Annotated in this window: 93 protein-coding genes and 6 pseudogenes (1 of these 99 cut by a window edge); 44 read left to right on the plus strand and 55 right to left on the minus strand. The window is 72.4% G+C overall.

Annotation, left to right across the window (positions count from 1 at the left end; translation table 11 throughout):
* Positions 1–153: 153 nt before the first annotated feature.
* Positions 154–951: a VOC family protein gene (locus tag ACFYR0_RS24480; protein WP_389332246.1), complete on the minus strand. Its 798-nt coding sequence runs from the start codon at positions 949–951 to the stop codon at positions 154–156.
* A 249-nt stretch (positions 952–1200) separates the two neighbouring features.
* Between ACFYR0_RS24480 and ACFYR0_RS24485 the strand changes: the two genes are divergently transcribed.
* Together ACFYR0_RS24485 and ACFYR0_RS24490 are read left to right on the plus strand one after the other, a co-directional pair.
* Positions 1201–1377, plus strand: coding sequence for a hypothetical protein (locus ACFYR0_RS24485; protein WP_389331862.1), 177 nt, complete (start codon positions 1201–1203; stop codon positions 1375–1377).
* Positions 1378–1480: 103 nt separating this feature from the next.
* Complete coding sequence (locus ACFYR0_RS24490; RefSeq protein ID WP_389331865.1) at positions 1481–1639, plus strand: DUF6126 family protein; 159 nt, start codon at positions 1481–1483, stop codon at positions 1637–1639.
* Positions 1640–1675: 36 nt separating this feature from the next.
* Here ACFYR0_RS24490 and ACFYR0_RS24495 read toward each other — a convergent pair whose 3' ends face one another.
* From ACFYR0_RS24495 to ACFYR0_RS24510, 4 genes and pseudogenes are all read right to left on the minus strand, one after another.
* Entirely contained in the window at positions 1676–2011 is a 336-nt protein-coding gene (locus ACFYR0_RS24495; RefSeq protein ID WP_386382661.1) for an ArsR/SmtB family transcription factor, read from the minus strand.
* 172 nt (positions 2012–2183) lie between these two features.
* Positions 2184–2867 (minus strand): annotated as a pseudogene (locus ACFYR0_RS24500) (SulP family inorganic anion transporter); the annotation flags it as partial.
* Positions 2868–2989: 122 nt separating this feature from the next.
* Positions 2990–6220, minus strand: a complete 3231-nt coding sequence (icmF, locus tag ACFYR0_RS24505; RefSeq protein WP_389331868.1) for a fused isobutyryl-CoA mutase/GTPase IcmF — start codon at positions 6218–6220, stop codon at positions 2990–2992.
* Between the two features lie 136 nt (positions 6221–6356).
* On the minus strand, positions 6357–8039 hold the full coding sequence (locus tag ACFYR0_RS24510; RefSeq protein ID WP_389331871.1) for a PucR family transcriptional regulator: 1683 nt from the start codon (positions 8037–8039) through the stop codon (positions 6357–6359).
* A 540-nt stretch (positions 8040–8579) separates the two neighbouring features.
* On the opposite strand from ACFYR0_RS24510, the gene ACFYR0_RS24515 reads away from it, so the two are divergent.
* The 3 genes from ACFYR0_RS24515 to menC are packed head-to-tail and all read left to right on the plus strand — an operon-like array spanning position 8580 to position 11586.
* The gene (locus ACFYR0_RS24515; RefSeq protein ID WP_389332249.1) at positions 8580–9665 is read left to right on the plus strand and encodes a M20 family metallopeptidase; all 1086 of its coding nucleotides are present in this window, start codon (positions 8580–8582) and stop codon (positions 9663–9665) included.
* Positions 9662–10480, plus strand: coding sequence for a GNAT family N-acetyltransferase (locus tag ACFYR0_RS24520; RefSeq protein WP_389331874.1), 819 nt, complete (start codon positions 9662–9664; stop codon positions 10478–10480). The genes ACFYR0_RS24515 and ACFYR0_RS24520 overlap by 4 nt, the downstream gene beginning before the upstream one ends.
* Positions 10477–11586, plus strand: coding sequence for an o-succinylbenzoate synthase (gene menC, locus ACFYR0_RS24525; protein WP_389331877.1), 1110 nt, complete (start codon positions 10477–10479; stop codon positions 11584–11586). Before ACFYR0_RS24520 ends, menC begins: the two co-directional genes overlap by 4 nt.
* A gap of 50 nt (positions 11587–11636) precedes the next feature.
* Here the strand turns inward: menC and ACFYR0_RS24530 are convergent, their stop codons facing one another.
* The gene (locus ACFYR0_RS24530) at positions 11637–12077 is read right to left on the minus strand and encodes a hypothetical protein (protein WP_389331880.1); all 441 of its coding nucleotides are present in this window, start codon (positions 12075–12077) and stop codon (positions 11637–11639) included.
* Between the two features lie 208 nt (positions 12078–12285).
* Positions 12286–12777: pseudogene (locus tag ACFYR0_RS24535) on the minus strand (PucR family transcriptional regulator); the annotation flags it as partial.
* A 154-nt stretch (positions 12778–12931) separates the two neighbouring features.
* On the opposite strand from ACFYR0_RS24535, the gene ACFYR0_RS24540 reads away from it, so the two are divergent.
* Positions 12932–13384 carry a GNAT family N-acetyltransferase gene (locus ACFYR0_RS24540; RefSeq protein WP_389331883.1) on the plus strand — a complete coding sequence of 151 codons (453 nt, stop codon included), beginning with the start codon at positions 12932–12934 and terminating at the stop codon, positions 13382–13384.
* A gap of 66 nt (positions 13385–13450) precedes the next feature.
* On the opposite strand, the gene ACFYR0_RS24545 is transcribed toward ACFYR0_RS24540, so the two are convergent.
* From ACFYR0_RS24545 to ACFYR0_RS24560, 4 genes are all read right to left on the minus strand, one after another.
* Complete coding sequence (locus tag ACFYR0_RS24545; RefSeq protein ID WP_190192812.1) at positions 13451–13654, minus strand: cold-shock protein; 204 nt, start codon at positions 13652–13654, stop codon at positions 13451–13453.
* A gap of 225 nt (positions 13655–13879) precedes the next feature.
* Positions 13880–14218: a hypothetical protein gene (locus ACFYR0_RS24550; protein ID WP_389331886.1), complete on the minus strand. Its 339-nt coding sequence runs from the start codon at positions 14216–14218 to the stop codon at positions 13880–13882.
* Positions 14215–14586, minus strand: a complete 372-nt coding sequence (locus ACFYR0_RS24555; RefSeq protein WP_389331889.1) for a TraR/DksA family transcriptional regulator — start codon at positions 14584–14586, stop codon at positions 14215–14217. The genes ACFYR0_RS24550 and ACFYR0_RS24555 overlap by 4 nt, the downstream gene beginning before the upstream one ends.
* A 48-nt stretch (positions 14587–14634) precedes the next feature.
* Positions 14635–14946 (minus strand): TraR/DksA C4-type zinc finger protein, encoded by a 312-nt coding sequence (locus ACFYR0_RS24560; protein WP_389331891.1) that lies wholly within the window; start codon positions 14944–14946, stop codon positions 14635–14637.
* A gap of 416 nt (positions 14947–15362) precedes the next feature.
* On the opposite strand from ACFYR0_RS24560, the gene ACFYR0_RS24565 reads away from it, so the two are divergent.
* From ACFYR0_RS24565 to secD, 4 genes are all read left to right on the plus strand, one after another.
* The gene (locus tag ACFYR0_RS24565) at positions 15363–16349 is read left to right on the plus strand and encodes a HAMP domain-containing sensor histidine kinase (protein WP_389331894.1); all 987 of its coding nucleotides are present in this window, start codon (positions 15363–15365) and stop codon (positions 16347–16349) included.
* Between the two features lie 4 nt (positions 16350–16353).
* On the plus strand, positions 16354–17037 hold the full coding sequence (locus ACFYR0_RS24570; protein WP_389331897.1) for a response regulator: 684 nt from the start codon (positions 16354–16356) through the stop codon (positions 17035–17037).
* A gap of 80 nt (positions 17038–17117) precedes the next feature.
* Positions 17118–17606 carry a hypothetical protein gene (locus tag ACFYR0_RS24575; RefSeq protein ID WP_389331899.1) on the plus strand — a complete coding sequence of 163 codons (489 nt, stop codon included), beginning with the start codon at positions 17118–17120 and terminating at the stop codon, positions 17604–17606.
* Positions 17607–17680: 74 nt separating this feature from the next.
* Entirely contained in the window at positions 17681–19978 is a 2298-nt protein-coding gene (gene secD / locus ACFYR0_RS24580) for a protein translocase subunit SecD (RefSeq protein ID WP_389331902.1), read from the plus strand.
* Positions 19979–20095: 117 nt separating this feature from the next.
* Here the strand turns inward: secD and ACFYR0_RS24585 are convergent, their stop codons facing one another.
* Positions 20096–20704, minus strand: coding sequence for a hypothetical protein (locus ACFYR0_RS24585; RefSeq protein ID WP_389331905.1), 609 nt, complete (start codon positions 20702–20704; stop codon positions 20096–20098).
* Positions 20705–20862: 158 nt separating this feature from the next.
* Between ACFYR0_RS24585 and ACFYR0_RS24590 the strand changes: the two genes are divergently transcribed.
* The 3 genes from ACFYR0_RS24590 (at position 20863) to ACFYR0_RS24600 (ending at position 23403) form a co-directional block, all read left to right on the plus strand.
* The gene (locus tag ACFYR0_RS24590; RefSeq protein WP_389331908.1) at positions 20863–21348 is read left to right on the plus strand and encodes a DUF427 domain-containing protein; all 486 of its coding nucleotides are present in this window, start codon (positions 20863–20865) and stop codon (positions 21346–21348) included.
* Between the two features lie 136 nt (positions 21349–21484).
* Positions 21485–22990 (plus strand): cryptochrome/photolyase family protein, encoded by a 1506-nt coding sequence (locus ACFYR0_RS24595; protein ID WP_389331911.1) that lies wholly within the window; start codon positions 21485–21487, stop codon positions 22988–22990.
* A gap of 233 nt (positions 22991–23223) precedes the next feature.
* Positions 23224–23403 carry a DUF6480 family protein gene (locus tag ACFYR0_RS24600; RefSeq protein WP_386382673.1) on the plus strand — a complete coding sequence of 60 codons (180 nt, stop codon included), beginning with the start codon at positions 23224–23226 and terminating at the stop codon, positions 23401–23403.
* On the opposite strand, the gene ACFYR0_RS24605 is transcribed toward ACFYR0_RS24600, so the two are convergent.
* The gene (locus tag ACFYR0_RS24605; protein ID WP_389331914.1) at positions 23404–25824 is read right to left on the minus strand and encodes a bifunctional serine/threonine-protein kinase/ABC transporter substrate-binding protein; all 2421 of its coding nucleotides are present in this window, start codon (positions 25822–25824) and stop codon (positions 23404–23406) included.
* Positions 25825–26155: 331 nt separating this feature from the next.
* Entirely contained in the window at positions 26156–26899 is a 744-nt protein-coding gene (locus ACFYR0_RS24610) for a DUF1775 domain-containing protein (protein ID WP_389331917.1), read from the minus strand.
* A gap of 1345 nt (positions 26900–28244) precedes the next feature.
* Here ACFYR0_RS24610 and ACFYR0_RS24615 point away from each other — a divergent pair.
* Positions 28245–29411 carry a peptidoglycan recognition protein gene (locus tag ACFYR0_RS24615; RefSeq protein WP_389331920.1) on the plus strand — a complete coding sequence of 389 codons (1167 nt, stop codon included), beginning with the start codon at positions 28245–28247 and terminating at the stop codon, positions 29409–29411.
* 59 nt (positions 29412–29470) lie between these two features.
* Here ACFYR0_RS24615 and ACFYR0_RS24620 read toward each other — a convergent pair whose 3' ends face one another.
* A complete protein-coding gene (locus tag ACFYR0_RS24620) occupies positions 29471–30991 on the minus strand; it encodes a catalase (protein WP_389331923.1) in 1521 nt (506 codons plus the stop codon).
* Positions 30992–31145: 154 nt separating this feature from the next.
* Positions 31146–32189 (minus strand): GlxA family transcriptional regulator, encoded by a 1044-nt coding sequence (locus ACFYR0_RS24625; protein ID WP_389331926.1) that lies wholly within the window; start codon positions 32187–32189, stop codon positions 31146–31148.
* A 162-nt stretch (positions 32190–32351) separates the two neighbouring features.
* Here ACFYR0_RS24625 and ACFYR0_RS24630 point away from each other — a divergent pair, with 162 nt between their 5' ends.
* The 3 genes from ACFYR0_RS24630 to ACFYR0_RS24640 all read left to right on the plus strand — a co-directional run bounded on the left by ACFYR0_RS24630 (position 32352) and on the right by ACFYR0_RS24640 (position 34965).
* A complete protein-coding gene (locus tag ACFYR0_RS24630; RefSeq protein ID WP_389331928.1) occupies positions 32352–33275 on the plus strand; it encodes an NADP-dependent oxidoreductase in 924 nt (307 codons plus the stop codon).
* 217 nt (positions 33276–33492) lie between these two features.
* On the plus strand, positions 33493–34494 hold the full coding sequence (locus ACFYR0_RS24635; protein WP_389331931.1) for a mechanosensitive ion channel family protein: 1002 nt from the start codon (positions 33493–33495) through the stop codon (positions 34492–34494).
* A gap of 90 nt (positions 34495–34584) precedes the next feature.
* Complete coding sequence (locus ACFYR0_RS24640) at positions 34585–34965, plus strand: hypothetical protein (RefSeq protein WP_389331934.1); 381 nt, start codon at positions 34585–34587, stop codon at positions 34963–34965.
* Positions 34966–35079: 114 nt separating this feature from the next.
* On the opposite strand, the gene ACFYR0_RS24645 is transcribed toward ACFYR0_RS24640, so the two are convergent.
* Entirely contained in the window at positions 35080–41811 is a 6732-nt protein-coding gene (locus ACFYR0_RS24645; RefSeq protein WP_389331937.1) for a polymorphic toxin-type HINT domain-containing protein, read from the minus strand.
* 636 nt (positions 41812–42447) lie between these two features.
* Between ACFYR0_RS24645 and ACFYR0_RS24650 the strand changes: the two genes are divergently transcribed.
* Positions 42448–44139, plus strand: a complete 1692-nt coding sequence (locus tag ACFYR0_RS24650; RefSeq protein ID WP_389331940.1) for a hypothetical protein — start codon at positions 42448–42450, stop codon at positions 44137–44139.
* Between the two features lie 127 nt (positions 44140–44266).
* Here the strand turns inward: ACFYR0_RS24650 and ACFYR0_RS24655 are convergent, their stop codons facing one another.
* The gene (locus ACFYR0_RS24655) at positions 44267–46459 is read right to left on the minus strand and encodes a M4 family metallopeptidase (protein ID WP_389331943.1); all 2193 of its coding nucleotides are present in this window, start codon (positions 46457–46459) and stop codon (positions 44267–44269) included.
* A gap of 134 nt (positions 46460–46593) precedes the next feature.
* On the opposite strand from ACFYR0_RS24655, the gene ACFYR0_RS24660 reads away from it, so the two are divergent.
* Positions 46594–47562 (plus strand): LysR family transcriptional regulator, encoded by a 969-nt coding sequence (locus ACFYR0_RS24660; RefSeq protein WP_389331945.1) that lies wholly within the window; start codon positions 46594–46596, stop codon positions 47560–47562.
* A gap of 36 nt (positions 47563–47598) precedes the next feature.
* The gene (locus ACFYR0_RS24665; RefSeq protein ID WP_389331948.1) at positions 47599–47733 is read left to right on the plus strand and encodes a hypothetical protein; all 135 of its coding nucleotides are present in this window, start codon (positions 47599–47601) and stop codon (positions 47731–47733) included.
* Positions 47734–47754: 21 nt separating this feature from the next.
* On the opposite strand, the pseudogene ACFYR0_RS24670 reads toward ACFYR0_RS24665, so the two are convergent.
* A pseudogene (locus ACFYR0_RS24670) lies at positions 47755–48246 on the minus strand (substrate-binding domain-containing protein); the annotation flags it as partial.
* 310 nt (positions 48247–48556) lie between these two features.
* Between ACFYR0_RS24670 and ACFYR0_RS24675 the strand changes: the two are divergent.
* Complete coding sequence (locus ACFYR0_RS24675) at positions 48557–50977, plus strand: endonuclease/exonuclease/phosphatase family protein (protein WP_389331951.1); 2421 nt, start codon at positions 48557–48559, stop codon at positions 50975–50977.
* Positions 50978–51050: 73 nt separating this feature from the next.
* On the opposite strand, the gene ACFYR0_RS24680 is transcribed toward ACFYR0_RS24675, so the two are convergent.
* The 11 genes and pseudogenes from ACFYR0_RS24680 to ACFYR0_RS24730 all read right to left on the minus strand — a co-directional run bounded on the left by ACFYR0_RS24680 (position 51051) and on the right by ACFYR0_RS24730 (position 63328).
* Positions 51051–51647 (minus strand): HD domain-containing protein, encoded by a 597-nt coding sequence (locus ACFYR0_RS24680; RefSeq protein ID WP_389331954.1) that lies wholly within the window; start codon positions 51645–51647, stop codon positions 51051–51053.
* Positions 51648–51716: 69 nt separating this feature from the next.
* Positions 51717–53126, minus strand: coding sequence for an ABC transporter ATP-binding protein (locus ACFYR0_RS24685; RefSeq protein WP_389331957.1), 1410 nt, complete (start codon positions 53124–53126; stop codon positions 51717–51719).
* A complete protein-coding gene (locus tag ACFYR0_RS24690; RefSeq protein ID WP_389331960.1) occupies positions 53123–53938 on the minus strand; it encodes an ABC transporter permease in 816 nt (271 codons plus the stop codon). The genes ACFYR0_RS24685 and ACFYR0_RS24690 overlap by 4 nt, the downstream gene beginning before the upstream one ends.
* Positions 53935–54906, minus strand: coding sequence for an ABC transporter permease (locus ACFYR0_RS24695; protein WP_389331963.1), 972 nt, complete (start codon positions 54904–54906; stop codon positions 53935–53937). Before ACFYR0_RS24695 ends, ACFYR0_RS24690 begins: the two co-directional genes overlap by 4 nt.
* Positions 54903–56468, minus strand: a complete 1566-nt coding sequence (locus ACFYR0_RS24700) for an ABC transporter substrate-binding protein (protein WP_389331966.1) — start codon at positions 56466–56468, stop codon at positions 54903–54905. Before ACFYR0_RS24700 ends, ACFYR0_RS24695 begins: the two co-directional genes overlap by 4 nt.
* A complete protein-coding gene (locus tag ACFYR0_RS24705; protein WP_389331969.1) occupies positions 56465–57301 on the minus strand; it encodes a class I SAM-dependent methyltransferase in 837 nt (278 codons plus the stop codon). Before ACFYR0_RS24705 ends, ACFYR0_RS24700 begins: the two co-directional genes overlap by 4 nt.
* Before the next feature lie 364 nt (positions 57302–57665).
* A pseudogene (locus ACFYR0_RS24710) lies at positions 57666–58889 on the minus strand (MFS transporter); the annotation flags it as partial.
* Complete coding sequence (locus ACFYR0_RS24715) at positions 58886–59950, minus strand: dipeptide epimerase (protein WP_389331972.1); 1065 nt, start codon at positions 59948–59950, stop codon at positions 58886–58888. The gene ACFYR0_RS24715 and the pseudogene ACFYR0_RS24710, both read right to left, overlap by 4 nt.
* Complete coding sequence (locus ACFYR0_RS24720; protein WP_389331975.1) at positions 59947–61062, minus strand: PLP-dependent cysteine synthase family protein; 1116 nt, start codon at positions 61060–61062, stop codon at positions 59947–59949. The genes ACFYR0_RS24715 and ACFYR0_RS24720 overlap by 4 nt, the downstream gene beginning before the upstream one ends.
* A complete protein-coding gene (locus ACFYR0_RS24725; RefSeq protein WP_389332252.1) occupies positions 61059–61913 on the minus strand; it encodes a Rossmann-like domain-containing protein in 855 nt (284 codons plus the stop codon). The genes ACFYR0_RS24720 and ACFYR0_RS24725 overlap by 4 nt, the downstream gene beginning before the upstream one ends.
* A 140-nt stretch (positions 61914–62053) precedes the next feature.
* Positions 62054–63328: an ATP-grasp domain-containing protein gene (locus tag ACFYR0_RS24730; RefSeq protein ID WP_389331978.1), complete on the minus strand. Its 1275-nt coding sequence runs from the start codon at positions 63326–63328 to the stop codon at positions 62054–62056.
* A gap of 212 nt (positions 63329–63540) precedes the next feature.
* Here ACFYR0_RS24730 and ACFYR0_RS24735 point away from each other — a divergent pair, with 212 nt between their 5' ends.
* Complete coding sequence (locus tag ACFYR0_RS24735) at positions 63541–64035, plus strand: GNAT family N-acetyltransferase (protein WP_389332255.1); 495 nt, start codon at positions 63541–63543, stop codon at positions 64033–64035.
* An 82-nt stretch (positions 64036–64117) separates the two neighbouring features.
* Here ACFYR0_RS24735 and ACFYR0_RS24740 read toward each other — a convergent pair whose 3' ends face one another.
* Positions 64118–64789, minus strand: a complete 672-nt coding sequence (locus ACFYR0_RS24740; RefSeq protein ID WP_389331981.1) for a hypothetical protein — start codon at positions 64787–64789, stop codon at positions 64118–64120.
* Between the two features lie 429 nt (positions 64790–65218).
* Positions 65219–65749, minus strand: a pseudogene (locus ACFYR0_RS24745) (TetR/AcrR family transcriptional regulator); the annotation flags it as partial.
* Here ACFYR0_RS24745 and ACFYR0_RS24750 point away from each other — a divergent pair.
* From ACFYR0_RS24750 to ACFYR0_RS24765, 4 genes are read left to right on the plus strand one after another with little or no spacing between them, the layout of a single operon-like run.
* On the plus strand, positions 65679–66164 hold the full coding sequence (locus ACFYR0_RS24750; RefSeq protein WP_389331984.1) for a gluconokinase: 486 nt from the start codon (positions 65679–65681) through the stop codon (positions 66162–66164). The pseudogene ACFYR0_RS24745 and the gene ACFYR0_RS24750 sit on opposite strands and share 71 nt — an antisense overlap.
* Positions 66165–66197: 33 nt before the next feature.
* Positions 66198–66767 carry a hypothetical protein gene (locus ACFYR0_RS24755; protein ID WP_389331987.1) on the plus strand — a complete coding sequence of 190 codons (570 nt, stop codon included), beginning with the start codon at positions 66198–66200 and terminating at the stop codon, positions 66765–66767.
* On the plus strand, positions 66752–67237 hold the full coding sequence (locus ACFYR0_RS24760; protein ID WP_389332258.1) for a DUF389 domain-containing protein: 486 nt from the start codon (positions 66752–66754) through the stop codon (positions 67235–67237). Before ACFYR0_RS24755 ends, ACFYR0_RS24760 begins: the two co-directional genes overlap by 16 nt.
* 24 nt (positions 67238–67261) lie before the next feature.
* A complete protein-coding gene (locus ACFYR0_RS24765; protein ID WP_389331990.1) occupies positions 67262–69100 on the plus strand; it encodes a glycoside hydrolase family 15 protein in 1839 nt (612 codons plus the stop codon).
* Positions 69101–69151: 51 nt separating this feature from the next.
* Here the strand turns inward: ACFYR0_RS24765 and ACFYR0_RS24770 are convergent, their stop codons facing one another.
* The 5 genes and pseudogenes from ACFYR0_RS24770 to ACFYR0_RS24790 all read right to left on the minus strand — a co-directional run.
* Positions 69152–70933 carry a cation:proton antiporter gene (locus tag ACFYR0_RS24770; RefSeq protein WP_389331993.1) on the minus strand — a complete coding sequence of 594 codons (1782 nt, stop codon included), beginning with the start codon at positions 70931–70933 and terminating at the stop codon, positions 69152–69154.
* A 51-nt stretch (positions 70934–70984) separates the two neighbouring features.
* The gene (locus ACFYR0_RS24775; protein WP_389331996.1) at positions 70985–72016 is read right to left on the minus strand and encodes a cytochrome d ubiquinol oxidase subunit II; all 1032 of its coding nucleotides are present in this window, start codon (positions 72014–72016) and stop codon (positions 70985–70987) included.
* The gene (locus ACFYR0_RS24780; protein ID WP_389331999.1) at positions 72013–73506 is read right to left on the minus strand and encodes a cytochrome ubiquinol oxidase subunit I; all 1494 of its coding nucleotides are present in this window, start codon (positions 73504–73506) and stop codon (positions 72013–72015) included. Before ACFYR0_RS24780 ends, ACFYR0_RS24775 begins: the two co-directional genes overlap by 4 nt.
* Before the next feature lie 33 nt (positions 73507–73539).
* Positions 73540–74379 (minus strand): SDR family oxidoreductase, encoded by an 840-nt coding sequence (locus ACFYR0_RS24785; RefSeq protein WP_389332002.1) that lies wholly within the window; start codon positions 74377–74379, stop codon positions 73540–73542.
* A gap of 158 nt (positions 74380–74537) precedes the next feature.
* Positions 74538–74822, minus strand: a pseudogene (locus tag ACFYR0_RS24790) (GMC family oxidoreductase); the annotation flags it as partial.
* 183 nt (positions 74823–75005) lie between these two features.
* On the opposite strand from ACFYR0_RS24790, the gene ACFYR0_RS24795 reads away from it, so the two are divergent.
* From ACFYR0_RS24795 to ACFYR0_RS24805, 3 genes are all read left to right on the plus strand, one after another.
* On the plus strand, positions 75006–75218 hold the full coding sequence (locus ACFYR0_RS24795; RefSeq protein WP_389332005.1) for a DUF4287 domain-containing protein: 213 nt from the start codon (positions 75006–75008) through the stop codon (positions 75216–75218).
* Positions 75219–75283: 65 nt separating this feature from the next.
* Entirely contained in the window at positions 75284–75865 is a 582-nt protein-coding gene (locus tag ACFYR0_RS24800; RefSeq protein WP_389332008.1) for a sugar O-acetyltransferase, read from the plus strand.
* Positions 75866–75875: 10 nt separating this feature from the next.
* A complete protein-coding gene (locus ACFYR0_RS24805; protein ID WP_389332011.1) occupies positions 75876–76433 on the plus strand; it encodes a TetR/AcrR family transcriptional regulator in 558 nt (185 codons plus the stop codon).
* 113 nt (positions 76434–76546) lie between these two features.
* Here the strand turns inward: ACFYR0_RS24805 and ACFYR0_RS24810 are convergent, their stop codons facing one another.
* From ACFYR0_RS24810 to ACFYR0_RS24825, 4 genes are all read right to left on the minus strand, one after another.
* Complete coding sequence (locus tag ACFYR0_RS24810; RefSeq protein WP_389332261.1) at positions 76547–76702, minus strand: DUF6131 family protein; 156 nt, start codon at positions 76700–76702, stop codon at positions 76547–76549.
* Positions 76703–76865: 163 nt separating this feature from the next.
* Positions 76866–77237, minus strand: a complete 372-nt coding sequence (locus ACFYR0_RS24815) for an amphi-Trp domain-containing protein (RefSeq protein ID WP_389332014.1) — start codon at positions 77235–77237, stop codon at positions 76866–76868.
* Between the two features lie 316 nt (positions 77238–77553).
* A complete protein-coding gene (locus ACFYR0_RS24820) occupies positions 77554–77868 on the minus strand; it encodes a hypothetical protein (RefSeq protein WP_389332017.1) in 315 nt (104 codons plus the stop codon).
* A gap of 145 nt (positions 77869–78013) precedes the next feature.
* Positions 78014–78859, minus strand: coding sequence for a GntR family transcriptional regulator (locus ACFYR0_RS24825; RefSeq protein WP_389332264.1), 846 nt, complete (start codon positions 78857–78859; stop codon positions 78014–78016).
* A gap of 269 nt (positions 78860–79128) precedes the next feature.
* Here ACFYR0_RS24825 and ACFYR0_RS24830 point away from each other — a divergent pair, with 269 nt between their 5' ends.
* The 5 genes from ACFYR0_RS24830 to ACFYR0_RS24850 all read left to right on the plus strand — a co-directional run bounded on the left by ACFYR0_RS24830 (position 79129) and on the right by ACFYR0_RS24850 (position 85456).
* Positions 79129–80403, plus strand: a complete 1275-nt coding sequence (locus ACFYR0_RS24830; protein ID WP_389332020.1) for an extracellular solute-binding protein — start codon at positions 79129–79131, stop codon at positions 80401–80403.
* Positions 80404–80411: 8 nt separating this feature from the next.
* Positions 80412–81383 carry a carbohydrate ABC transporter permease gene (locus ACFYR0_RS24835; RefSeq protein ID WP_389332023.1) on the plus strand — a complete coding sequence of 324 codons (972 nt, stop codon included), beginning with the start codon at positions 80412–80414 and terminating at the stop codon, positions 81381–81383.
* Between the two features lie 17 nt (positions 81384–81400).
* Entirely contained in the window at positions 81401–82285 is an 885-nt protein-coding gene (locus ACFYR0_RS24840) for a carbohydrate ABC transporter permease (protein ID WP_389332267.1), read from the plus strand.
* 109 nt (positions 82286–82394) lie between these two features.
* On the plus strand, positions 82395–83960 hold the full coding sequence (locus tag ACFYR0_RS24845; protein ID WP_389332026.1) for a beta-N-acetylhexosaminidase: 1566 nt from the start codon (positions 82395–82397) through the stop codon (positions 83958–83960).
* A 71-nt stretch (positions 83961–84031) separates the two neighbouring features.
* On the plus strand, positions 84032–85456 hold the full coding sequence (locus tag ACFYR0_RS24850; protein WP_389332029.1) for a cellulose binding domain-containing protein: 1425 nt from the start codon (positions 84032–84034) through the stop codon (positions 85454–85456).
* A 72-nt stretch (positions 85457–85528) separates the two neighbouring features.
* On the opposite strand, the gene ACFYR0_RS24855 is transcribed toward ACFYR0_RS24850, so the two are convergent.
* The 3 genes from ACFYR0_RS24855 to ACFYR0_RS24865 all read right to left on the minus strand — a co-directional run bounded on the left by ACFYR0_RS24855 (position 85529) and on the right by ACFYR0_RS24865 (position 87347).
* The gene (locus ACFYR0_RS24855; protein ID WP_389332032.1) at positions 85529–85711 is read right to left on the minus strand and encodes a hypothetical protein; all 183 of its coding nucleotides are present in this window, start codon (positions 85709–85711) and stop codon (positions 85529–85531) included.
* 272 nt (positions 85712–85983) lie between these two features.
* On the minus strand, positions 85984–86511 hold the full coding sequence (locus ACFYR0_RS24860) for a peptidylprolyl isomerase (protein ID WP_389332035.1): 528 nt from the start codon (positions 86509–86511) through the stop codon (positions 85984–85986).
* Between the two features lie 476 nt (positions 86512–86987).
* Complete coding sequence (locus ACFYR0_RS24865) at positions 86988–87347, minus strand: signal peptidase I (RefSeq protein ID WP_389332038.1); 360 nt, start codon at positions 87345–87347, stop codon at positions 86988–86990.
* Between the two features lie 452 nt (positions 87348–87799).
* On the opposite strand from ACFYR0_RS24865, the gene ACFYR0_RS24870 reads away from it, so the two are divergent.
* From ACFYR0_RS24870 to ACFYR0_RS24885, 4 genes are all read left to right on the plus strand, one after another.
* Positions 87800–88027 carry a hypothetical protein gene (locus ACFYR0_RS24870; RefSeq protein WP_389332041.1) on the plus strand — a complete coding sequence of 76 codons (228 nt, stop codon included), beginning with the start codon at positions 87800–87802 and terminating at the stop codon, positions 88025–88027.
* A gap of 128 nt (positions 88028–88155) precedes the next feature.
* Positions 88156–88359: a cold-shock protein gene (locus tag ACFYR0_RS24875; RefSeq protein ID WP_389332044.1), complete on the plus strand. Its 204-nt coding sequence runs from the start codon at positions 88156–88158 to the stop codon at positions 88357–88359.
* Positions 88360–88446: 87 nt separating this feature from the next.
* Positions 88447–90135, plus strand: a complete 1689-nt coding sequence (locus ACFYR0_RS24880) for a DEAD/DEAH box helicase (RefSeq protein WP_389332047.1) — start codon at positions 88447–88449, stop codon at positions 90133–90135.
* 243 nt (positions 90136–90378) lie between these two features.
* Positions 90379–91884 carry a VCBS repeat-containing protein gene (locus ACFYR0_RS24885; protein ID WP_389332050.1) on the plus strand — a complete coding sequence of 502 codons (1506 nt, stop codon included), beginning with the start codon at positions 90379–90381 and terminating at the stop codon, positions 91882–91884.
* 66 nt (positions 91885–91950) lie between these two features.
* Here the strand turns inward: ACFYR0_RS24885 and ACFYR0_RS24890 are convergent, their stop codons facing one another.
* Both ACFYR0_RS24890 and ACFYR0_RS24895 read right to left on the minus strand, forming a co-directional pair.
* The gene (locus ACFYR0_RS24890; protein ID WP_389332053.1) at positions 91951–93618 is read right to left on the minus strand and encodes an ABC-F family ATP-binding cassette domain-containing protein; all 1668 of its coding nucleotides are present in this window, start codon (positions 93616–93618) and stop codon (positions 91951–91953) included.
* 316 nt (positions 93619–93934) lie between these two features.
* Complete coding sequence (locus ACFYR0_RS24895; RefSeq protein ID WP_389332056.1) at positions 93935–94960, minus strand: LacI family DNA-binding transcriptional regulator; 1026 nt, start codon at positions 94958–94960, stop codon at positions 93935–93937.
* 284 nt (positions 94961–95244) lie between these two features.
* Between ACFYR0_RS24895 and ACFYR0_RS24900 the strand changes: the two genes are divergently transcribed.
* Positions 95245–98325 carry a glycosyl hydrolase gene (locus ACFYR0_RS24900; RefSeq protein WP_389332059.1) on the plus strand — a complete coding sequence of 1027 codons (3081 nt, stop codon included), beginning with the start codon at positions 95245–95247 and terminating at the stop codon, positions 98323–98325.
* 156 nt (positions 98326–98481) lie between these two features.
* Here ACFYR0_RS24900 and ACFYR0_RS24905 read toward each other — a convergent pair whose 3' ends face one another.
* Together ACFYR0_RS24905 and ACFYR0_RS24910 are read right to left on the minus strand one after the other, a co-directional pair.
* The gene (locus ACFYR0_RS24905) at positions 98482–99684 is read right to left on the minus strand and encodes a phosphatidylserine/phosphatidylglycerophosphate/cardiolipin synthase family protein (RefSeq protein ID WP_389332270.1); all 1203 of its coding nucleotides are present in this window, start codon (positions 99682–99684) and stop codon (positions 98482–98484) included.
* A 79-nt stretch (positions 99685–99763) separates the two neighbouring features.
* Complete coding sequence (locus ACFYR0_RS24910; RefSeq protein WP_389332062.1) at positions 99764–100246, minus strand: hypothetical protein; 483 nt, start codon at positions 100244–100246, stop codon at positions 99764–99766.
* 141 nt (positions 100247–100387) lie between these two features.
* Here ACFYR0_RS24910 and ACFYR0_RS24915 point away from each other — a divergent pair, with 141 nt between their 5' ends.
* From ACFYR0_RS24915 to ACFYR0_RS24930, 4 genes are all read left to right on the plus strand, one after another.
* A complete protein-coding gene (locus ACFYR0_RS24915; RefSeq protein ID WP_389332065.1) occupies positions 100388–101257 on the plus strand; it encodes a SigB/SigF/SigG family RNA polymerase sigma factor in 870 nt (289 codons plus the stop codon).
* Positions 101258–101304: 47 nt separating this feature from the next.
* Positions 101305–101793, plus strand: coding sequence for an ATP-binding protein (locus ACFYR0_RS24920; protein WP_389332068.1), 489 nt, complete (start codon positions 101305–101307; stop codon positions 101791–101793).
* Positions 101794–102055: 262 nt separating this feature from the next.
* Complete coding sequence (locus tag ACFYR0_RS24925) at positions 102056–106336, plus strand: HAMP domain-containing protein (RefSeq protein WP_389332070.1); 4281 nt, start codon at positions 102056–102058, stop codon at positions 106334–106336.
* A 103-nt stretch (positions 106337–106439) separates the two neighbouring features.
* Positions 106440–108968: a SpoIIE family protein phosphatase gene (locus ACFYR0_RS24930; protein ID WP_389332073.1), complete on the plus strand. Its 2529-nt coding sequence runs from the start codon at positions 106440–106442 to the stop codon at positions 108966–108968.
* Between the two features lie 347 nt (positions 108969–109315).
* Here the strand turns inward: ACFYR0_RS24930 and ACFYR0_RS24935 are convergent, their stop codons facing one another.
* From ACFYR0_RS24935 to ACFYR0_RS24965, 7 genes are all read right to left on the minus strand, one after another.
* On the minus strand, positions 109316–109675 hold the full coding sequence (locus ACFYR0_RS24935; protein ID WP_389332076.1) for a helix-turn-helix transcriptional regulator: 360 nt from the start codon (positions 109673–109675) through the stop codon (positions 109316–109318).
* Positions 109676–109804: 129 nt separating this feature from the next.
* Positions 109805–109981 (minus strand): hypothetical protein, encoded by a 177-nt coding sequence (locus ACFYR0_RS24940; protein ID WP_389332079.1) that lies wholly within the window; start codon positions 109979–109981, stop codon positions 109805–109807.
* A gap of 104 nt (positions 109982–110085) precedes the next feature.
* Complete coding sequence (locus ACFYR0_RS24945) at positions 110086–110331, minus strand: hypothetical protein (protein ID WP_389332082.1); 246 nt, start codon at positions 110329–110331, stop codon at positions 110086–110088.
* A 299-nt stretch (positions 110332–110630) separates the two neighbouring features.
* The gene (locus ACFYR0_RS24950) at positions 110631–111059 is read right to left on the minus strand and encodes an ANTAR domain-containing protein (RefSeq protein WP_389332085.1); all 429 of its coding nucleotides are present in this window, start codon (positions 111057–111059) and stop codon (positions 110631–110633) included.
* Between the two features lie 97 nt (positions 111060–111156).
* Positions 111157–111633 (minus strand): SRPBCC family protein, encoded by a 477-nt coding sequence (locus ACFYR0_RS24955; RefSeq protein WP_389332088.1) that lies wholly within the window; start codon positions 111631–111633, stop codon positions 111157–111159.
* Between the two features lie 190 nt (positions 111634–111823).
* Positions 111824–113197 (minus strand): LCP family protein, encoded by a 1374-nt coding sequence (locus tag ACFYR0_RS24960; protein ID WP_389332091.1) that lies wholly within the window; start codon positions 113195–113197, stop codon positions 111824–111826.
* A gap of 118 nt (positions 113198–113315) precedes the next feature.
* Positions 113316–114284, minus strand: coding sequence for an AraC family transcriptional regulator (locus ACFYR0_RS24965; RefSeq protein ID WP_389332094.1), 969 nt, complete (start codon positions 114282–114284; stop codon positions 113316–113318).
* 263 nt (positions 114285–114547) lie between these two features.
* Here ACFYR0_RS24965 and ACFYR0_RS24970 point away from each other — a divergent pair, with 263 nt between their 5' ends.
* Positions 114548–114691, plus strand: partial view of a hypothetical protein gene (locus ACFYR0_RS24970; RefSeq protein ID WP_389332097.1) — the 5' portion only. 15 nt of this gene lie beyond the right edge of the window; the window shows 144 of its 159 coding nt (coding positions 1–144); its start codon is at positions 114548–114550; the stop codon falls past the right edge of the window.

Genomic DNA, 114691 nt, shown 5'->3' on the forward strand with positions numbered 1-114691 from the left:
GAGTTACCTCGCCGGCCTCCACCTCCGCGCCTCGATGATCTGGATCAACGACCTGCTGAAGACGACTGGTTGATCACAACATCACACAGTCCCTAGGGCGCACGGGGGTGGCGGTCCGCGCGCCCGGCCGTGTCCGGCGGGCCGGCCGGTGTGTCAGGCGGGCTGGTCGGGTGAGGTGCCCGTGATCACCGAGAAGGCGCCGCCCTGCGGGTCGGCGAGCACGGCCATGCGGCCGGCGGCCATGTCGAAGGCCGGAGCCAGGACGGTGCCGCCGGCCCGCACCACGGCCGCCTGGATGTCGTCCACGCCGTCCACGTGGAAGTACGGCTGCCAGGACGGGGGTACGCCCGGCGGAAGCTTGCTCAGGTCCATCATCCCGCCCACGGCGCGCCCGCCCACCCGGAACTCGACGTAGTCCTCGGCGCCGGGAATCTGCGAGGGGGCCGTGGTGACGGGCAGGATCGCCGAGTAGAACGCGGACGCCGCCGGGAGGTCGGGGGTGGTCAACTCGTTCCAGATCAGCGCGCCGTGCTCGTTGACGATGGCCGCGCCGTCGAAGGTGCCGGGCTGCCACAGGCCTACGACCGCTCCGGCCGGGTCGGCGATCACGGCCATCCGGCCGAGGTCCATGACGTCCACCGGGCCGATCACGACCGTGCCGCCGACGTCGGTGACGGACTTGACGGCTGCGTCGAGGGAGTCCGTGGACAGGTACGTCGTCCAGGCGGTCGGCGGCAGCGGGTCGGGCACCGTGCCGTCCGGGTTCATCGCCTTCATGATCCCGGCGACGGGCCGGCCCTTGAGGGTGCAGACGGAGTAGCCGCCCTGCTCGGCGGGGCCGATCTCGCCCTGCCAGCCGAAGAGGTCGCAGTAGAAGTCGAGTGCGGCCTGCTGGTCGGGGGTCATCAGGTCGATCCAGCACGGGGTGCCGGGCTGGTAGGGGCCGTTCATGTCGGGCACGGATGCCTCCGGGATGCCGGTCGGGCGCTCGGGCACCCGGGGAAAGGACGGGTCGTCCCCTACCCGGGCCGGACGTACGGAATCGGGCCGTACGGGTGAATCCGTGCCGTCCCCGCACTCACGGGGCCACCCGTGACGACCACTCGCACGGCCGCTGGGCATGGGCGGACTACCCCTCACGCTAGACTTGCAGAGTTATGCAATTCACTAGTTCTATGATGCGTGGGCGGGGGTTGTGCTGTGGCCGGGTTCGAGCAGGCGGCGCTGGACCGGATCCGTGTGGCGAGGGACCGTCTGGCCGCCGCGCGGGAGAACGACGACGACTTCGAGGCGGCGCAGGCCGCCGACGAGCTGGAGGACGCGCTGCGTGTGGCGCGTGACCACGGCGTCCGCGTCGACGAGGCCCAGGGCCGGTGAAGGCTCCTCCGGCTCCGGCTCCGGCTCCGACCCCGGCCGGTAGCGGGACGTCGCCGACGGCGCGCAGCACAGACCGAGCACTTCCGAATGGAGGCAGGAACCCGTGACGGACGACCACCACGCACAGGCCGCCGCGCCGGACCGGGAGCGGTCGAAGGAGAACGGGGTCGCCCTGCGCGTCTTCCTCTACGTCTTCGGCACGCACCTGATCGCCGGTTTCGTGTACCTGCTCTTCTACCTGGGCCAACACGCCCAGAAGTGACCTGGGCGCCGCGGCTGCCCGGGCCCGGCGGCGCGGCTATTCGGGCCGGGCGGCGCGCAGGTCGGCCAGGAGTTCGGCCTGCCCTTCGAGGACGCCGGAGAGGATGTGCCGGGCGACGCGCAGGAGTTCGGCGACGTCGGGACTGGTGAGCCGGTAGTACACGTTGGAGCCCTCGCGGCGGGTGACGACGAGGTTGGCCTTGCGGAGCACGGCGAGCTGCTGGGACAGGGAGGCGGCCTCGATGCCGACCTCGGGCAGCATCTCCGCGACGGCGTGCTCGCGCTCGCTGAGGAGCTCCAGGACGCGGATCCGGGCGGGGTGGCCGAGGGTTTTGAAGAACTCGGCCTTGAGCTGGTAGAGCGGGGTGCTCACCTGCGTGTTCCCGCCGCCGTCCTCGGCCGTGTCCGTCATGCGTGTGCGCGGCACCTCGTCCACCCGAACTCCTCGTGGCGACCCCGGGAAGGGGGTCCCCGCCAACATGCTGTGACCTCTACAATTGCAGATTCCTGCAACTGATGGACACCCAGGGCACCGACCGGGCCGGCGGGCCGTCGATGCGGTACGCGACGATGTGCTCGGCCAGCAGGGCGTGCTCCTCGTCGCTGTGCTCGCCGGGCAGGTCGGGACGGAAGTCGACCTGGTCCATGCGGGCCTGGGCGGCGACCGCCCGCAGGGCCAGGGCTCCGGCGACGGCGAGGCCGATGATCACCGCGTAGACGAGGTCGAGCACGAGGGTCGCCGCCGCGGTCAGCACCAGGACCACCGCGTCCGGGCGGGTCGCCCTGGCCATGGCCCGCAGGGAGCCGACCTCGACCATCCGCACCGCGGTCGCGAGCAGCACCCCGGCCAGCGCGGCCAGCGGGATCCTCTCGACCAGCGGGGCGGCGGCGTACACGATCACCGTGAGCACGGCGGCGTGGGTCAGCGCGGCGAGCCGCGACGAGGCTCCGGAGCGGACGTTGACCGCCGTACGGGCGATCGCCGCGGTCGCCGGGACACCGCCGAACAGCGGGGCCGCCAGGTTGGCGACGCCCTGGCCGAACAGCTCCTTGTCGGGGTCGTGCCGCTGCCCGACCGTCATCCCGTCCGCGACCGCCGCCGAGAGCAGCGACTCCAGGGCCGCCAGCGCCGCGACCGCCACCGCCGGAGCCAGCAGCGACCCGGCCGCGGAGACGTCGAGGAACGACAGCGACGGCGCGGGCAGCCCGGACGGCAGCTCCCCGATCGGCACCCGACATCCGCGCCGGGGCGGTGAGGTCCCCACGGGACCCGTACGGGACGCCCCGGGGTGCGGTGCCGGCCGTGCGACCGGTCCTCGCCCCGGGGCGTCCCGTGCGGGTGCCCGCCGGATCAGACGTTGCGCCGGTACTGTCCGCCGACCTCGAAGAACGCGTCGGTCACCTGCTGCAGGGAGCAGACGCGGGCGGCGTCCATGAGGACCGCGAAGACGTTGCGGCCCTCCATGGCCGCGGTCCTCAGGGCCGCCAGGGCCTCGTGCGCGGGCTCCTGGTGGGCGGACTGGTAGCCGTGCACGCGGTCCAGCTGCGACTGCTTCTCCGCCTCGGTGGCGCGGGCCAGCTCGATGGCGCCCGGCTCGGCGGTGTCGGCGCTGGGGTTGCGGAAGGTGTTGACGCCGATGAGCGGCAGGGTGCCGTCGTGCTTGCGCTGCTCGTACAGCATCGACTCGTCCTGGATGCGGCCGCGCTGGTAGCCGGTCTCCATGGCGCCGAGGACGCCGCCGCGCTCGCTGATCCGCTCGAACTCGGTGAGCACGGCCTCCTCGACCAGGTCGGTGAGCTCGTCGATGACGAACGACCCCTGGAGGGGGTTCTCGTTCATCGCCAGGCCCCACTCCCGGTTGATGATCAGCTGGATGGCGAGGGCACGCCGGACGGACTCCTCCGTCGGGGTCGTGACCGCCTCGTCGTAGGCGTTGGTGTGCAGGCTGTTGCAGTTGTCGTAGATGGCGATGAGGGCCTGGAGCGTGGTGCGGATGTCGTTGAAGTCCATCTCCTGGGCGTGCAGGGAGCGGCCCGAGGTCTGGACGTGGTACTTGAGCTTCTGGGAGCGCTCGTTGGCGCCGTACTTCTCCTTCATGGCGACGGACCAGATGCGGCGGGCGACGCGGCCGAGGACGGAGTACTCGGGGTCCATGCCGTTGGAGAAGAAGAACGACAGGTTCGGCGCGAAGTCGTCGATGTCCATGCCGCGCGCCAGGTACGCCTCGACGTAGGTGAAGCCGTTGGCGAGGGTGAAGGCGAGCTGGCTGATGGGGTTCGCGCCGGCCTCGGCGATGTGGTAGCCGGAGATGGACACCGAGTAGAAGTTGCGGACCTGGTTCTGGATGAACCACTCCTGGACGTCGGCCATCATGCGCAGCGAGAACTCGGTGGAGAACAGGCAGGTGTTCTGGCCCTGGTCCTCCTTGAGGATGTCGGCCTGCACCGTGCCGCGCACGCTGGCGAGGGCCCTGGCGCGCAGTCCGGCCGCCTCCTCCTCGGTCGGCTCGCGGCCCTCGGCGGCGCGGAAGGCGTCGATCTGCTGGTCGATGGCGGTGTTGAGGAAGAACGCCAGGATGGTCGGGGCGGGCCCGTTGATGGTCATGGAGACCGAGGTGGTCGGCGCGACCAGGTCGAAGCCGTCGAAGAGGGCCTTCATGTCGTCGAGGGTGGCGACGGAGACGCCGGAGGTGCCGACCTTGCCGTAGATGTCGGGGCGCTCGTCGGGGTCGCGCCCGTAGAGGGTGACGGAGTCGAACGCGGTGGACAGGCGGGTCGCGGGCTGGCCCTCGGACAGCAGCCGGAAGCGGCGGTTGGTGCGGAACGGGTCGCCCTCTCCGGCGAACATGCGCGCCGGGTCCTCGCCGTCCCGCTTGAACGGGAACACGCCCGCGGTGAAGGGGAAGCGGCCGGGCAGGTTCTCGCCGCGCCAGAACCGCACGAGTTCGCCGTGGTCGGCGTAGCGGGGCAGGGCGACGCGGGGGATCTTGTTGCCGGAGAGGGACTCGCGTACCAGCTTGGTGCGGATCTCCTTGTCCCGGACCTTCACGACGAGTTCGTCCTGGGCGTACGCCTCGACGACGGCGGGCCAGCCCTCGATCTGCTCGGTGACCTCGGGCGGCAGGGCCCGGCGGGCGCCGTCGAGCAGGGACTGCACGCCACTGTCGTCGGAGCCGGCCTCGACGAGTTCGTCGCGGACGGCGGCGAGGCGCTGGACGCGGCGGGCGGCCTCGGCGAGCACGAGGGTCTCGGAGTGGTACCTGCGGACGGTCTCGGTGATCTCCGCGAGGTAGCGGACCCGGTCGGAGGGCACGACCTGGCGGATGCCGGAGGAGTGCCGGACGTCGACCGCGGGCAGGGTGCCCTCGGACAGCGGCAGGCCCTTCTCGCCGAGCAGGGACCTGAGGTGCTGGTAGAGCGCGGTGACGCCGTCGTCGTTGAAGGTGGCCGCCGAGGTGCCGTAGACCGGCATCTGCTCGGGGCGCATGCCGAACGCCTCGCGGTTGCGGATGAGCTGGCGGGCGACGTCGCGCATGGCGTCGAGGGCGCCGCGGCGCTCGAACTTGTTGATCGCCACCACGTCGGCGAAGTCGAGCATGTCGATCTTCTCGAGCTGGGAGGCGGCGCCGAACTCGGGCGTCATCACGTACAGGCTGGTGTCGACGAAGGGCACGATGGCCGCGTCGCCCTGGCCGATGCCGGGGGTCTCGACGACGACCAGGTCGAAGCCGGCGGCCTTCACGACGTCGATCACGTCGGTCAGGTGCTCGGGCACCTCGCGGCTGCCGCGGGTGGCGAGGCTGCGGAAGAACACCTGGCCGCCGTCGAGGGAGTTCATGCGGATGCGGTCGCCGAGCAGCGCGCCGCCGCCCCGGCGGCGGGTGGGGTCGACCGCGATCACGGCGACGCGCAGCTTGTCCTGCTGGTCGACGCGGAGCCGGCGGACGAGCTCGTCGGTGAGCGAGGACTTGCCGGAGCCGCCGGTGCCCGTGATGCCGAGGACGGGGACCTGCCGCGCGGCGGTGGCGGCGCGCAGCTCGTCGAGGAAGGAGGCGGGCAGCTTGCCCAGCTCGGCGCCGGTGACGGCGCGGGCGACGGCGAACCGGTCGCCGGCGAGTACGGCGGCCGCGTCGGCGGGCTTGGTGTCCCAGAGGTCGAAGTCGCAGTCGGCAACCACGGAGTTGACCATGCCGGCGAGGCCCATGCGCTGGCCGTCCTCGGGCGAGAAGATCGTCACTCCGCTCGCGCGCAGCCGGGAGATCTCCTCGGGCACGATGACGCCTCCGCCACCGCCCACGACCCGCACGTGGTCCGCGCCCTGGGCGCGCAGCGACTCCACCAGGTACTCGAAGTACTCCACGTGCCCGCCCTGGTAGGACGAGACCGCGACGCCGTGCGCGTCCTCCTCGAGCGCCGCGTCGACGACCTCCTTCACCGACCGGTTGTGTCCGAGGTGGATCACCTCGACGCCCTGGGACTGGAAGATCCGCCGCATGATGTTGATCGACGCGTCATGGCCGTCGAACAGGGCTGACGCGGTGACCAGGCGAACGGGATGCACGGGGCGGTGCAGATCACTCATGAGGCCCTCCGGACCGGACACGGGAACGTGACTCGCAGAGATACTAGGACGTCCTACTAAATCACAGGCAGGCCTGCCTGTGTGACCAGGCGCACAGCCACCGGCCCCCGAACCGCGGCCCGGGCCCGGCCGTCGGTCAGGGGGACCCGGCGGGTCCGGAGGGCCCGTCGTACGGGCCCGGACGGGCCGCGGGCGCGTCGTACGCGCCGATCAGGCGGAGCTGGAGCATCGCGGCGAACCGGGCGGACGGGTCCTGGAGGTCGATGCCGCCGACCTCCGTCACCCTGCGCAGGCGGTAACGGAAGGTGTTCGGGTGGACGAAGAGGCGGGACGACGCCGTCACCACGTCCCCGAAGGCGTCCAGCCAGGCCCGTAGCGTCTCGACGAGGTGCGCGTCGTGCCGGGCGTCGTACGCCGCGAGCCGCGCCAGCGGGCCGGAGGGCTCGTCGCGGCGGGCGGCGGCCAGGTCCCGCATCTCCAGCAGTACGGCGTCGGCGTACACGTCGGCGATGGCCGCGACCCGCCGGGACACGTGACCGCCGAGCAGCACGCGCAGCGCACGGTCGGCGTCCTCGCGCGAGCGGGCTAGGGCGGCCGGTTCGGCGGCGACCGAGCCGATGCCGACGACGGCGCCCGCGCGGTCGCCGGTGCGGTGCAGGAAGTCCGAGGCGACCTGGACGGCCCGCTCCCGGGCGTGGTCGGCGTCCGGGGCGGCGGGTGTCACGGCATACGCGACGTCGCCGAGCAGCGCCACGGCCGCGCGGGGCTGCACGGCGGACAGATGCACCGCGAGCGCGCCCGTCAGCCGCTGGCGTTCGACCGCGTTGCGGGCGTGGTCGCCGCCCTGGGCCGGTTCGACGCCCATCGCCATCACGAGCAGGGGCTCCCCGGCCAGCCCGAGCCGGCCGAGCGCGGCGACGGCGCCCGTGCCGCCCTCCAGGGCCGTCGCGACCAGGTCGGCGCGCAGCCGGTGCTCGGCGTCCGCGCCCGCCCGGAAGCGCAGCATGTGCAGGGCCGCCAGTTTGGCCACCTCGCGGAAGGCCCGCTCCCGTTCCGGGGTCAACGGGTCGCGCACCGCCGCCCACACCGACCCCAGCACCTCGTCCCCGGCCCGTACGCCGATCGCCACGCGCGGCAGCGTCACCTCGTCACCCAGGTCGGGCGCGGGGATGTGGACGACGCGGTCGCTGAAGTACAGCTCCCGGAAGACGCCGTGCTCCTCCTGGATGCGCAGATACCGCTCGGGCACCCGACGGGCGAGGATGCTCGCGACCCGCGCCGGGTCCGCCTCGTCCTGCCGCCCGGAGAACGCCAGGATGCGGCTGTCGCGGTCCTCGATGGTGACCGGCGCGTCGAGCAGCGTGGCGATGGCGTTGGCGAGGGCGAACAGGTCGCCGGACGGCAGTCCGCCGAGCGTCTGGCCGCCCGGCTCGCCGACGTCCCCCTCGGCCAGCAGCGTGCGGAGCATCGCCGCCAGCTGTGCCCAGGACGCTCCGGGCGTCAGCGCGAGCAGCGCCACGCCGGTCTCGGCCACCACCGCCTCCAGCGCGCCCAGGTCCTCGACTGGGCCGCGCACGACCAGCGCCGCGGCGCCCCGCAGGGCCGGAAGCCGCAGCAGGTCGGCGATCCGCCGCTCCCCCGTCACGCCCACGCCGAGCACGACGGCGTGCTCGGGGTACAGCTGCTCGTCGTACGGATCGTGGATGCCGACGCCGCCGATCGCGGTGGCCTCGCCGGGGTCGCCGTGGACCAGTTCCAGCAGGGTGGGGCCCAGATCCCCGAGCACACGGCTCAGGCTCCGGGCGGACGGCGTCGACATGGGCCCGATCATCTCCGCAGGCTAGGCGCCCTGTGCGAGGCATGCGTTCGTCGGTGGGTACGAGATTACGTCCCGCGGTTGGTCGTGGCGTACGAAGTCTCCGGGGGCGGGTTCCGGGGGCGTCCGTCGGCCGATACGCCCCCTCGACGGCGGGAGGGCGTGCTGACGGGCTCAGGGCGCATCCGTCGGCCGACGGCGAGAGGGCGCGGGCACGCGGGCGGCGGCCGTCGGCCGGTACGCACCCCCTCCACGGCGGGAGGGCGTGCCGACGGGCTCAGGGCGCATCCGTCGGCCGACGGCGAGAGGGCGCGGACACGCGGGCGGCGGCCGGTACGCACCCTTCGAACGGGAGGGCGGGGAGGGCGCGGGCAGGCGCGTTCGTCGCCGCCGACGAACCCGGCCGCGCGGCTTCGGCGCACGGCACCAACCCCTCGCCCTCCGGCCTTCCTAACGTGGCAGCCATCCCACCCAGGAGGACCACCCGTGCAACCACACGCACCCTCGCCCGTGCCCCGGGGCGACGGCCCGCGGCTCGACGCGATGCTCGCCGACCTCGAAGAACTGGTCACCTGCGAGTCCTACTCCGCCGACCACGCGGCCCTGGCCCGCAGCGCCCGGGTCGTCGCCGACCAGGCCGGCAGGCTGCTCGGCGGCGCCCGCCCGCAGATCCTCGACGTCGAGGGCGTCACCCACCTCCGGTGGACCTTCGGCACGCCCCGCGTCCTGCTCCTCGGCCACCACGACACGGTCTGGCCGACCGGTTCGCTGGCCTCCCACCCCTGGTCGGTGGAGGACGGCGTCGCCCGCGGACCCGGCGTCTTCGACATGAAGGCCGGTCTGGTCCAGATGTTCCACGCGCTGGCGGCCCTGCCCTCCATCGACGGCGTCTGCGTCCTCGTCACCGGCGACGAGGAGGTCGGCTCCCCCACCTCCCGCGCCCTCGTCGAGGACCTCGCCCGCCGCTGCGCGGCCACCCTGGTGCTGGAACCCTCGGCGCCGGGCGGGGCGCTGAAGACCGGCCGCAAGGGGGTGTCGATCTACGACATCACCGTGCACGGCCGGGCCGCCCACTCCGGCCTGGAACCCGAGAACGGCGTCAACGCCGCCGTCGAGCTGGCCCATCAGATCCTCGCCCTCGACCCGCTCGCCGCGTCCGTCGTGGCGGACACCGGCCCGGGGACGACCATCACGCCCACCGTGGCGTCGGCGGGCACCACCACCAACACCGTCCCCGCGCTCGCCCGTGTGAACCTGGACGTCCGCGTGCCCACGGCGGCGGCGCAGGACGAGGTGGACCGCCGGCTGCGCGCGCTGGCGCCCCGGGTCCCGGGCACGCGCCTGCGGATCGACGGCGGCCCGAACCGGCCGCCCCTCGACCCCGACGCCTCCGACGCGCTGTTCACGCTGGCCGTGCGCACGGCTGCCGAACTGGGCCTCGGCCCGCTGCGCGGCGCGGCCGTCGGCGGAGCCTCGGACGGCAACTTCACCGCCGGAGCCGGCTGCCCCACCCTGGACGGACTCGGCGCCGTAGGCGACGGGGCGCACGCCGACCACGAACACGTCCTCGTGGCCGCCCTGCCCGACCGCGCCCGGCTGCTCACCGGGCTGGTGGAGGCGCTGCGTTGAACACGCCCGACATCCGCACGCTGCACCGTGTCGAGGACCTCGAAGCCGTCGCCCGCCTCTACGCGGGCATCTGGGGCACCGACCCCGCCTGCCCGCCCGTCTCCCCCGAGATCATGCGCGCCCTCTCCCACGCGGGCAACTACGTCGCCGGTGCCTACGAGGACGGCCGGCTCGTCGGTGCCTCGGTCGGCTTCTTCGGCACCCCCGTGGGCACCACGCTGCACTCCCACATCACAGGCACCCTGGCGGGCCGCGGCGTCGGCCTGGCGCTCAAACTGCACCAGCGGCAATGGGCGCTGGCGCGCGGCCTGACCCGGATCACCTGGACCTACGACCCCCTCATCCGCCGCAACGCCCACTTCAACCTGACCAAGTTGGGCGCCCGGCCCGAGGAGTACCTCACCGACTTCTACGGAGCCATGGACGACGCCGTCAACGGCGGTGACCCGTCCGACCGTGTCCTCGCCGCCTGGGATCTCACCGCCCCCGTACCAGTCGCGGCCCCGGGCCCCGCGCGGACCGGGGCCGACACGGTCCCGGCCGGTGCCGAGCACGGTCTCCTCGACCGGGCCGGCCTGCCCGTCGCCACACACACCGGCGCCTCGACCGTCCTGATCGACCTGCCCGAGGACATCGAGCGGCTGCGCCGCACCGACCCGTCGGCCGCGCGCGCCTGGCGTCTCGCGCTGCGCGACGTCCTGGGCGGCCTCCTCGCGGAGGGCGCCCGCGTCACCGCCTTCCACGCCCGACGGCGGTACGTCGTCGAGCGCCCTCCGACCACGCCGTACCGACCCGTTCAGGAGCCCACCTCATGAAGCCGAAGATCACCGGTGTCGAGCTGCGCCGTATCGCCATGCCGCTCGTCGCCCCGTTCCGCACCTCCTTCGGCGTGGAGACGCGCCGGGACGTCCTGCTGGTCCGTGTGGTCACCACGGAGGGCGAGGGCTGGGCGGAGTGCGCGGCGATGTCGGAACCCCGGTACTGCGCCGAGTACGTCGACGGCGCCCAGGACGTGATGCGGCGCTTCCTCGTCCCCGCCCTGCCGAAGGACGGGGTGGACGCCGTCGGGGTCGGCCGTGCGCTGGAGCCCTTCACCGGCCACCACATGGCGAAGGCGGCCCTGGAGACGGCGGTGCTCGACGCCCAGCTCCGTGCCTCGGGCGAGTCGTTCGGCGGCTACCTCGGCGCGGCGCGCGACCGGGTCCCCTGCGGCGTGTCGGTCGGCATCATGGACTCGGTGCCCCAGCTCCTCGACGCCGTGGAACGGTACGTCGCCGAGGGCTATGTGCGCATCAAGCTGAAGATCGAGCCCGGCTGGGACGTGGAACCGGTGGGCGCGGTCCGTGAGCGGTTCGGCGACGACCTGCTGCTCCAGGTCGACGCCAACGCCGCGTACACGCTGGTGGACGCTCAGCACCTGGCCCGTCTCGACGCGTTCGGCCTGCTGCTGATCGAACAGCCCCTGGCCAACGACGACATGGTGCAGCACGCGCGGCTGGCGAAGCTGCTGCGGACCCCGGTCTGCCTGGACGAGTCCATCGAGTCCGCCGCGCACGCCGCCGCGGCGCTCTCCCTCGGCGCCTGCTCGGTCATCAACGTCAAGCCGGCCCGCGTGGGCGGCTATCTGGAGGCGCGCCGCATCCACGACCTGGCCCGCGCCCACGGTGTCCCGGTCTGGTGCGGCGGCATGCTGGAGACCGGCATCGGCCGTGCCGCGAACCTGGCCCTCGCGGCCCTGCCCGGGTTCACGCTGCCCGGCGACACCTCCGGCTCCCACCGGTACTTCGCGACCGACGTCACGGAGCCGTTCGTGCTGGCCGACGGCCATCTGGAGGTCCCCACCGGCCCGGGACTCGGCGTCGAGCCGCTGCCGGACGTCCTGGACGAGGTGACCACGTCCCGCGAGTGGCTGGCGCTGTAACGACGAACGCCGGGCACGGGCGCCCGGTCGCCCGTGCCCGACCCGAGCCGTCAGAACCGGCCGGCGTACGGTTCGTCGTTCGGCTCGGACGCGGTGGCCGAGGTGACGGTGCGGTAGGCGGCCCGGGCGTGGGCGAGGCGGGCCAGGGCCGTGCCGACGAGGGTGGCGGTGAGCAGGCAGGCGAGCCAGAAGGTGTCGCGGTGCCCGATCCAGCTGAGAGTGCCCGCGGGCGGGATCGCGAAGCCGTTGAGGAGCAGCCAGCACAGCACGGCCGTTCCCGGGGCCGCGGTGAAGCTGGCGCAGAAGCCGAGCACGGCGGCGAGCAGGGACAGCGCGGCCAGGGCGAGCGCGGGACGGTCCGGGCCCACGGTGGTGTTGAGCAGGGCGACCAGGACCAGTGCGCCGCCGAAGGCCGTCGCCCACACCAGCGGCGTGGCCACGGGCCGGGGAACGGGGCGGGCCCCGGTACTGAGGGACACCCACTCGATCATGTTCACGCTTCCTTCCGGTCCTGCGCGGCGCCGACGGCAGGTTCCGCCTGCTGCCGCGTGCGGACCCTGGAGGACGGATTGTCCCACCGTGCTTCCGCCCGGGCCGCGTGGGCCGGTTGCGGTGCTGGGTAGGGTGACACACCTGCGGCCTCCGAAGAACGGTCGGATCGAGACAGTCGGAGGGAGGCGGCCCGTCACAACGGCCCGTTCACAGCGGCCTGTTCGGCCAGTCGAGCAGCCGGGCTCCGAGCACCGCGGTCTGCAAGATGCAGCGGTGCGCCGCGTCGGTGGGGTCACTGCCCGTCAGCGAATGGACGCGCTCCAGCCGGTACGTCAGGGCGCGCACGCTGAGCGACGGCCTCCGGGCCGCCGCCGCGGCCACACAGCCGCTGTCGAAGTACGCGCTGAGCGTGTCCAGCAGCGGCCGCGCACCGCCCCGTGCCCCCTCCAGCGGCGCTGGTGTGTGGTGCACCAGGTCCACCGGCGCCTGCCGGTCCCGGGCCAGAACGGGGAAGACCAGCAGATCGCAGGCGCGCAGCAAGAGGTCGTCGAGGCCCATGCGCGGGGCGACCTCCAGGGCGTCGAGGGCCTCCTCGTGGCTGTGTCCGATGCCGACGGTGCCGGTGCGGGGGCGGCCGATGGCGACCTGGCCGACGCCGGTGGCCGTGTGGACGAGCCTGGCGAAGTGCGTGAGCACGTCGGGCACGCGCTCCGCATGCCGGACCGTGACGCCTGGGCGCGGAACTTCGCGGTGGACCGGCGCCGACGCCGATCTTGACGTCTCCGGCCCGCATCGGGTCGGATGCGCTGTCGGGCCCGGGACGGGAACGGCACCACCCCAGAGGAGCAGACGCGTGTTCATAGCGGCCGAGAACGCCTTCGACCCCGCCGAGATCCTGAGCCTCTACGGCTCGGTCGGCTGGGAGGGCTACACCGGCGACATCGACAGCCTGTGCCGCGGCCTGGCGAACTCCCACCTGGTCATCACGGCACGGGACGATTCAGGCACCCTGCTCGGCCTCGCCCGGACCCTCTCCGACGACGAGCACATCTGCTACGTACAGGACGTCGTGGTCGACCCCGCGTATCACCGGCAGGGCGTCGGCCGGGCGCTGCTCGAGCACCTCGCACGGCGTTACGCGCACTGCCGCGCCTTCCTGCTGTCCACCGACGACGCGTCGACGCCGGAGGGCGTGCGCAACCACGCGTTCTACCGGAGCCTCGGTTTCCTCTCCTACGAGGAGAGGGGACTGACGGGCTTCGCACTCCCGCGGAACCGCCCGGACCCGGATGAGACCGCGCCATGACCGCCCGGGACACACCGAGGCCCGCCGCCTCACGGCGACGGGCCTCAGAAAGTGGGCGGGCCTGCGTCAGCCGCGCACGATGTTCTCGGCCTGGGGGCCCTTCTGGCCCTGGGTCACGTCGAACGTGACCGGCTCGCCCTCGACCAGCTCGCGGTAGCCGTTGCCGCTGATGTTGGAGTAGTGGGCGAAGACGTCCGGGCCGCCGCCGTCCTGGGCGATGAACCCGAAGCCCTTTTCGGCGTTGAACCACTTCACGGTGCCGCTGGCCATGCTGTTTGTCCTTCGATATCGCCGAGAGGTCCCGGCTGGTCTGTGGGCAGGGCCATCCGTCGCCGGAAGGCCCCGGCGTCCGTTCTACCCTGTCGACGCCCAGTTATCCGACTCATTTTCATACGGGCCGCGAAACGCCACGAAGTCGGGGTCGGAGTTGCTCCCCCGGATGCACTCGAATGGGTGCACTTCCCCGCCAAGAGGCCCGGGTGAGACGGTGGTTGTTCAGCCTCCGGAGGCGGCCGGACGGGTGTGGGCGGCCTGGAGGAGCCTGGCCGCGCCGCGGACCGCCGCGGTGTGCGGGGCGGGCACGACACGCAGGGACGCGGGCAGCCGGGCGCCGGGCTGTCCGGTGACGTCGGGGCGCAGGGCGCCGCCACCGGCCAGGAGGACGCCGCGGTCCAGGGCCTCGGCGGTGAGCCCGGAGCGGTCCTGGCCGAGCCGGGCGATCCAGGCGCGGGTACCGGCGCTGCCCATGTCCAGTGCGATGCCGCAGCCCTCCCGGCACAGCGGCCAGGGCCGGTGCGGGGAGGGCACGGCGTACGAGGGGCGGGCGTCGGTCATGGCACGGCCTCCCCGACCTGCTGGCAGGCGGCGCAGCGGCGGATCTGCGGCACGATCATCAGCCGTTCCCGGTCGATGGGGTCCCGGCACACGCGGCAGCTGCCGTAGGAGCCGTCGTCCATCCGCCGGAGCGCCGCCTCGACGTCGGTGAGGACCATACGGGCGGAGGCGGCGAGCTTGACGCGGACCTCCGTCCGCGCGGCGGTCCGCCGGGCCGGCCCGTCCTCGGCGCGCGAGCCGACGGGCGCGGCGAACCGGCGCAACTGCTCCTGGCGGAACAGCAGCTGCTCGTGCAGGTTCTCGCGCAGTGCGGCAAGATCCTCGGCCGACAGGTGCGGTGTGCCCTCGCCGGCGGTCTGCTGGTTCACCCTGTCTCCCCTCCTCGTGGCTGCGCGCGGGATCGGTGCGGACGGCGGTCAGGCGGAGAGGCGCCGGCAGGCGACGCAGTGGCGGGTGTAGGGGAGGATCTCCAGCCGTTCCGCGGGGACGGGCTTGGCGCAGCCCGCGCAGGTGCCGTACGTACCGTCCTCGACACGGGCGAGGGCCCCCTCGATCTCCTTCAGCACGCTCAGCGTCGCGGCCTTCTGCTCGGACAGCAGGTGCCCGTCGACGCCGGGCCCGGTCTCGAGCAGGGCCTGCAGCTGCGCCAGCCGGGAGGCGCGGGCGTGTTCCAGGCGCTGACGCGCCTCGTGCAGGTGGAGGTCGGCCGGGGTGGCGGGGAGCGACATGGTTCTGTCCTTTCTCGGCGGTCCGCCCGCGCGCCGCCGTGAGGCGGGTGCGCGGGGTGCGGCATGCGGGAGAAGGGCGGCCCGGTGGCGCGTCCGGGCCGCCCGTCGGAGGGGTGGTGTCTTCCACCCTGGCCGGACCGGGGACGGATGCCTATCGGACGTGGGCCCCATTTGTGCCGGGGCGGGGGCCCCATACGCCGCTGCCGCGGGTGGCGGTGCCGGCCCGGGCGCCGGGGGCATGGGCAGCGTTGCCCCGGCGAAATGGGGTCCGGGCCCCATCGACGCGAAGAGGCGGGCCGGGAGAGCCTGGCGCAGGCTCTCGCGCGCGACCGGCACCGCGGATGCGGATACGGACCGCGCGATGACCGACAGTGGAGTGGGATTGACGCAGTGAGGGAAGAGGGAGGCGCGAGCCGGTGTCGTTGTTCTGGCGGATCTTCGCCCTGAACGCCGTGGTGCTGGGCACGGCCACCGCGCTGCTGCTGTGGGCGCCGGTGACCGTGTCGGTGCCGGTGGTGCTCACAGAGGCGGTGATCCTGGTCGGCGGCCTGGTGGTCATGCTGTTCGCCAACGGCGCGCTGCTGCGGCTCGGGCTGGCCCCGCTGGACCGGCTGACGAAGCTGATGGCCACCGTCGACCTGCTGCGTCCGGGCCAGCGCCTGCCCGCCCAGGGCGGCGGCGAGGTCGCCGACGTCATCCGTACGTTCAACGCGATGCTGGAGCGCCTCGAGCAGGAGCGGGTCGCCAGCAGCGCCCGGGTGCTGCTGGCCCAGGAGGGCGAACGCCGCCGTATCGCGCAGGAACTGCACGACGAGGTCGGCCAGAGCATGACCGCGATCCTGCTGGGGCTGAAGCGGGCTTCGGACAGGGCGCCCGAGCCGTTGTCGAAGGAGCTCCAGGAGATCCAGGAGATCACCCGGGACAGCCTGGACGAGGTGCGCCGCCTGGTGCGCCGGCTGCGGCCCGGGGTGCTGGACGACCTCGGGCTGGTCAGCGCCCTGACCTCGCTCACCGAGGACTTCGCCACGTATACGGGGCTGCGGGTCGGCCGCCGCTTCGACGCCGAGCTGCCCGCCCTGGATCCGGAGACGGAGCTGGTCCTCTACCGCGTCGCCCAGGAGTCGTTGACCAACGCCGCCCGCCACGCGGAGGCCGAACGGGTCACCGTGGCCCTGCGGTGCGCCCGTGACACAGTGGTGCTGACCGTCACCGACGACGGGCACGGCATCACCACGCCGCGTGAAGGCGCCGGAATCCGGGGCATGCGCGAGCGGGCCCTGTTCATCGGCGGCAGCCTGGAGGTCGCCCCGGCGCCCCGCGCGGGCGCGGCCACCGGGACGACCGCCACCGGCACCGGCACCCAGGTCACGCTCACCGCGCCCGTATCCCGAAAGCAGCTCTGACGACATGCCCGACACCATCCCGAACCCCGGCACGGACACGCGGACGATCCGGATCCTGCTCGCCGACGACCACGCACTCGTCCGCCGCGGTGTGCGGCTCATCCTCGACCAGGAGCCGGACCTCGAGGTGGTCGCCGAGGCCGGGGACGGCGCCGAGGCCGTCGAACTGGCCCGCACCCACGACCTGGACCTGGCCGTGCTCGACATCGCCATGCCCCGGCTGACCGGTCTCCAGGCCGCCCGGGAACTGGCCGCCCTCAAGCCGGGCCTGAGGGTCCTGATGCTCACCATGCACGACAACGAGCAGTACTTCTTCCAGGCCCTCAAGGCCGGGGCCAGCGGCTATGTGCTGAAGTCGGTCGCCGACCAGGATCTCGTCGCCGCGTGCCGGGCCGCGATGCGCGACGAGCCCTTCCTGTACCCCGGCGCGGTCACCGCGCTGATCCGCAACTACCTCGACCGCGTCCGCCACGGCGAGGAGACCCCGGACCAGGTCCTCACCCCGCGCGAGGAGGAGGTCCTCAAGCTGGTCGCCGAGGGCCACTCCTCCAAGGAGATCGCCGATCTGCTGTTCATCAGCGTCAAGACCGTCCAGCGGCACCGCGCCAACCTGCTGCACAAGCTGGGGCTGCGCGACCGGCTCGAACTCACCCGCTACGCCATCCGCGCCGGGCTGATCGAGCCCTGACCGCCGGGCGTCACCGAGGAACGTCCGCGCCGCAGCGCGCACCACGAAGTGCACACACCACAGGGGAGGAGGGACGGCACATGCACTGCCCGGCTCGCCCCGGCCCCCGCCGCGCTCGAAGCGTCGTCCTCGCGCTGCTCGCGACCCTCCTGCTGGTGCTGTCGCCGACCGGCACCGACTCGACGGCCTCCGCCCCGAAGGCCACCGCAGCCGCATCCACCACCTCAGCCGCGTCAGAAACCCCGGTCTCCCCCGCCGTCGCAGCCCACCCGGACACGGCCGACGCGCAGGCGGCCACCGGTTCGGCGCACCCCGACGCCGACCGCTACGACAAGCCCCGCGCCGACGACGAATCCGCCACCGCCCGCACCGTCCCCGCAGCCGCCGTACGCGACCTGCGCGGCGACCACCCGGCCCCCCGCGACCAGCTCACCGCCTGCTCGCGAACCGGATTCGTCCCGCTGCCCCGGTCACTCTCGCGCGAGGCGGGCACCGGACCTGTCCACCCCTGCGAGCCCCGGCGGAGCCCCGACCGCGGGCGAGCGCCCCCCGCGGCCTCCGGCATCTGACACCACCTTCCTCTCCCCTCATCACGCCCGCCGCACCGCCCTCGTGGCCGCGGCGCGCCCGCCGGAGGCTTCTCTTGACCCGCTCCCACCGCCTGAGGGCCGTGCTGGCCCTCGCCGCGATCGCCGTATCGCTGTTCATCACGTTCACCGTGCCGGTCCGTCTCGGCCTCGACCTGCGCGGTGGCACCCAGATCGTGCTCCAGACCCGCCCCACCGCCACCACCGACTCCGGCCGTGAGGCCACCGACCGCGCGCTGGAGGTCCTGCGCGGCCGGATCGACGCGCTCGGTGTCGCCGAACCCACCCTCGTCCGCTCCGGCGACCACCGGATCATCGTCGAACTGCCGGGCGTGCAGGACCCGGAGCGGGCCGCCGACGTCCTCGGACGCACCGCGCAGCTGTCCTTCCACCCGGTCCTGGGCACCGCCGGTGACGACACCACGCGACCGCTGCCGAAGCGGCCCCGCGAGGCGGTGCTGCCGGACGAGTCCGGCGCCCGGCTGCGACTCGGGGCGGCGGCCCTGACCGGCGAGCACGTCGAGAGGGCGGCCGCCCGGTTCGACCAGCAGACCGGCGCCGGCTGGCATGTCACGGTCGACTTCAAGGGCGCCGGCGGCGACGGCTGGGCCCGGCTCACGGGCGAGGCCGCCTGCAACCCGCCCGGCGATCCGGCCCGCCGTGTCGCCATCGTCCTCGACGGGAAGGTCATCTCCTCCCCGCAGGTCGACCCCGCCGTCGCCTGCGAGACCGGCATCCGCGACGGCGCCACCCAGATCACCGGTTCCTTCGACTCCGACGAGGCCCGCGAGCTGGCCCTGCTCATCAACGGCGGCGCGCTGCCCGTGCCCGTCGAGACCGTCGAGCAGCGCACCGTCGGCCCGACCCTGGGCGCGCAGGCCATCAGCGCCAGCGCCTGGGCGGCGGCCATCGGCACCGCGGTCACCGCGCTGTTCGTCATCGTCGTCTACCGGCTGATGGGCTTCCTCGCCGCGATCGCCCTGGTCTGCTACGGCCTCGTCTCCTACGCCGCGCTGGCCGCGCTCGGCGCCACGCTGAGCCTGCCGGGTCTGGCCGGTTTCGTCCTGGCGATCGGCATGGCCGTCGACGCCAATGTGCTGGTCTTCGAGCGGGCACGCGAGGAGTACGCCGCCCGCCGGGCACCCAGCACCCGTTCGGCGCTCGCGGCCGGGTTCCGCAACGCCCTGAGCGCGATCGCCGACTCCAACATCACCACGCTGATCGCCGCCGCCCTGCTGTTCTTCCTGGCCTCCGGTCCCGTGCGCGGCTTCGGCGTCACGCTCGGCATCGGAGTGCTCGCCTCGATGTTCAGCGCGCTGGTGATCAGCCGTGTGCTCGCCGAGTACGCGGCGAGCCGTCCCTGGCTGCGCCGCCGTCCCGGCCTCACGGGGATCGCGACCACGGGTGCGCTCCGCGAACGGCTCACGCGCCGCGACCCGCGACTGATGCGGCACCCGCGCCGCTGGCTGGCCACGGCCGCCGTCGTGCTCGTCCTCGCCGGTTCGGGTGTCGCGGTGCGCGGCATCGAGCTCGGCGTGGAGTTCACCGGGGGCCGTCTCATCGAGTACGCCACCGCCGTCCCCGTCGACCCCGACCGGGCGCGCGACGCGCTCGCCGAGGCGGGGCACCCGCGGGCCGTCGTCCAGTCCTCCGGCGACACGGGGCTGACCGTGCGCACCGAGTCGCTGACCCGAGCGGAGGAGGCCGAGGTCACCGACGCCGTACGCGGCCTCGGCGAGCGGGCCGACAAGGTCCGCGACGAACTGATCGGCCCCAGTCTCGGCGCGGAGCTGCGCCGGGGCGCGCTCATCGCCCTGGCCACCGCGCTCGGGGCCCAGCTCCTCTACCTCGCGGCGCGCTTCCGCTGGGTGTTCGGCACGGCAGCGGTCGCGGCCCTGGCCCACGACGTGGTCATCCTGGTCGGTGTCTTCGCCTGGCTCGGCAAGCCCGTCGACGGTGTCTTCCTCGCGTCGCTGCTCACCGTCATCGGCTACTCGGTCAACGACTCCGTCGTCCTCTTCGACCGTATCCGGGAACTGGCCCGGCGCACTCCTCGGGCACCGCTGCCCGGCGTCGCGAACCAGGCGATCCTGCAGACCCTGCCCCGCACCGTGAACACCGGCATGGGCGCCGTGTTCATCCTCACCGCCCTGGCCGTACTCGGCGGCTCCTCGCTCACCGACTTCGCCCTGGCCCTGCTCGTCGGCGTGGTCGTCGGCACGTACTCCTCCGTCCTGACGGCCACACCCGTCGCCCTCGAGCTCCACCGCCTGAAGCCGGCACCAATGCCCGCGCCACGGCCCCGCACCCGCGGCGCGACGGACGGTGTCCGCCCCACCGGCGAGGCGGGGTGAGACCGGCCCGGCGGCGGCCGTAAGCCGCTCAGGACGACGTCCGCGGCGGGCTGGTGCGCAGGCCGAGCTGCCCGTGCACGATCGCCTGCGACAGCGTCCGGGCCCTCATGCCGGGTGTCACGGCAGGTGAGGGCCCGACAGGAGTAGCCACGGCAGTACCGCGGCCGGGATCAGCAGGGCGGCGAACCACGCGTCGCGGTGCGCGGACCGGGTCGAGGCGAACACGGCGGCCGCGAGGCCGGCGGCCAGGGCCGCGTAGCCGGCGTACCAGCCGCGCTCGATGACGTCGCGGCCCCAGAGGCTGATGCCGGCCCGGTCCAGGCTCTCGCCCAGCGCGTCACCGCTCGCCGGCTCTCCCCAGCCGGCGGTGACGAAGCCGCACTGGGCGACGGCCAGGGCGCCGACGGCGACCAGCAGGGGCGTGGGGACGCGGTCGCCGTGCCCGCGCAGGGCCGTCCAGGCCAGGTAGCCGCCGACGGCCGCCAGCGCCGGGGCGAGGGAGAGGAGATAGGCGGCCGTGTACAGCCGGCCGAAGGCGGTGTCGCCTTCCGACGGCCGCGCCGACGACGTCGCCCCCAGCAGCGGTGCGCCGTCCATCCAGCGCCACAGCGCGGGTGCCACCACGACCAGGACCAGCACGAAGAGCGCCACGCCCGAGCACACCAGCCACCGGCGGGCCCTGGGACCGAACCGTTCAGGATCCCAGTCCAGGGCGGTCGAACGCATGCGCACACCTTAGCGACGCCCGCCATGTGCGACACAACCCTCCCGGGGCTCCGAGGGCGGCTGTCCTGCGGCTTCCGGATCACCTCATCCGTACGCGGCCGATCCACGGAAGTCCATCAGAGACACACAGCCACGAGTCACCGGAACCAGGAGGCGGGATGGGCACGCAGGGTTCGTCGGAGGGTGAGTCCGTATGGGACTACCCGCGCCCTCCGGCGGTGGAGCCGGACCGGCGTCCGGTGCGCGTGGAGTGCGGCGGACACGTCATCGCGGAGACCACGCACGCGCTCCGCGTCCTGGAAACCAGCCATCCCCCGGTGTTCTACCTTCCGCCGGAGGACGTCCGGTTCGAGTTTCTCCGCGTCGCGGACGGCGGCAGCTGGTGCGAATGGAAGGGCGAGGCCCGCTTCTGGGACCTCGCGGTCGGCGGGGAACTTCGCGGACGCGCCGCGTGGAGCTACCCCCGTCCCGCCGAGCCGTACGGCGTGCTGAAGGGACACCTCGCCTTCTACGCGGGCCGGGTCGACCGCTGCACCGTGGCCGGTGAGACGGTCACCCCGCAGGAGGGCGACTTCTACGGCGGCTGGATCACCCATGAGATACGAGGACCGTTCAAGGGCGCGCCGGGCACCCTCGGCTGGTAGCGGAGGCGCGGCGATGTCACCTTCCACGGCACCACGGCCGGTCCGCCCCGGGTTCCACGGCGTCGCGTGACAGCGGGAGCCCCACTCACCCCTCAGTACGGCGCCGCACGGGGCCGCACGATCGCGAAGGTCTCGTATGACTGCTCCGCACTGGCTCTTCGGCGACCAGTTGGGCCCTCACTTCCTGACCCCCGGTCCCGACGGCCCCGGCAGCGACGCGCCGGTCCTCATGATCGAGGCCCGCTCGGTGTTCCGCCGCCGCAGATTCCACCGGGCGAAGGCCCACCTCGTCCTTTCGGCCATGCGGCACCGCGCCGCGGAACTCGGCGACCGGGTCCGCCTCGTCCGCGCGGACACCTACCGGGAAGGGCTGCGCGAAGCGGTCGGCGACGCCCCGCTGACCGTGCACCACCCGACCTCGTACGCGGCCCTTCGGCTGGTGCGGTCGCTGGAGAACGTCACGACGCTGCCCGCGCGCGGCTTCCTCGTCGAGCACGGCGACTTCCGCGCCTGGGCCGACGGCCGGCCCGGAGAGCGGCTGCGTCAGGAGGACTTCTACCGCTGGGTACGGCGTGAGCACGAACTGCTGATGGACGGGGACCGGCCGGCCGGCGGGCGCTGGAACCACGACCACGACAACCGCGAGCCACCGCCGCGAGGGGTGCGCACCCTGGACGCCCCGCCGCCCTACCGGCCACGGGAGGACGACATCGACGAGGAGGTGCGGCACGACCTGGACCGCTGGGAGCGCGACGGCTCGGTCGCCTTCGTCGGCCGGGACGGACCGCGCCGGTTCCCGGCCACCCGGAGGGAGGCGCTGGCGGCGCTGCGCCGGTTCGTGGAACACCGGCTCGCCGGTTTCGGCCCCCACGAGGACGCCGTGCTGGCCGAGGACCCGGTGATGAGCCACAGCCTGCTCTCCTCCTCGCTCAACCTCGGCCTGCTGCACCCGGCGGAGTGCGTGGAACACGCCGAGGAGGCCTGGCGCGGCGGCCGGGCCCCGGTCAACAGCGTGGAGGGGTTCGTCCGGCAGGTCGCCGGGTGGCGTGAGTACGTGTGGCAGCTGTACTGGTACTTCGGCGAGGAGTACCGCCGTCGCAACGCCCTCGGCCATCACCGGCCGCTGCCCGGGTGGTTCCTGGAACTGGACGCCGACACGGTCGAGGCCCGGTGCCTGGCCACGACGCTGGCCCAGGTCCGCGACACCGGCTGGACCCATCACATCCCGCGACTGATGCTGCTGGGGAGCTACGCGCTCCAGCGCGGCTGGGACCCCGCGCAGGTGACCGACTGGTTCCACCGCTGCTTCGTGGACGGCTACGACTGGGTGATGGTGCCCAACGTGATCGGCATGTCCCAGTACGCCGACGGCGGGCTGATGACGACCAAGCCGTACACCTCCGGCGGCTCCTATGTGCACCGGATGAGCGACCTGTGCGGCGGGTGCGCCCACCGGCCGCGCGAACGGGTCGGCGCCCACCCGTGCCCGTACACGGCCGGGTACTGGGCGTTCCTGCACCGGCACCGGTCACGGCTGGAACGCAACCCGCGGATGACCCAGGCGGTGCGGGGGCTGGACCGGCTCGCCGACCTCGGGGAACTGCTGCGTCAGGAGCAGGACCGCGGCGACTCCCCACCCTGACCGGCGAGGAGAAGTTCCGTCGACGGGCATCCGCGCGGACCGCTCGACCCGAACCATCGACAGTGCCGTTCGTCCCGCGATACGGCTTTCCGCCCGCGCGGGACGTCCCTTCTCACCGTCCGAGGAGTGTCCATGACCGTGAACAAGCCGCACGAGGCGGACGCGAACCAGGAGGAGCGGGAACAGCCCTTCGAAGGTGCCTCCCCGCTCCCGGACGTCCGGGAGGCGTGACCATGAGCGAGTCGCTGCCCCCTCCCGGTGAGACACCCCCCGCGGAGGGCTCCATCGCGGAAGCGCATCAGGAACGACCGGACGGCGGCATCTGGGAACACCCCCGTGTGTGGCTGTCCCTGATCGTGCTCGGCTGCCTGCTCGTGGCGGCGTTCTTCCTGGTGCGCGTCATCACGCTCTGATCAGCCGCCGACCGGGCCGCTGGTCACGGCCTTCCACTGGCCGGAGGCCACCGAGTACACCGTCAGGCGCCGGTTGCGCGTGTCGCCGTACTCGTCGAAGGCGACATGGCCCGTGACCCCGTCGAAGGCGGCCCCGGCCACGGCCCTCGCCATCTTCGTGCGGGCGTCCCGGGGAAGCTTGCCGCCGTTGGCCGCGACGACGGACTTGACGCCCTCGATGAGGCTCCAGGCCGCGTCGTAGGCGTACGGTCCGTACCAGCCGGCCTGCTCCGGGTACCCCGCCTCGCGGTACCGGGTGAGGAAGTCCGGTCCGCCCGCCTGGTGTTCGGCGGGCACGCCGATGTTGAGGGCCAGGTCCCCGTCCGTCTTCGGGCCGATCGTGAGGAACTCCTGGTCGAACATGCCGTCGCCGCCCATCAAGGGGATGTCTGCCCCGGCCTCCTTGAGCGCCTTGGACAGTGCCCCGGCGGTGTCGTAGTAGCCGCCGAACCAGACGGCGTCGGCGCCCGAGCCACGGACCTTCGCGGCGAGGCCGGGGTAGTCGCTCCGCGAGGGGTCGACCTGCTCCGTGCCGACCACGGTTCCGCCGAGCTTCTCGAACTCGGCCGTGAAACCGGACGCCAGGCCGGTGCCGAAGGCGCTCTTGTCGTCGATGACGAACAGCCTGCTCTTCCCGGCCTCGTCGTGCAGGTACCGGGCGGCGAACGGCCCCTGGTCCACGTCCGTGGTAACGGTACGGAAGTACGTCTCGTACGGACGGGACTTGGTGCCCGTGGCCCAGGCAGTCCCCAGGGTGAGCGCGGGATCGGTGTTGCCCGGGGAGACGTTGACCAGGCCCTCCTCGGCCAGGGCCGGCACCAGCGCCCGGGCCACGCTGGAGTTGAGCGGTCCCACGACGCCCAGCACCTTCGGGTCGGACGCGAGAGCGACGGCGTTCGGCTCGCCCTTCGAGGGGTCGGCCATGTCGTCCACGGCCTTCAGCTCGAACTTGACGCCGGGAACGTGGCCCTTCTCGTTCGCCGTCCTGACCGCCAGCTCGGCGGAGTTGCGGATGCCGAGGCCCATCGAGGACAGCCCACCGCTGAGCGGCGCGTCCACCCCGATCACCACCGTGACGGAGGACGCCCCGGAGCCGCTGCCGGCCGCTCCGCCGCCGTGCGGCTTCTCGTCCTGGTGGGAGAGCGTCCAGGTGAGGACGGAACCGGCCGTGAGCGTGGCCAGCGCCGCGCCGAGCACCACGGAACGCCGGGTACGGGCGCGCGACCGTACGGACCTGCGCTCGTCCCTCTCCACCGCGGCCGTCGTCCCCCACGACACCAGGTCCTCGGCGGGCGAGGGGGTGGGAGCGGGCGCAGGGGCGGGCGTGGGGGCCGGAGGCGGGCCGGTCGGCCGGTCCGGGACCGGGCGCCGGGGATCGGCCGGGGCCGCCCCGGAGTCACGGACCGTGGGCGGGGGCGTCGGTGCCGGGGGTGCGGGGGGTGGTGCCTGCTCAGCGGCGGCGTCCGGGGCCGGGGTCGACGATGGCGTCGGCGTCGGCGTCGGATCGTGCCCGGGCTCGGGTTCCTGCACGGCGTCCGCGTCGTCGTCCCGGGCCGGGAGCGAACGCAGCACCGACGCCAGCATCCTGGCGGCCTCGGCGGCGCCCACCCGTTGCTCCGGGTCCTTGGTGAGCAGCGCCTCCAGTACGGGCGCGAGGGGACCGGCGTGGACCGGAGGCGGAAGCGGCCGGGTGAACACGGCGACGGCCAGGGCGTGCAGCCCCTCCGCCTCGAACGGCGGCTGCCCCTCGACGGCGTGATACAGCGTGGCGCCCAGTGCCCACAGGTCGTTCGCCGGGGTCGGGCGCTTGCCCTCCAGCTGCTCCGGGGGCATGTACTGCGGCGTGCCGATGACGATCCCGCTGTGGCTCAACTTCGTGGTGGCGTCGGCGAGATGCGCGATACCGAAGTCGGTGAGCACGACCCGGTCCCTGGTCAGCAGGACGTTGTCCGGCTTGATGTCGCGGTGGACGATCCGCGCCTCGTGCGCCTCCTCGAGCGCGTCGAGCATGGCGGCCCCGATCTCGGCGACCCGCCGCACGGACAGCCTGCCCTGCCGTCGGAGCGCGGCGGCCAGCGACTCCCCGCGGATGAACTCCATGACGATGACGGGGGCGCCGTGGTGCTCCACCACGTCATGGATCGTGATGATGCCGGGGTGGCTGAGAGTGACCGCGGCACGGGCCTCGCCGGTGAACCGCCTGAGCAGCGTGGCGCGGTCACCGTCCTCCAGCCCCGGCGGGAACAGGATCTCCTTGACGGCGACCTCGCGCCCGAAGAGCTGCTGGTCCACGCCGCGCCAGACGCGGCCCATACCGCCCTGGCCGATGCGTTCGACCAGCCGGTACCGGCCGGCGATGAGTTCGGGGTTCTGCTCGGTCACGCGCACACTCTAGGTCGTGCCGCGCCGTTCAGGTGAGGGAACGGTGGCTTGATCACACACCCGGGAGCGGTGCCTCGACCCCGTGCCGCTCCGGGCGCGTTCGCGCGGGTGGCGGGTGAACGCCCGTGGACGTTCACCGGTACGTGCTTCACGAGCCCCCGGTACCGGGAACTCCTGACCTCCGGGCGGGCCTTCGGCTCGGCAGGGGTGACCCGTGGGGCCGAGCGGCATCCCGGGGGGCCGAGCGGCACCCCGCCCCACAGAGTCGGGCCCCGCCCCACGGAGTCGTCGGATGCCTCCGGTCAGCCCCCGGACGCCGTGCCGCGACGCGTCAGCCCGCGGACGCGGTACCGCGGCGCTTGAGCAGCCACCAGGCGCCGCCGCCCGCGGCGATCAGTGCCACGACCACCGCGCCGACGACCAGGCCGGTCGAGCCGCCCTCGTCCTCGTCGCTGTCCTTCGCGGCGGCCGTGGTCGAGGGGGTCGCGGTGGGCGTGGGGGCCGCGGACGACGGTGGGGCGGTGGGGGTGGGGGTCTCGCTCGCCGTGGGGCTGGGGGTGAGGGGCTTGGCGCCCGGTGCCGCGGGCTTCAGGTCCAGTACCGGCGCGGGCTGGTCCGATCCCTCGGCGCCGGGCAGTTCGATCCAGCGGGAGACCTCCCCGTCGCTGTAGGTCTCGACGGTCTTGAACACCAGCTGCTTCGCGTCCGGCAGTTGCCGGACCTTGACCTTGTACTCGCCGTCCGTGCCGACGGGGAGCTTCGGGCCGCCGACGGTGTAACCGTCGTCCGTGGCCGTGAACTTCCAGCCCCTGGGCGCTTCGACGAGGGTGACGTCACCCGGCGCGATGCCCTCGGGGAGGACGACGCGCACTTCGGTGAAGCCCGCCTCGGCGGACTCGGCCTCGGTGACGAAGGCGAGGGTGACGTTCTCGGCCAGGGCCTGCGGGTTGTCGGCCTCGACCTCGGCGTGTGCGGCGGCGGGGCCGGCCAGGGCGAGGACGGCCGTCACCGCGAGGGCGGCGGCGAGGCCCGTCCGTCGCGTGGCGCGGCCGAGGGTGTGGGAGGTGGTGGACACGTTGAGGGCTCCTTGCTGACGCTGAAGCCGGGCAGGCCGAAGCCCGGCCCGGTGAGGGACGGTCCGGGACGTGCTCGTGTCCCGGAGGCCCTCTGCGCACCAGCGCGTGGTTCAGGAGACGTGTGCTCGGCGCGGCCGGACACCGGAACCGGCCGACGAGCCGTACGCGCGACGCTCGGCGGACGTCGTCCGCGACGGGTCGCGGCACCCGCAGCCGGGCCAGGAGCGTCACTGCGGCCGCACGCGCGGTCCGGGCCGCCGTGAGAGCGAGGCCGACGGCGGTGTCGGCGCGGTGCAGCAGCCACGCCACCGCGACGGCGGCCAGCACGTGGGTGACGGTCATGGCCGACCCCGCGTGGTGCCAGGCGTGCCCGTCCCCCGCCGTCGTCGCCCGGAGACCGGTGTGTCCGGCATGGCCGAAGGCCGGTTCATGTCCTCCGGACGCGCGGCTCAGCACCAGGTGCTGTCCGCCCTGCGCCACCAGCGTGCAGCCGACGACCAGCCACGGCGGCGGTCGACGGCGGGCGAACGGCAGCACCAGCGCGAACTGGGCGACACCCGCGGCGGCCACGAGCCGCCACGGCACCGCCCCCTCGGCGACCGTGTGGTGGCCGAGCGCCGCGAGGACGCTGCCGACGACCGCGAACAGCCCGGCGCGCAGGCGTCCGACGGCCCGCGGCAACGGGCGGACGCCCCGACCGCGGCCCGCCGTCACATGATCACCCGACACGGTCGCCCATCTTCCTCCCCGGCCCCACACATGTCAGGTGAACGCCGTCTCCCGCCGTCCCGGCGGCCGGGAAGCGCCGCTCCCCGTGATCACCTTCTCGTATACGGCGGGTGGCGCCGAGACGTTCACCCGGGCACCCGGTCCGGCCCCGGACCGTCGCCGTCGGGGCCGCCGCGCGCAGGTCGAGCGCACGGACGGTCTCACCGAGGGCGGTGGCAGCGGTGGCGAGGAGTTCGGCGACCACCGCGTCGCCCGTGTGCTGGCCGGCTGGACGACCCCACCCCACTCGCCACCGTCACCCCCCACCGCCGCCGAACAGCTCGCGATCGACTGGGCGAGGGACGACGTCAGCCTCCTCCCAGCGCCGCGACCCCGGCGAAGCCCCGCACCCCGAGTCCCCGGAGCCTGTGACCGTCGCGCAGGAGCCCTGATCGCCCCGCCGGCCGTTCCGGAGGATCGGGCCCGTGTACGCCGTCCGGCGCATCCCTCGGTCCCCGCTCGGGCGCTCATCGGCCGTATTGCCGTCCCCGGTCCGCGTCGATCAGCGGACAAACGGTGCGCGCTTGTCACACTCGCCGCGCGTCCTCACAGCCATCGTGATCAGGAGAGAGGTACATGAGACACGCAGCACGCGCAGTCATGGTCCTGGCGCTGGGAACCCTGACCCTGCAGTCCGCTCTCGCGGCGTCCGCGCACAGCCTCCGGAATCCCGGGACACCCGCGCCGAACGGCGCGCGCGCCCAGGTGCGCACCGTGGAACTCGCCCCGGGCCGCGCCACCGTGACGCATGCCACCACCGCCGCGCCGTTCCGGATGCTCGGCGTCACCTGGGACGATCCGTCGGCGCCGCTGACCGGCGTCGCGGAGGTCCGGACCCGGGCCTCCGGCAGCCTCGCCTGGTCCGAGTGGAAGCGGCTGGACAGTGGCGACAGCCACGGCGACGACTCCGCGCGCCGGGGCGGCACCGACCCGCTGTGGGTGGGCACGGCGGACGAGGCCGAAGTCCGGATCGTCACGGACGGCGAGGAACTCTCCGACCTGCCCGAGGGACTGCGCCTGGACCTCGTCGACCCCGGTCCGGGCACCGCGGCCGGCCCGCTGCCCACCGTGCCGCCGCCCGCGGCGGGACCCAACGCGCCGGGGGCCGCGGGTGCCCCCAGGCCGGTGATCGTCTCGCGGGCCGGCTGGGGCGCGGACGAATCCCTCAGCTCCCAGGCCGCCAGCTACGCGGCGAGCGGGAAGATCAAGGCCGCCGTCGTCCACCACACGGCCGACTCCAACAGCTACACGTGCGCCGACGCCGCGGCGGTGATCCGCGCGATCCACGCCTACCACGTCAACCAGCTGGGCTGGCGGGACATCGGCTACAACTTCCTCGTCGACAGGTGCGGCACGGTCTACGAGGGCCGCAAGGGCGGCGTGGACCGCGCCGTCGTGGGCGCCCACGCCTACGGGTTCAACACCCAGACCACCGGGATCGCCGTCCTCGGCACCTTCACCACCGCCGCGCCGCCGCAGGCCGTGCTGAACTCCCTCGGCGCGCTGGCGGCCTGGAAACTCGGCCAGTACGGCATCGACCCGGCCGGCACCACCACCCTCACCGCGGGCGCCGACGGCACCGACTACTTCCACGGCTCCTGGCTTCTGGGTGCCCCGTTGACCATGCCGACCCTGCACGGCCATCGCGACGGCTACAACACCGAGTGCCCCGGCGAGAAGCTGTACGCCGAACTGCCCGCCATCCGGGCCATCGCCGCCGGGAGGACTCCCGCCAAGCCCTGACCCCACGGGGACTGCGCCGTCCGACCGGGCCCGCCCAGGGGCCCGGTCGGATCAGGTGATCAGGCCTTGTGCTGCATGGATGTGCGCGCCGGGTTGCCCTGCTCGGCCGCCTTCGGGTCCTTCTCGTCGGACTTGGCGCGTACGCCCTCCGCGATGCGCTTGCCGATGCCCTCGTCGATATGGGACCAGTACGCGAAGGCCCGTTCGAGAACGGGTTCGCCGACTCCGTTGAGGAGGTGGCCGACGACGTTGTCGACGAGGCGGTCGCGCGCCGCGTCGTCGAGGACCTCGCGCACCATGGTGCCGGCCTGGCCCCAGTCGTCGTCCTCGGGATGGTCCACGTAGGCCGCGCGGGTGATCTCGCCGTCGGCCTCCCAGCTGGGCGGGCTGCCGTAGTGGGCGGTGTCGGCGGCGGGGCCGCCCTTGGAGTTCGGCGCGTAGACCGGATCGCTGGTCCGCCGGTAGGCCATCGCGCCGTCCTTGGAGTACGTGTGGACGTCGACGACGGGCGCGTTCACCGGCAGTTGCTGGTAGTTGGCGCCGATGCGGTAGCGGTGTGCGTCCGCGTAGGAGAACAGCCGGGCCAGGAGCATGCGGTCCGGGCTGGGGCCGATGCCGGGGACCAGGTTGTTGGGCTGGAACGCGGCCTGTTCGATCTCCGCGTGGTTGTCGGTGGGGTTGCGGTCGAGCGTCATACGGCCGACGGGGATCAGCGGGTAGTCGCCGTGCGGCCACACCTTGGTGAGGTCGAAGGGGTTGAACCGGTAGCCCGCCGCGTCCGCGTACGGCATCACCTGGACGTGGAGGGTCCAGCTGGGGAACTCCCCGTCGCGGATGTGCTCGAAGAGGTCGCGTGTGTGGTAGTCGGTGTCCACCGCGGCCATCTGGTCGGCCTCGTGCTGGGTGAAGAACTCGATGCCCTGGTCGGTCTTGAAGTGGTACTTCACCCAGAACCGCTCGCCGCTCGCGTTGATCCACATGTAGGTGTGCGAGGAGTAGCCGTTCATATGGCGCCAGGTGCGCGGGATGCCTCGGTCGCCCATCAGCCAGGTCACCTGGTGAGCGGACTCCGGGGAGAGGGTCCAGAAGTCCCACTGCATGTCGTGGTCGCGCAGGTTGCTGTCCGCGCGGCGCTTCTGCGACCGGATGAAGTGCTGGAACTTCATCGGGTCCTTCACGAAGAACACCGGCGTGTTGTTGCCGACCATGTCGTAGTTGCCTTCGGCGGTGTAGAACTTCACCGCGAAGCCGCGCGGGTCGCGCCAGGTGTCCGGGCTGCCCCGTTCACCGGCCACGGTCGAGAAGCGGACGACCAGGTCGGTGCGGGTGCCGGGCTGGAAGAGGGCGGCCTTGGTGTAGGCGCTCACGTCCTCCGTCACCTCGAAGCGGCCGAAGGCCCCGCTCCCCTTGGCGTGCGGCTGGCGCTCGGGGATGCGTTCCCGGTTGAACTGTGCCATCTGCTCGATCAGATAGGCGTCCTGCAGCAGGACCGGTCCCCCGGGGCCGACGGTGAGCGAGTGTTCGTCGGTCTCGGCGGGGGCGCCCGAGTCGGTCGTGGTGGCGGGTCGGAACTCCGTCATGGGCTCTGCCTTCCTTATCGCGGCCGCGTCACTGAAGGGACTCCAGAGGGCCGCGTGACCCGGATCGGCCGACGGTAAACGCCCCACCTGCGACAAACGTCCGGATCTCCGGCCGTCGCGGTTCAGGCACGCGGGACCGCGCGGGCGCGATGCCTCACCGGCCGCGAAGTCCGGAGTGGCCGACGGGGCTGAAGGCCCGGCGGTAGGCCGCCGGCGAGACCCCGACGGCGGCTCTCATGTGCGCCCTCAGCGAGTTCGCGGAGCCGAAGCCGGCCCGGTGCGCGACGAGGTCGACCGGCAGGTCGCTGGTCTCCAGCAACTGTTTGGCCAGTTCCAGGCGCTGCGCGGTGAGCCACTGCACCGGGGTCATGCCGACCTCGTCGCGGAAGCGCCGGGTGAAGGAGCGCAGGCTCATCCGGGCGTGCTCGGCGAGCTGGGCGAGGGAGAGCGGCTCGCCGAGGTGCTCCAGCGCCCAGGCGCGGGTGGCGGTGGTGCTGGCGACGGTGGGATCGGGGACCGGGCGGTCGATGTACTGGGCCTGTCCCCCGTCCCGCCAGGGCGGTACGACGCACATGCGGGCGGCCTGGTTGGCGGCGGCGGCCCCGTGGTCGCGGCGGATCATGTGCAGGCACAGGTCGACGCCCGCGGCCACGCCCGCGGAGGTCAGCACGTCGCCGTCGTCGACGAACAGGACGTCCTCGTCGACCTTGACCCTGGGGTAGGCGCGGCGGAACTCGGGAGCCAGGTTCCAGTGCGTGGTGGCGGGCCGGCCGTCGAGCAGTCCGGCGGCGGCGAGCACATAGGAACCGGTGCAGATGGAGACCAGCCGGGCGCCGGGCCGGATGCCGGCGATGGCCGCGGTGACCTCGGCCGGCAGGGGACCGCCCCGGCCCAGCTCGGGCATGGCGTGGGTGGGCGGGACGATCACGGTGTCGGCGGCGGCCAGCGCCTCGGGTCCGGCCGCGGGCTGCACGTGGAAGCCCGCGTCGCTGAGCACGGGGGCACCGTCCGCGGTGCACACGGTGACCTCGTACAGCGGGCGGCCCTCGGCGTCGTGGACGCTGCCGAAGACCCGGGAGGGGATGCCGAGCTCGAAGGGCGGCACCCCGGGCAGGGCGAGCACCGCGATCCGGTGCCGTGCGGGCGCCTTGCCCGCCCGGGACCTCGCGTTCTCCGGGGCCGCCGTCGTCTCGCTCATGGCCAGATCCTGTCACAGGGTGGCCGGACGGCCAACACCACGCGGGGCCGGCGTACCGGAATGTGGACGGTGTCGCCCCCGGAGACCTCCGGCGGCGAGCACATCTCGCTCCGGGACGGCCCGGCGGCGAGCCGATCCGGACGAAAGGAATGGGCGGACAGCATGCGTGCGATGGTCGTGGAGCGGTGGGGCGGACCCGAGACGCTGGTGGAGCGCGAGATGGAGCGCCCCGAGCCGGGACTGGGCGAGGTCCTGGTGCGGGTGCACGCCGCCGGGGTGAACCCGGTGGACTGGAAGACCCGCGCCAGCGGGGGCCTCGTCGCGTGGGGCGAGGTACCGGCGGTCGGCTGGGACGTGTCCGGCACCGTCGAGGCGGTCGGCCCCGGTGTCGGCCTGTTCCGCCCGGGCGACGAGGTCTTCGGGATGCCGCTGTTCCCCCGCCAGGCGGGCGGGTACGCCGAGTACGTCGTGGCACCGGCCCGGCACCTGGCCCGTAAGCCGGCGGGCCTGACGCACGTGGAGGCCGCGGCGCTGCCGCTCGCCGCGCTCACCGCCTGGCAGGCCCTGGTGGACGCGGCGGACGTACGCCCGGGCGAGCGGGTGCTGGTCCACGCGGCCGCCGGGGGCGTCGGCCATCTCGCCGTGCAGATCGCCAAGGCCCGCGGCGCGTACGTCATCGGCACCGCCAGTGCCGCCAAGCACGACCTGGTGCGCCGGCTGGGCGCCGACGAGGTGATCGACTACCGCTCGGCGCGGTTCGAGTTCGCCGTCCGCGACGTCGACGTGGTCCTGGACGGGCTCGGCGGCGAGACCGCGGAGCGTTCCTTGGAGGTCCTGCGCGAGGGCGGTCGACTGATCACCCTGCCCGGCCCGGACGACGTGCCCGCGGCCCGGGACGGAGTGGAGGCGCGATGGATCCTGGTCGAGCCGGACCACCTGGGCCTGCGGGAGCTCGCCGCGCTCGTGGAGCGGGGCGAACTGAAGCCGGTCGTGGAGACGGTGCTGCCGCTCGTCGAGGCCGCCAGGGCGCACGAGATCGGCGAACTGGGCCGCACCACGGGCAAGATCGTCCTGACGGTCGTCTGAGCGTGGTGGCCCGCCGGGGTGCCCGCGGGGGTTGGGTACCGGCCCGGGCACCGGGTGGTCGGCCGGCGGTGGGGCCGAGACCGGGCGGAACGGGCGTACCGGACCGCGGGGAGCGTCGAGCCGTGATCGTTCTCACGCGCGGGGACCCATGCCCGTCGGGACCGTGGGTAGGGGCAGCCGTTGTCGCACCCGCATCCGAGGATTGGATCTCCCGCCCATGACACGCTCACCCGGCCCGTCCTCCGTGGCCATGGACCTCCTCTCGGCCGTTCCGTGGTCGGGCTGGGCCGAGGACCACACCGCCGCGCTGATCGGCGTCCCGCTGCGCATCGCCGTGATCGTCGGGGTCCTGGCCCTGGTGCACTGGGTGGCGCGGCGGGCCATCACGCGTGCGGTGCAGCGCATCCTGGAGCCCGCGGAGGGCGAGTCCGGCGGCCGGCGGCCGCGCAGGTCGGGGCGTGGAGCGGCCGTGCTGTACCGGGACGCGTCCCGGGTCCGCCAGCGGCGCGAGCAGCGGGCACGCACGATCGGCTCGGTGCTGAGCAGCGCGGTGACCGTCGTGCTGTTCCTGATGGGCGTGGCCATGGTGCTCGACCAGGTGGGCATCGCCCTCGGGCCGGTGCTCGCCAGCGCGGGAGTGGTCGGCCTCGCGATCGGGTTCGGGGCGCAGAGCCTCGTCGCGGACTATCTGTCGGGCCTGCTCATCATGGTCGAGGACCAGTACGGCGTCGGTGACTCGGTCGACCTCGGGGAGGCCGTGGGCGAGGTGGAGCACGTCGGACTGCGGCTGACGCAGGTGCGTGACCTCAACGGCGGTCTGTGGCACATCCGCAACGGCGAGATCCTGCGGGTGCGCAACGACAGCCAGGAATGGGCGCGCGCCGTCCTGGACGTCGCGGTGGCCTACGAGGCCAATCTGGACGAGGTGTACCACGTGCTCGAGGAGACCGGGCGGGCCCTGCACCGCGACCCGGACTTCCAGGACCTCCTGCTGGAGGCTCCGTCGGTGTGGGGCGTGCAGTCGCTGGACGCCGACGGTGTGGTGGTCCGGCTCGCCGTCAAGACCGTTCCGCTCCAGCAGTGGAGTGTCACGCGGGAGCTTCGGCGGCGCGCCAAGGACGCCTTGGACGCCGCCGGTATCGACATCCCGTACCCGCAGCGCACCGTCTGGCTGCGCAGCGGCGACCGGAGCAGCGAAACGCCCGCGATGCCGGGCTGACCGGGCCACCGGCGGTGCCGCGCACGACGCTGCCGCCGGTGAACTGGCCGCGGCGGCCGTCCGCATCGCACGAGCTGTCAGACTGGGCCCATGCCGAAGAAGCGAATGTCCGACAAGAGTTTCGCCGAGGTGACGGCCTCCCTGGAGCACACGGAGGGGTCGGACCCGGGCACCGGGCAGCTGTCGCCCGCGAGTTCGGGTGAACTCGTCGACGGCCGGGGCCGGCTGTGGACGAGGAGCCGGGGCCCGCTGGACGTACGGCTGGCCAAGCGGCTCGTGCGCGGCGCGGACGAGATGATCATCGGTGAGGGCGCGGGCGAGGTCCTGCGGCCCGTGCCCGCCGAGGGGCGCGACGAGGCCTGGGAGCTGCTCAGGGACCGGCTGGAGCCGGGCGGGCCGGGAACGCACCAGGCCTACGAGTTCCGCTCCGAGGACGACCGGGTCCTGCTGTACGTCGAGGAGTTCTGCTGACGCCGGGACGACGGCGGTAGCAGGTCGGGGCGGTCAGGAAGTGGTCGGGGCGGTCAGGAAGTTCCTGACCGCCCCGACGTTCGTCTCACCTCTCCCGGCTCATGGCCGCTTCGTTCACCAGCGGTAGTGGTTGGTGCGGAAGATCCGTCCGAACCGGTTGATGAAGTCGACGTGGACATGGGTGCCGGAGCCGCACGGGCCCCGGTAGCGGCAACGGCCTCCGGTCCGCGCGACCTGCCTGGCGTGGCGGACCGCGGCGGCCTTGCTGCTGAACCGGGTGGGGTGCCACCAGTTCAGCACGTTGCGCTTCTTGGGGATGTAACGGGCGCAGTTGTGGACCAGCGCCGACCGGCCGTCGGTCACCACGAAGTAGGTGTGGGTACCGCCGACGGTCAGGTTGAAGACGGTACGGACCGCCTGTGTGCGGCTGGTGGCCGTCACCTCCGGCGCGGTCCCGCCCGGGTCCGACAGCCGCGCACCCGGGGTGAGCCGGAACGCGTCGGTCCAGCCGCGGCCCTGGACGAAGAACGGGTGGTTGGCGGTCGCCGTGATCTGCCGCGACCGTCCGTCGCCGTCCGCGTCCACGGACAGGGTGACGAGGTCCTTCGTACCGTCACCGACGATCACGTCGGTGACCGGCGCCACCTTGCTCTCACCGGTGATCTCGTCCACCGACCGCACCAGGTCACCGATCTTCACCTGGCTGATCGGCACCGTGGTGCCGTCGGCCATGACGACCGGCGTCTCGGGCAGGAAGGAGTTCCAGCGGCAGCTGCGGCCGATGGTCCGTGCCGCCCGCAGAGCGCGGTAGCCGCGGTAGGCCCGGTAGCCCCAGGCCGCCGCGCCCAGACCGGGGATGAAGCCGGCCGCGGTGAGCGCGATGTCCCACTTGTTGCGCCAGGCCCAGCGCTTGGCCTTCTTGAAGAACTTCTTCCAGCCCCACTTGCCGTCCAGGTCGAAGCAGTTGACCGGGTCGGCGGAGCAGTACTCGTAGGCGTTGGCGTTGCCGCCCCGCTGGGGGTCGACGGACAGGAACCGGCCCGTGGCGGGGTTGTACTGGCGTACGCCCATGAGGGTGAAGCCGGCGACCGTCTCGCTGGAGCGCTGCTTGCCGCCGAGCCAGCCGTAGCGCACGGCCTGCTGTCGGTCGCGCGCGTTGCCGTACTCGTCGGTGTCCAGGACGATCGGCGCCTCGCCCGCGTTCAGCGGGAGCTGGAGCGCCACGTCGCCGTGGATGTCGGTGAACTGGAGCACGGTGTCACCGGTGGCGCTGGTGACCGCGCCGAGGTTCCCGGACAGGGAGTCCACATTGCGGGTCAGGGCACCGGTGGCGGTGTTCTCGACGATCCAGCGCGGATTGTCGTTGTCGCCGTCGTAGTGGTTGAGCTTGCTCTCGGTCGGCGACCAGGTACCGCCGGTGTTGGTCTCCACCGTCCAGGCGCGGAAGCGCAGGGCGGCGTCGAGGGTCCAGGTCTGCCGCTTGCCGCCGACGGTCTGCTGGTGGGCGAGGTCGTTGGCGTAGTAGCCGACGCTCACGCCGCCGGGCAGGGCGGTGGTGCGGCCGAAAGCGTCGTAGACGTAGCCGGCGTCGGTGACGCGGTCGGCGGAGTCGAACGTCGAGGTCCTGCTGGTTCCCCCGGTCGTCGGGCAGTCCAGACCGGGCGCCGAGGCGGCCGTGGTCAGGGACGTGCGGTTGGCGTGCTTGTCGAATCCGTAGGTGCGCCGGGTGCAGACCGTCTCCACGGTGTCGTCGACCTGGACGAGTCGTCCGGCGGCGTCGTAGCGGTAGGTCTGGTCCGACCAGCCGGCGTGGCTGGTGGTCTGGCCCTGCACGGACTCGGTGACCGCGTCGGACATCACCACGGTGCCGTCGCTGTCACGGGTGTACGTGCGGTCGACGGGAGCGCCGGTGGTGTCCTCGGTCTGGGTGAGGGTGTAGCCGCCGGGCAGCTTCTCCGTGGCGACCGAGCCGTCCGCGTCGTACGTCGCCTGGAAGACACCCGCGACGGAGTCCGTCGCCCTGGTGGCCAGGCCGCGCGGCTCGGCGGTGTGGTCGTAGGTGAAGGTGACGGTGGACGGGACGGTGTCGCTGACCTTGGCCGGGCGGTCCAGCAGGTCGTACTCGGTGGTGGTCCGGCCGCCGTCGGCGTCCGTGTAGGAGGCGAGCCGGCCGAGCCTGTCGTGGACCTGGGTGATGGTGCCGCCGGTCGGTGACGTCGTGCGGATCTCCTGGCCGGTGGCAGGGTCGTACTCGGTCGTGCCCTCCGGGACGGCCTGGCCGCTGCCCCCGGTGACCTTGACGGTGACGGGGCGGCCCGCCGCGTCGTACGTGGTGGTCGTGGTGCGCGTGACACCGTTCGCGGTGTCCCTGCCGACCGTGGCGTTGCCCCACCAGTCGTACTCGGTGGTGGTGACGGGCAGTTGGGCCGGGTTGCCGCCGCCGCCGGTGACGGCTCCGCCGGGCCCGGTGGAGCACACCAGGTCGGCCCACTCCGGGCGGCCGGCACAGGTGCCGGTGCCGGTCGCGGACCAGTACGCGGTCGTCACGGTGCCCGCGTCGGCACCGTTGCTGCCCGTGTTGTACGTCTTGACCACACGGCCCAGCGCGTCGTACTCGGTGGTGGTGGTGATCGCCAGACCCGCCGGGTCCTGGACCGACTTCACCGGCAGGCCCTTGGCCCAGTCGTACACGGTCTGCACGACGCGTGTCTCGCCGTGCACCGCGGGGTGCTCGCGCACCTGGGCGCCGGTGGTGACCCGGGTGACCTGGTCCTTCACCTTGGCGGTGCCGTCGGTCGGGCGGCCCGCGTCGTACTCGTTGACCGTCCAGCTCCGCGCGGTGACGGGCGAGCCGGCCCCCACCAGGGTGGTGGTTCCGGACTTCAGGTCCGCGGTGAGGTCGACCCGCCGCAGCGGGCCGAACTCCTCCAGTTCCCGGGTGCCGTTGTCGTTGTACACCGACCTGGTGGTGAGCAGGTCGGCGCGCTCGGCGGACGCCAGCGAGGCGATGCCCAGCTCGGCCTGCGCGGCACGGTCCGCGGCGGTCGTGCCGAGCGCCAACGCCCGGTTGGCCGCCGTCAGTTCACGAACGGTGTTGCCGAAGCGGTCGTACTCGCTCGTGGTGATGTGCCCGCCGGGCGTCGCGGCGTTCACCGCGCGGCCCGAGGCGCCCATGTAGGTGACGTCCGCACGCCCGTAGGACGTGGCGGTGAGCGCGCCGCCCGAGTTCGAGACCGGGGCGGCGTCGGCGGGGAACACGGCGGTCGCGTCGGTCGGCGCGTCCGTCTGGCCCCAGGCCTTCACATCGGCGGCGCCCATCCTGTACGGGGCGGTGGTGCCCGTCAGCGGCACGTCGTAGACGACGCTGGTGGCGGACTCGCCCTCCACCACGTCGAGGGTGCCCTGGCGCAGCGCGGGCCGTGACGCCTTGAGCAGCATGCCGTCGCCGGCCGCGCTGCTCGCACCGGCCTTGCCGTAGGTGAACGTCCAGGGCAGCTGACCGGGCGGGGTGACCTGGGTGACCCGGCCCGCGGCGTCGTAACCGTACTGGGTCTTCAGCGCGGGGCTGATCAGCGGGTTCCAGGTCTCGGTGAGCCGGCCGTCCGCGTCGTAGCGGTAGGTCTGCACGGCCTTGGCGGTCGCCGAGGCGGCGCCGGGGTCGGTGGACCAGAGGCGGATCTCCTTCACCTGGCCGGCGAAGTCACCGAGGGCGGTGGCGTTCGCGGTGGTGGTCGTCGCGTAGACGAACTCCAGGGTGCGGCAGCCCTTCGTGGCGGGCGTGGCCGTGCATGTCGCGGCGGACGCGGCCGAGGTCGGCGCGACGACCCGCTTGGGGCGGGCCAGTGTCTTGCCCGCGACGTTCACCGTCTCGGAGACCACGGTCGTCGAGGTCTGGGCCAGACCGTCCATCAGCGCGCTGGACACCTGCCAGGTGGTGGCGGCCGCGTCCGGCTTGGTGAACTCCGTGACGGTGCCCTCGGTGTCGGCGAGGGTGAAGCTGCCGGTCACGCTGCCGGTGAGGGTCAGCTCCTCGGAGCCGGGCTCCGGGACCCAGCCGGTCTTCGCCGCGTTGGCGGTGAAGGAGATCTCCTCGCCCTCCAGGTCCACGACGGCCACGGCCGTGTCGGAGATCCGCTGCAGGTGCGAGTAGTCGGAGTCGGTGGCCTCGGCTGCCGTGCCCGACACCCACTCCTCGCCGAAGACGGCCACCTGGCCCGTCTGCCGCGCCCCGGCGTCCGGCTTGCGGGAGGACGCGGTGCGGGTGACCGACAGGTCGAAGTGCGTGGTGTCGGTGGCGGACAGGGTGTAGTCACCGGTCAGCAGGTTCAGCGAGCCGGGACCGATCTCGTCGGTCGCGGCACCGGAGGCGGTGCGGTCGACGACGACGGTGAGCGGCTGTGTGCTGCCGGAGGCGGAGCCCGGGCCGGTGAAGTCGGCCTTGATCTGGACGGTGCCGTCGGGGTCGACCGTAGTGGTCGTGTCCCATACGAGCTGGTCGTTGCGCCCGGCCGTGAGCGCCACCGGCCAGGCGGTCAGCGCGCTGTCGCCGGAGGTGACATGGGCCGCGGGGATCGGCGTCCACGCGTCGGCCTCGGAGCGGCGCCAGGAGAACGACACCTTGTCGTACTTCGATCCGTCGGCCTCGGCGACGAGCGGCAGCCGGCGTGCGGTGCGCTCACCCTCGTCGGGCCGGACGAAGCCGCCCGGTCCGGCGTGGAAGGTGTACTCGACCGCCTCGGACTTGTTGTCGCCCTTGTCGACCTGACGGACCTGGAGGGTGTGCGTGCCGTCCTTCGGCGGGGCGAGGCCGATGGCCTTGGCGGCGGCTGAGCCGCCGGTGCCGACCTTGGTCCAGGTCACGCCGTCCAGTGACCATTCGAGCCAGTTGTGGTCGGTGCCGTTGGGGGTGACGGTGAACGTACCGGTCTGCCCGGCGCCCTTGACCCACGCGGTGGACGGATAGTCGGTGGAGGTGACGCCCGTCGGCGCGGACGGGGCGGCGGTGTCGACCGTGAAGGTCTTCCACGCCGACCAGCCCAGGTTGTAGTGCGCGCCGTCGTACGGGCTGCTGCGGAACTTGTACGTCTTCCCGTTCGCCAGCACCCCGGCGGGGACGGTCACGGAGGCGACCTGCCCGGAGTTCACCCAGGGGGACACGATGACGTTGCCGACCTGGGCGTTGGTGGCGGAGTCGAAGATCTGGAAGGTGCCGTTGACCTTGTCGCCGTTGGGGTCGACGAAGGTGTCCCGCAGCGTCGGGGTCGTGGTGTTGACCACGTAGTCGCCGCCGTAGGAGAAGAACGGCGGTCCCGCCTCCTGCTTGGTCCCCGTACGCGGCCGGTAGTTGTACGTCACGACCAGCTTCGGCGGGTTGGAGGCCGCGTTGGCGGAGTTGACGCGCTTCCACTGCCCCGTGACGCCCTCGTCGGAGGCGCGCAGACCCATGTGGGACTTGGCGGCCTTCGCCGACGCCCATTCCTGCACCAGGGTGGTGACGTTGGCGTTGATCCACCCGTCCGGCTGGCTGCCGCACGAGGCGTTGCCCCTGGTCTCCGACGAGGAGGCCTTCTCGGCGGTCCAGGCCGGCTGGGCCGTCCAGCGCGAGGAGGTCGACGCGGCCCCCGTGGACCACACCTCCCACGGCTGGTTGGGGCACGACGAGCCGGTGTAGTTGCCGGAGTGGAAGTTCCACAGTGACAGCTTCGCGTCCGTCACCAGGGCGTCCGCGATCGGCGCGGTGTTCCAGGAGACGAACGAACGGGCCGTGCGGAAGGTGCCGTCGGCGTTCTTCGTGCCCGGGTTGCCGAGGTCCAGCTCGGTGTCGGCGGACCAGTCGACGGTCTCGCCCTGCTGGACGTAGGTGTCGAAGACGTTGCTCAGCGCGGAGGTGGACGGGTCCACCGTCACCGGGTACCTGGTCCTCGGGTCGGCGAGGAACTTCGGGTCCGGGGTGACGACCAGGTCCACCGAGGCGCCGCGCCGGACGGCCTTCAGGCCGACCTTCGCACGGTGGGTGTGCTCCCCGGAGACCTTGTCCGTACTCGCGTCCCACATCACCGGGGCGGGCATGACGGCCCGCTTCCTGTTCCTGCGGTCGGTGAAGAGGAGGCTGCCGTCCTTCTGCTGCTTCACCGTCAGGCCCTTGGCCTTCAGGGGCAGGGTGTAGGTGTACCCGTCCGTACGCGGGCGCTCCCTGATGTCGACGTACTGCTCGTACCCGGTGCGGGTCGCCTCCACGACGACGTCGGCGCCGGGCACGGCGTCCGTGTAGGTGGCGCGGTTGCCGTCCAGGCGCGGCTTGGGCAGACCGCCCTTCCACTGGAGGGTGATCTGCTCGTCGCCCTCGCCCAGGGTCACCAGGTCTCGCGCCCCTGCGGTGGCCGCCGCGCTCAGCGAGCGGGCCCTGACGCCGCCGCCGGGGTTGAGGCGCAGCCCGTTGGGGTGGCCGAGGGACTCGACCGCGCCGCCGTCCCGCTCGACCAGGTTCAGGTTCACCGGCCGCCAGCGGCCGTTCTCCTGGAAGCGGATCGGCCCGGCGGTGAGTTCGGTGGTGAGCGAGCCGTTCTTGTTCGCCCATGTCGTCGAGGTCTCGGTGCGCTCGGAGAGGGCCTCGACACGCTTCCCGGACAGACGCGCGGCCACCCGCGCCGACGGGATGTCGGCGGCCTGCGTCACCGACGGCTTCGTTTCCTTGCGGGCCTTGTCCCCGTCGGCCGCGAACGCCGCGCTCGTGCTGTCGAGCAGCGAGACGGCCAGCGCCAGGGCAACGCCCCCCGCGACGTAGCGGAGTGTCCCCCCGGACCAAAGCCGACCCCGCTCATCCGGAGCGGGTATGTGGATGGTCATGACTCCTCGGTCTCTTTCGAGTTTGCTGTGCACCACATGTGTGGTGCTCCTGCAAAGGTAATGGGCAGATAAGTGGGAGCGAAGCGAGCCAAGTCGACACAAGTGGGGCGTGAAGGGTCTCAAAGTGCCCAGTGATCTAGACCACTTGTGCGATCAGACCCTCGGCACCGCCCGGCGAGCGGGCGCGTATCGGCGAACACATTCAGCCAAGCCCCCTGCACTGTTGAAGATTTGACGGACCGCCACCTGCGGTGGCATCCGCTCGCGTCGACGAGATCCGCAGGGGCGATTCCCGCCGTCGCCAAGGACAACGACCGGTGCACACAGCCACCCAGACCTTCCCCTTCAGGGCGGCCGGCCGGCTTCGCGGAGCGAAAGTTCCCGGCCGACGCCCGCCGGGCCCGCGACGCCCTCTCCCGTCCACCGCGTAGGGTGACTTGGCCACTTCCGTCCCTTCCCGGCCGTCGGCACGGAGAACCGGGCGGACGGCGCCGACCAGGACGACCAGGCGGTACTCGCCCCGGCCCTCGCCTGACACCCGTTCGTCCAGATCGCGCGGGTCGCCGAGTCGTAGACTTCCGCGCGGGGAACGCCGACGACGTCTGGCCGTCGTGCGCCCCGTGGGGAGGAGATCGCATGCAGGACCCTTCGGACTCGACGGAGACGGGCGAGCCTGAGGAGAACGGCCGGGGCGGTATCGCCGACTCACCTGTCGCGGGCGATTCGACGTCCGACCCGGACCTCGATCCCACGACGGCGTCGACGGTCCTGGTGGAGGTGCTGCCAGGGGTGGCTCTCGTCGCCGGTGAGGTCCCGCCGGAGCTGAAGCCCGATCTCGTCGACTTCGGGATCGTGCCGGATGCCGACCGCAAGCAGATCTCGGCGATCCTCGCCTCGATCGGGAACGCGGCGACCGTGGCCGGCAACCTCGGAAACGCGTTCGCCGGCGTGCAGGGGCTCTACAGGATCGGCGACACGGCACAGGCCCTGCTGAGGAGCGGTGCGACGCTGGCCGTCAAGGACGGCGGGCACCTCGGAACGGTGATGGTCCCCGGCCGCTTCGTGCATGCGGCCCGCTTCTACCCCGTGAACACGGTGAGCAAGGCGCAGGCCGCGGCCTCGATCGGGCCGGCGCTGGCCATGGTCGCCCTTCAGATGATGCTGAGTGAGGTCTCGGGCCTCGTCAGGACCAACCTCGCGGTGACAAGTCAGCTCCTCACCACCATCCGCAAGGATCAGTGGGCCGAACTGACGGGGCTCGTCGCTGCGATCGATCGCGCGGTGGACCAAGCCCGGGAGATCGAATCAGTCCCGACGTCCTTGTGGGAGGACGTCGCGGGCAGTGGGGCGCTGCTGCAGAAGCAGCTCGAGCTCTACCGAGGGAATGTCGACGGCCACGTCGCGCAGATCGGTCGACCCGACGCACGCAGCGTGCGTGAGTATCTGCAGACGAACGCCGAGGCGGTCCTCTTCGACGCCAACGCGCTGCTGTCCGCGCTCAAGGCATGGACCGGATATCACGCGCTCCGCGCCGCCAGGGCGAGAGCCGCGGGACGCGAAGACGCCGCCGAGGCGCAGTACGCCGAAGTCATCGCGCGCGACACCCGCGCGGAGTTCGTAGCCGCCCTCGCCGAGACGACGAGCCTCGTCGGCGCGCTGACACGGGAGTTGCGCATCGTCGCCGAGCTCCCCGGACGCGACACGCTGCCTCTGCCGGGAAAGCGGAGGGAGTCGATCGCGGCCCGCCAGACCTCCGCCCGGCTGCTGGAGGCGATCGCGCCGCTCGCCGACGCGCTCCGTCCGCCGGTCCCCGAGCTGGAGGCTCCGGGCGTCGTCTGCGCACCCGGGTCGCTGGAGGTCGAGCCGTACCTTCGCATCCTGCGATGGTTCCTGGAGGACGGTGAGACCGTACGTGTCCTCGGCTTCCCCGATCAGCTCGACGCTCTCGCTCCCCTGTCCGCGATCCTCAGCGGAGCGAAGGAGAAGCTGGCGGCGGCGCGGGACAGGGCGACGGCGAGGACACTCGTCGCCGTCACCGACCGCCGTGTCATCACGGCCAGGGCGAACGCGTTCCTCGAACAGGGCGAGATCCGCCTGGACATCCCGGTCGACCAGGTGCGCTACGTCCGGGTGACGACCGCGCAGGACAAGGCCGCGCGCCCGGCGGTCGACCTCATCACCCGGGACGAGAACGTCCGGTGGCTGTTCCCCGCGGACGTCGGCACCACCGAGGTGAGCGCGCTCGCCGCCGTACTGGCCGAGTCGATGACGATCCCGGACGCCGAACGCGAGGCGCTTCGGCGGCGGGACGTGGCCGAGAACGTGTGAGGGGGCCGGGCCGCCGGTGAGGTTCGGCGGCCCGGCCCCCGGGCGCGTGGCGGCTCCCCTGATCCGCGCACGGCACCCGGCCCCCGGTACAGGGGTCAGGTCCCTGTACCGGGGCGATCAGGACCCGTCAGGGGGCGCTCACGCCCAGCGTGTAGGCGCCGGATCCGCTGTAGGCGTGGACGACGTAGCGGTAGTAGCCCGCGCTGCCCGTGTAGGTGATGTCCTCCTCGGAGGTGGCGTCACCGTCCACGGCGACCGAGGCCCAGCTCGATCCGTTCCACTTCTGGAGGTACAGGTCGAAGTCGGTGCCAGCCGGTCCGCGCAGGCAGCCCGCGTGGGTTCCGGAGGTCGCCGAGTAGTAGTAGGACCCGTTCGGCTGGACGGCCGTCGCACCGGAGGTCAGTGTGCCCTGGTAGGTGTTCTCGGCGTTCTGGCATCCCGTGGGCGGCGTGGTGGTCCCGACCGTCAGCTGGTAGGTGACGGTGTGCGTGGTGGAGCCGGTGCCGGTGACGGTGATCGGGTACGTGCCGTCGGCGGTGCCCGACGCGACCTGGACGGTCATCGTGGAGGAGTTGCCCGAGGTGACCGAGGACGGGCTGAAGGACACGGTGACACCGCTGGGAGCGCCGCTCGCGGAGAGCTGGACGGTCTGTGAACTGCCGCCGGTGGTGCTGGTGTTCACGGTCGCGGTGGCGGAGGAACCCGGCTGGGCCGAACCCGAGGACGGGTTCAGGGCGAGCGAGAAGTCCGGGGTGGTGGTGCCTCCGCAGTCGGTCTCACCGGACTGCGCGGGGACGCCGATGGCGTTCCAGGCCGTCTTGACCGCGTTGCACTCGGCGCTGCCGTAGGTGTTCTTGGCGCTGGTCAGGGTGGCCCGGCGGGCGGCCAGGTGGTTCCAGGAGGAGGTCTTCATCAGCAGGGCGCCCATGAAGATCTTGCCGGCCTTCTGGATGCCGATGCCGGTCACGGAGGACGGGCCGCCGGAACATATCGGGCTGGTGGGCTTGCCGCCGCCCGGGCTGGAGCCCTCGGCGAGCAGGTAGAACCAGTGGTTCTGCGGACCCGCCGCCGCGTGCACCTCGGTGTTGGAGGTCAACTGGGTGTAGCAGTTGGGGTCGTTGTTGCGCAGCGACGGGTTGTACATGTACCGGATGGGCCTGTTGTCGCCGAGGAAGTTCAGCTTCTCGCCGACCGTGTAGTCGGGGGTGTCGTTCGGGTTGTTGGCGTAGTGCTCGGTGAGCGCGCCGAAGATGTCGCCGGTGGACTCGTTCAGGCCGCCGTTCTCGTTGGACGAGCCGGTGCTGCCCGGAGTCCGGTCGAAGATCTCGTGGCCGTACTCGTGGGCCACGACGTCGATGCCGGTGAGCTGGTTGGTGCCGTTCTGGTTGCGGCCGTACGTGGTCTTCGTGCCGTCGTAGTAGGCGTTGACCTCGGTGAGTCCGGCACGGGCCGGGACCATGCCGCCCTGGCCGTTGATGCCGTTGTAGCCGAACCACGACTTGAGCATGTCGGACTCGCGCTGCGCGGCGTACATGATGTCGACGCAGGCGGTCACTAGGTCGTTGGCGCCGCCGTTGCCCCACGGGGAGGACCCGGTGTAGGCGCTGCCGTTCTGGCCGCCGCACCGGAAGCCGGAGCGGTTGGGGTCGGTCATCGAACTGGCGGCGGTGTCGATGGTGACGGTGCCGTTGTGGTAGCCGCGGCCGTCCGCGTGCTGGACCTTCTCGGTCGCCTGGGTGACGCGGCCGGTGCGGGCGTCGACGAAGGTGTCGAGCGAACTGGGCTTGTTCTTCGCCGTGCGTCCGACGACCAGGGTGTGCCAGGCCAGGACCGGCTTGCCCGCCTTGAGCAAAACGGTCAGCTCGGGGGCGCCGGCGGACTCCACGGACTTGAGCTGCGCCCGTGCGGTGGCGAGTGCGGCCCGTGCGTCGACCTCGGCCGTGGTGGAGAGCCGCAGGGCCGGGGCGGGGGCACCGGTGACCTCGCGGACCTTGCCCGTGGAGTCGCTGAGCACGACGGCGTCGCCGCCGCCTGCGACCGGGAGGCCCTTGTACGTGCGCTCGTACGCGGAGAAGTACAGACCGTTCGACCAGGGGGTGACGGACGTGCGGACGAGATCCTCGTCGGCGCCGTGCCGCAGTTCGTCCAGGCCGCTGGTGGCGGCGCTGTCCGCGGCGGCGAGGGCGCGGGACCTGCCGTCGCCGGGTGGCGGCACGGGCCGGTCCTGCTGGGCCGCGCCCGCGGGCCCGGCGAGTGCGGCCGCGAGGCCGGCCGAGAGGGCCAGGGCCGTCACGGCGGCGGTGAATCTGGTGGGGTGCAACGTCTGCTCCGTTCAGGATGGGGAGGCGGATCGTTGCGGCGAGTATGGGCGTGGACATGGCTAGTTAGGGACATGCCATGTTGCATAGGACGGGAGTTATGGTGCGGCGGCCGCGGGGTGCGTACTCTGCGCCAATGAAGCTGGAGTTGAGGCACCTCGAAGCGGTGTGCCGGATCGCCGAGGCGGGCAGTCTGAGCCGTGCCGCGAGGCGGCTCGGGGTCTCCCAGCCCGCGCTCTCGGCCCAGTTGCGGCGCATCGAACGGGTGGCCGGCGGTGAGCTGTTCCTGCGCGGCCGGCACGGCGTGGAACCCACCCCGCTCGGGGAGTTCGTCCTGCGCAAGGCCCGTCTGGTGCTCGGCGAGATGGACGTCCTGGCCGCCGGAGCCCGCGCCATCGTCCCGCACCCGTCCCTGCGCCTGGGCTGCATCCTGCTCGTCCTCGTCGACCGGCTGCTCGGCGAACTGGAGCAGGCGATGGCCCGTCACGAGATCACGGTGACCGTCGAGCACTCGGCGACCGCGCTCACCCGCCAACTGGGCGCGGGACGCTACGACGCCGTGCTGTACGGCGAGGTCAACGACTACGAGGTGCCGTTGCCGCGGGGCACCACGGCGCGCACCCTGATACCTAAAGAGCCCTTCTGCGTACGGCTCTCGGCCGCGCACCCGCTGGCCGACCGGAAGCGGATCGCGCTCGCCGAACTGGCCGACGAATCCTGGATGATGCTGGTGGAGGACGACGACGGCGGGCCCGAGGCACTGGTGGCGGCCTGCGCGAAGGCGGGTTTCACGCCGCTGATGCGCCACCGGGTGACGGACCGGAAGATGCAGTGGGGCCTGATCGCCGCCGGCCGGGCCATCTCACTGAGCCAGCCGACCGCGCCGGTCACCGAGGGAACCGTGCTGCGCCCCTTGCTCGGCGACCCCGTCACCGGCCGTATCCGGATCGCCTGGAACCGCGCGGCGGTCTCCACCCGGCAGGCGGACCTGCTCTACCGCGCGGCCGCCCGCGCCTATCTCGCGAACGTGGACGACAACGCGTTCCACCGTGAGTGGTGGGACGCCCGGCCCGAACTGCACCCGGCGCTGGAGGACTCGGAGTAGGGCTGGCTCACCCGGAAGCAGCGGATCACCAAGCCCATGCGTCTGAACCCGGCCTTCGCGGTGACGGTCGCCCCCGACGGCACCCTGACGGGAACCCCCAGGGCAGGACGCCTCCCGGCCTCGAAGGTCACCGGCCGCCGCCGCGCCCTGCGCCCGGTCGCGGACGGGTAGCCGTACCGAACTCCCGCGTGCTCACTGCCGATACAGGGCGATCGCGGTCCGGACGAACGAGCGGATCAGCGGAAGCGAGATGTCGCCTTCGCGCACGGCCACCACCGCACGGCTCGGCGGCATGCCGGTCAGCGGCACCACGGTGAGCCCTTCCGCGGGCTCGTGGTCGAGGAGGGTCAGGCCGACCGTGCCGTTCCACAGGACGGCCTGGCGGCACTCCTGGACCGTTCGCACCGTCGGTCCCTCGCGAGGTTCACCACCGCTCCAGTAGGACTGCCAGGCGGGGTCCGTGCCCGGGGGGAACAGGAACCAGCGGCGGTCGGCGAGATCGGCCGGCTTCAGGCTGCCGCTGCCGGCCAGTGGATCGTCGGAGCGCAGCAGGGCGCCCACCGGGTCCGCCCGCAGTTCGTGCACGGTGAGGCCGGTCTCGTCGAACGGCCCGCGGGTCAGGGCCACATCCACACGTCCGGCATGCAGACCGCAGGTGGGATCGGTCAGGCCGGTCTCGCGGACGCGTCACATCACGCTGCCGCTGGCCGCGGTCGTCGCCGTCGGGCCGGCGGCGACGGCGGTGTGACCGCGCGGCGAGGGCTGCGGGACGCGTCGAAGGGACCTGCGGGAACGTCGGCGCGGCAGCCCGTCGCGGTTGCGAGGAGTTCACGTCCAGGCCCTTGTTACGTCATCTTCTACGCGCGTATCTTCACGTCTGGATCCGCGTGTCACGCCACCGGCCTCCTCCGTCGAACCTGACCTGACGAACCCTCACGACCCGGCGCCGGCGCGGCTGCCGGGCTCTGTTCTTCCCAGAAGGAGCTCCGCAACGGTGCCCAGCCCCATCGTCTCCCGCCATTCCCGCCGCACGCTGCTGCGCGCCACCCTGCCGGCCGCGGTCACCGCGTCCCTGGTGCTCGTCCCGCTGCCCGGCGCGGTCGCCGTCCCGTCCACCGGCGCGGTCATCGCCGAGGTGTACGGCGGTGGCGGTAACTCCGGCGCCACGCTGAAGAACGACTTCATCGAGCTCGGCAACCCCTCCGCGGCGGCCTTCGGCCTGACCGGCTACAGCGTGCAGTACCTGCCGGGCAGCCCCAGCGCCGGCAGCCGCTGGGGCGTCACCGCGCTGAGCGGCTCGGTCGCGCCCGGCGGCCGCTATCTGATAGCCGAGGCGGCGGGCGCGGGCGGCACCGTCGACCTGCCGACCGCCGACGCCACCGGCAACCTGGCCCTGTCCGCCACCAACGGCACCGTCGCGCTGGTCGACGGCACCGCCGCGCTGACCTGCAAGACCGCCGCGGACTGCGCCGCCGACCCGCGCATCGTCGACCTCGTCGGCTTCGGCACCGCCGTGGTCCGTGAGGGCACGGCGCCTGCTCCGGGTGCCTCGAACACCGCCTCGGTGGCCCGCGGCGCCTCCCTCGCCGACACCGACGACAACGCCGCCGACCTCAGGGCCGGCGCGCCCTCTCCGGTCAACGCCGCGGGCGAGGCCCCCGAGGGCGGCTCCGACAACGGCCCCACCGAGCCCGGCACGCTGCGCATCCACGACGTCCAGGGCGCCACCCGCCTCTCGTCGGCGGCCGGCAAGACCATCGCGGGCGTCCCCGGTGTCGTCACCGCCGTACGCACCCACGGCTCCAAGGGCTTCTGGATCCAGGACCCGAACCCGGACGCGGACCCTGCCACCAGCGAGGGCGTCTTCGTCTACACCGGCAGCGCCGACCCCGCCGTCAAGGTCGGTGACGCCGTGCTGGTCACGGCCAAGGTGAGCGAGTACTACCCGAACAGCTCCGGCGGCTCGCAGTCCCTCACCGAGCTGACCAACCCCAAGGTCACCGTCGTCTCCTCGGACAACCAGGTGCCCGCCCCGGTCGTGCTGGACGGCTCCACCGTCCCGGCGGCGTACGCCCCGGACGCGGCGGGCGGCTCGATCGAGGCCCTGCCGCTCCGGCCAGGCACCTACGCGCTCGACCTGTACGAGTCCCTTGAGGGCATGAACGTCGAGGTCCGTGACGTTCCGGTGGTGCAGGCCTCCAACGAGTACCGCGAGCTGTGGGTGGACGCCCGCGAGGAGGACCCGCGTTCGGCCCGCGGCGGTGTGGTCTACCTCGGCTACGACCGTCCGAACCCCGGCCGCCTCATGGTCCAGACGCTGGGCCCGGCCGCCGACTTCCCGGTCGCCGACGTCGGCGACCAACTCACCGGCGCCAGCAGCGGCCCGCTGGACTACACCCAGTTCGGCGGCTACACGATGGCGGCCACGCGGCTCGGCGCCCTGCAGTCGGGCGGACTTCAGCGGGAGGTCACCGAGCGCGCCCTGCCGAGCGAGCTCACGATCGGCACGTACAACGTCGAGAACCTCGACCCGGGCGACAGCGACGAGAAGTTCGCCGCGCTGGCGGCCGGCGTGGTCACCAACCTGCGCTCGCCCGACATCGTGGCCCTGGAGGAGATCCAGGACGACAACGGCCCGGTCAACGACGGCACGGTCGCCGCCGACGCCACCGTCACCAAGTTCGTCGAGGCCATCAGGGCGGCCGGCGGCCCGGAGTACGACTGGCGCTCCGTCGACCCGGTGAACGGCAAGGACGGGGGCGAGCCCGGCGGCAACATCCGCCAGGTGTTCCTGTTCAACCCGGAGCGGGTCTCCTTCACCGACATACCCGGTGGCGACGCCACCACGGCGGTGGACGTGACCGGCACCGGAAAGCGCACCTCGCTGACCGCCTCGCCGGGCCGGATCGACCCGGGCGACGAGGCGTGGAACTCCAGCCGCAAGCCGCTGATCGGCCAGTTCCGGTTCCACAACAAGCCGGTCTTCGTCATCGCCAACCACTTCAACAGCAAGGGCGGCGACCAGGGCCTGGACAGCCGCTTCCAAGCCCCCACCCGCGGCTCCGAGACTCAGCGCCTCAAGCAGGCCGCGGTGGAGCAGGCGTTCGTCGCCAAGCTGCTCGCGGCCGACCCGGACGCCCGCGTGGTCTCGCTCGGTGACTTCAACGACTACCAGTTCTCCCCCGCGCTCCAGACCCTCACCCAGGACGGTGTGCTGCGCGACCTGGTGAACGAACTGCCCGAGTCGGAGCGGTACTCGTACGTCTTCCAGGGCAACTCCCAGGTGCTGGACCACATCCTGGTCAGCCCCGCGCTGAAGCCGCAGCACGTCCGCTACGACGTGGTGCACATCAACAGCGAGTTCGCCGACCAGGCGTCCGACCACGACCCGCAGGTGGTCCGCGTCAAGCCCTGACGCGAGGCGTCCGTCCAGGTCCCCCGCCCGGTTCCGTCACCGGGCGGGGGACGCCCGTCCCCCGGGGAGGAGTTCACTCCCACCTGTGTCCGAAGCGGGCGGCCAGAGCCGACACGTCCGGCTCACCGAACTCCGCGCGCAGCGCCTCGAACGCCTCCGCCTTCGCGCTGCCGAAGCGTCCGATGTGGCGGGCGTAGGAGGGCACGGTCCAGAACCTCGGCGGGCTGGTCTTGCTGTGGAACTTGTCGGCGTACATGACCAGCCGCTCCTCGGCCGTCTCCGGGAGGAAGTCGCGCCGGGGCAGGGGCAGGTCCTGCGCGACGATGTCCTCCCGGGTCAGCCCGACACCCGTGTGGCAGGAACAGAACCGGCGGACGCGCTCGGGAAGGTTCTCCTTGGCGAGCATCTCGTGCCCGAGCACCCCGTGACGCACATAACTCTTGTAGTCGAGGTGCCCCTGGGCGTCGTAGAGGTGATAGACCCCGATGTCGTGCAGCAGACAGCCGGTTCTCACCAGGTCGGCGTCCACTGTCAGTCCGGCCGCGTCGATGAGACTCTGGGCGACGTTCCAGACGATCTCGCAGTGCGTGTGGACGGCGTCGAACGCCTCCTGGGTCGGCGCGTACTTCTCGTGCAGCGCGCGGATGTCCTCGACGCTGGGAAGGGTCATCCGCGGAGCGTAGCAAGAGGGCAGGTCGGCGTACGTCGACGTGGTCGCCCGGCGCCACTGGTCAGGCGTCTACCCGCACGTCACCACCCGGCCTCCGTCGAGGACCGCCGTTCTGTCGGCCAGAGCCGTGGCGGCGTCGTGGTCGTGGGTGATGAACACCAGGCTCAGCGCTGTCCGTTCACGGAGTGCGGAGAGATGGGTGAGGATCAGGTCGCGGGTCGCGGGGTCGAGGCCGGAGGTGATCTCGTCGCAGACGAGGACGGCTGGTTCGGCGAGCAGGGCCCGGGCCAGGGCGGCCCGTTGGAGCTCGCCGCCGGACAGGGTGGTGGGGCGGCGGAGGGTGAGGCCTGTGGTCAGGCCGAGCTGTTCCAGGGTCCGGGCGGCGGTCCGGTGGGCGGTGGTGCGGTCGGTGCCGCGCAGCCGGACCGCGGTCCGGGCCACCTGGTCCAGGACTGGGCGGTGCTCGTCGAAGGCCGCCCTGGGGTCCTGGAACACGTACTGCACGGCGGCCAGTTCGGCGCGGGTTCGGGTGCGGAGACTGCGCGGCAGCGGGGCGCCGTCGAGCAGGACCGCACCGTCGTAGACGGAGTGCAGCCCGGCCAGGCAGCGGCCGAGGGTGGTCTTGCCGCTGCCGGAGCGGCCGGTGACGGCCAGGCACTCCCCCGGCGCGACCGACAGCGTGAGGTCGTGCAGGACCGGCACGGGGCCGCACGCGGTGCGGTGACGGGCGGTGAGCGCCCGGACGGTCAGCCGTGTGCCGGCCGGTTCCGTGGTCGTGCCTCGTCGTGGCGGGAGCGCGGGACCCGGCCTGGCGGACAGCGCCTCCGGTGAGGGTCCGCGTTCCACCGTTCGGCCCGCTCGCAGCACGACCGTCTCGTGGGCCAACTTCCTTACGGCGTCCAGGTCGTGGCTGAGGAGGACCAGCGCGATGCCCTGCCGCGCGACATCGGCCAGCGCCTCCACCACGCCCTCCCGAGTGGCCGGGTCCTGCCCCGTGGTGGGTTCGTCGAGGACGATCACCCTGGCGCCGAGGAGCAGTGCCTGGGCGATGACGACCCGCTGCTGCTGGCCTCCCGACAACTGGTGGGGGTAGCGGCGCAGCACCAGGTCGGGGGACGGCAGCTGGGCCAGGCGCAGGGCGTGTTCGACGGCCTCCCGGGTCTCGCGGCGCGTTCCGCCTCGGCGGGCCGCGATGTCCTTCAGCAGGGTTCCGGCGCGGCGGGCGGGGTTGAGGACGGCGGCGGGGTGCTGGGGTACGTAGCCGACGGCGCCGGGTCCCGGGGTGCGGATGCGGCCCTCGATCCGGGCGCCGGGCGGGAACTCGCCGAGCAGGGCCCGTCCGGTGGTGGTCTTCCCGCTGCCCGAGGGCCCGACGAGGGCCGTGACACGGCCCGGGCGGGCGGTGAGGCTCACACCGTCGACGAGCACACCGCCGGCCACCTCCACGCGCAGTCCTTCGACCTCCGCGACCGGGTTCATCCCCGGCCTCCTTTCCTCGTGGCCTCGGCGGGGGTGTGCAGGGCGGCGTCGAAGAGCAGGTTGGTGCCCATCGACAGGGCCGCGACGAGCAGGGCGGGCACCACGACGGCCCACGGCTGGAGGAACAGGCCCGTGCGGTTGCGGTCCACCATCACCGCCCAGTCGGCGGCGTCCGGCGCAACGCCGACCCCGAGGAACGCGGCCGTGGCCACCAGATACAGGGCACCGGTGAGCCGGATCCCCGCGTCGGCGGCGAGCGTACGGCGCAGGGAGCGGGCCACGTAGCCGACCGCGGTACGCCACCAGGACTCGCCCTGCATCCGCAGGGCCTCGACCGCGGGCCGGGCGGCCACCTCGGTGGCCGCCGCGTGCACCACGCGCGCGGCGTCGGGCACGGCCGCCGCTCCGACCAGCACCGCCAGTCCGGCCGGGCCCGGTGTGAGGGTCGCCGCCACCAGCAGCACCAGCAGGAGGGAGGGCACGGCGAGCACGACGTCGAGCGGCCGCATGAGGGCCTCCTCCAGCCAGGCGCGCCGGGTGAGCGCTGCGCTCAGACCGAGCGGCACGGCGGCCAGATAGGCGAGACCGGTGGCCGCGAGCGCCACGAGGACGACGGAGCGGCCGCCGAGCAGGACCTGCCGCCAGACGTCCCGGCCGCTGAAGTCGGTGCCCAGCCAGTGCCCGTCACCCGTCGCGAACGAGATCGCGCGCGGCCCGGCCGGTCCGGCGAACAGCGGCCCGGCGACGGCCAGCAGCAGGGGCACGGCCAAGAGCGCCAGGGCAAGCGCGTACCTGGACTGGTGGCGCCTCATGCGGCGGCCGCCGCGCGCGGGGCGAGTACGCGGGTGAGGGCGTCCGCCCCGAGGTTGACCAGGACGGTGACCGTGCCGAAGACGACGGCCATGCCCTGGACGACGGGCAGGTCCCGGGCGGCGACGGCGTCGACGAGTACGGTGCCCAGCCCGGGGACGACGAAGAGGGCCTCGACGACGATCACGCCGCCGAGCAGCCAGTCGCAGGTGCGGGCCACCTGCTGGGCGGCCGGTGCGAGGGCGTTGGGCAGGGCGTGCGTCCAGCGGACCCGGGCGCCGCCGATGCCGTAGCGCAGGGCCTGGGCGACGTACGGCGAGGCCATCGCGTCGATCATCCCGGCGCGCACCAGGCGGCTGATCGTGCACACGGGCCGGGAGACCAGGACGAGGACGGGCAGGACCAGCACGGCCGGCTCGGTGAGGGGGTCGGCGCCGACGGCGGTGGGCGGCAGCCAGCCCAGCCACAGCCCGAACAGGCCGGCCAGCAGCACGCCGAGGGCGAACTCGGGGACGGAGTGCACGGCCAGGGTCAGCGCGCTGAGGGTACGGTCCAGCGGGCCACCCTCGCGGCGGGCGCACAGCACGCCGAGGCCGGCCGACAGCGGCAGCAGCACGGCGAGGGTGACGCCGGCGAGCAGCGCCGTGGGCCCGAGGCCGTCGCCGAGCAGGCCGGCGACGGGCCGCCCGCCGACCAGGGAGGTGCCGAGGTCGCCGCGGACGAGTCCGGCGGCCCAGTCCAGGAAGCGTTCGGCGGCGGGCCGGTCCAGGTCCAGCGCCGCGCGGATGCGGGCGATGCGCTCGGGGTCGGGCTGGTCGCCGGCCAGGGCGACCGCCGCGTCCCCGGGCAGGGCCTCGGTGAGGGCGAAGACGAACACGACGACGGCCGCCGTCTGCGCCAGCCCGAGGAGCAGGCGGCGGCCGGTCCAGGAGAGGCGCCCGGTCACACGAGTCGTCGCGAGAGCCGTCACGCGAACCAGACCCGGTCGAAGCGGGCCCAGTCGAGGGTGTTGGCGGGGGCCTCGGCCGAGACGCCGCGGACGGCGGGGGCGGTGGCGACGATCCAGTCGGCGAAGCCCCAGATCAGGAAGCCGCCTTCGTCGTGCAGACGGCGCTGCATCCGCTCGTAGAGGGCGGTCCGTCCCTGCTCGTCGGGGGTGGACTGGGCCTGTCGGTAGAGGTCGTCGAAGTCCCGGTGCCGCCATTGGGTGGCGTTGGTGGTGGAGCCGGTGAGCAGGCGCTGCGATATGTGGGCCTCGATGGGCATCGCCCCGGACCGGTACGAGGCGAACGTGCCGTCGTTCAGGATGTCGCTCCAGTAGGTGTCCTTGTCGCCGACCCTGATCTCGACGGTGACCCCGGCCTCGGCGGCCTGCTCCTTGAAGATCCCGGCCGCCTCGACGAAGCCGGTGGCGGCGGGGGCGGTGTCCAGGGTGACCTCGAGGTTCTCGGCGCCCGCCGCCTTCAGCAGGGCCCGGGCGCGGTCGAGGTCGCGGGTGCGCTGGGGCAGGCCGGACGCGTAGTGGCGGTAGCCCTTGCCGAAGAGGTCGTTGCCTATCACACCGGCGCCGGAGAGGGCGCCGTCGACGAGTTCCTGGCGGTCGGCGATGAGGAAGAACGCCTGGCGGACCCGCTTGTCGTCGAACGGGGGCCGGTCGGTCTTCATCACGAAGCCCTGCATGGCGCTGCCGGGGAGCCGGATGACGTTCATCCGCCCGCCGCCCTCGTAGGTGCGGGCGGTGGCGGGGTCGAGCTCGTGGGCGTACTGGACCTGCCCGCCGAGCAGGGCGCCGGTGCGGGCCGACTCCTCGGTGGCGACGACGAACTCCACCCGGTCGAGGTGCGGCGCGCCCTCCCAGTAGGCGTCGTTGCGCTCGACGACGAGGGACCTGCCGGGGGTGAAGGAGACGAAGGTGAACGGGCCGGAGCCGACGGGCCGTTCGAAGGAGGTCGTGCCCTCGGGGACGATGTACGCGCCGAACGCCGCGAGCACGTTGGGGAATTCGGCGTACGGGCGCTTCAGCCGGAACTCGACGGTGGTCGCGCCCAGGGCGCGGCTGGCGGCGAGGTCGACGGGTTCCAGGGACGCCTTGGCACGGAAGGCGGCGTCGGGGTCGGCGATACGGCGGTAGCTGTGGAGGACGTCCTCGGCGGTGACGGGTCGGCCGTCGTGGAAGGCGGCCTCGCGCAGGGTGACCTTCCAGGTGTCGAGGGTCCGGTTGGGCTCCCAGTGCTCGGCGAGCCGCGGCACGGGGGCGAGGTCGGTGCCGAAGTCGGCGAGCTTGTCGTAGAGGGCCTTGGCGCGGGCGGCGTCCACGAACAGGTTGACGGCGTGCGGGTCGAGGGTCTCGCCCGCGCCGCCGCCCGCGAAGGCGGCCCGCAGGGTGCCGCCGCGCCTGGGGGTGCCCGTCTCGGTGGTGTTCCCGCTGTCGCCGGCCGTGCGGGTGCAGCCGGTGGTGAGGGCGAGGGCGGTGGCCGTGGTGGTGGCGAGGAGGAAGCCTCGGCGGTCGAGGCCGGGGCGGTTGCTGGTCACTGTGTGGTGTCTCCGTTGCTGTGCCGGGAGTCGGGCGTGGGGTGGTCGTGGAGCTGGAGCCGGGCGACGAGGTGCAGGCGGTCGGAGCGCGCGGTCCCGTGCGGCAAGTCGCCCTCGCGCCAGGGCGGTTCGGTGCGGGGGCCGGGTCCGTCGTGCAGGGCGAGGACCTCGAAGCCCGCGAGGGTGAGGAAGTACCGCAGTTCCTGGGGGAACAGCAGCCGCCAGGCGGAGTGCTGCTCCCGCGGTGGTGAGCCGTCGTCGGCGGTCCAGACGCGGCGGCGGCGCAGGAGTTGGGCGCCGTGGTCGATCCACAGGCCGGTGCGGGAGGTATGGGTGGTGCCGTCCTGGTCGAAGGACGCGGTGCGCGGCCCGTCGAGGAGTTCGGTGTGGCCGAGGAAGAAGGCGCCGTTGCGCATCTCCGCGACGAGCAGTCCGCCGGGGGCGAGATGGCGGCGGCACGCGGCGAGACAGGCGGCCAGGTCGTCGTTGGTGTGGCAGTACAGCAGCGCGCTGTCCAGGCACAGGACGGCGTCGAAGGTCCGGCCGAGTTCGAAGTGGCGCATGTCCGCACGGTGGTAGTCGGGGCCGGGGTGTCGCCGGCGGGCGTGGGCGAGCATCGTCTCGGCGGTGTCGATGCCGGTGACCCGGCGTCCGCCGCGCCGGTGCAGCCAGGCCGCGTCCCGGCCGGTGCCGCAGCCGATGTCCAGGACCCGCGGGCCCGCGCCGTGGCGGCGCAGGGTGTCCTCGGCCCAGCGGGCGGCGAGGTGGTCCGGGTCGGGGAAGCGCTGCTCGTAGAGCTCGGGGTGGTCGGTCAGGAGGTTGCCGTCGTTCATCTGGTCTCGCTCAGGGGGTCACGGTGGGGGTGGTGGACGGGTCGGCCGGGTGTGGGGGCGGGGCCTCTCCACGTGGGGAGTCCCGGGCATCCGGGCGCGGTGGCGGGACCTCTCCGCCTGGGAAGTCCCCGGCGTCCGGGTCCGGTGGCAGGACCTCTCCACGTGGGGAGTCCCGGGCATCCGGGCGCGGTGGCGGGACCTCTCCACGTGGGGAGTTCCGGGCATCCGGGCGCGGTAGTGGGACCTCTCCGCCTGGGAAGTCCCGGGCGTCCGGGTCCGGTGGCAGGACCTCTCCACGTGGGAAGTCCCGGGCATCCGGGCGCGGTGGCGGGACCTCTCCGCCTGGGAAGTCCCGCCGGTGGGGTGCGGGCGGGCCGGGCAGGGCCCCGCGCAGGTGCAGCAGCGTGACGGCCGCCGCCGACGCGAGGCCGAGCGCCGTGCAGCAGGCGTACGGGAGCCAGCCCGGGCCGCCCCGCGTGACGGTGTCCATGGCCCACCCGACGCCCGCGCCGACGGCCGCCGTCACCACGCCCGACACGGCGTAGAACAGGCCGTAGAAGGTGCCGGTGAGCTCGGGCCGCCCGAAGGCGGGGACGGTGTCCAGCACGAAGGGCTGGGCGGTCATCAGCCCGAGGTACAGCAGCAGGGCCCCGGCCAGGACGGGCACGAGGCGCGCCGGGTCCGTCCCCGCGGTTCCCGCGACCAGCGCCGGCGGTACGAAGCCGAGCCCGCCTACGGCGAGTCCGGCGGCGATCCAGCGGCCCGGGCCGCCGCCGCGCGCGGTGAGCCGGCGGGTGAGCCGGAGCTGGAGGAGGAGGCCCGCGACGGTACCGACGACGAACAGCAGCCCGACGGCACCCGTCCGACCCGTGGCCTGCCGAGCGGCGTGCGCGAGCAGCAGATAGAGCTGGCTCTCCATGCCGTACATGCCGGTCATGGCCAGCGCGAAGGCCACGAAACGGCGGTTGCCCGCGGCCTCCCGCCAGTCGCCGAGGACGGAACCGGCGGGCCGTGGCCGCTCCCCGGCGGGCAGCGCCGCGGCCTGCGCGATCGTGAGCAGCGCGAACACACCCGCCGCGGTGAGCGCCGCCGTCCTGAAGCCGCCGAGCAGCAGCAGGGTCCCGAGCAGCGGCCCGAGCAGCGCCCCGGCCGTCGCGAACACCTGGAACAGCGCGAACGCCTCGGTCCTGCGCTCGCCGGCCTCCCGGGCCACGTACGCCCGCACGGCCGGGTTGAACAGGGCACCGGCCAGACCACTGAGCACCGACGCGGCGATCAGCACGGGCAGTGCGTCGCCGAGGGCGAACAGCGCGAAGCCCAGGGTGCGCAGCGCGCAGCCCGCGACGATCACGCCCCGGGCCCCGAGACGGTCGGCCGCCGAGCCCCCGATCAGGAACAGCCCCTGCTGGCTGAGGTTGCGCAGGCCGAGGACCAGCCCGACCACGGCCGCGGACAGCCCGAGGTCGTCGGTGAGATGGGTGGCCAGGTACGGGACGAGCAGGTAGAAGCCGGTGTTGACGCCGAACTGGTTGACCAGCAGCAGCCGCACGGCCGGCGGGAGGCCGCGCACCCCGGCGAGCGTCCTCACCGTGCCGCCCCTGCGGGTATGTCCGCGCGGGGCCGTACTCCCAGGCCGCCGCGCGGGGCGGGGCGTACGGTCCCGTCGGTGCCGCCGATCCCGGTCCATGGGTCGTCGGCGAGGAGCAGATGTCCGTCGAGGTCGGCCCAGCGGGCGCGGTCGACGAGGTGGACGGCGGGTGCGATGCCCAGCGAACTGGCCGTGAGGCAGCCGAGCATGAGGTCGGTGCCGCTGCCGCGCAGCGCGGCGTGGATACGCAGTGCGTGGCGTACACCGCCGCACTTGGCGAGTTTCACGTTGACTCCGTGGACGCGTCCGGCGAGGGCGGTGGCGTCCTCGTAGGTGACGGCGTCCTCGTCGGCGATCACCGGCAGCGGGGAGGCGGCTGCGACCCGGGCCAGGGCCTCGGGACGGCCGGGCGCGACGGGCTGTTCCACGGCGGTGACACCGAGCGCGGCGAACCGCGGCAGCAGGGCGTGGGCCTGCTCCTCGGTCCAGGCCCCGTTGGGGTCGAGCAGCAGTTCCGCCGCGGGCGCCGCCTCGCGGACGGCCGCGACCCGGTCCAGGTCCTCGGCGGCTTCGGGGGACCCGGCCTTGACCTTCAGGACGGTGAATCCGGCCGCGACGAGCCGGCCGGCCTGTACGGCGGCGGTCACGGGAGGGACGATCCCGATGGTGCGCGCCGTGCGCGCGGACGGCGGCACGGGGGTGCCGAGCAGCTGATGAGCGGGCGCACCGGCCCGCTTCCCCGTGAGGTCCAGTACGGCGGCCTCGACCGCGGCGAGGACCCCCGGCGGCAGACCGGCACCGAGCGGACCCGCGGGGGCGAGGTCCGCCCAGGCGGTCTCCGGGTCCGGAAGCCGCTCCACCTCGGGACGCAGGGCGCTCACCCGGCGCAGGATCTCCTCGGTCGGCAGTCCGAGGTACCGGCTGCTGACGGCCTCGCCCCAGCCGCGCAGTCCGCCGTGCTCGAGGGCCACCCAGACCGCGTCGCGGCGGGCCATCACGGAACGGGAGATACGCAGCGGCTCGGCCAGCTCCAGCGAGACGGTGTGCCAGGTGAGTCTCATACGGCGCCTCCGTGGGCCGGAGCACGGACGCCTCGCGACGTGGTGGCGGAGTCGAGGACGGTGCGGCAGCGGGTCCAGCCGAGTGCCTCGGTCGCGCGGGGGTGCGGGATCTCCAGCGGGCGGGTGGCCGGCGCGGTGCCGGTGAGGCCGTGCGCGTGACAGAAGTCGTCGTCGTAGACGGTGCCGAGGTAGCGGTGCGGCCCGTCGGGGAAGACGGTGGCGACGACGGCGCCGGGCTCGGCCCTGGCGGCCCACGCGGCGACCAGGGCGACCGCGCCGGTGCTCCAGCCGCCGCTGACGAAGCTGCCGCGGGCGAGCCGGCGACAGGTGTCGACGGCCTCGGCGGGGCCCACCCAGTGCACCTCGTCGAAGACGCCGTGGCGGACGTTGGCGGGGTGGATGCTGCTGCCCAGTCCGCGCATCAGGCGCGGCCGGGCGGGCTGGCCGAAGATGGCGGAACCTACGGAGTCGACGCCGATCACCTTCAGCCGGGGCCAGCGGCGGCGCAGCGGGCCGACCAGTCCCGCGCTGTGCCCGCCGGTGCCGACGCTGCACACCAGGACGTCCATGTGGTCGAGCTGCCCGATCAGTTCGGCGGCCATGGAGCGGTAACCGGCCGGGTTGTCGGGGTTGTTGTACTGGTCGGGCCAGTAGGCGTCCTCGGTGCGGGCCAGGACCTCGCGCAGCCGGGCGATCCGGGCGGCCTGCCAGCCGCCGCGGGCCGCGGGGCGGTCGACCAGTTCCAGCCGGGCGCCGTGGGCGCACAGCAACTGCCGCATGGACGGCTCGAGTTCGCTGTCACCGACCAGGAGGACGGGGTGGCCGAGGGTCTGTCCGGCGAAGGCCAGCCCGATGCCCATGGTGCCCGAGGTGGACTCCACGACCGTGGCTCCGGGGCGCAGTTCGCCGCGCCGCCTGGCCGCGGTGAGCATGGACATCGCGGCGCGGGCCTTCATCCCGCCCGCGCTGAGGCATTCGAGCTTGGCCCAGAAGCCGGGGTGGGGGTGGGGCAGTTCGGTGCGGACGCGGGCGAGCGGTGTACGGCCCAGCAGGGGCAGCAGATCGGGGTTGGCCCCGGCGGGGGCGCCGAGTTCGGGCGGAGCGAGGGTCATGCACTGTCTCCGTAGCGGTGGATGGTCCCCGGGCCGCCGTCGAGCCAGAAGAACGGGTACGGCTCGGCGGACACGGCACTCACCCCGGCTCCGAGGAAGCGGGGCAGGACGGCGCTGCCGGTCTGGGCGAACATCACCAGCGGCTTGCCGGTCGCGGCGGCGTGGTCGAGCAGTCCCTGGAAGCTGCCGTTGCCGAGGGTCATGCCGGAGGCGAGGATCGCGCCGCAGCGCTCCAGGTGGGCGGGCGTGTCGGTCAGCACGGGCTCGCCCCACTCGGTGGTGCCGCCCTTGAGGTCGCACGGAAGGTAGTCGACGCCTCGCGAACGGAGCTGTTCCAGCAGGGAGTTGACGACGCCGACGACGAGGACCGGGCGGCGCTCGCCGAAGCGGCGGGCGTGCGTGTCAGTCGCGGCGCGGTCATCGGCGTCGGTCCGGGGTCCGGCACCCGTGTGCGCGCCCAGCAGATCGACGACCGCCCGGGCCCGGGCCCGCGAGCGGCTCAGCGAACCGCCGGCCGGCAGGGCGTACGGTCGGGCGCCGTTGTCCGGTGTGTGCGGGCGTACGTGGGCGAGGTAGGCGTCGAGGGCCGCGATCCGCACGGGCAGGACCGGATGGCCGAGCAGGTCGGCCACGCGGGCGCCCACGCAGTCGTCGAGGGCGCCCTCGGGCAGGGTCCCCGGCTCCACCGCGCACGATCCGACAGCGGCGTCGAGCCGCAGGCTGAGCACCTCGTTGCGGTAGCCGCGGGCACGGCCCGCGTGACGGACGGCCTGGGAGGTGGTGAAGGCGAGCGAGACCCGCTCGTGGGCCGGGTCGGGTCCGTACGCCCCGGCACGGACCAGGCCGAACAGCCGGTCGACGGTCCGGACGACGGGGTCGCCGAGCGTCGGCGCGGGGCCGTGCGGGGCCCGGCGTTCCGGAGACGGACGCGGGGCGGACAGGGCAGACGCGTGCGGGGCGGACTCCGCAGACGGCTGCGGGACGGACAGGGTCACGCGGGCACCGCCGGGGACAGCTCGTAACCGGGACGCAGACCCGCCAGCAGCCGCTCGGCGTTCGCGCGGGCGCCGTCGCCCTCGGTGTCGACGGTCATGACATGGCCGAGGTACTCGTTGTTGCTGGTGGCGGCCCGTACGGCGCGGCCGGGTTCGGCGAGGCCGAGTTCCCGCACCTCGGGCCGGGCCCGGACGTCCTCGGCCCCCTCCACGCCCGTGAGGGTGCCCTCGGCGCCGGGCAGGAGGAACGCGATGGCGGCGCTGCGCACACCGGTCTGTCGCGGCGTCAGGTCGGGTGCGCGGCCGAGGGCGACGTCCACACAGGCGGTGGCCAGGTCGACGCCGGTGACATGGCGGACCAGTTCGGTGATGCGGTTGCCCGCCGGGCGGGGGTTGACCTCGACCACCCGGGGCCCGTCGGACGTCAGCTTGATCTCGGTGTGGCAGACCACCTGGTCCAGGCCCAGCGCCTCGACCGCCCGCAGCGCGGTCCCGACGGCCTCCTTCGCCTCGGTCTCCGCGACGGCGGCCGGGAACATGTGGCCGGTCTCGACGAAGGCCGGCGCCCCGCCGATGCTCTTGTCGGTGACGCCGACGGCATGGGTGGTTCCGCCGAACGAGACGGTCTCGACGCTGACTTCGGGCCCGTCGAGCATTTCCTCGAGCAGGACGACGGGGACGCGGTCCTGGCCGCGCGCGTTGACCGGGAACTCGGCCAGGGCCCGGCAGGCGAGCTCCAGTTCGCGCTCGTCGCGCACCGCGCGGACCAGCATGCCGGCGCACAGGTCCACCGGCTTGACGACGAGCGGGTAGCCGAGCTCCCGGGCGGCGGCCGCCGCGTCTCCAACACCCTCGCGGATCGCGAACCGGGGCCCGGCCACTCCGGCCTCGGCGAGCACCCGGCGCGTCAGGTCCTTGCGGCAGGCCGCCTCGACGGCCTCCGGAGCCGGGCCGGGCAGGCCGAGCCGCCGGGCCGCGTGGGCGACGGCGGGCAGGTAGTAGTCGCACGAGGAGACCACGCCGTCGAAGCCGAGGACGGTGTGCAGGCCCTCCAGCCGCGCGAGGAGCGCGCGCGTGTCGTTGGTGTCCGCCGTGATGACGTTGCGGGCCGTGAGCAGCGGGTGCGTCCCCTCGCCCGCGGGTGTGACACGCAGGTAGTGGTGCAGGTCGCGGGTGACGAAGGTGAACTCGTGCCCCGCCTCGCGGATCGCTCTGGGCAGCAGCCTGCTCATCGACCCCACCCAGCTTTCGATCACCAGCAGATGTCCCATCGGACTTCCTCCCGGACTGCCGTCGGTTTCTGTGCGACGCAGACGTTATCCGAAATCGTTTTCATTTCCAATAGAGCAGTTTTCGGGTAACGTGCGGAACCCCACGGCAGGAGAGGCGGAGTCCGGTGACAGAACTGACGCGAGATCAGAGGGTCGGGCCGTACACGGTGCGGCACGCGAGGAGCGGGGACCTGCCCGGCGCCCGGAGCGTCATGCTGGACACCTTCTACCGGGAGTTCGACTACGGATATGTGCCGGAGTGGCACCCCGACGTCGTCGACCTGGAGGGCACGTACCTGCGCGATCCGCGGCACACGCTGATCGTGGCCGTACGCGACGGCGGCGAGGTGGTCGGCACCACCGCCCTCAACTCGCGCGGGCCCGCCCATCCTCCGCACCCGCGAAGCCTCGTCGAGCGCTACCCCTCAGGACGGACCGCCCAGTTGCTGCGCGTGTACGTGCGCCCCGGACACCGGCGTCACGGGCTCGCCCGCGCGATGGTGCGCACCGCCTGCGACTTCGCCGCGAAGGTTCCCGGGTACGAACGTGTCTACCTGCACACCAACGTCGACATCCCCGGCGCGGAGGGCTTCTGGCGCAGCCTGGCCACCGAGGTCTTCGACGCCCGCCCCACCGGGGAGCACGGCGGCTTCGGCACCGTCCACTTCGAGATGCCGCTCGACACCGCGCTCACACCCATGGGCTGACAGCACAGGAACGCCCCGTCCGCAGCGACGGGACAAGCCGTCGAGTGTGGGCGGGGCGTCCGTATCCCGGCACCGCCTGCTCTCAAGTACCGTTGCCCTGACCGCACACCAGAGCATGCGCCTCGATCTCGACTGCGGGCAGTTCCTCCCGGATGCCGCAGGCGAACAGCCCCGAGTACGTGGCCGCCGACCACGTGGACAGCGTGCCCCGCACCGTCCCGCTCCCGGAAGCACCGCAGTCGTACACGAAGGACGCCTCTACGGTCCTCACACCCACCACGGCCACCAGCACACCGTCGGACCTGCCGGACGACACGGTGAGGGTTCTGTCCCCTTCGGGCAGAGTGAAGGTGTCCCCCACCCGCGCGAGGTCGGAGTCCGTCCGATCCGCGAGGGAGTCCACGGCGGCCCGCCCGGCCGCCGCCCCCTCGGGGAGCGGCGGGTACACGTTCGCCCTCAGGGTGCGCAGCGGAACGAGCCCGAACGTCGTCCTGACCGTCTTTCCCGCCGGAACGCGCACGTGCTGGGCGTCGGACACAGCGGCCAGTCTCATCTGCCCGGTCACCTTGCCCCAGCGGAATGTGCCCCCTCGGCAGCTCCAGTCCCGCGGAGAGGGACGGCTCGCGGCGGTCGTGCCGGCCGTCGACGGGTGCGCGGCCCGGGGCTCCCCGGCCGCGGTGCAGGACGCCGTCGCCAGCGCGGCGACGAAGGCGGTGGCCAGGGCGACCGCACCGCGGATCGGCTTACGTCCCACCAGTTCTCCTGTCGCCCGCACACCACCCCGGAATCTTCACAACCGGCGCGGCCGGTTCATCAAAGCCGAAGATGATCACAGCAGGCCACAGGTGATCGGAAACGGTACGAGACCGTGATCAGCCTCGGACGGCCGCCCGGGGACGCGGTCCGGCACCGGTGACCGCGCACCGGGCTCCGGACTCAGCTCTCTTTGGGACCCCGGGACCCCGTCGAGCCGGCGCCGGGAGGCGTCGCCGAACACCTGACCACGCTCGGCCTTCTCCAGCAGAAGGGCCGGCCGGTCGAACCGCCCGCCGTACGTCCCGGCGAACTCCCGGGCCCGCTCGACGAAGCCGGGCAGGCCGCCGTCGTAGCCGTTGATGTACTGGAGCACACCGCCGGTCCAGCCGGGGAAGCCGAGGCCGATGTTGTGCGGCAGGTCCTCCCTCGACTCGAAGCACGTGGAGAACGTGCCCCACGAGACGCCCGCCGTCTGCGCCACGGCCTCCGGGGTGAAGCCCGACCAGCCGTGGCGTTCCAGTACCTCGCGGCCCGCGAGGATCAGCCCCTCGCGGGTGCGCCGGCCGCGCAGGGTGGTCGGCGGCTTCGGGCGGACTTGGTCCTCGGACGTCCCGTGCGAACCATCATGCATGTCCCGAACGAGCCTCTGACGTGGCGCTCTCCTGCCTTCGCACCCGAGGGCCGCGCCGTACCGGGCAGCGGGATCCCGTGAGCGGGAACGCCCGCGGCAGGTCCCGCGACGAGTCCCGCGACGGAACCGCACCGCAAGCGCCGGCCCGGGCTCCGGGCCATAGTGGACGCGTACCGAGGCAGGCAGACAGGCAGCACCGTCGGCTCCTGGAGGGGTTGTGACCGGGCTGGTCCGAGGTCCGCGGATCGTGGTCGTCATGGGTGTGTCGGCGTCCGGGAAGTCCACGGTCGGCGCACGGCTGGCGCGGCGGCTCGGGGTGCCGTTCATGGAGGGCGACGATCTGCATCCCGCCGCCAACCGCGCCAAGATGGCGTCCGGGCGTCCGCTCGACGACTCCGACCGCGGTCCGTGGCTGGCGGCCCTCGCCGAATGGGTCCGCGCGGCCGCCGGTGAACGGGGCGGAGTCCTCTCCTGCTCGGCCCTCAAACGCGCCTATCGCGACCGGCTGCGCGACACGGGCGCGGACCTGTACTTCGTCTACCTGGCCCTCGACCACCGGCTGGCGGCACAGCGCATCGCCCGCAGGCAGGGTCACTTCATGCCGCCGGCGCTGCTGGACTCCCAGTACGCGATCCTCCAGCCGCTCCAGTCCGACGAGCCGGGCGTGACCGTCGACGGATCGGGCAGCCCGGAGCAGATCCTGACGATGGTGGTGCGGGACCTGGCCGGGCCGGCCGGATAGCGGGACCGCGGCCACCGGATCATGCTGCGGCTCATGGAACTGGCCCACCTCCGCATGGTGATGCCGCCCTCGGTCACCGGCCCGGCCCTCGGCCTGCTCGCCGCGCACGACGGCGTGCCGAACCTGGTGGCGGTGAGGGCGGGTCACCTTCCCGAGGGCGACGCGGTGGAGTGCGACGTGGTGCGGGGAGCCGCCGACGAACTGCTGGGCCGGCTGCGCGCGCCGGGGGTCGACCGTACGGGGTCCATCGCCGTGGAACAGGTCGGCCTGATCCTCTCGCGCCGCGCCGAGGAGGCCGTGGGCGAGCAGCCCCGGGCGCTGGCGAACGCGCCGCTGTGGGCCGGGGTCGAGGCGAGGATCCGGGCGGAGACCACCTATCCGCCGTCCTTCTACCTGTTCCTGGCCGTCGCCGGGATCATCGGTTCGGTCGGCATCATGACGAACTCGCAGATCCTCATCGTGGCGGCGATGGTGGTCGGCCCCGAGTACCACGCGATCGTCGGCGTCGCGCTCGGTCTGGCGGTCTGGACCGCCGCGGCCGCCGCAGGGTCGTCGAGGGGCTCCACGCGCTGGGCGCCGGATTCGCCCTGGCCATCGTGGTGACGTTCGGCTTCGCGGTGCTGTCCCGTGCGGCGGACCTCCAGTCGCGGGCCTTCGAGCTGGGGCTGTGGCCCGTCTCCCATCTCGTCGACTCCCCCGGCTTCTTCTCCGTCGTCGTCGCCTTCCTCGCCGGCATCGTGGGGATCGTCTCGCTCACGGAGGCGCGCGGCAGCGCGCTGCTGGGTGTCTTCATCTCCGTGACGACCATTCCCGCCGCCTCGGACATCGCGGTCTCGCCGGCCTTCGCCGACTGGGACCAGGCCCGCGGTTCGCTGATTCAGCTCCTGCTGAACGTGGTCGTCCTGGTGGTCGTCGGTGTCCTCACGCTGCGTGTTCAACGGTGGATGTGGAGCCGGGCGGCCGGCAGAGCGGCCCGGTCCGGGCCGCGACGTGGGCGGGGGCTGGGTCCGGCCGTTCCCCGCGCGCCGTCGAGGACCCCCCGTCGTACGCTGAGCCGGGGGGCGTTCGGGTGAATGGACACCGGAAGGGCTCCCCCGATGGACGAATACCCCCTCATCGAGGACCACGGCCTCGTCGGAGATCTGCAGACCGCTGCGCTGGTCACCACCGACGGCTGTGTCGACTGGTTCTGTGCTCCCCGCTTCGACTCGCCCAGCGTGTTCGGGGCGCTCCTGGACAAGGACAAGGGCGGGCACTGCACGGTCCGGCCGGTGCACCACGCCTACGCGACGAAGCAGTTGTACCTGCCCGACACCGCGATCCTGGTGACCCGTTTCATGACCGAGGCGGGCGCGGGTGAGGTGCTCGACTTCATGCCCGTGACCGGCACGACGGTCACCGAGAGTCACCGTCTGGTGCGCATGGTCCGCTGTGTACGCGGCAGGATGACCTTCGAGGTGGAGGTGGCCCCGCGCTTCGACTACGGGCGCCGGCCGCACCGCGTGCACATCTCCGGCCACGGCGCCCTCTTCACCGCGGACGACGGCTCCGAGCTCGCCGTGCACCCCATCCGCGAGCCGAACGACGAGCGCGTACTGCGACTGCTGCCCGACCGCCGCGACGCCCTGCACTTCACCCTCACCCTGGAGGCCGGGCAGGAGCGCGGACTGGCGCTGGAGTGGGCGCCCGGCGGACCGCCGCGGGACATCCGGCTGGCCGAGTACCGGGAACTGTTCGACGAGACCGTGCTGTTCTGGCGTTCCTGGCTGCGGCAGTCCCGCTACCAGGGCCGCTGGCGCGAGACCGTGGAACGCTCGGCGATCACACTGAAGCTGATGACCTTCGCGCCGACCGGTGCCGTGGTGGCCGCCCCGACGGCCGGCCTGCCCGAGCAACTGGGCGGCGAGCGCAACTGGGACTACCGGTTCACCTGGATCCGTGACGCGTCCTTCTCCGTGTACGCCCTGCTGGGGCTGGGGTTCACGGAAGAGGCGAAGGCCTTCACCCAATGGCTCGCCGACCGTGTCAAGGAGCGCGCGGGAAGTGCCGGTGACACCGGCCCCCTGAACATCATGTACCGCGTGGACGGCTCCTCGGACCTGGTCGAGGAGACCCTCGACCACTGGGAGGGCTACGCGGGTTCGGCGCCGGTACGCATCGGCAACGGCGCCGCCGAACAGCTCCAGCTGGACATCTACGGCGAGGCCCTCGACAGCATCTACTTCGCGCACCGGCACGGCCTCCGGGTGGGACACCGCGGCTGGAACGCGCTCCAGACCAATCTGGACTGGCTGGTGGACCACTGGGACCAGGCCGAGGAAGGGCTGTGGGAGACGCGCGGCGGCCGACAGCACTTCACGTACGGCCGCGTCATGTCCTGGGTGGCCTTCGACCGCGCCCTGCGCCTGGCGGAGTCCAACGGCCGCCCCGCCGCCGCCGACCGCTGGCGGGTCGCACGCGACGACTGCTACGAGCAGGTCATGGCCAAGGGCTGGAGCGAGGCCCGTCAGGCGTTCGTCCAGCACTACGGCAACGACGTCCTCGACTCCTCCATGCTGCGCATGGCGACGGTCGGGTTCATCACCCCCGACGACCCCTTGTGGACGTCGACGCTGGCCGCCATGGAGGAGGAGCTGGTCAGCGACAGCCTGGTCTACCGGTACAACCCGGAGGCCTCGCCCGACGGCCTGCGCGGTTCCGAGGGCACCTTCTCCCTGTGCACCTTCATGTACGTCGACGCCCTGGCCCGGGCGGGCCAGACGGACAAGGCGCGGCTGGTGCTGGAGAAGATGATGGGGTACGCCAACCATCTGGGGCTGTACTCCGAGGAGATCGACCCGACGGGCCGTCAACTCGGCAACTTCCCGCAGGCGTTCACCCATCTGGCTCTCATCGACGCGGCCATCACCCTGGACGCCGCCCTCAACCGCTCCTAGACACCCCGAGTCCGGACGTCACGGCGTACCGACGTCCTGTTCGTCCTGACGTCAGTGCGCCGAGTCCGTGGCCGGTGCCGGGCTCAGCAGGACGAGCGTGTCGCCCTCGCCCGGGGCGACCTGCCGCCCCGCGGTGACGGGTTCCAGCCGGCCGTCACCGCGTACCACGAAGACCGTCTCATAGCCGGGCTCTGACGGCTCGGACGCCCGGCGCACCCGGAAGCGGGCGCCCTGCTCGTGACGGGCCGCCAGGGCGTGGCGGACGAGGGCGCGGCCGAAGAGGATCTCGTCGGCGGTACCGGCGGTGTAGGGAGCCACCACGCCCGGGACGTCGGGCGGTGGCCCGATCCGGTAGACCGGGCCGTCGACGCTGTCGCGCAGCACGACCGAGACGAGGGCGTTGAAGTCGTCGTCGTCGGTCAGCAGGAAGACCGAGGTGACCCCCTCCAGCCGCGCCTGCGGATCGGTCGCCACCGTCATGAGTTCGCCGGACGCCAGCTCCAGGCCCGCCGCCTCGATGCGGGCACGCCCCCGCTCGGTCCCCGCCCACATCAGCACCTCCAGTCCGGCTGCGCGCAGTGCCTCGGCGAGGTCGACGACCCAGGGCTCGTCGCCCAGGAGCAGCGGTCGGGCGCGCGAGGGGCGCACCACGCCCAGCCGGGTCGCCACCGGTCTGGCGGTCAGGCCGTAGACGACGACCGTTGCGACGATCACCAGGAAGGTCACCGGGAGGATCTTGTCGGCGTCGCGCAGTCCGTCGGCCGCGAGGGCGGCCGAGAAGGTGGTGGCCGTGGAGGCGGCGACGATGCCGCGCGGCGCCATCCAGCCGATGAAGGCACGTTCCCGGCCGGACAGTTCCGTTCTGAGCGTGGACAGCCACGCGATCGCGGGCCTGACCACCAGCACCAGTGCCCCGACCAGCGCCGCGGTGGGCAGCAGCACCGGGACCAGGGAACTGGGCGTCACCGTGGAGGAGATGGAGATGAACAGCAGCCCGATGATCAGCTGAACCAGCGTCTCGAAGAACGGCCGCCGCACGGGCATGTCGAAGCCGGGCAGGTTGGCCACGATCAGCCCCATGAGGATCGCGGCGATCAGCCCGGTGTCGTCGTACAGCGCGTCGCAGCAGGCGGCGACCACCACGACGGCGGCCAGTTGGGCCAGGGTGCCGAGGGTCTCGCCCAGGCGCAGCACCCGCAGGGTGAACCACAGCAGCCCGGCGCCGACCGCGCCGCCCGCGAGCCCGACCAGGACACTGCCGAGGAACGCGCCGAGGCGGAAGTGACCGGTCTGGAGGCCTCCGGCGACGATGGAGTGGAAGACGACGGCGCCGAGGATGCCCCCGACGGCGTCGATCAGGGACCCCTCCCAGACCAGCACGCGACGCACCTTGTCCGAGGGTCTGACGTGCTCGAGCAGCGGGCCGACCACGGTCGGCCCGGACACCACGAGGATCACCCCGATCATGCTGGCCACGGCCGCCGGGATCCCGTACAGGGCCGGGCCCAGCAGCATCACCGCCGCCCAGGTGAGCGCCACCTGGAGCAACAGCAGCCGGACCACGGTGTGCCGGATCGCGCCCCTGAGCAGCCGCAGGTCCAGGCCGAGGCCGGCGTCGTAGAGGATGAGCGCCACCGACAGCGACACGAGGGGCGAGAAGTCGGGTCCCACCAGCCGGTCCGGGTGGATGACATCTGTGAGGGCTCCGGCGGTGAACCCGGCCGGGAGGAGCACGATCAGGGCCGGGATCCGCAGCCGGCCGGCGAGGATCTGGGAGCCGACGGCGAGCGCGACGGTCAGGGCCATGCCGAGCAGGATGTCGTCCTCGCTCATCGCACCCCCCGCCCGCGCCGTGCCGTCGCCGGACGCGGCCCGCCGCGGGACTCACTCACCGCCGCCGCGCCTGAGGTCGGCGTCGGTGAGACCCTCCAGTTCGCCATGGGTGTCCAGCCAGTACAGCAGGGCGACCGCGGGCATCACCAGGACCAGGGCGACCAGCGTGACCACGCCGAGCCAGCGCAGGGTGGTGTCGGCGCCCGCTCCCTCGGCGACGGTCAGAGAGGTCGGGAGCAGGTACGGCCGCTGCGCCAGCCCCCAGGCGAGGATGGCGCAGGCGACCACACCGACGGCCGTGGTCCGTGACCAGGAGCCGGAAGGACGCAGGAGCAGCCCGGCGGTGGCGAGGGTGCACACGGCCGCCGTCACCGCGAGGAGCAGGCCCAGGCCGTGTGTGAGTCCGTGCCAGACGTGCGTGGCGTCGTCGTGGGCGAAGAACAGCGTGATCACCGCGAGCACGGTGAGCGCGGCGAGCGCGGCCCACGCCCGGCGCCGGAAGTAGCGGTCCAGGTCGGGAGCGTCGAAGCGGCGGGCGTCCGCGGCGAGGAACACCGCCCCGAGCATGGCGGTGCTCGCGACGGCGAGCAGGCCGAACATCACCGGTGTGGGGTGGGCCCAGGCGTCCACCGACGCGGTCGCGTCCGCCGTCACCCGGCCGGACGCCACTCCCCCGGCCGCGACACCGAAGAAGAACGGCGTCAGCAGGGACGAGACGGCGAACGCGGCGCCGTACAGCCGTCGGCCGGCCAGTCGGCGGGAGGGCTTGCGCAGCGCGAATCCCGCGCCGCGCAGCACGATCCCCACGGCGGCCAGCGCCAGCGGCAGCCACATCACCGTGAACAGCCGCTGGAACATCACCGGGAAGCCCGTCCACATGATGACGAGGACGAAGATCAGCCAGACGTTGTTGACCTCCCAGACGGGGGCCATCGCGTGGTCGATGAGCCGGCGGGGCCGCTTGCCGCGCCTGGCGCCGCCGGCGATCAGGTCCCAGAAGCCGGCCCCGTAGTCGGTGCCGCCGCCGCAGGCGTACGCGGCGACGGCCAGCAGCAGGACGACGGCGATGACGTCCGCGATCACGGTCCGTCCTCCGATGTCGGGGACGGCCCGTCGCCGACCGGTCCGGCCGACGCGCCGGACGGCACCGTGGAGCGCGGCCCGTACGGCGTGTCCGTCTCCGGTGAAGGCTCGGGTGTCCCGCCCTCGCGGCGCCCGTCCTGTTCGTCGGCGAGCCGCCAGCGGGTGCGCATCTTCAGCAGCACCACGAGGAACGAGCCGAAGACGCACACATAGACCACGACGACCAGCGAGAACATGATCCACAGAGTGGTGGACCGGGTCGAGGTGACCGCCTCGGCGACACGCATGTTCTGGTAGACGATCCAGGGCTGGCGCCCCACTTCGGTGGTGATCCAGCCGCATTCCACGGCGACGACGGAGGCGACTCCCGCCCCGGCGGCGCACCGGTAGAACCACGGCGACGCGGGCGGTCGGCGGCGCCGCAGCCACACCAGGCCGTACCACAGGGCCAGCAGCAGCAGGACGGTGCCGATGCCGACCATGATGTCGAAGGCCCAGTGGGTGATGGTCGCCTGAGTGGCCGTCGGCCGTTCGTCGGCGGGGACGGAGGTCAGTCCGGTCACCTTGGTGTCGGGTCGGAAGCCCGCGAGGATGGAGTCCAGCTGCGGGATCTTGATGCCGCCGGAGATGCTGCCGTCGGGGTGGAGGCGCCCGAACAGGTACTCCGGCACATGGGTGTCGGTCTTCCAGACGATCTCCATGGCGGCGAACTTGATCGGCTGTTTGTGGAAGACCTGCCGGGCGATCGAGTCGCCGAGCACGAACTGCACGGGGGTGAGGACCGCGGCGACCGTGAAGGGGATCGTGAAACCGAGCCGGTGGTAGTGGTCCCGGCGGCCGCGCAGCCAGCCGACGGCGTACACACCGGCCACGACGTACCCGGCGGTCACCAGCATGGCCACCACGAAGTGCCAGTACTGCGGCCCGAACATGGGTGTGAAGATCGCCTTCCAGATCTCCACGTCGACCGGGTTGCCCTCGGAGTCGAGGCTGAAGCCGCGCGGGGTGTTCATCCACGAGTTGGCGGCCAGGATGCCGAAGGCGCCCAGCAGGGCGGTGGCCGGCAGCGGCAGTCCGAGCAGGAAGTGGGTGCGGGCGGGCAGCCGTCGCCAGCCGTAGAGATAGACCGCGATGAGGACGGCCTCCAGGAAGAAGGCCCAGGCCTCGACACCGAACCCGATCCCGAAGACATCGCCCCATCTGCCCATCAGCCCCGGCCACAGCAGCCCGAACTCGAAGGACAGCACGGTGCCGGTGACCACGCCGATGGCGAACTGGACCGCCATCACCGCCGACCAGCGGCGCGCCAGCAGCAGAGCCGTCCGGTCTCCCCGGCGCAGGCCGTAGCCGTGCAGGATGAGCGTGATCAGCGGCAGTGCCACGCCGAGCGGCACGAGGATGATGTGGGACGCCAGCGTGAAGGCCATCAGGGATCTGGCCGGGAGCAGTTGTGCCGGCGCGTCGGCCAGCACCTGTAAGGTGCTCTGCATCGGTTTCCGTCCGGGACCGTCGCGTGTGCCGTGTCAGCCGCCGGTCGCGAAGCCGGGGAAGAGGGTCATCCCGCCGTCCACGTAGATGGTGGTGCCCACCACGTAGTCCATGAGGTCGGAGGCGAGGGCGACGGCGGTGTACGCGATGTCCTCGGGGTCGCCGATACGGTCGTACGGGATCAGCCGCAGCAGGTCCTCGCGGGCGGTGGCGGTCTCCCACGCGTCGCGGTTGATGGGGGTCTTGATGGCGCCGGGGCCGATGGCGTTGACCCGGATCTTCTTCGGCGCGAGTTCCTGTGCGAGGGTCTCCATCATCATCTGCACACCGCCCTTGGAGGCGGCGTAGTTGACGTGCCCGGTCCACGGGATCATCTGGTGCACGGAACTCATGCAGATGATCTTTCCGGCGGCACGCGACACCTCGGGGACGACTCCGCGCCGCAGGAACTCCTTCGTCGCCTCACGGGCGCAGAGGAACTGCCCGGTGAGGTTCACGTCGAGGACCTTCTGCCACTGGGCGAGGGTCATCTCGGTGAACGCGGCGTCGCGCTGCATACCGGCGTTGGCCACCAGGATGTCGATGGTGCCGAACTCCCGCACCATCCGGTCCATCATGGCGACGACCTGCTCCTCGTCGGAGACGTCCGCCTGGTAGGCCGCCGCGCGCACCCCGAAGGCGGTGATCTCCTCCACCACCTTCTCGGCCTCCTCGGGACCGACGACGTAGTTCACCACGACATCGGCGCCGGCCCGGCCCAGGGCCACGGCCGTGGCCCTGCCGATCCCGGAGTTCGCACCGGTGACCAGGGCCTTCTGACCCTGGAGCAGATGGACGGGGAGCACGTCGCGGGGCGCGCCCTCGGGTGAGCTCACGATGACTTCTCTCCTCCGCTGCGAGGCAGGGTCACCCGGGCAACGGCCCGGTGGCCGGAACCCCCACACCAGCACCGTGGACGCGCGCCCGCGCACGTACGGCGTCCCCGCTGCGCCGACCGGCCCTGGTTCTTCACCCGTTCGGGCCGCCCGGCGCGTCAGCCCAGCCGCTCCAGGAGGTGATCGCCCACCCGGAGGGCGTCGGCCATGGCGGTCAGCGACGGGTTGACCGCCCCGATGCCCGGGAAGAAGCTCGTGTCGACGACGTACAGGTTGTCGACGTCGTGCGCCCTGTAGTGCGCGTCCAGGGCGGAGGACGCCGGGTCGGTGCCGAACCGCACCGTGCCGGTCTGGTGCGCGGTGGCGCCGATGGGCATTCCCTTGTGCAGGCAGATGCTGCGCGACAGCAGGTGGTGCTCGTGCATCCCGAGCCTGCCGAGCACCTTTCAGTACTGGACAGTCTAGTTCTTTTATGACTACTGTAGCGACCACGACCCGGCGAGTACTAAACCGTCCAGTTCCGCCCAGGGGGCGAACGCCGTCGAAGCCCGGCCGGCAGCCGTCGCCGCCCGCCCGGGCAGGGCGCAGCCCCGCACGCCGCAGCACACCAGCGACAGGAGTTCAGGATGACCACGCCACCCAAGGGCCCCGCCAGCTACTTCCCCTCCATCGAGAAGAAGTACGGCCACCCGATCGCGCACTGGCAGGGCCTGATCCGCACCTCGCCCCTGACCAAGCACATGGAGCTCGTCACCTGGCTCAAGACCGAGCACGGACTCGGTCACGGACACGCCAACGCGCTCGTCGCGCACACGCTCGCGGAGGACAGCGCCAAGTAGCGCGCGGACGGTCACGTGAGCGGCGGGAGTGTACGATCGTACGCTCCGAGCGTACGATCGTACGCATGACGACGGACCACTTCGCGGGCGACCCGCGCACCAACCTGGAACGCATGCAGGCGGGCGACCTCTACATCGCCGACGACCCCGAGATCGCCCGCCGCCAGCAGGAGGCGGTTCGCCTGGCCGCCCGCTACCAGGCCGCGTACGCGGAGGACGCCGACACCGCGCGGCCGATCCTCGCCGAACTCCTCGGCGCGCTGGGCGAGGAGGCGCATGTCAGGCCGCCCCTCAACGTCGACTACGGCAGCAACATCAGCATCGGCGCCCGCACCTTCGTCAACTACAACCTCGTCGCACTCGACGTCGCGGCCATCACCGTCGGCGAGGACTGCCAGATCGGCCCGAACGTCCAACTGCTCACGCCCACGCACCCGTTGGAACCGAAGCCGCGGCGCGACAAGCTGGAGGCGGCCAAGCCGATCACCATCGGGGACAACGTATGGCTGGGCGGCGGGGCGATCGTCTGCCCCGGAGTCACCATCGGCGACAACTCCGTCATCGGCGCGGGTGCCGTGGTCACCAGGGACATCCCCGCGAACGTCGTCGCCGTCGGCAATCCCGCCCGGCCGGTACGCGACCTGTAGGACAGCCGCCATGGCCACCGGACACACCGACTCCCAGCGCCGCGCGCGCATTCTCGACGCCGCCCTCGACCTGATCGCCGAGGAGGGCATCGCCCGGGTCTCCCATCGGAAGATCGCCGCTCGTGCCGGTGTCCCGCTGGGGTCGATGACCTACCACTTCAGCGGGATCGACGACCTCCTCCGGGAGGCGTTCGCCCGCTTCAGCGACCATGTCGTCGCCGTCTTCGACGCCCATCTGGCCGCCCCCGCCGACGCGGCGGCGGCCCGGCAGGCGGTGGCCGACCTGGTCCACGCCCTGTCGGACGGAAGCCGGCGCGACCTGGTCCTCGCCCAGGAGCTGTACACCCTGGCCGCCCGGCAGCACGCCTACCGCGAGCTCACCCATGAGTGGATGCGGCGCAGCCGCGTCCATCTGGAGAAGCACTTCGACCCTGACACCGCCCGGCAACTCGACGCCCTCATCGAGGGGTTGACCCTCCATCGGGCCCTGTCACCGCAGCCCCACGGGCGCGCTCTGACACTGGAGGCGATCACCCGCATCACCGCGGCGGGCGGGCGGTCCGGCTGAGCGGTGGGGGCGGGCACGAGGGCGGGGACCCGAAGGTGCCCGCCCGCGCAGGCGGCGGGGTCCGGAGGCGCACGTCGGCGTCGGCCGCCGAGGTGCGCAGGGAGACCCGCAGGTCACCAGTAGTGCCGTCGGCCGGCGACCGCGTGCCCGGCGGCGCCCATGATCCAGAGAATCGCGCCGACCACGGCGAGGATGAGCCCGATCGTCCACAGGATCGAGACACCGGTGACAAAGCCGATGACCAGCAAAATGATGCCGATGAGGAGCATGACCGTCTGACCCTTCTGCCAGTCGGCCACTGCCGGGTGCAGTGCCTGCACCGCTTTCAGCAGCGGCCGGGAAACGGGAAAGTCGCCCGTGAGCGCCGAATTCCCCGAACCCGTGAAAGCACTCCTGTTCCGGCAGAAATATCGCGACGGTCGCCTCCGTGGATCAGCCTCGCCTGGCAGGCGTGCGCTTGGGCTTTTCGGAGGACGCGGACTTCCTGGAGCGGGCGGTTCTCGCCGTGGTCCGGGGTGCGGGGCGGGAGGTCTCGGCCGCCTCGGCCTCGGCGGCCGGGGCGGTCGCGGACGGCCGGCCCGTCGGCCACTTCAACTCGATCTCCAGCTCGATCTCGCCGTCACCGACCTCGACTTCCACCTCGGTACGGAGCTCGTCCGGGAACCGCAGGCTCACCACGCCCGAGCCCAGCTCCAGCTCGGCGTCCCCGCCCTCCCTGAGCGCGTCGGCGAGCGCCGAGAGCCGGTCCGCGGCCTCCTGGCGGGACAGGGAGTTCTTCCACTCGAAACTGAGATCCTTTGCCATGCCTCCACCATTCGCCGCAAAGTCTGCATAACGGGCAAGACTCATTGTCGTTGCCGGTGACGGATCCGCATCCGGGCCGCCGACAGCGGGCCAGGGCCCTTCTGATGGATCTCCGTGGGAGAAGGAGCGGCGTCCGGTGCGTGCGATCGGCGTGCGGTGCGGAGGGTCGCGTGGCGGAGCCACCTGTCCCTTCGCGCCGTGCGGCTGGGGGCACCTCCCACGCCCTTGAGGCGGTGGGGGAGGGCATGCCGGGCGTCGCGACGCCGCGGAGATCCGTCAGAAGGGCCCTAGCGGCCCTTCTGACGCGGCAGGGCCGTCAGACGTGTTCAGGGTTCTCGAAGAAGGAAGCGATGTTGTTCCACATGAAGGCGTCCTTCCAGTCCGGTCGCCCCTCGGCCCAGCCGCTCAGAGCGGTGATCACCTTCTCCTGGGAGAGCGTCAGGGTCTGGTAGTGCTCGGCCGCCGTCCCGTCGCGGAACTCCAGCTGGTAGGTGTTGTCGTCCCTCAGCAAGACCTGCGCGTACCAGCCGCCGGGCGCCGCCTCGTCGACTCGCTCGACGATGGCGAAGGTGTTGCCCGGGCCGAGGCTGGCCACCATGCGGCTCAACGCCGCAGGCCCGGGATCGCTCACGTGTCGACCCTGCTCATCACTCGCTCGAAGCATGAGCCGATCATCCCGCACGGCACTGACAACAGCCGAAGGGCGGCGAGGTCGGCCGCCCGCGTTCTGGTTCCGCGTGGGGCGCACCGGCCTCGTGATGGCACCCCGGCACGCCTCACATCCCCTGCTGCACGACTCCCCGGGTCGAGAAGGAAACCGGGTCCTTGCCCGTGAAGTCGCCCGGGGGGATGCCCGGATGGTGGCCCTCGCCCGCCGCGGCCGGGGCGGTGCCGGGGGCGAGGGAGAGGCGGGAGACGATGCGGTAACGGTCGCCGCGGTAGAGCGAGTGGACGTATTCGACCGGGCGGTCGAGGGTGTCGGTGGTGAGACGCTCGAAGAGGAGCGCCGGGGACAGTTCGGGTACGTCGAGCAGGTCGGCCTCGGCACGGGTGACGACGGTGGGCTCGATCGACTGGACGGCCTCGCTCACGTGGACGCCGTGCCGGTCGCGGAGGTGCTCGTAGAGGTCGCCCTGTTCCAGTTCCTCACTGGTCAGGTCGGGCACGAGATCCGCTCGGACGTGGAGGTGCTCGATGGCCATGGGTGAGCCGTCGACCAGGCGGAGTCGGGCGACGTAGCGGATCTCCGCGGCCGGGGAGATCCGCAGCTTCCGGCCGACGCGGGCGCCCGCCGGAAGGGTACGCAGTTCCAGGAGTCTGCTGGTCCACACCCCGCCCGCCTGCGGCAGGCTGAAGGCGTGGCGGTCGGAGATCAGCTCCTGAGTGATCTTCTCGGCGGCCACGAACATGCCCCGCCCGTGCTCGCGCACCAGCAGCCCCGCGACGACGAGTTCGTCGACGGCCGCCCTCAGGGTGGGCCGCGAGACGCCGAGTTCGGCGCACAGGACGCGCTCGGACGGGATGGCGTCGCCGGGCCGGCGCACCTCGATGAGTTCGAGGATCGCGTCGCGCACCCGCTCACGCTTGAGCATCGCGCCGGAGGCGGCCGGGTCGATCTCCATACCGTGCTCTCGTTCGTCGTCGGGACCATGACTGGTCATGTCACTGGTCTGCTGGTCACCTCACTCTAGCCCTGCGGATTCCAGGGATCCAGCCACTCCCCGTCGCCGCGTCGGATCGGAGCTACCGGCGCATGGAGGGTTGACAGCCCCATTGGTCCATGCCACTTTCGATCCCGCCAACTGGTAAACCCCAAGTGGTCAAGTGGTCAGGTCGGGGTTGACCTGCTGTGCCCCTCTCCTCTCCCCTCCCCAGTTCCCAGAGGTCATCCATGAGCCACCGCTCCCTCGCCCTGCTCGGCGCGCTGCTGCTGAGCACCGGCCTCGTCGCCTGTTCCTCGTCCGACGGCACCTCCGGCGGCACGTCCGACGCCGGCGGCCGGACCGCCCTCGACGTGTGGCTGATGCGCGACAGCGTCTCGGCCGCCTTCCAGAAGGACTTCGAGACCGGCTTCGAGAAGGCCCACCCCGAGATCGACGTGCGGATCCAGATCCAGGAGTGGGACGGGATCGGCGAGAAGGTCACCGCCGCCCTGGCCAGCAACGACGCCCCGGACGTCATCGAGGTCGGCAACACCCAGGTGGCCCAGTACGCCCAGAGCGGCGGGCTCACCGACTTCACCGCCAAGGTCGCCGAGCTCGGCGGTGACAGCTGGCTGAAGGGCCTCGCGGAACCGGGCGCCTACCAGGGCAAGCAGTACGGCATCCCGTACTACGCCGCCAACCGCGTCGTCGTCTACCGCACCGACCTGTTCGCGAAGGCCGGGGTGGACGCCAGGAGCATCAAGACGCGCGAGCAGTGGATAGCCGCCACGGAGAAGCTCAACACCAAGGGCACGCAGGGCATCTACCTGCCCGGCCAGAACTGGTACGTGCTGTCAGGGTTCGTCTGGGACGAGGGCGGCGACCTCGCCGTCCGCACGGGCGACGCCTGGAAGGGCGGGCTCGACAGCCCCGAGGCCCTGCGCGCCATGGCCTTCTACAAGAGGCTCCAGGCGCTCGGCAGGGGCCCCAAGGACTCGGACGAGGCCCAGCCCCCGCAGGCCGAGGTCATGGCCAAGGGGCGGATCGCCCAGATCATCGCGGCACCCGGCGGCGCCAACGTCGTGACACAGAACAACCCCGCGCTGGAAGGGAAACTGGGCTTCTTCCCGATCCCCGGCAAGACCGCGAGCACCCCGGGCGCCGTGTTCACCGGCGGCTCCGACCTCGTCGTGCCGGTGGTCGCCGCGCACCAGGACGAGGCCTTCACCTTCATCAGGGAACTCACCGGCGACGCCTGGCAGAAGAAGCTCGCCCTCGCGATGAGCTACGTCCCGAACCGGACCACCCTGGCGGGCGCCGTCGCCTCCGACCCCGGTGCCGCGGCCATGGCGGTGGGCGCCGCCAACGGCCACGCCACGCCCAACACCCCCCAGTGGGCGGCGGTCGAGGCCAAGAACCCCGTCAAGGACTACATGACGGCCGTGCTGACGGGCGGCGACGCGAAGACGGAGGCGGCCAGGGCGTCCGAGTACATCACCACCACGCTGAACAGCGGTTCCTGACGATGACGGTGACGCCTGTCCGATCCCCCCGGCCAGGCCCCTCCGGCAGGCTCGGCTCCTCCCGGACACCGGCCGGCCGCGGCGGCCGCCGCCCGTTCACCCCCTGGCCCTACCTGCTCATCACCCCGGCCGTCGTGGGCATGCTCTACCTCCTGCTCTACCCGCTCGCCCGAGCCCTGATCATCTCGATGCAGGACTTCCGTCTGCGCCAGCTCATCCTGGGCGACGCCCGGTTCGTCGGACTGCGCAACTACCGGACCCTGCTGGCCGACCCTCGGTTCTGGGACTCCGTGGGCCGCACCTTCCAGTTCATGGCGGTCAACGTCGTGGCGATCATGGTCCTGTCCACACTCGTCGCCCTGATGATCGAACGGCTCGGCCGGGTCACCAGGACCGTGGTCCTCAGCTCGCTGGTACTCGTGTGGGCCGTACCCGTCGTGGCCGCCACCACCGTCTTCCAGTGGCTGTTCCACTCCGAGTTCGGAATCGTCAACGAAGCCCTCACCGGCCTCGGCTTCGCGTCCTTCGAGGGCTACACCTGGTTCGCCCACGGCGGCACCGCGTTCACCATCCTCGTCGTCCTCGTCGTGTGGCAGTCCGTGCCCTTCGCCGCGATCACCCTCTACTCCGCCCTGACGACCGTGCCGCAGGAGCTCTACGAGTCCGCGCGGCTCGACGGCGCCGGCGCGTCCCGTGTCTTCCGCTCGGTCACCTTCCCGCTCGTCCGGCCGATCTTCATGCTCGTGCTCTGCCTCGAAGTCATCTGGACGTTCAAGGCGTTCGTCCAGATCTGGGTGACGACCCGCGGCGGGCCGGGCGACGCCACCACCCTCCTGCCCGTGTACGCCGTCCAGACGGCACTGGCGGGCCAGCGCTACGACCTCGGGTCCGCGGCCTCCATGGTCACGGTGCTGCTGATGAGCGGCGTACTCGTCGTGTACTTCCGCCAGTTGCTGCGTCAGGAAGGGGAGCACCTGTGACCACCACGCCCGGCCCCGTGACGCACCGGCCCGCCAACCCGCCCGCCCCCGCACCCGTACCGCGACCCGCCCCCCGGCGAGCGCTGCGCCGGCTGCCTCTGTACGCGGCCGCCGCCCTGACCGTGGCCCTCTGCCTCTTCCCCGTGTACTGGATGATCTCGACCGCCTTCAAGCCGTCCCCGGACATCCAGTCGTACGACCCCCGCCTGATTCCGCGGAGTTGGACCCTGGACCACTTCCGCACCGCGGTCGGCGCCGACGGCTTCGCTCTCTTCTGGCGCAACAGTCTCCTGGTCACGCTCGGCGCCGTGCTCCTCGCACTCGTGGTCGCGCTGGGCGCGGCCTACGCGGTGGCACGGATGCGGTGGCGCGGCCGGCGTCAGTTCGTGCTGGCCGTGTTCATCGCCCAGATGGCGCCGTGGGAGTCACTGATCATCCCGGTCTACATCATCGCCCGCGACACCAACATGCTCGACCGGCTGCCCACCCTCACCCTGGTCTACTTCATGATCACGTTGCCGTTCACCCTCGTGGTGCTCCGCGGCTTCATCGCGGGCATCCCGCCCGAGCTCGAAGAGGCGGCACAGGTCGACGGCTGCACCCGCACGGGCGCGTTCCGCAGGGTCGCCCTGCCGCTGCTCGCGCCCGGCCTCATGGCCACCTCGCTGTTCGGCTTCATCACCGCCTGGAACGAGTTCACGTACGCCAACTTCCTCATCATCAAGCAGCAGGACAGCCGCACCCTGCCCGTCTGGCTCTCCTCCTTCCAGTCGACCTTCGGCACCGACTGGGGGGCCACGATGGCGGCCTCCACGCTCTTCGCGCTGCCGGTGCTGATCGTCTTCCTCGTCCTCCAGCGCCATGTGACCTCCGGACTGGCGGCGGGAGGAGTCAAGGGCTGAACGGCCGTACCGCGCAAGGGTTCCAGCCCGCCGCGCGTGACGTACCGCCCGTGCACCCGCCACATCTGTCCCGCACACCGTGCCCGGCCGAACATCGGAGACCCGCACCGTGGACCTGTCGCGTCCCGAACTCGCCCTCGTCCCCCGCCCCCGCCGGCTGTCGCCGCGCCCCGGCCGCTTCCGCATCGACCGCACGACCCGCCTGCGGGTAGCGCCCGGCGCCGAGGCGGCGGCCGACCTCCTGCGCACCTACCTCGCGCCCGTCACCGGGCTCCGCCTGGAGCACGCCGACGACGCGGCCTTCGTCCTAGCCCTCGACCCCCTGCTCACGGGGCTGGGCGAGGAGGGATACGGCCTGACCGTCGGCCCCCACGGCGTGCTGCTGCGCGCGGCACGGCCGACGGGTCTGCTGCGCGGCGTGCAGACGGTTCGTCAACTGCTGCCGCACCAGGCGCCGGTGAGGCCGGACGGGGACGGCGTGGACCTGCCCGGAGTCGAGATCACCGACGTGCCCGCGTATCCCTGGCGCGGCATGCTGCTCGACGTCGCCCGGCACTTCCAGCCGGTGTCCTACCTCCGCCGGTTCGTCGATCTCATGGCCCTGCACAAGCTCAACGTGCTGCATCTGCACCTCACCGACGACCAGGGCTGGCGGATGCCCGTCGCGGCGTACCCCCGGCTCACCGAGATCGGCGGCCTGCGGGAGCGGTCCATGGTGGGTCCGGCCGGCAGCGGGCGTTTCGACAGCCGCCCGCACGGCGGCGCGTACACCCGCGCCGAGCTCACCGGTCTGGTGTCGTTCGCGGCGGCGCGCGGGGTGACCGTGGTGCCGGAGGTCGGCGTCCCCGGCCACGTCCGCGCCGCCCTCGCCGCCCACCCCGAACTGGGCAACCACCCCGAGCGGCAGCTCGACGTGTGGACGCACTGGGGTGTGTGCCCCACCGTCCTCGGCGTCGGCGACCACGTCCTGGACTTCTTCCGCACGGTCCTCGACGAGGTGATGGACGTCTTCCCCTCCCCCTACCTGCACATCGGCGGCGACGAGTGCCCGACCGACGAGTGGGAGGCGAGCCCGGCGGCGATCGCCCGCGCGAGCCGCGAAGGCCTGGAGGGGCCTCGCGCGCTGCACGGCTGGTTCATGGGCAGGATCGCCGACCACCTCGTCCGCGCGGGCAGGCGCCCGGTCGCCTGGGCCGAGAACGGCACCGCGCTTCCCCCGGAGTGCACGGTGATGAGCTGGCGCACACCCGAACACGCCTGGGCCGCGGCGCGCCGGGGCCACGACGTCATCCACGCCGACCACCGCTCCACCTACTTCGACTACGCGCGCGCCCCCGGCCCCGACGAGCCGCTCGCCCAGCCGGGCCACGTCCTCGACCTGCGGACCGCGTACGGCGTCGAGCTCACCGCACCACCCGCCCAACCCGCCCTCGCCAAGAGGGTTCTGGGCGCCCAGGGCCAGCTGTGGACCGAGTTCGTCACCACCCCGGAGCACATCGAGTACCTCACCTACCCGCGCCTGTGCGCCCTGGCCGAGCGGGTGTGGGACGGCGGCGGCGACTGGCCGGACTTCCGCGCACGGCTGACGGGCCACGAGGCACGTCTGGACGCGCTGGGAGTACCGCACGACACCCTGCCGCACCGCCCGGCGACACCCACGCACGCCCCCGTGTGACTCCCCAACGGCACCACCACACCCCAACCCCCTCCCGCACAAGGCGGGAGCGATCGAAGGGAACCCGCCCCATGAGCAGCCGACCCACCGGCCGCGCCACCCGCGCGGCCCTCGCCCTCACCGCCCTCGTGGGCAGCACGGCCCTGGCCGCACTGCCCATGACCACGGCGTCGGCCGCGGCGGACGCGGTCGCCGTCCAGTACCGCACGAGTGCGAGCGGGGCCACCGCCGACCAGAGCGAGCCCTGGCTGAAGGTGCGCAACACCGGCTCGTCCAGCGTCCAGCTGAGCCAGGTCAAGGTCCGCTACTACTTCAAGGCCGACTCCCCCGGCGCCACGTACCGCTTCGCCTGCTCCTGGGCGGTCAGGGGATGCTCGGTCATCACCGGTACGTTCGGCACGCTCGCCAACCCCACCGCCACCGCGGACCGTTACCTGGAGATCGGCTTCACCTCCGGGGCCGGCACCCTCGCCCCCGGCGCCGACACCGGCGACATGCAGCTGCGCTTCTACCAGTCCACCTGGCAGCCGCTGAAGCAGAGCGACGACTACTCCTTCGGCGCCGCACAGACCGCGTACGCCGACTGGACCAAGGTCACCGCGCAGTTGGCGGGTGCGACGGTGTGGGGCACCGCCCCCGCCGGCAACGAACCCCCGACCGACCCCACCGACCCGCCCACGGGCAGCGGCCAGACCCTGTTCGACGACTTCACCTACACCTCGCACTCGGACCCCGCGCTCGCCGCCCACGGCTGGAACGTCCGCTCCAACTCCGGCGGCCCCGGTGTGCCCGGCGCGACCTGGGACCCCTCCAAGGTCACCTTCGTCAACCAGAGCGGCAACACGGTGATGAACATGGAGACGTCCACGGCGGGCACCGGTGAGTCCACCCGGCACACCGAAGTCCTCACCAGGGCAACGAAGTTCAAGAACGGCACCTACGCCGCCCGGGTGAGGTTCAGCGACGCCCCGAAGAACGGCCCCGACGGCGACCGCGTCGTCCAGACCTTCTTCACCATCAACGACCTCAAGGCCCCGATGGCCGACGACTACGCCGAGTACGACTTCGAGTACCTGCCCAACGGAGGCTGGGGCGAGCCCGCCAACATCCTCTACACGACCTCCTGGGAGACCTACAACCCCGACCCCTGGCAGGCCGTCAACCAGCACAGCGAGAGCCGGCGGAGCTTCGCGGGCTGGCACGACCTGGTCGTCACCATCGACAACAACGCCATCACCTACCACGTCGACGGCCAGCACTTCGGCACGCACGACGCCGCCTATCTGCCCGAGCGGCCGATGTCGATCAACTTCAACCAGTGGCTGATCGACCTGGCCGGGCAGACGTCCACCACGCCTCGCGCCTACGACCAGCAGGTCGACTACATCCTCCACGTCAAGGACCAGGTGCTCACCCCGGCCCAGGTCACAGCCAGGATCAACGCGTTCCGCACGGCCGGCACCGCGTTCGTCGACGAGGTCCCGGCGACGTCCTGACCGGCCTCGGCGGTGACGGACAGCACGGGCGGGGCCGCTCCGGCGGCCCCGCCCGCAGCTCCGCTCAGGGACCTACTGCCGGTACGGTTCCGCCTGCTGCGCCTCCACCGCCCTCCCCGGCACCAGCACGGCAAGGGTGCTGCGCGCCTCACGCCGCAGTGTGCGACGCCGGGCGAAGGTCGCGGTCAGGGCGAGAACCGAGACCGTGCCGCCGTAGAACACGGCGGCGATCGTGGAGAGGAGCCCGACCGTCATCGGGCACGCACCTTTCTTCCCCCGCTCGGCCCGCCCGACCGGGCAGGCGTTGATGCGTTTCCCTCTCACCTTACGCCCGCCGTCAACTCCGCCTTCCCGCGCGGTCTTTCGTGCCCAAGCGCAGCGTGCAGCAGCACGAGGAGGGCATCCCGGGGCGCGGTCCTGCGGCTCCCGGTGGACGAGGGACCCGGCGAGCCACGTCCGATGCCAGAACCTGACGGCGGCCCGCCTGAACTCACCGCACAGCACGGAACTCGTTGCGGCGTCGCCCGTCAGCGCGTCTCGATCACGACCTTCTCGATGACCACGTCCTCCAGGGGACGGTCGTTGCGCGGGTTGGTCGCCGTGGTGGCGATGGCGTCGACGACGCGCCGGCCGGCCTCGTCGGTGACCTCGCCGAAGATGGTGTGCTTGCCGGTGAGCCAGGTGGTGGGGCCCACGGTGACGAAGAACTGGGAGCCGTTGGTGCCCGGTCCGGCGTTGGCCATGGCCAACAGGTAGGGCTTGGTGAACGCCAGGTCCGGGTGGAACTCGTCCGCGAACTTGTACCCGGGCCCGCCGGTGCCGTTGCCCAGGGGGTCACCGCCCTGGATCATGAAGCCCTCGATGACCCGGTGGAACACCGTGCCGTCGTACAGCGGTGCCGTGCTCGGCTGACCCGTGTTGGGGTCGATCCACTCCCTCTCGCCCTTGGCGAGTTCCACGAAGTTCTTGACGGTCTTCGGGGCGTGATCCGGCAGCAGCCGGATCACGATGTCGCCGCGGTTGGTCTTCAGCGTCGCGTACAGCTCTTCCGCCATCACGTTTCCTTCGCTCCGTCCGACTGGTGCGGCCAGTCTCACGGCCGGACGGAGGGCCCCGGGGCGACGACACGGCATCTCACCCGCACGGGTGGCCCGGCATTCGCCCGCGGCTCGCCGGCCGCGCGGCCCGGACACAGACACACGAACGCCGCCGGCCGGAAGGTCGGGCACCTTCCGGCCCACCACGCGACAGGCCGTACGCCGAGGGGCCTGGACCTGGGACGGGTCCAGGCCCCTCGCACACCCGCCGGGGACAGCCGCTGTCAGAGGGGAAGCCCACCTCCGAGAAGGCCGCCGAGAAGGTCGTTGATGCTGGCGAGGAGGCCGGAGAGTGCGTCCATGTGAGTTCTCCTGTCGGATCGTTGGAACTGTGACCTGATGACGACCGGACCGGCCGCCCGGAGACGGCCGGAAGACGGCTGTCACCCGCACGAGGGTCCGCAACTGCTCCTGTCGCACGCACGCGCAGTGCCTCAGCGGCCGTAGCCGGGGACGGAGGGCCAGCGGACCGTCAGTACGACGGACTCCTCCTCCGCGAACCAGGAGTGGTCGACGCCTCGGCCCCAGAGGACGTAGTCCCCCTGCCGGGCCAGGAGCACGCCGCGGTCGGGGAGCTCCACGCGGAAGCGGCCGCTGATGAGGACCAGCAGGGCGGTGCGCTCCTCGCCGGTCACCCACTGGGCCCGCCCGTCGCCCTTCGGGTGCACCCCCCATTTGATCTCGACGGCCTCGCTGTGCCGGGGATCGGAGGCGTCCTTGAAGTGCCCCAGCAGCCAACCCCGGTCCATGGCCGCGTCGTTGCCCGCGTTGCCCGCATACACGCTGTCGGTCATATCGCCGGAAGCTAGCAGCCGATCACGTCCGGCCCCCGGCCCCACCGGCGATTTTCGGCGGCCCGGCCCCCCACGCAGCATGTCGGCCGAAGCCCTGACCGTTACCGGCGGGCCGGTGCTCGCGGCGCGGCACGACAGCTCACCTCCACCCGCCGTGGCCGATGCCGCGCACGCGGCAGGGGTCCGATCGTTGCCGCGCGGGGAGTTCCGCGTCTCCTCTCCAACTGCGGTGGCCCGCCCGTTGGCTGTCCGGGCTGCGCCGGTGGCGTACCGCGCCCAGGGTGCGGTGGGCGGTGGGCGGTGGCGACGAGCGTGCTGCTGTCCGGCACTCTGCTGCTGCTCACGGTCGGCGCACCGTTCGGGCTCGGAGTGGCCGTGGTGCTGACCGGGGCGACGATCCGACCCCCGCTGGTGCTCTTCACCGTGCTCGCCGAGGCGGACGTCCACGGTCCGTGCCGACCCGGTCGTTCTCCTGGCTCGGCTCCGCCGCCGCCGCGGGCTGGGCGGTCGACCGGCCCGGGGCGCCGGGGGGCTTCGCGATCACCGTCACGGCCGCCGCCGCGATGACGTTCCAGAGCCTCGCCGGCCCGGGTCTGCGCATCGAAAGGGCGAGGTGGGAGGCCGCTGAGGAGCCGTGGCGGGCGCCACATGATCCGCCGCCGGACACCGAACTGTGCTAATGTTTCGGTGTTGCAGTTGTGGTACCCATGAACCTATGTGCGCCTGACGGGAATGTTTATCCTTCAGGCGCATTATTTGTTTTTCCGGCGTCTCCGGATGGGGCCCCTGCCTACCAAAGGAGCAGGTCATGGCACAGGGAACCGTCAAGTGGTTCAACGCCGAAAAGGGTTTCGGCTTCATCGCGCAGGACGGCGGCGGCCCCGACGTCTTCGCGCACTACTCGAACATCGCCGCCCAGGGCTTCCGTGAGCTCCACGAGGGCCAGCGGGTTTCCTTCGACGTCACGCAGGGCCAGAAGGGCCCGCAGGCGGAGAACATCGTCCCCGCCTGATCGCCGGAGGCGTATCCGCTCACCGGGGTCCGCACCGTCATGGTGCGGACCCCGGTTTGTGCCATTTTGAGGAAGGCAGATCACCGCATGTCCCGCAGGCCCCAGAAGCCGAACCGACGCCCCTCGTCGCCCCGGCCGTCCGCGTCGTCGCCGATGGATTTCCGGCTTCCGGAAAACACCACACCCGCACTTCCCGCCGTCGAGGACTTCGCCGGTCTGGAGATGCCCGCGGGGCTGCTGAAGACCCTCACCGCGCAGGGCGTGACGACCCCCTTCCCCATCCAGGCCGCCACGCTGCCCAACTCCCTGGCCGGCCGTGACCTCCTGGGGCGGGGCCGTACCGGCTCCGGCAAGACCCTCGCCTTCGGGCTGGCACTCCTGGCCCGCACGGCCGGACAGCGTGCCGAGCCCAAGGCACCCCTCGTCCTGGTGCTGGTTCCCACGCGTGAGCTCGCCCAGCAGGTGACCGACGCGCTGACCCCCTACGCGACGGCCGTGAACCTGCGGCTCGCCACCGTGGTCGGCGGGCTGTCCATCAGCAAGCAGGCCGGTGCGCTGCGACGCGGCGCCGAGGTCCTGGTGGCGACACCGGGCAGGCTCAACGACCTGGTGGACCGCGGGGACTGCGTCCTCGACCAGGTCCACATCACGGTGCTGGACGAAGCCGACCAGATGACCGACATGGGCTTCCTGCCGCAGATCACCAAGCTGATCCAGCGGGTACGGCCCGACGGGCAGCGCATGCTCTTCTCGGCCACGCTGGACCGCAACATCGACCGTCTGGTGCAGCAGTTCCTGACCGACCCCGTGGTGCACTCCGTGGACCCGTCGGCGGGAGCGGTGACCACCATGGAGCACCATGTGCTCCACATCCAGGACGAGACCGACAAGAAGGCCGTCACCACGCGCATCGCGGCCCGTGACGGCCGGGTCATCCTCTTCCTCGACACCAAGCGCTCCGCCGACCGGCTCGCCAAGCGGCTGCTGGCCGTCGGCGTCCGCGCGGCGGCACTGCACGGCGGCCGTTCCCAGCCCCAGCGCAACCGCACCCTGGAGCAGTTCAAGAACGGCCAGGTCACCGCGCTGGTGGCGACGAACGTCGCCGCCCGTGGCATACACATCGACGACCTCGACCTCGTCGTGAACGTCGACCCGCCGACCGATCACAAGGACTACCTCCACCGGGGCGGCCGCACGGCCCGCGCCGGCGGCTCCGGCAGTGTGGTCACCCTGGTCCTGCCCGAACAGAAGCGGGACATGACCCGGCTCATGTCGGACGCGGGCATCCGCCCCCGGACCGCGCGTGTCACGTCGAGCGACGAGGAACTGGCCACCATCACCGGCGCCCGTGAGCCCTCGGGTGTGGCCGTCACCATCGAGATCCCCCAGCCGGCCACCCCTGCGGCCTCCCGCTCCGACGGCAGGAGCGGCGGCGCCCAGCCCGGCGGGCGGTCCGGCCGCCGTCGCCGCAGCGGCGGCGGAGCGAAGACCCCGACGGGAGCCACCGCGGGGACGGGCACGGGGACCCGCGGCGCGGACCGCAGGGGCGCGGCCGGGACGGCCAAGTCCGCTACACCCAAGTCCGGTGCTCCCAAGTCGGGAGCGGCCAGGTCAGGGGCGGCCAGGTCAGGGGCGGCCAGGTCCGGTGGCACCCCCGCCACCGGCGGACGCGCCGCCGGCCGACGAACCGGCTCCGGTGGGGCCACGGGCGGCGCCGCGGGATCGGGCGGCCGCGGTGCCGACCGCCGGGGCGGCCGCCGCAGCTCCGCTGGCTAGCACTCCCCCGTCGGTGCGATCCCACCCCCCGGTGCCTGTACCGGGCCACCGGGGTGGGGTCCGTCCGGGGGCGTGATGCCGCCCGTGGCACCGGGACAACCTTTCGGTGCGGCAGCAAGTCATCTTCATGTCAGGCGGGTTGACTCGAGGTGTACCCGGGGGCGGTGATCCCCGGCAGCTCGCTCCTCCCGCCCGCCGTCGGCGCGCGCATCCGGGCCGCGCCTCGGGGAAGGGGACATGCGGATGGGCAGATGGAGAGCGGCGGCCGCGCTCGTGGCCGCCGGAGTGATCGGAGCGGCGCTGGTCCCGGCCGGCCCCGCGGTGGCCGTGCACGGGGCGGTACCCGGTGACTTCAACGGCGACGGCTACCGCGACCTGGTGCTTCCGGCGCCAGGCGCGGACGTCGCCGGACAGCGGCACGCGGGGGCCGTCGTGGTGGTGTACGGCTCACGCTCCGGGTTCAGGGCGGACCGGTACCAGAAGATCTCCCAGAACGCGCCCGGCGTGCCGGGCACATCCGAGGGCTGGGACCGCTTCGGCTCCGCCACCGCCACCGCCGACCTCAACCGGGACGGGTACGCCGACCTGGTCGTCAGCGCGCCCTACGAGGACGTCACGCGGGACGACAACCGCGGCGTGGTGACGGTGCTGTGGGGCAGCCGGAGCGGTCTGGGCAGGGGCACCAACCTGCCGTCGCCCGGCCGGTCGCAGCATCACGGCGTCGATCTCGCGGTGCACAGCGCGGAAGAGGGCGACAAGACACAGCTCCTGATCGGCGGCCTCAGCGGGACCGCCGCCTTCAAGGGCCCGTTCAGCCGCAGCGGCACCTTCGGCTCGGTCACGTACTCGGCGGACGCCGGCGCCCTGGACTCGGTGGCGCTCGGCGACCTCGACCGGAACGGAACCACGGACCAGGTGAGCCTGACGTACCGGACACACGCCCTGACCGGCGGCCGGGTGCAGATCAATCCGTCGGGCGGCACGGACTGGCCCGAACCGCTCCAGGAGGGCAACGGGCTGATCGCCGCGACCGGGGACGTCAACGGCGACGGCTACGCCGACCTCGTCGTCGGCGACCCGGAGGACCCGCGGACGCCCGGCGTCGACGGCGTGACCGGCGGGCGCGTGCTGGTCTGGCGCGGCTCGGCCCGCGGTATCGCGCGCGACGCCGTGCCCGAGCAGATCACCCAGGACACCGCGGGGGTGCCCGGGACGAGCGAGGGGGGCGACACCTTCGGGGCCGGACTGACGGTGGCGGACCTCGATCGGGACGGCCTCGCGGACATCGTGGTCGGCGCGCCCTTCGAGGACGTCGGCACCGTCCATGAGGCGGGTGCGGTCACGGTCGTCCCCGGGCGTCGCTCGGGGCCGCTCGGACCGGGCGCGTACTCCTTCCACCAGAACACCCCGGGCGTCCCCAGCAGTGTCGAGGAATCCGACTCCTTCGGCGCGACGCTCGCGGTCGCGGAGCTGAACAAGGACGGCCGGCCCGAGCTGATCATCGGCTCCCCCACGGAGAACCTGGCCACCGGCGCCGTCTTCGTGCTGCCCGGCGGTGCCTCCCGCCCGACCGGGACGGGCAGCCGTGCCTTCACCGCGAACATGTTCGGCCTCACCCAGCACGACAGCACACATCTCGGCGGCTACGGGACCATCTGGATGCTGATGCGGGACCCGGAGGTCGACCACGGCGACCAGGCTCCCGCCGCCCCCGGCGCCGACGCCCGCGCCGGGGCCGGGAGCGAGTGAGCGGGACGGGCGGTACCCGGCAGGTCGGCCGGCGTACGACCTGCCGTCCTCCTGAACCGCGATGCCCTACCGGCGCGCGGCCCCTGCGAGAGGGCGGGGTCCCCGGTCCTTCACCGGGGTCAGCTCGAGACGGCGGCCCTCGAAGCTCTGCCTGAGGCGTCGGTCGTGGCTGACGATCACGAGCGTGCCCCGGTAGGCCGCCAGCGCGGCCTCGACCTCCTCCACCAGGCCCGGCGCCAAGTGGTTGGTCGGCTCGTCCAGGAGCAGCAGATCGGCCGGGGTGGTCACCAGCCGGGCCAGCTCCAGCTTCCGGCGCTGGCCCGCCGACAGGAGCCGGACCGGGCTCCTCAGGTCCCGGGCGGTGAAGAGCCCCAGGGCGAGGAGTTCGTCCTCACGGCCCTCCCCGAAGGCCTCCGCGACCGTGCGGTGGCCGACGGGCGGGGCCATGTCCTGGCGGAGCGTCCCGACCCGGGCGGGCCCCTCCACCGTGCCCTGGTCCGGGGCGAGTTCGCCCGCCAGGAGGTTGAGGAGGGTGGTCTTGCCGGCGCCGTTCGGGCCGGTGACCAGGAGCCGTTCGCCCGCGTCCAGGTGGAGGGCGTCCAGGCGGAGCCTGCCGTCCACGCGTATCCCGGTCAGGTGGACCGACGCGCCCCGGCCCGCCGGGACGGCGCTGAAGCGGAGCGGCTCAGGGGGCGCGGGCACCGGGTGCCCGGTGAGGCGGGCGAGGCGCTCGCGGGCGGCGCGGATGCGGCTCATCGCCCCGTGCGCCCGCGACCGGGCGCGGAAGGCACCCGCGCCGCTGAACGCGGCCGGGGCCTTGCGCGGGATCGCCGTGAAGCGGTCGACGACGCTGTCCGCGAGGGCGCCGTACCGGGTCAGCTCGGCCTTCCACTCCTCGTACTCCCGCTGCCGTCGGGCCCGTTCGGCTGCGCGGCCGACGAGATACCCGGAGTATCCGTTGCCGTACCGGCGCACGGTGTGCCGGTCCTCGTCGACCTCCAGGACGGCGGTGGTGACCCGTTCCAGGAAGACCCTGTCGTGTGAGGCGGTCACGACGGTGCCCCGGTGGGCGCGCAGCCGTTTCTCCAGCCAGGCGACGGCCTCGTCGTCGAGGTCGTTGGTGGGTTCGTCGAGGAGCAGCAGTTCGGGGTCGCCGGCGAGGACCGCGGCGAGGGCGAGCCGGGAGCGCTGGCCTCCGGACAGGGTCCCCAGGGGGCGGTCGCGGTCGATCGGGCCGGGTTCGCCGAGCCTGCGCAGGGTGGTCTCGACGCGCCGGTCGGCCTCGGCGCCGCCGCGTGCCTCGTAGGCGGCGAGCAGCTCCGCGTAGCCCGCGAGGTCGCCGGTCCCGGCGAGGGCCGACTCGGCCGTGCGGATGGCCCGTTCCAGTTTCCTCGTGTCGGCGAGCGCCAGGTCCACGGCCTCGCCCACGGTGGCGGTCGGAGGCAGGTCGAGGGTCTGGGCGAGATGGCCGAGGCCGCCGGGGGCCTCGACGGCGACGGTGCCGTTGTCGGCGGTTTCGAGGCCGGCGAGGAGCCGCAGCAGGGTGGACTTCCCGGACCCGTTGCCGCCGACGACGCCGAGGCGTTCGCCGGGGCGGACGGTGAGGGAGACACGGTCGAGCACGGTCCTGTGGTGCACGTGCTGGTCGTCGTAGCGCTTGCTGACCTCGGTGAGTTGGGCACGGAACAAGGGCGGTCTCCTGAATGTCGGCGACAGGACTTGCACGAGACGCATCGTCTCGCTGCAACTCCGTCGACGGTACGCCGCGATCCGAGGAATTGCAAGACGAGACGTCTCGTATCGTTAAACCTTTTCCTGAGAGCGCTCTCAAGAAATTCACCGAAACCGGTACGCCACAGCCGGAATCCGTCACTGCTTGAACACATGACCGGCTCGGCCCGTCGCCGGCACCGCCGACGCCTTCGGGAGGCGGCCCCCGGCCGCCCCTCGGCCTCAGAGCGCAGGTCAGCGGTCCACTCGGCCCGGCATCGAACGGGTCAGGCGCGGCAGCGAGCGGGCCGGCCGTTCACCCGGTCCCGCCCGAGGGGCCTCACGCCGAGGCGCGGCGGACCAGTTCCGTGGGGGTGATCAGCGACGCGGCCACGGGGTCGTGGGTCTTGTCCAGCATCCGCATCAGCAGTTTCACCATCAGCCGCCCCATGCCCTCGATGTCCTGGCGCACCGAGGTGAGCGCCGGGTCGCTCGTGCGGACGACGGACTCCATGCCGTCGAAGCCGACGACGGCGACGTCCTCCGGGACCCGCCGCCCGCGCTCACGCAGCGTACGCAACGCGCCGAGGGCCATGAGGTCGTTGGCCACGAACACCCCGTCGACGTCCGGGCGCCGGTCGAGCAGTTCGCCCATGGCGCGGGCACCGCTCTCCTCGGTGAAGTCGCCCTGGCGGAGCAGGTCCGGGTCGGCGTCGACCAGGACGTCGTAGTAGCCGGCGAGACGGTCGAGCGCGGAGGTCTGGTCGCGGGGACCCGCGATGTGCGCGATGGCGCGCCGGTCCAGGGAGACGAGATGGCGGACGGCCTCCCTGGCGCCACCCCGGTTGTCGCAGTCGACGAAGGGAATGTCCAAGTCGGAGCCGACTCCGGGGCGGCCGCCGAAGACCGCGGGCACTCTGCTCCTGGCTATCAGGGCGGGCAGCCGGTCGTCACTGTGCAGGGAGAAGGCGAGGGCGCCGTCGACATGTCCGCCGGCGAGGTAGCGCGCGATCCGCTCGTGGTCGTCGGCGCTCTCCACCCACAGGAGCACGAGCTGGATGTCGTGGGCCGTCAGCTCACGGCTGATGCCCCGGATCTGCTGCTCGAAGAAGGGGTCGGAGAACACCCGGAACTCGGGTTCGGCGATGATCACGGCGACCGCGCCATGACGCTGGGTGACGAGTGAGCGGGCCGCGTGGTTCGGTACGTAGCCCAGGTCCGCGACCGCTTCGAGCACCTTGTCCACCAACGGCTTGCGCACACCCGCGCCGCCGTTGACGACCCGCGAGACCGTCGCCCGCGATACGCCGGCACGTTCCGCGACGGCTTCCAGAGTGGGACGGGACGTCGTGGTCTGCTCGGGCAAGTTGGCTCCCAGTCTCGTCCTGGCTTCCGCTGTGCCGCCGGCCCGGCCCACCAGGCCGCCGGTCCGGCGCAGCCAGCATAGACGGTGCCCATCCGCCTGAGAGCGCTCACAAGCCAGGCTTCGGGGCGGGGCGCGGCCGGACGCGCGAACCGGGACGGATCGGATGCCGGAGACCGAGGGCCGCCGCACGACGAGCTTATACATCCTTTGTTTCAACTATTGACCGTTCATTGTGACGCCTTTACGTTTGCGCCGTCTTGAGAGCGCTCTCACATGAGGTGTGCATGAAACTACGCAGACATCTGGCCGTGCTGTCCGTGACCGCACTGGCCGCCGCCGCCCTCACGGCGACCGTCGGATCCGGCGTCGCCTCCGCGGCCACCGTCCCGGTCGGCAAGGGCAGCCACACGGACACCCGTCCGGCGGGAGCCCAAGGGCCCTCCAACAGCAGCGGCCAGGCGGTGCTGCCGAAGGTCACCGCCGCCGCGGCGGACCGGCCGGTCCCGACCAACGACTGGTGGACCTCGCTGGCCTTCCAGCGGTACGCGGCGAATCCCTGGTCGGAGAACATGTACGGCCATCCGCTCACCTACAAGGCGGTGTCCGGCGGCCTGGAGGTCGGCTACCCGACCACACACCAGATCGTCGGGGAGGGCCGCCAGTACGAGTTCCCGCACAAGGCCGACCTGACCCTGGGGCTCGCGGGGCTCAACTCCCCCGACGCCAAGGCGGACGACTGGAGCGACTGGACCGTCACGCCGTACTGGAGCGACGGGACCCGTACGCTGCGGACGACCATCGGCCACGGTATGCCATACGTCTACGCCCAGGGCTCCGGCGGCGCCGCCCGGATCAACGCGGCGTCGCCGCCGACGGTCTTCGCCGACCAGGGCAACGTCCTCGGCGTCACGATCTCCGGCCACCACTACGCGCTGTTCGCCCCCAGCGGCACCGACTGGACGGTGTCCGGCAACGACATCCGGGCCGACCTCGGCTCGAGGAACTACTTCTCCCTGGCCGTGCTGCCCGGCACCAACGCCCTGGCGGACTACAGGAAGTACGCTTTCAGCTTCGTCACCGGTTCCAAGGTCGACTGGCAGTACCTGGAGGGCGAGGGCAAGGTCAAGGCGACCTACTCGCTGACCACCGAGGCGAAGGAGGGCACCGAGCGGGGGACGTTCCAGGCCCTGTACCGGCACCAGTGGCTGCACACCGGTGACGCCCTCACCGGCTACACCTACGTCTCCCCCCGCGGGCAGATGAAGGTCCGCGAGGGCACCTCGTTCACCACCGTCCAGAACGTCAACGGCGTGCTGCCGGGGCTGCCCCGCGCGGCGGGCGTCGACAAGGCGAAGCTGAAGGCCTTCATCGACGAAGTCCTTTCCGCCAGCGACCCGTTCAGCGGCGCCACCGACACCTACTGGACGGGCAAGGCGCTCGGCAGGCTCGCCCAACTGGTGCCCATCGCCGAGCAGATCGGCGAGACGGCCCAGCGCGACCGGCTCCTCGCCCTGATCAAGGCACGGATGCAGGAGTGGTTCACCGCGGGCGGCGCCTCGGAGTTCTCCTACGACCGCAACTGGCGCACCCTCATCGGCTACCCGGCCTCGTACGGCAGCGACATGGAGCTCAACGACCACCACTTCCACTACTCGTACTACGTGATGGCGGCCGCCGTCGTGGCGCAGTACGACCCGCAGTGGGCCGCCGACAGCGAATGGGGCGGCATGGTCAAGGAGTTGATCAAGGACGCCGCCAACCCGGCCCGGGGCGAGAGCAAGTACCCCTTCCTGCGCGGCTTCGACGTCTACGCCGGACACAGCTGGGCCGCCGGACACCAGGCGTTCGCCGCCGGCAACAACCAGGAGTCGTCCTCGGAGTCGGTCAACCTCAGTGCCGGTCTGATCATGTGGGGCTCGGCCACGGGTGACAAGGCGCTGCGCGACCAGGGCGTCTACATGCTGATGACCGAGTCGGAGTCGATCGCCCAGTACTGGTTCGACGCGGACCAGCAGGTCTACCCCGAGAACTTCACCCACGACGTGGTGGGCATGGTCTGGAGCAGCGGCGGCAGCTACGCCACCTGGTGGACGGCCAACCCCGAGGAGATCCACGGCATCAACTTCCTCCCGGTGACGGGGGGTTCGCTGCACCTGGCCCGGGAGAAGGCCATGCTCCGGCGCAGCATCGCCGAGATGGAGCGGGAGAACGGCGGTCCGGCCGTCGAGTGGCGGGACATCTTCTGGCAGGTCCGCGCGCTCACCGACCCGGCCGACGCGATGGCGGCGTGGAACCAGGTGAACGGCGGCTACGTCCCCGAGGAGGGCGAGAGCAAGGCCCACACGTACCACTGGGTCGCCACGATGAACGCCGTCGGGGCGCCGGACATGACGGTCACGGCCAACATGCCGTCCGCCGTGGCCTTCGCCAAGAACGGCACCCGGACCTACGCCGCGCACAACTACGGCTCCCAGAGCTGCTCGGTCCGGTTCTCCGACGGTGCCGTGCTCAACGTGCCGGCGAAGTCCACCGCGTCCGGGCCGGGCAACGACTCCGTGCTCCCGACGCTCTGCGGCGGCACCGGCGTTCCCCCGGGCGACGAGCCGCCCACCGCGCCCGGCACCCCGGTCGCGAGCGGCATCACCGCCGCCTCCGTCACGCTGAACTGGTCGGCCGCCCAGGACGACAAGGGCGTCAAGAACTACGACGTCTACCGGAACGGCGCGAAGGTCGCCACGGTCACCCAGACCGCCTACACCGACACCGGTCTGACCGCCGGCACCACGTACACCTACAGCGTGCGGGCCCGCGACACCGCCGACCAGGTGGGGCCGGCCAGCGGCACGGTGAGCGCCAGGACCAGCGGCGACACTCCCCCGCCGTACGTCACGGGCGACACCTTCTACCCGCAGCCGGGCGGCGCGCTCGCCACCTCGGCGGCTACGCCCTCCAGCGCCACGATCCCGTCCGCCGGTGGCACGAACAACGACGGCACACCGCGCAACCCGCTGGTGTACGAGGTCCGCAACGTCCGCGGTTCCCTGAAGGCGGGGGCGGCCACGGGCTTCACGTTCAAGGTGGACGCCGGGACCTCCGTCGCCCACGCCCAGCAGGCGAGGGTGTCGTACGACCTGACCGGTGACGGCACCTTCGACCGTGTCGAGACCTTCCGCTACTTCGCCACCGACCCGGTCCCCGGGTGGGAGGAGTACTCGGCGGCGCGGCAGGGGCTGCACTCCGCCTCGGGAACCCTGGGCGATCTGAACGGGGGCACGGTCCGCGTGGAGGTCTGGAGCGCGCTGGGCAACGGCCCGTCGACCCTCCAGGTCGGCTCGGGCTCCGTCCTGACGATCCCCTTCACCTGATCCTTCGCGTGATCCTTCACCTGATCGGTCCGTCACCGGAAACGGTGATCTGAAGCACGGCACAGGCAGCCCCGGCACCGGAGGCCCCACTCTTCCGGGCCGGGGCGGCCACGCCCCGGCCCCTCGAATGCGCGGCGTCCCTCTGAAGCACGGCCCTCACAGGAAGTGCCGGATCGGGGCGACAGCCGCCTCCTTGGCGCGCTGGAGCAGCGCCCGCCGTCTCCAGCGGGTGAGGTCGATGGCCTCACTGAGCCGCAGGTCCGCGGTGAAGTCCTGGTCGAGGGCGGCGGTGAACGCCGGGTCCAGCACGGCGAGCATGACCTCCTCGTCGTGGTCCATGGAGCGGCGGTTGAAGTTGGTCGACCCGATCAGGGAGGCGACCGAGTCCACCGTGATGACCTTGGCGTGCATCATGGTCGGCTGGTACTGGAAGATCTCCACACCCGCCCCCAGCAGCCGCTCGTAGTGGTGCTGGCCGGCGAGCTGACAGGCGCGCTGGTCGGTGTACGGTCCCGGCAGCAGGATCTCCACGCACACGCCCCGGCGGGCGGTCCGGCACAGGAGGTCGACGAAGTAGTCGTCGGGGGCGAAGTAGGCGGTGGCGAGGCGGAAGCGTTCCTCGGCCGAGGTGAGCATGACCCGGATCAGGGTCTGCATGTCCTGCCAGCCGATGCTGGCGGAGCCGCGCACGACCTGGACGACCGACGAGCCGTCCTGCGCATGGGGCGCGAAACGGTCCCGCCCGTCGAAGAGTTCGTCGTGGCACTCGGCCCAGTTCTGCGCGAACGCCGCGGCGATGCCGTCCACGGCGGGCCCGCGCACCTGGACGTGGGTGTCGCGCCACTCCCCCGGGCCCCGGGCGTCGCCGCACCACTCCTGGGCGATGCCGACCCCGCCGGTGAACGCGGTGTGCTCGTCGACGACGAGGGCCTTGCGGTGGCACCGGTGGTTCTGCTTGAACGGTGACAGCCAGACGGGCTTGCGGAACCAGGCCACCTGGACGCCCGCCGACTCCATGAGGCCGAGGAGTTCCCCTTCGATCTCCTTGGCGCCGAACCCGTCGAGCAGCAGGCGCACCCGTACCCCCGCGCGGGCCCGCTCGGCGAGGGCGCCGGCGAACTCGCGGGCGATCCGGCCGCGCCAGTAGACGAAGGTCATCATGTCGACCGTGTGCTCGGCCGAGCGGATCGCGTCCAGCATCGCCGGGAAGATCTCGTCGCCGTTGCGCAGCGGCAGCAGCGCGTTTCCCTCGGTGGCCGCGATGCCGATCAGCCGTTCCAGGCGGCGCCGCAGGGTCCGTACCCGCGTCTGCGCGTCGTCCGCGGCGCCCCGCGCCGGGGCAGTCGCCCCGCCGTCCACGATCACGTCGATTCTCCCGTCTGTCACTGGGTGTTGCCGCAAGGCCCCGTCTCTCCGACCGCCGTCGGCGATCCGCCGGTCAGCGCTTCCCGAGGGCGGGCCATATCCGGTGGCGGGTCAGGCGCAGGACGGGATGCTGCGCCTGCCTCCCGGCGCGGCGGCCCAGTACATAGGACGCCCCGCTGAGCGCCGCGGCACCCGCTCCGACGCCGACGGTGATCAGTTTGTGGTGGGCGACCAGTGTCCAGGCCGTCCTGGCGACGACCGCGCACTGGCCCGATGCCGTGGCCAGGGCCTGACGGCCCGACTCGACACCCCGGGTCGCCGTTCGCGCCGCCGTGTTCGCGACCCCGGCCACGCGCTTCGTGCCGAGCTCCTCGCTCCGCACGGTGTCGTCCGCGGTCGCCGCGGCCTGCTTCGCCGCGCGGCCCACGGGTGCGGAGGTCTTCCGCGCGGCGCCTCCCGCGGCCGTGGACGCCTCGCTCGCCGTTCCCCGCGCCTTGGACGCGGTGCTCCGCCTCGTCGGGGACTTTCCGTTCGTCTCAGCGTTGTGTTCAGCCATGGCGCTTCGCTTTGCCCGTCGACGCGGGCGTAAACCCGCCTCGCCCTGGCCGGAAACTGCCGTGCATCGTCCGGCCGGTTGGGGGAAGACGCCTGCTCGGGAGCTTGAACGCGACGCGAGTGACAGGGAGATACAGCGACGATGACGGCGACGTCGGCGACAGACACCACGGCAGCGGCGGTATCCGGGCGCAGGGCCGCACCGGAGGACACGGCGGAACTGCCGCGGATCGAGGACGCGTCGGCGGTGGCCCCGCGCGACGCCCGCGAGCTGACCAAGCTGTTCCTGCGGCGGCTGGCCGAGCTCGAGGAGGGTACGCACGAACACCAGTACGCGCGCAACACGCTCATCGAGATGAACCTCTCCCTGGTCCGCTACGCGGCGAAGGGCTTCCGCAACAGCGGTGACATGGAGGACATCGTCCAGGTCGGCACCATCGGACTGATCAAGGCGATCGACCGGTTCGAGCTCTCCCGCGAGGTGGAGTTCTCGAGTTTCGCCGTCCCGTACGTCATCGGGGAGATCAAGCGCTTCTTCCGGGACTCGACCTGGGCCGTCCATGTCCCCAGGCGTCTGCAGGAGTTGCGCCTGCGACTGGCCAAGGCGCGTGAGCACCTGTCCACCCGCCTCGGCCGCGAGGCGACCGTCGCGGAACTCGCCGGACACCTCGGCATCGACGAGGAGGAGGTCCTCGAAGGGCTGGTGGCCGGCAACTGCTACACCGCCAACTCCCTGGACGTGCCCACGGACGGGGCGGACCCGGACAGTTCGACGACGTACGCGGATCTGCTCGGGGAGGAGGACCCGGCCCTGGAGATGGTCGAGAACCTGCACACCCTCGCTCCCCTCCTGAAGCAGCTCGACGACCGCGACCGGAAGATCATCGCCCTGCGCTTCGGACGCGAGCTGTCCCAGGCGGAGATCGGGGCCGAGGTCGGCTGTTCCCAGATGCACGTCTCCCGTCTGCTGGCGCGGGCGCTGCGCGGACTGAGGGAGAGCATGCTTGCCTGAACCGGCCCGGCGGCCTGTCCCGGTCCGAGCCGCCCATGACACCGAGCGTGCCCGCCGATGACCCGCGCGACACCGGCCCCCGGCGGGCGGCACCGCGACGGCGGGGACGACCGGACGACGGATGCCGCGGACGCCCCGGCCGCCGAACTCGCCCCGCAGCGGCTAGGATTGCCCGCCACCCCGCCGAGGCCCGTTCCCGGGTCCGGGACGCCCTGGCCGCTCCCGCGGGCCCGGCCGCGGCCCGCGGGACCGTCGACGACGTCCTGCTCGTCGTCACCGAACTGGTCACGAACGCCCTGCGGCACGGCGGCGGCGTCACCGCCTTCGGTGTCCTCCTCGACGGCGACAGCCTCACGCTCCGGGTGGGTGACGCCTCACCCCGGCTGCCCCGTACGGTGACGCGCACCGACCCCGCCGCCCCGGGCGGCTTCGGCTGGCCGCTCGTCCAGCGGCTCTGCCGGCGCGTCACCGTGACCGCCACGGCGAACGGCAAGATCATCGAGGTCGCCATGGGGACACGCCGCACGCAGACGTAGGGACCCCTCGTGGCATGTGTGCCGATCCCATATCCGGGTAGTCCGATGCGGCGGAACCGGCTCCCCGCCCGCTCCACGGACGGGGGCCCGCTCGCGGCTTTGTTCCGTGCGGTACCCGTGGGTTAGCCTGCGGCGTATTTCTCATCGCGTGCGTCCGCCACCTGCGGAAGTTCGCGTACGCCGTGTCGGGGCCACCACGTCCCGCCGCGGTTCCGGGTCCCCGGCCTCGGGGGCTCCTGGGGAGCAGGAACGAGGGGTGCGGGTGACGGGCAACAGCGCCGGGACCATCGAGCAGGCACCGGGTGATCAGGAACTCAGGCGACTCCTGGCAGGACTGACCGCCGTACGCGACGGCGACTTCGGCACCCGGCTGCCGGACGACGGCGACGGGCTGATGGGTGACATCGCCAAGGTCTTCAACGGCATGGTGGACCAGCTGTCGCTGTTCACCAGCGAGGTCACCCGGGTGGCCCGCGAGGTCGGCACCGAGGGCACTCTGGGCGGACAGGCGCAGGTACCGGGGGTCTCGGGCACCTGGGCCGATCTGACGGACTCGGTCAACGCCATGGCGGGCAATCTCACCACCCAGGTGCGCGACATCGCCCAGGTGGCCACCGCGGTGGCCAAGGGCGACCTGTCGCAGAAGATCGACGTACCGGCGCGGGGCGAGATCCTCCAGCTGAAGGAGACCGTCAACACGATGGTCGACCAGCTCTCCGCGTTCGCCGACGAGGTCACCCGGGTCGCCCGCGAGGTCGGCACCGAGGGGAGCCTGGGCGGACAGGCACAGGTGCCGGGGGTCGCCGGTGTCTGGCGGGATCTGACCGACTCCGTCAACCACATGGCGGGCAACCTCACCAGCCAGGTGCGTTCCATCGCCCAGGTGACGACCGCGGTGGCGCAGGGCGACCTGTCGCAGAAGATCACCGTCGACGCGCGCGGCGAGATCCTCGAACTCAAGAACACCATCAACACGATGGTCGACCAGCTCTCCGCGTTCGCCGACGAGGTCACCCGCGTCGCCCGCGAGGTCGGCACCGAGGGGCGCCTCGGCGGACAGGCCGACGTCAAGGGCGTCAAGGGCACCTGGCGCGACCTGACCGACTCCGTGAACTTCATGGCGGGCAATCTCACCGGCCAGGTCCGCAACATCGCGCTGGTGGCCACCGCGGTGGCGCAGGGCGACCTGTCGCAGAAGATCACCGTCGACGCGCGCGGCGAGATCCTCGAACTCAAGAACACCATCAACACGATGGTCGACCAGCTCTCCGCGTTCGCCGACGAGGTCACCCGCGTCGCCCGCGAGGTCGGCACCGAGGGGCGCCTCGGCGGACAGGCGCAGGTGCGCGGGGTGTCGGGCACCTGGAAGGACCTCACCGACAACGTCAACGTGATGGCGTCGAACCTCACGCATCAGGTGCGTTCCATCGCCCAGGTCGCCACCACGGTTGCCCGCGGCGACCTTTCCCAGCGGATCACCGTCGAGGCCAAGGGCGAGGTCGCCGCCCTGGCCGATGTCATCAACACGATGGTCGACACCCTGTCGGCCTTCGCGGACGAGGTGACCCGGGTGGCCCGCGAGGTCGGCACGGAAGGGCGCCTCGGCGGGCAGGCGCACGTCCCGAACGTGGCGGGCACGTGGAAGGACCTCACCGACAACGTCAACTCCATGGCGAACAACCTCACCGGCCAGGTCCGCAACATCGCGCTGGTGACGACGGCCGTGGCGCTGGGCGACCTGTCCAAGAAGATCGACGTCGACGCGCGCGGCGAGATCCTCGAGCTCAAGACGACGATCAACACGATGGTCGACCAGCTCTCCGCGTTCGCCGACGAGGTCACCCGCGTCGCCCGCGAGGTCGGCACCGAGGGGCGCCTCGGCGGACAGGCCGAGGTGGAGGGCGTCTCGGGCACCTGGAAGCGCCTGACCGAGAACGTCAACGAACTGGCCGGCAACCTGACCAGACAGGTGCGTGCCATCGCCGAGGTGACCAGTGCCGTGGCGGAGGGCGACCTGACCCGCTCGATCACCGTCGAGGCGTCCGGCGAGGTCGCCGAGCTCAAGGACAACATCAACTCGATGGTGGGGTCCCTGCGCGAGACGACCCGGGCCAACCAGGAGCAGGACTGGCTCAAGACGAACCTCGCCAGGATCTCCAGCCTCATGCAGGGCCATCGCGACCTGCCCGTGGTCGCCGAGCTGATCATGGACGAGCTCGTCCCGCTCGTGACGGCCCAGTACGGCGCCTTCTATCTGGCCGAGGACGGGGACGACGGCCCCGAACTGCGCCTGGTCGGCTCCTACGGCTACCCCGAGGACGACACCCGGCCCACCCGCATCTCCTTCGGCCGCACCCTGGTGGGGCAGGCCGCCCGCAGCCGGCGCGCCATCACGATCGACGCGCTGCCCCCGGACTATGTGAGCATCTCCTCCGGGCTCGGCTCGGTCGTCCCGACCACGCTGGTGCTGCTGCCCATCGTGGTCGAGGGCCAGGTGCTCGGAGTCATCGAACTGGCCTCGGTGACCGCGTTCACGCAGATCCACCGTGACTTCCTGGACCAGGTGATGGAGACCATCGGGGTCAACGTCAACACCATCGTGGCCAACGCCCGCACCGACGAACTGCTCGTCGAGTCGCAGCGCCTGGCCGCGGAACTCCAGTCCCGGTCGACCGAGTTGCAGGTCCAGCAGGAGGAGCTCCAGCGCTCCAACGCCGAACTGGAGGACAAGGCCTCGCTGCTGGTCACCCAGAACCGGGACATCGAGGCCAAGAACCTCCAGATCGAGCAGGCGCGCCAGGAACTGGAGACCCGGGCGCAGCAGTTGTCGCTGGCGTCCAAGTACAAGTCGGAGTTCCTGGCGAACATGAGCCACGAACTGCGCACCCCGCTCAACAGCCTTCTCATCCTGGCCCAGTTGCTGGCCCAGAACCCCTCGCGCAACCTCTCCCAGAAGCAGGTGGAGTACGCGCAGATCATCCACTCGGCGGGCTCGGACCTGCTCCAGCTGATCAACGACATCCTCGATCTGTCCAAGGTCGAGGCGGGCAAGATGGACGTCACGCCCGAGCGGGTCTCGCTGCGCCAGCTCATCGACTACGTCGAGGTCACCTTCCGGCCCATGACGGCCCAGAAGAGCCTGGACCTCACCGTGACCATCGCCGCGGGCGCGCCGGCGGACCTGCTCACCGACGACTCCCGGCTGCGGCAGGTGCTGCGCAACCTGCTGTCCAACGCGGTGAAGTTCACCGAGCACGGCAGTGTGGAGCTGGCCGTCGAGCCCGTCACCGACGAGGACGTGCCGAACGGGGTCGTCCGGGGCGGCACGGTGGTCGCGTTCCGGGTCAAGGACACCGGCGTCGGCATCCCGCCGCAGCATCTGGAGTCGATCTTCGGGGCGTTCCAGCAGGCGGACGGCACCACCAGCCGCAAGTACGGCGGCACGGGCCTGGGCCTGTCCATCACCCGGGAGATCGCGCAGCTGCTGGGCGGTGTCGTCACCGTGGACAGCACGCCGGGCGAGGGCAGCGTCTTCACGCTCTATCTGCCGGTGGCACGGCCGGACTTCGCCGAACTCCTGCGGCACGCCCGGCCGTCGCAGGACGGGGCGTCGGCCGCGTCCGCGATCGAGACGTCCTTCGGGCCGGTCTCCGTGCCCGAGCGCGCCGGGGCGTCCCGGCAGCGCCCGCGGCGGCTGCTCGTGGTGGAGGAGCGTCCGCGCGGTCTGCTCACCCTCGTCGCCGAGAGCGTCGTGTCGGACCTGACGCACGGCGGCGACGGCTCGGGGGCCCCGACGCCGATCGACATCATCACGGCGGCCGGCGCGCAGGAGGCGGCGGGGGCGCTGGCCGCCGAGCCGTGCCACTGCGTCGTGGTGGAGCTGGGCCTGCCGGAGGGCGAGGCGTCCCGGTTCCTCGACGCGCTGCAGGGGGACTCGGCGCTGTCGGCGGTGCCCGTGCTGGTGCACAGCAGTCACGCGGCCGACGTCACGCTCAAGGAGAGCCTGCGGCCGCGGGCGGAGGCCGGGGCGCTGGAGTTCCTGTCCAGCCTGGACGAGTTGCGCAAGCGCATCGCCCTGCACCTGTCGGCCGAGCAGCCCGGCGACGTGCTCTCCCTGGTGCGCCCGGAGGAGCCGCATCCGGTGCCCCGGCCCAGTATCGAGCCGCCGCCGGACGGCCGTACCGTGCTCGTCGTCGACGACGACGCCCGCAACCTCTTCGCCCTCAGCGGCATCCTGGAGCTGCACGGCTTCCGGGTCCTGCACGCGGACAACGGCCTCAGGGGCATCGAGACCCTCATCAAGAACCCGGACGTCTCCCTCGTCCTGATGGACGTGATGATGCCGGAGATGGACGGCTACACCGCGACCGCGGAGATCCGCAGAATGCCCGAGTTCGCGGATCTGCCCGTCATCGCCGTCACCGCGAAGGCGATGCCCGGCGACCGGGACAAGTCCCTGGCCTCGGGCGCCAGCGACTACGTCACCAAGCCCGTGGACACCGACGGCCTCATGGCCTGCGTACGGCGCTGGCTGCCGGCATGAGGCGCCCGGAAGCCGTCACCCGGCCCGTGGCAGGGCCGCCGGGCGGTGTGCGGTGCCTCGTGCCGCACACCGCCGCACACCGCAGCCGAGGAGCCGTGATGTCGTGAGCGCCTTCGACCACACGAGCGGACCGCCCTCGGAGCGGTTCCCGGCCGCCACCGACGCGACGGCCGTGCCCGCCGCCGGTCTCCCCCGGCAGGACGCCCGGAGCGGGCCGGACGGGCCTGCGGAAAGTCCCGGACAGCCGGAGGCCTCCGCCGCGTTCGCCGGTGTCTCCCCCACCACACCCGTCGGCAGACTGGCCGCCACCGTCGACCGGCTCAGCCACGCCGTACGCGCCGCCCAGGCCGAGGCCGAGGGCCGTGCCCTGATCGAACTGGCCAAGGGCATCCTCGTGGAGCGCCTCGGCTGCGGTCCCGCGCACGCCGCGCGCCAGCTCACCGAGCTGGCCGGGCAGGCGCAGGTGACACCGCTGGAGTTCGCGGTCGACGTGATCGACCAGGCCGCTCGTGACCGGGTCTCGGAGGTCGCCGACGCGTTCCTGACGGCCACCACCGCCGACCGGACCACGCACGCCGCCCAGGACTGGCGTACCGAGAAGATCCAGGCCTCGTTGCGGCTGAGGTCGGCGCAGAGCGGCGCGCTGGCGGCCGGCGACACCCAGGCCGTCGCCGAGGCGCTGCTGGAGCACGCGCTGCGCCCGCTCGGCGCCGCGGCCGTGGCGATCTGGGCGGCGGCTGCGGACGGGTCGCTCGCGCTCGCCGGTCACGCGGGCCTGTCCGACGCCGAGGCCGCTCGCTGGCACTACGTCCCGCCCGACGTGGTGACGGTGGCCCGCGGCGCGCTGACCGAGCGGACGGCGCAGTGGACGGCCTCCCTCGCCGAGAGCGCGCTGCCGAGTGTGGGGCGGCACCAGCACCCTCAGGGTGCCCGGGTCGCCCTGCCTGCCGGTACCGGCGGCCGCATCCACGGCGTACTGGAGATCGTCTGGCCGTCCCCGCTGCCGCCGCAGCCACCCCAGGTCGTCCGGCAGGTGGAGGCGCTGGCCGAGCTGTGCGCGCACACGCTGGAGACGTACACGCCGCCCGGTGACACCGAGCGGCAGCGCAGGGTGCTGCCCGACGCGGCGGAGCTGATGGACCTGGCCGACGCCCTGCACGACCCGGCGCTGGTCCTCGTCCCGCAGCTCGGTCCCTCCGGGGAACTGGCGGACTTCCGCATCCAGCACGTCAACCAGCGATTCCTCGACCCCGCGGGCCGGCCGCGCGCGGTCGTCAACGGGGCGCTGCTGCTGGAGGCGTACCCGCTGGCCGCCGGGGAGAGCGGGCTGCTCGAGAACGTCGAGCGGGTTTACGCCACCGGTGAGCCCTTCCGGGCGCGGCGGGCGAGCCTCACCGCGCTCGTCGACCAGGTCCCGCTCTCCACCGTCGCGGACATCGGCATCAGCCGGCACGGCAACGCGGTGCTGCTCATATGGCGCATCGAGGACGAGACGGCCCGGCTTGCGAGTCTGCTCCAGCACGCGCAGCGGCTCGGCCGGATCGGCGGTTTCGAGGAGAACCTGCTCACCGGCGAGATCACCTGGAACGGCCAGTTGTTCGACCTGTACGGGCGCCCACGTTCCGCCGGTCCGGTCCCGCTGGAGGATCTGCCCTCGCAGGCCCACCCGGACGACTTCGTCGCCATCGGCCGGTTCCTGCGCACGGTGCTGCACCACGGCCGGCCCGCGTCGGCGGCGTTCCGGCTCCAGCGGCCGGACGGGGTGACCCGGCATCTGCGGATCGTCGCCGAACCCGTGCTGGACACCGACGACCGCCTGCTCGGTGTACGCGGCGCCTACCAGGACATCTCCGCCCAGCACTGGACAGAGGTGGCGCTCGCCGCCACCCGCGACCAGCTGGCCCACACCGCGCAGCAGGCCAGTGAACGCGCCCGGCTGGCACTCCAGTTGCAGCACGCCATCATGCCGCCCACCCAGGACCCGCTGCGAGTGGAGGACCTCCAGGTGGCCGTGCGGTACCGGCCCGCGGAGGAGGAGCAGCTGGTCGGCGGGGACTGGTACGACGCGTTCGTCCTGCCGTCCGGGCTGGTGCTGCTGTGCGTGGGTGATGTCGCCGGGCACGGCATCGAGGCCGCTACCAGCATGGTGGTGCTGCGCAACGCGCTGCGCGGTCTCGCCGTGACCGGGGCGGGGCCGGGGCAGTTGCTGTCGTGGCTGAACATCGTGGCCCACAACCTGACGGGCGGGGTCACCGCGACGGCCGTCTGCGGTCTCTACGACCGTGACCGCCGGACCCTGCGCTGGGCGCGGGCGGGTCATCTGCCGCCGGTCCTGGTCCGTGACGGCCGGTCGAGCCCGCTCCCGCTGCTCAAGGGGCTGCTGCTCGGCGCGCTGCCGGAGGCGGCCTACGAGGAGATGGAGCAGCAACTGAGCCTGGGCGACACCCTGTTGATGTACACCGACGGGCTCATCGAGCGCCGCGACCGCTCGGTGGAGGAGTCCCTGGCCCACCTGCTCACCACGGCCCGCTCGGCCCCCAGCACCCTGGACCAGCAACTGGACCGTCTGCTGACGTACAGCAGGTCGGACACGGACGACGACACCTGCCTCGTGGGCATCCGCCTGGGGTGACGGGGGCCGGGCGCGACAGCCGGGGAAGCCGTGTGGGGCAGACAGACGAGGGGGGAACACACCTGCCTGCCCCTATTACGCGACTGCCCCCTCCGACCAGTGGCAAACGGACTTTCCCCAGGCCGTGGGGTCAGGCGGCGAGCGCCTTGGTGCGGGAGGGGGCGGTGTGGCCCAAGCGCCGTTCGGGGGCGGTGGGCGGTGGCTCAGACGCCGTTCGGGAGCGGTGACCCAGGCGCCGTTCCGGGGGTGGTGGCGGCGGGACTGACCAGCCCCGTCCCGCGCGGCTCCGTCCGGAGCGCGGCCGGGAGGGCACGTTCCATTCCTCGCGGGGCCGGGCGGGATGCCGATCAAGGGTCGTCGGGGGCAGGTGACTCCGGGCTCGCGGCGCCCGTACGGTCGACCTCGTCCCTGGCCAGTACCGACAGCAGGGCGGCCACCGTCAGGCCCGCCTCGGCCGGGTGACGCAGCACCTTGCTCGGGTCGATGCTGTAGCGGTTGGAGCGGCCGCTGCGGGTGCGGGAGAGGTAACCGTCCCGCTCCAGGTCAGAGATGATCTTCTGGACGGCGCGTTCGGTGAGCCGGCAGCGGGCCGCGATGTCGCGGACCCGCGCGCTGTGGTTGTCGGCGATGCTGGCGAGCACGCGTGCGTGACTTGTCAGGAACGTCCACCCGGTGTGCGGCTCGGGAACTCCGTCGCTTGCCACCATGCCCCAAATCGTACGGTCGCCTTTTCACGCGTGCGTAGACGCGAAAAGAGTTTCACGTATGTCTTGACGGGTCTGTCGTCTGACCTGTCGCGTGCGACGCGGGAAGGGGGCCGCGGACGCGGCTTCGGTTCAGTCGTCGCCCCTGACGATGTTCCAGTCGGCGCTCGTGTGGGCGGCGGGTGGGGCGCTCTCGTCGGCGACAGCGGCAACGCAGGTGCGCATCCCCTTGCCTGGCTGGTGCCGCACCTTGGACCAGCCGGTTTCCGGCACTCGGAGTGCGGGCTTCTGTGCGATTCGACCGGTCACGACGGCTCATCTTCTCTCTGCTGATTGCCTGTTCACCGAGTGACCCGGCCCTTCCCGCCCCAAACCTCCACCGCCGGGCGCACGTCGGGCACGCACGTCGCCGGTCAGCCGTCCGTCTCCGGCCGGAAGCCGAGCTGGTGCGTGACGACGTCACGGGCCACCGCGGAGACCGTCCGCGCCACGACGAAAGCCGTGGCACGCAGCGGCCGGTCCAGCGCTTCCACGGGGTCGACGCCGAGCCGGCCCGGTCCGAGGCGGTCCGGGCGGCACTCGCCGTCGGCACCGGCGCGCAGTACGCGGTCCCGGCGATCAGCGGTGGCGGCGAGTGCATCGGTGCCCTCTGCGTCCACCGCAGACGGCCCGGCTCCTGGATGACCACCGCCCAGCGCACGGCCCTGGGCATCCTCGCGGACGACCTCGCCGCGTGGCACTCAGGTTACCGGCGCACCGTCGTCCTCGACGCCCTCGAGCACCTGCACACCCGCGCCGCTCTCCCTTGCCGAAGAGTGCGCCGCCGAGTGTGTGAGCCGTGTCCTGAGGGGCTACCCGGACCCCGCGGGGCCGAGACCACAGCCCCGGCGGTTCCCCGGGGGCAAGGTCCCTGGGGAACACCACGCCCTGCCGGCGCCTCTCGCCCCGGCATCAGTGTTCATGCCTCATGTCTCACGTCTCCTGGCAGAGGCAGATGGGTGTCAGGTGCCTGCTCCCCCTCCGTGCCGCCAGGACCCCGCGTGCGGCGGCCGCCGCAGTCGGCGTACCGGGCGATCGCGCTGTGGAGCTCCGCCCGCACCTCCTCCGGCAGCTCGGCGCCCTGGGCGAAGCCCATGATGTACGCGGCGACCGTGCGCAGTTTGACGTTGGTGCGCTGGGACACGTCGCGCAGCACCCGCCAGGCCTCCTCCGGCGGAATCCGCCCCAGCACGACGACGGCGCCGATGGCCTGGTCGACCAGGGCGTGCGAGGTGACCGCGCGCTGAAGCTGCCCGGCCTCTTGCCGGAGACGTTCGTTCTCCGCGGCGAGGTCGGTGGCGGACAGCAACGTCAGGGGCTGCGAGGGCGAGAGGGAGAAGAAGGCCATGAGTCGCTCCAGAGGGGCATGCGGCGTCCGGGCTCATCACCCTCCCTACCGCACAGTCCCTCGCGACGACAACATGGCCTTCCCGTACTCCGACCCGTCAGAGCGTCGAACCCGGGTTCTCGGGCCGGATGCGTCCGCGCCAGCCGGTTCCGTCGCCCTCGCCGCCCTCGACGTAGTCCTTGAAGCGCCGCAGGTCGCCCTTCACGCGCCGGTCGATCATGCCCAGCGCGTCCGCGCCCTTCTCGACGAGGCCGGTGGGGTCGACGTCCATGGTGAGCTCCACGCGGGTGTGCATCGGGTCCACGGGCTCGAACCTCACCGAGCCTCGCTGCCGGGTGTCACCGCCGACGGACCTCCAGGTGATCCGGTCGTCGGGCAGCTGGTCGACGATCTCCGTGTCGAACTCGCGCCGTACCCCGCCGATGCTGGTCACCCAGTGGTTGTGCCGGTCGTCGAGCTGCGTGACCTCGTCGACGCCCTCCATGAAGTGCGGAAACTCCGTGAACCGGGTCCACTGGTCGTACGCCCTGCGCAGCGGGACGCCCACCTCGACCGCTTCCTTGACCGTGCTCATGGCACCTCCTCCTCGGTGGCCGACGGGGCCGGCCGTCTCCGACAGGCCGCTGTACCCCGTCCGTGCAGCGTCCGAGTACCCGGGAAAGCGGTACGAAGACCATTTCTACGACGATGACCGGAAGGAGCCGGGCCGCGCGGCGACCGGTCCGGCCCGCTTCCCGTCGAGCGACCGTCCGGCCCGCCTCCCGTCAGCGGATGTCGTCGGGGTCGAGGTCGGTGCCGACGACGAGGGTCACCGTGCCGGGGGCCGCGCCCGTGTCCTGTCCGGCCCGCGTGCCGGGCACCCGGGAGGTGAGCACCGCGGCCTCCTTCTCCAGGCCCTGCGGGTGAGTGACCGTGGTGCGGCTGGTCTGGTCGGCGTTGCCCGTACCGACGACGGTGAAGCCCGCCTTGCGCAGTTCCTCGGCGACGACGGCGGCGCGGCCGGACACGCCGGTGCCGTTGAGGACCTGGACCCGCACGGACGAGGCGTAGAGCGGGTTCGCTGCACCCGCCTCCAGCCGCTTCTTGTCCACCTCCTTGTCCTTGGCGAGGGAGGTGAACAGGTCGGCGGCCTGCGGGTAGCGCCACACGATGTTGGCACGGTCGGTCGGTACGTCGGCCTCGCGCGGGTAGTTCGGCACGGTGAGGAACGTCAGTCGGTCGCGGGGGACGCCCTTGAGCTCGGAGGCGAGGCCGTACAGCGGGCGGATGCCGGCCAGGTCCTCGTCGGTGGTGAGGGACTTGGTCGCCGAACGCAGAAAGCCGTAGAGGTCGTCGGGGCTGGTCAGTTTGGACTGCGCCTTCTGGGCCAGGGCCTCCATGAACTCCTGCTGGCGGCCGATGCGTCCCGTGTCGGAGCCGTCGCCGACGCTGTAGCGGGCGCGCACATAGCCGAGCGCGTCCTCGTCCTTGACGGTCTGGCAGCCGGCTTCCAGGTCCAGGTCGGCCTTGTCGTCGTGGATGGCCTCCTCGGGGCAGACCTCTATGCCGCCGAGGGCGTTGACCATGCCTTTGAAGCCCTGGAAGTCGATGGACATGAAGTGGTCCATGCGCAGGCCGGTGTTGGCCTCGACCGTCTTGATCGTGCAGGCCGCGGCGTCGGCGATCTCACCGGTGGCGCCGCCGAGCGCGAAGGCCTCGTTGATCTTGAAGTGGTGCGGGTCGGACGTGGTGCCGTCGCCCGTCTCGCACGAGGGGATCTCCACCCATGAGTCACGCGGCAGCGACACGACGGTGGCCCACTCGTGGTTCGCCGGGATGTGCAGCACCATCAGCGTGTCCGACTGCATGGTGGCGAACTTCTTGCCGCCGTACTTCGCGTTGGCGCCCGCGCGGCTGTCGGAGCCGACGACCAGGATGTTCTTCGAGCCGGGACTGAGGTTCTCGGGGCGGTCACCGCCGAGTTTGCTGTCCACGTCCGCGCCACTGATGTTGTCGTTCAGGTCCTGGTAGACCCAGGCGCCGACTCCGGCGACGCCGAGCACGAGCACCGAGCACACGCCCGCACTCCATATCAGGACCCGCCCCCGCCGCGGACGCCCCGCCCCGGCCGAAGCGCGCCGCCTCCCCCTACCGCTCACTGCTGCTCTCCTCGGCCTTCGTCGGCGTTGTGTGTCGTGCTCGGTTGCCAGCCCTCGTATCCATCGAACGAATGAACTCTACGTTCAAGTAGTTATACGAGAGGAACGGGCGAGCGCCTCAGGCGGGCGGCCGGCTGTGGTTCCGGTCGCGCCAGGCCCGGGGCGAGACGCCGTAGGCCTGTCCGAACACCTTGCTGAAGTGGGTGGCGTCCACGAAGCCCCAGCTGCGGCCGAATCGCCGCGAGGGTCCGCAGTCTGCCGTGCGGGCCCGCCAGTTCGCGTCTGCACGCGGCCAGGCGGTGCGAGCGGATCCACTCCCCGAGACTGATGCCCGAGCGGGCCGGCACCGTGTAAAGATGCCGGCCCGAGATGCCGTGCACCGCGGCGATCCGGGCGGCCGACAGGTCGGGATCGGCCATGTGCGCGCGGATGTACCGGGTGATCCGCAGGGACAGCGTGGCCTCCAACGGGCCTTTGGCCCGTTGGAAGTTGCCGAGCCGCGTCGCCACGACCGCGCGGACGAGTTCGATGCCGGGTGCCACGACGGCCTCGGCGTGCGGGCCGTGATGCACCTCCTCGGTGACGGCCAGTTGGGAGAAGCAGGGGAGGCGAGCCGGGCGAGGGGGTTGACGGAGCCCAGAGTCACCGCGGTGACCTCGCGCAGCTTCCGTTCGGGGAGCGCGAGTGCCACGCGGGGGATGCGGAAGAAGTGGTGGTCGACGCCGTCCTCGAACAGCAGCGTGTAGGGAGCGACGGATTCGTAGACGGCCAAGTCGCTTGTTCCCAAGAGGCATTGGCGGCCGTTCCGCATCACCAGGCTGGTGCCGGTGACTTGAAGGCCGAGGAAGACCGCGGGCTCCTCGTCCAGCCGGGCCAGCTGCCCCGTCCGCCGCACGGTGGCGGCGGTCGACCGCGCCGAGAAGATCCGTAAGGGGCCGACAGTGCAGTAGCCGATCCGGGCCGAGATGTCCTGTGCCGGAGGATGGTGGTCGATGTCGACGGCCACCACGCCTTCCCACACCGCGTGCCGGATCAGTTCCGCCCTGTCCCCGGGCGGCGCCGACTCTGTGCCCAGGACCGGGCTCATGAGGTGGGCCCCCCGCCCGGCGTCGGCCGCGGGGCCGTGCCGGTGATGCCTCGGTGCGTTCCCCCACGGCCCACCTCTCGACTTGGACGGTCCGGCCGACCGCGCGTTCCGCCGTACGACGGCCGCCCCTCCGGGCGACGCCGGCTCGGGCCTGCGGCGCACCGGAAGGCCGGGGGCGGCGCTGCCGGACAGGTCCACAAGGAGGACGCCGCGGCGAAGCTGCCGGTTGCGACGGGTGCGCGACTGACGAGGTTCCCCGCACGGTGCCGCGCATCCCCCTGTACAAGACGATGCTCCGCGTCCTGGGCCTCCCCGGCGGCTACGCCCGCAAGCCCTGCTCCGAACCGGGCGACCACACCCTCAGGGCGCTCGCCCGGCTGATCGACACGGTGGGCCTGCGCGAACTC

This window comes from Streptomyces sp. NPDC005017 (assembly GCF_042873115.1).
Lineage (GTDB): Bacteria > Actinomycetota > Actinomycetes > Streptomycetales > Streptomycetaceae > Streptomyces.

Bases quoted from the DNA above. Each gene is read 5' to 3' on its own strand.
- ACFYR0_RS24480 (WP_389332246.1), bottom strand. From the start codon at position 951: ATGAACGGCCCCTACCAGCCCGGCACCCCGTGCTGGATCGACCTGATG.
- icmF (WP_389331868.1), bottom strand. From the start codon at position 6,220: ATGAGTGATCTGCACCGCCCCGTGCATCCCGTTCGCCTGGTCACCGCG.
- ACFYR0_RS24510 (WP_389331871.1), bottom strand. From the start codon at position 8,039: ATGTCGACGCCGTCCGCCCGGAGCCTGAGCCGTGTGCTCGGGGATCTG.
- ACFYR0_RS24515 (WP_389332249.1), top strand. From the start codon at position 8,580: ATGCTCGCCGACCTCGAAGAACTGGTCACCTGCGAGTCCTACTCCGCC.
- menC (WP_389331877.1), top strand. From the start codon at position 10,477: ATGAAGCCGAAGATCACCGGTGTCGAGCTGCGCCGTATCGCCATGCCG.
- ACFYR0_RS24530 (WP_389331880.1), bottom strand. From the start codon at position 12,077: ATGATCGAGTGGGTGTCCCTCAGTACCGGGGCCCGCCCCGTTCCCCGG.
- ACFYR0_RS24545 (WP_190192812.1), bottom strand. From the start codon at position 13,654: ATGGCCAGCGGCACCGTGAAGTGGTTCAACGCCGAAAAGGGCTTCGGG.
- ACFYR0_RS24550 (WP_389331886.1), bottom strand. From the start codon at position 14,218: ATGACCGACGCCCGCCCCTCGTACGCCGTGCCCTCCCCGCACCGGCCC.
- ACFYR0_RS24560 (WP_389331891.1), bottom strand. From the start codon at position 14,946: ATGTCGCTCCCCGCCACCCCGGCCGACCTCCACCTGCACGAGGCGCGT.
- ACFYR0_RS24570 (WP_389331897.1), top strand. From the start codon at position 16,354: ATGCCCGACACCATCCCGAACCCCGGCACGGACACGCGGACGATCCGG.
- ACFYR0_RS24575 (WP_389331899.1), top strand. From the start codon at position 17,118: ATGCACTGCCCGGCTCGCCCCGGCCCCCGCCGCGCTCGAAGCGTCGTC.
- ACFYR0_RS24585 (WP_389331905.1), bottom strand. From the start codon at position 20,704: ATGCGTTCGACCGCCCTGGACTGGGATCCTGAACGGTTCGGTCCCAGG.
- ACFYR0_RS24590 (WP_389331908.1), top strand. From the start codon at position 20,863: ATGGGCACGCAGGGTTCGTCGGAGGGTGAGTCCGTATGGGACTACCCG.
- ACFYR0_RS24595 (WP_389331911.1), top strand. From the start codon at position 21,485: ATGACTGCTCCGCACTGGCTCTTCGGCGACCAGTTGGGCCCTCACTTC.
- ACFYR0_RS24600 (WP_386382673.1), top strand. From the start codon at position 23,224: ATGAGCGAGTCGCTGCCCCCTCCCGGTGAGACACCCCCCGCGGAGGGC.
- ACFYR0_RS24615 (WP_389331920.1), top strand. From the start codon at position 28,245: ATGAGACACGCAGCACGCGCAGTCATGGTCCTGGCGCTGGGAACCCTG.
- ACFYR0_RS24620 (WP_389331923.1), bottom strand. From the start codon at position 30,991: ATGACGGAGTTCCGACCCGCCACCACGACCGACTCGGGCGCCCCCGCC.
- ACFYR0_RS24625 (WP_389331926.1), bottom strand. From the start codon at position 32,189: ATGAGCGAGACGACGGCGGCCCCGGAGAACGCGAGGTCCCGGGCGGGC.
- ACFYR0_RS24630 (WP_389331928.1), top strand. From the start codon at position 32,352: ATGCGTGCGATGGTCGTGGAGCGGTGGGGCGGACCCGAGACGCTGGTG.
- ACFYR0_RS24635 (WP_389331931.1), top strand. From the start codon at position 33,493: ATGACACGCTCACCCGGCCCGTCCTCCGTGGCCATGGACCTCCTCTCG.
- ACFYR0_RS24640 (WP_389331934.1), top strand. From the start codon at position 34,585: ATGCCGAAGAAGCGAATGTCCGACAAGAGTTTCGCCGAGGTGACGGCC.
- ACFYR0_RS24645 (WP_389331937.1), bottom strand. From the start codon at position 41,811: ATGACCATCCACATACCCGCTCCGGATGAGCGGGGTCGGCTTTGGTCC.
- ACFYR0_RS24650 (WP_389331940.1), top strand. From the start codon at position 42,448: ATGCAGGACCCTTCGGACTCGACGGAGACGGGCGAGCCTGAGGAGAAC.
- ACFYR0_RS24660 (WP_389331945.1), top strand. From the start codon at position 46,594: ATGAAGCTGGAGTTGAGGCACCTCGAAGCGGTGTGCCGGATCGCCGAG.
- ACFYR0_RS24665 (WP_389331948.1), top strand. From the start codon at position 47,599: ATGCGTCTGAACCCGGCCTTCGCGGTGACGGTCGCCCCCGACGGCACC.
- ACFYR0_RS24680 (WP_389331954.1), bottom strand. From the start codon at position 51,647: ATGACCCTTCCCAGCGTCGAGGACATCCGCGCGCTGCACGAGAAGTAC.
- ACFYR0_RS24685 (WP_389331957.1), bottom strand. From the start codon at position 53,126: ATGAACCCGGTCGCGGAGGTCGAAGGACTGCGCGTGGAGGTGGCCGGC.
- ACFYR0_RS24690 (WP_389331960.1), bottom strand. From the start codon at position 53,938: ATGAGGCGCCACCAGTCCAGGTACGCGCTTGCCCTGGCGCTCTTGGCC.
- ACFYR0_RS24705 (WP_389331969.1), bottom strand. From the start codon at position 57,301: ATGAACGACGGCAACCTCCTGACCGACCACCCCGAGCTCTACGAGCAG.
- ACFYR0_RS24715 (WP_389331972.1), bottom strand. From the start codon at position 59,950: ATGAGACTCACCTGGCACACCGTCTCGCTGGAGCTGGCCGAGCCGCTG.
- ACFYR0_RS24720 (WP_389331975.1), bottom strand. From the start codon at position 61,062: ATGACCCTCGCTCCGCCCGAACTCGGCGCCCCCGCCGGGGCCAACCCC.
- ACFYR0_RS24730 (WP_389331978.1), bottom strand. From the start codon at position 63,328: ATGGGACATCTGCTGGTGATCGAAAGCTGGGTGGGGTCGATGAGCAGG.
- ACFYR0_RS24735 (WP_389332255.1), top strand. From the start codon at position 63,541: ATGCTGGACACCTTCTACCGGGAGTTCGACTACGGATATGTGCCGGAG.
- ACFYR0_RS24750 (WP_389331984.1), top strand. From the start codon at position 65,679: ATGGGTGTGTCGGCGTCCGGGAAGTCCACGGTCGGCGCACGGCTGGCG.
- ACFYR0_RS24755 (WP_389331987.1), top strand. From the start codon at position 66,198: ATGGAACTGGCCCACCTCCGCATGGTGATGCCGCCCTCGGTCACCGGC.
- ACFYR0_RS24765 (WP_389331990.1), top strand. From the start codon at position 67,262: ATGGACGAATACCCCCTCATCGAGGACCACGGCCTCGTCGGAGATCTG.
- ACFYR0_RS24770 (WP_389331993.1), bottom strand. From the start codon at position 70,933: ATGAGCGAGGACGACATCCTGCTCGGCATGGCCCTGACCGTCGCGCTC.
- ACFYR0_RS24780 (WP_389331999.1), bottom strand. From the start codon at position 73,506: ATGCAGAGCACCTTACAGGTGCTGGCCGACGCGCCGGCACAACTGCTC.
- ACFYR0_RS24795 (WP_389332005.1), top strand. From the start codon at position 75,006: ATGACCACGCCACCCAAGGGCCCCGCCAGCTACTTCCCCTCCATCGAG.
- ACFYR0_RS24800 (WP_389332008.1), top strand. From the start codon at position 75,284: ATGACGACGGACCACTTCGCGGGCGACCCGCGCACCAACCTGGAACGC.
- ACFYR0_RS24805 (WP_389332011.1), top strand. From the start codon at position 75,876: ATGGCCACCGGACACACCGACTCCCAGCGCCGCGCGCGCATTCTCGAC.
- ACFYR0_RS24810 (WP_389332261.1), bottom strand. From the start codon at position 76,702: ATGCTCCTCATCGGCATCATTTTGCTGGTCATCGGCTTTGTCACCGGT.
- ACFYR0_RS24815 (WP_389332014.1), bottom strand. From the start codon at position 77,237: ATGGCAAAGGATCTCAGTTTCGAGTGGAAGAACTCCCTGTCCCGCCAG.
- ACFYR0_RS24825 (WP_389332264.1), bottom strand. From the start codon at position 78,859: ATGGAGATCGACCCGGCCGCCTCCGGCGCGATGCTCAAGCGTGAGCGG.
- ACFYR0_RS24830 (WP_389332020.1), top strand. From the start codon at position 79,129: ATGAGCCACCGCTCCCTCGCCCTGCTCGGCGCGCTGCTGCTGAGCACC.
- ACFYR0_RS24850 (WP_389332029.1), top strand. From the start codon at position 84,032: ATGAGCAGCCGACCCACCGGCCGCGCCACCCGCGCGGCCCTCGCCCTC.
- ACFYR0_RS24855 (WP_389332032.1), bottom strand. From the start codon at position 85,711: ATGACGGTCGGGCTCCTCTCCACGATCGCCGCCGTGTTCTACGGCGGC.
- ACFYR0_RS24860 (WP_389332035.1), bottom strand. From the start codon at position 86,511: ATGGCGGAAGAGCTGTACGCGACGCTGAAGACCAACCGCGGCGACATC.
- ACFYR0_RS24865 (WP_389332038.1), bottom strand. From the start codon at position 87,347: ATGACCGACAGCGTGTATGCGGGCAACGCGGGCAACGACGCGGCCATG.
- ACFYR0_RS24875 (WP_389332044.1), top strand. From the start codon at position 88,156: ATGGCACAGGGAACCGTCAAGTGGTTCAACGCCGAAAAGGGTTTCGGC.
- ACFYR0_RS24880 (WP_389332047.1), top strand. From the start codon at position 88,447: ATGTCCCGCAGGCCCCAGAAGCCGAACCGACGCCCCTCGTCGCCCCGG.
- ACFYR0_RS24885 (WP_389332050.1), top strand. From the start codon at position 90,379: ATGGGCAGATGGAGAGCGGCGGCCGCGCTCGTGGCCGCCGGAGTGATC.
- ACFYR0_RS24890 (WP_389332053.1), bottom strand. From the start codon at position 93,618: ATGCGTCTCGTGCAAGTCCTGTCGCCGACATTCAGGAGACCGCCCTTG.
- ACFYR0_RS24900 (WP_389332059.1), top strand. From the start codon at position 95,245: ATGAAACTACGCAGACATCTGGCCGTGCTGTCCGTGACCGCACTGGCC.
- ACFYR0_RS24910 (WP_389332062.1), bottom strand. From the start codon at position 100,246: ATGGCTGAACACAACGCTGAGACGAACGGAAAGTCCCCGACGAGGCGG.
- ACFYR0_RS24915 (WP_389332065.1), top strand. From the start codon at position 100,388: ATGACGGCGACGTCGGCGACAGACACCACGGCAGCGGCGGTATCCGGG.
- ACFYR0_RS24935 (WP_389332076.1), bottom strand. From the start codon at position 109,675: ATGGTGGCAAGCGACGGAGTTCCCGAGCCGCACACCGGGTGGACGTTC.
- ACFYR0_RS24950 (WP_389332085.1), bottom strand. From the start codon at position 111,059: ATGGCCTTCTTCTCCCTCTCGCCCTCGCAGCCCCTGACGTTGCTGTCC.
- ACFYR0_RS24955 (WP_389332088.1), bottom strand. From the start codon at position 111,633: ATGAGCACGGTCAAGGAAGCGGTCGAGGTGGGCGTCCCGCTGCGCAGG.
- ACFYR0_RS24965 (WP_389332094.1), bottom strand. From the start codon at position 114,284: ATGAGCCCGGTCCTGGGCACAGAGTCGGCGCCGCCCGGGGACAGGGCG.